Consider the following 115,343-nt stretch of genomic DNA (forward strand, 5'->3'; position numbering starts at 1 on the left):
TGACAGAAACCGGAACCCAACAGGGCCTGCGCTGGGTGCGCGAAAGTCTGGCCTTGTTCAAGACGCAGCCGCATGTCTGGATGCTTTGGGCACTGGCTTATATCATGATCTTCAGGGTGCTGCCTTCACTGGACAAGATCCTGGCACTGGTGACTGTGGTGATCTGGCCCGCGTGTATGGCTTTTTTCGTCATGTTGTACCGGCAGATGGATTTGCAGAACCAGATTGTTCCGCGCACTGTCTGGCAGCAGCTGCAGACCAACTTTAAAACATTGCTGCTACTCGGGCTGAGTGGCCTGATCTATGCATTGCTGGCGACATATCTGCTGGGTAGCGAGCTGGCTGAACTGGTCGCACATGCGCCCACCAAGGCCGGAATGACAGAGTCACAGATGACCAAGTTTCTCGAAGGCTCCCTGTCATTCATCGTCAAATTGATACTGCTGCTTTTGCCATTATTTATCGCCACCTGGTTTTCGCCCATGCTGATCGCCCTCAATGGGTATGATCTGCCAAAAGCGATCAAATCAAGCATTGCCGGCATTCTGCAATATTTTGTGCCCATGCTCATCTCCTGGCTGGTGATGATAGCAGGCATGCTGGTGGTGATGCTGGGCCTGGGTCTGGTCATAGGCATATTGGGTGCTGTGATCCCCATGCTGGCTGAGTTGCTGATGCCATTGCTGGTGTTTGCGGCTTTGCTGGTGATCAGTGCCTTGATGTTCGCATTCCAGTATATCAGCTACAAGGATGTGTTCAGGGCTGCGCCCGTGCTGCATGAATAAGGTTTGCGCCAGACCTTTCATTAAAAAACACCTGTGCATTAAAAAACCGCCTGTCGCGTGACCGGCGGTTTTTTTATTGTTGCATGCCCGGCTTTGGCCAGCGTAGTGGTTTAAATCTTTTCCAGCCTGGCATATTCCAGCATCAGCGTTTTCAAGCCGGCACTGCCAAAATTGACTTTCACCGCCAGGTCGCTGGCATTGCCTTCATAGCTGACGATGACCCCTTCGCCAAACTTGCCATGGCGCACGCCCTGGCCTATCTTGAACGGGTAGCTGGCCTGTGTGCTCTTGGCCGGCGTATATTGGCCGCCGGTGGCGTAGGTCTTGGCCGCCGGTTTGCTGTTCAGCCGTTTGGTCAGATCTTCAGGGATCTCATCGATAAAGCGTGAGGCGATGCCATAACGCACCTGGCCGTGCAGCATGCGGCTTTGGGCGTAGCTGAGATACAGGCGCTGGCGGGCACGCGTCACCGCCACATACATCAGGCGACGCTCTTCTTCCAGCCCGCCGTTCTCATAAGCCGCCTGCTCGTGCGGGAACAAGCCTTCTTCGACCCCGCCTATGAACACGCTATGAAACTCCAGGCCTTTGGCGGCGTGCACCGTCATTAACTGCAATGCCTCATGGCCGACATCCGCCTGGTGGTCACCGGCTTCCAGGCTGGCATGGTTTAGAAACTGGGTCATCAGGTCAGCATCTTCTTCCATATTATGGTGATTGCCCAGATCCTGTTTGCTGAAGGCGACAGCAGCGGTGACCAGTTCCTGCAAGTTCTCTACCCGGTCTTCGCCTTCTTTGTCATTCTGGTAATGCGCCATCAAGCCGCTCAGGTTGATGACCATTTCTGCCACTTCGCCCAGAGTGATGCCGTAGGTCTGGTCTACCATATGGCGTATCAGCGCGACAAAGCCATCCAGGCCTTTGCTGCCCAGCATGCCTTCGCCTACCTTGTTGGTGGCTGCCTGCCATAAACTGCATTCGTTCTGGCGTGCGGCTTCCTGTAGCTGTTCCAGCCCGCGCGCGCCTATGCCACGCGGCGGGAAGTTGATGATGCGCAACAAGGCGGTATCGTCATTGGCATTGGCGATCAGGCGGATGTAGGCCAGCGCATGCTTGACTTCAGCCCGCTCAAAAAAGCGCAAACCGCCATAGACGCGGTAGGGGATATTGGCCGAGAACAGGGAATGTTCCAAAATGCGTGACTGCGCATTGCTGCGGTAGAGCAAGGCGATATCGCTGAGTGGCACGCCTTCGCTTTGCAGCATGTTCACTTCATCGACGATGAATTGCGATTCATCGGTATCGTTATACGCTTCATAAATACGGATAGGTTCGCCTTTGCCGGCCGAAGTCCACAGATTCTTGCCCAGACGATTGCTGTTATTGGTGATGATGGCGTTGGCCGCATCCAGGATATTGCTGTGCGATCTATAGTTTTCTTCCAGCTTGACGATGTTCTCGACTTTGAAGTCACGCTGGAAATCGGACATATTGCCGACGCGTGCGCCACGGAAAGCGTAAATACTCTGGTCATCGTCGCCCACGGCAAAAATACTGTTGTGCGCACCGCCCAGCAGCTTCAGCCATAGGTATTGCAGGCGGTTGGTATCCTGGAACTCGTCCACCAGGATATATTGGAAGCGCTGCTGGTAGTGCGCGCGTATATGCGGCTCGCGCTGTAACAGCTCGTAGCAGCGCAACAGCAGTTCGGCAAAGTCGGCGACGCCTTCGCGGTTGCATTGCTGGTCATAGGCCGCATAGATCTCGCGCAGTTTCTGGCTATGGCCATCGTAGGCGTCTACGGCATCGGCACGCAGACCTTCTTCCTTGCAGCCATTGATATAACCCATGGCTTGCTTGGGCGGGTATTTTTCGTCATCGACATTCAGCGTTTTCATCACGCGCTTGATAGCAGAAAGCTGGTCGGCAGTATCCAGGATCTGGAAAGTGCTGGGCAAGCCGGCTTCACGATAATGTGCGCGCAGCATGCGGTTACACAAACCATGAAAGGTGCCTGCCCACATGCCGCGCGTGTTGATCGGCAGCATGCTGGTCAAGCGCGTCAGCATCTCCTTGGCGGCCTTGTTGGTAAAGGTCACCGCCAGCAGCCCCATGGGCGAAGTCTGCGAGGTCTGGATCAGCCAGGCGATACGCGTAGTCAGTACGCGGGTCTTGCCACTGCCCGCACCCGCCAGGATCAGCGCCGATACATGCGGCAGGGTGACCGCTTGCAGTTGTTTGTCGTTCAGGCCCTGTAATAGATCGATTTCAGATTGCATGGCATTATTATCGCATGATGTGGCATTTGAGCAGCCACTCCCGCGCCATCAAATCGGTATTCATGAGCATAAATAAATCGGCTGGAACTTTTTGAATTTGAGCGCACTCATACAAATACGATGATGATGAATCATCTTTCCGCTTCTTTCCTCCCTGAGCGGAAGCCTTTACGATGAGGCCTGTTGCCCCGATTTACCCCTTAATCGGGGCTTTTTTTGTCCGTTTCAAACGCCACCGCTAAAGCCGGTCTGGCGCCAGGCCTCGTATAACAGGATGGCGGCAGAGTTTGACAGGTTCAAGCTCCTGCTATGTGGCAGCATAGGTAGCCTGACTCTATGCTCAGGCGTGAATTGCGCACGGATGTCTTCAGGCAGGCCGCGTGATTCAGGCCCAAAAACAAAGACATCCTCGTCTTGAAATGCCAGGTCGGTATGCCTGGTGCTGCCTTTGGTGGTGATGGCGAACATGCGTTTAGACTGCAGTGCCTGCTGGCAGGCAGCCCAGTTTTCGTAGACATTTAATGCCGCATATTCGTGGTAGTCGAGCCCGGCACGTTTAAGGTGTTTGTCAGATAATTCAAAGCCTAAAGGTCGCACCAGGTGCAGGCTGGCCCCGGCATTTGCACATAAACGGATGATATTCCCGGTATTGGGAGGAATTTCTGGTTCAAAAAGCACGATATGAAACATTTTTAGCGGTTTGTTTACAAATGTAAGATTAGAATGATGGTGATATGATAGACGAGAAAGTCTACTACGATAAATAATTACAACGCCATGGCTCGTCCCGAAAAAATTAGACTAGGTGAAATTCTAGTCAGACAAAATTACATGACCCAAGCTCAGCTTGATCAAGCGCTGGAAGAACAGCGCAAGACAGGCCGTCGGCTGGGTCGCGTCATTGCCGACAAAGGTTTTGCCAGTGAACGGCAAATTGCCGAGGCAGTGGCACATCAGCTGAACATCCCTTTCCTCGATCTCGGTCAGTACGAACTCGACGCCAAACAGGTGCAGAAACTGCCTGAGGTGCAATCCAGGCGCTTCCGTGCCATCCTGCTGGAAGAGCGTGTCGATAGTTTCCTGATCGCCATGGTAGACCCTTCGGATGTCTACGCCTACGATGAGTTGGTGCGCCTGCTCAAACGCGATATTGATATCGTCGTGGTGCAGGAAAGTCTGCTGATGCAGACCATAGACAGGTCATACCGGCAAACCGAACAGATCTCTTCACTGGCGCTGGAACTGCAGGAAGACCTGGCCGCCAGCAATGTAGATCTCGCCAGCCTGATGGGTGTGGACCTAGGCATTGATGATGCCCCGGTGGTCAAGCTGCTGCAGACCATTTTTGAAGATGCGGTACAGGTGCGCGCTTCTGATGTGCATATAGAACCGCAAGAGAATAAACTGCTGATCCGTTTTCGCATCGATGGCGTGATGCATTTTCAGACCCAGGCGGATATGAAGATCGTTTCCGCGCTGATCATGCGTTTAAAGATCATGGCCGGCCTGGATATCTCCGAGAAACGCTTGCCGCAGGATGGCCGTTTTGGCTTTACCGTCAAAGGCCGTGCGGTGGATATGCGTATTTCCACCATGCCTACCCAATATGGCGAAACCGTGGTCATGCGCTTGCTGATCCAGAACACTGCGCATTTCCAGCTCGATAAACTGGGTATGCCACCAGAATTGCTGGAACGTTTCCGCAAAATGATCAACCGGCCTAGTGGCATGGTGCTGGTCACCGGCCCTACTGGTAGCGGTAAAACCACTACGCTTTATTCTGCTTTGAGTGAACTCAACACGCCTGAGACCAAGGTCATCACTGTTGAAGACCCGGTGGAGTACCGTTTGCCCGGCATCATCCAGACCCAGGTCAGTGAAAAGATAGAGCTGGATTTCCCCAAATTATTACGTGCTATCTTGCGGCAAGACCCGGATATCGTCCTGGTGGGCGAGATGCGCGATGAAGAAACTGCCCAGACCGGGTTGCGCGCGTCCATGACGGGTCACCTGGTATTATCCACACTACATACCAACGATGCCTCCACCGCCCCGGTGCGCCTGATCGATATGGGGGTGCCACGCTTTATGGTGGCCATGTCATTGCTGGGTGTGATGGCGCAACGCCTGGTCAGGTTGATCTGCCCGCACTGTGCCGTTGAGCATGTCCCGAATGAGACTGAGCGGGTCTGGTTGCGCCAGGTGTTGCCAGCAGAAGAAATCCCGGCTTTTTTCAAGCATGGCAAAGGCTGCCAGCATTGCAACCGCACAGGTTACCTGGGGCGTGTCGGCCTGTATGAACTGCTAGAAATGACCAACGAGCTGGCTTTGGCGGCTAACATGCCGGATACCAATGTGTTTATCACCAAAGCGCGCGAAAAGCTCAAAGGACAAACCTTGCGCGACCAGTCTTTGCAACTCGCTTTAGATGGTAAAACTACACTGGATGAGATCATGCGTGTAGATAATCAGTTTGAAGGGTAAGGACCATGCCAGTATTTGATTACAAAGGACGCAGCGAAGATGGCCTGATGGTTTCCGGCACACAGGAAGCCTCGGACCTTGACGCACTGGGCTCTGCCCTGATGCTGTCAAAGATCACGCCGATCGAGATCAAGCAAAGAGCTGCCGTCGCCGTCGCCCTCAACCTGTTTGAAGAAAAAGTGACCAGCCTGGACGTGATGCTGTTCAGCCGCCAGATGTTCACCCTGCTCAAGGCCGGTATCCCTATCATGCGCGCGCTCACCGGCATCCAGAGTTCGGTCGGCAATGCCAAACTGGCACGCGTGGTCGGTCAGTTGCGGGTCAGCCTGGATTCAGGGCGCGAATTGTCACTCGCCCTCGCCGAGCATCCCAAAGTGTTTGATAGCTTTTATATCAGCATGATACGCGTGGGCGAAACGACTGGTAATCTGGATAACATTTTTGCCAGGCTGGCAGAACATATCGAATTTGAGCGCTTTATGCGCGGGCAGATCAAATCTGCTTTGCGCTACCCCATGTTTGTGATGACGGCGATGGCGATCGCCATCATCGTGATCAATATCATGGTGATCCCGCAGTTTGAGAAAGTGTTTGCCAGCATGCACACCGACCTGCCGTTCATCACCAAGATTCTGATCGGTTTCTCAAGCTTTATGCGTAATTACTGGTTCGTGCTGATCGCGATGGTGGTCGGGGCGGTGTGGACATTTAAATCCTATGTCAGCACGGCTGCCGGGCGCTCAAACTGGGATAGACTCAAAATGCGTATCCCTATCGCCGGAAAGATCATCTTCAAAGGCACCATGGCCAGGTTTGCGCGCAGTTTCGCGCTTTCTACCCGTAGTGGCTTGCCCATACTTTCTGCATTGCGCCTGGTGTCACAAACTGTCGAGAATGATTATATCTCGGCAAAGATACTAAGCATGTCTTCCGGCATAGAGCGTGGCGAGACCATTTTAAGGACAGCCACGCAAACAGGAGTGTTTAATCCTCTGGTATTGCAAATGATCGCGGTAGGTGAAGAATCCGGCTCGCTGGATGAATTGATGCAAGAAATCGCTGATATGTATCAAGCTGACGTGGAATATGACGTTAAAACATTAGGAGCCCAGATCGAGCCTATCATGATCATGTTCCTGGGCGCGCTGGTGCTGGTATTGGCTTTGGGCGTATTCCTGCCGATCTGGGATATGAGCTCTGTCATGCTTAAAAACGGCTAATAAAAGCATTTTTAGATTTAAATAAATTTGTGCCGGTAGTGATGGGCAAAAACTTATTTAAATCGAGTGAATGCGATTAACGGTCACCATCTTGAGGATGGACCAAAATTGTCTGGCACGGATTTTGCTGGACTGTAATTAACGCAGGTATAACCCGCCACTGTGATGATAACGGCGGGAAATTTTGATTAGGAGTCTTTGTAATGAAAAAACAAGCTGGCTTTACATTGGTTGAATTAGTAGTGGTCATTGCAGTGCTGGGTATCTTGGCGGCAACGGCACTACCTCGTTTTGTGAATGTGCAGGCGAATGCGCGGGTCGCGGCTGGTAACGGCCTGGCTGCTTCTTTACGTTCGGCAGCAAATCTTGCGCGTGCCTCATGGGTGGCTAACGGCAGTGATGCTGGTGTATTGCAGGTCATGATGGATGGTCAACCGGTCGCAGTGAATGCCACTGGCTACCCAACAGCCAGCGTCGCTGGCATCATCGCCGCGCTACAGACTCTGGATGCACAGTTTGGCGTACCTACTCATGCCGGTGGTGTTTCTACTTTTCAAGTGGGTACATTTGCACAGTGCACTATCACCTACACTGAGGCTACAGGTGTCGTTAATACTGGAAACTTACAAGCTGCAAGATGTGGTTAATGAGTGATGAAGCAGACTCTTGGGTTCACGCTCGTTGAGTTGGTTGTTGTCATCGCATTAACTGGAGTCATGATAGCAGTAGCTACGCCACGCTTTGCAAATGGCGATATCTTTGAAACCCGCGGCGACGCGGGTTTGCTTTCATCTACGCTGCGTTATGCGCAAAAAACCGCCATCGCCCAGCGACGGGATGTATATGCTATCCGCAATGCTGCGGTGACACCTAACACCGTTCGTTTGTGCTTCGATGCTGCTTGTGCTCAAACCGTCATTAACCCCGAAACAGGGGCTGCTTATGTATTCACCTTTTCAAAAAGTGTTAGTGTGAACGCATTCAATAACAGTTTGGGGTTTGACTCGCTTGGGCGACCCATACCCAATGAATCAGCCAATTATGTAGTGGCTAACAAGAAGATCGGTACGCAATCGATCACAGTAAATATTGAGCAGGATACAGGCTATATACGTTGACCGTCCCTGGTTGGCGGTAACAGCATATGACGCACACTATCAATCAAAAAAACAAACACACCAGTCTACACAGCCGAAAGCGCAATCGCGGATTTTCGCTGGTAGAACTGGTGGTTTTTATCGTGATCGTCACGACGGCGATTGCGGGTGTGGTTGGTGCACTGGCCTGGATGAGCGGTCACTCGGCAGACCCGCTGGCGCGCAAGCAAGCCATCGCCATCGCTGAATCGCTGATGCAGGAGATCCAGCAGATGCCTTTCACATTCTGTGATCCTGACGACCCGAATGCTTCCACCGCGACCAGCGCCGGCAATTGCACCAATTCACAGAGTGCCAATCTGAATGGGCCTACACCGGCAAACGAGAGCCGTTACAGTGCCAGTAATCCTTTCGATAATGTGGCGGATTATGGCGGTTTTACCATGCCGGGCGGCGGCTGTGCCAGCATTTGCCGTATCGGCAACACCACCTCTATCCCTGGTTTGACAGCCTATAACGCTGCCGTGGCGATCAGCCAGGCGGGTGGCGTAGCCCCGTTTACCGGCATGGCTGCAGATGCAGTTTTAAAGATCGTTGTCACCGTCAACGGCCCGGCCAACACCACCATCAGATTGACTGGTTTCAAGGTTCGCTATGCGCCCAAAGTTTAAAACACCTGGCGCGACCATGCGCGGTTTTACGCTGGTAGAGCTGGTGATCGTCATCACTGTAACGGCCATCATAGGCGGTATCTCGTCCACTTTTATCCGGCATTCGGTAATGGCCTATGTGAATTCTGAAGCCTATTACCAGCTGGCTGACCGTGCCGATGTCGCCTTGCGGCGTATGTCGCGTGATGTGCGTAATGCCTTGCCTAACAGTGTCTGGGTCTCTGCCACAGGCAATTATGTCGAGTTTGTGCCCATACGGGCGGGTGGTCGTTACCGGCAGGATGATTTTGGCAGGCCTGACAATATTTTTAGTGTGCTGAGCGAGCCTGTGCCGGTAACAGCGGGTGATCAGCTGGTCATCTATAACCTGGGTATAACGGGTGCCGATGTCTACGCTGGCGACAGCATACGCACCATCAGCAGCGCGCCGGGCAGTAATTTAACCCAGGTGCAGTTTGCCGGAGCGGCTTACCCGCTGCTTTCTCCTGCCAGCCGTTTTTATATCGTGAACGGCGCAGTGTTTTATGTGTGCGACCTGGCTAACCGCCGCCTGCTGATGTATAGCAATGTGGCTATCCCCTCGGCACATCCGGCCAACTTTAATGGATTGACTGCGCGCGTGGTAGCCGATGATGTCACCGGCTGCAGTTTTACCTACACCGAAGGCGTGATGCAGCACTCGAGCGTGGTCACTGCGCAATTGGAGCTATCTAAAAATGGCGGGGTGGTCAGGCTGGTCAACCTGATCAATGTGGTGAATTCGCCATGAAACACATTGCTTATCGCGCAAAAGGTTTTATGTTGCCTATGGCAATATTCCTACTGGTCACCCTTGCGGCGCTGGTGGGTTATGCCATGCGACTGGCAATGCTGGCCAATATGGGCACGATTCAGGACGTGCGGGGTGCGCAGGCGTATCTGGCTGCCAGAGCAGGTGTAGAGTGGGCCGCTTTTCAGGTGTTAACGCCTGCTGCTATGGCCGCTTGCCCGACTGCGCCCTCACCATTCACCCTCAATGGTTTTAATATCGTGCTGACTTGTGGGATGACGCCATGGCAAGACAAGGGTAACACCCAGGATATCCGTATTTACAGCATCACATCCACAGCGTCATCTGGTGTGGCAGGGTCACAGGATTACATAGAGCGACGGATCACAGTGACATTGAGCCGGTGCATCTATAACAATCCCCCAGGCGAGGAATGTAACTAACATGGAAATGTCGTGTACAAAGTACTAAATAAAATACTGCCATTGTTGATCTGCCTTTTTCTTCTGTCCGGCATATCAATGGTGATGGCCGCCGCACCTGACGATGTGATTTTAAACTCGGGTGGTGGTGCAGATGGTAATGGCTTGCGCATTCATATTCACCGGGGTACCCAGATCCAGATCATCAGGGCCAACAGTGATGGCGCGATCAAAGGGCAATTGTTCGAAGACTTCCAGATTCCCACCACCAATGCAGCGAGAAACAGACTGGATAATGGCATTTATATCAGAGCTAACAGAAGTCTGTATGGCCCTAATCATTTTGTATTTGCCAGAAACGGTGTTGCCAGCCCGAATGCTTATACCACTACGGGTGATCTGTCTCTCACTCCAGCCACAGCTACCAGCGGACAAGTGCAACAGACGACCTCCAGACTTACGCTGCCGAATACCAGCCTGACGTCGGGTAATCCGCAAGTGACAGTGGTATGGAAATATACCCTGCCATTGTCATATGTCACGGCCGAGGTGACAGTCAATATTCCGCTATTGTATCCAGTCAGTACCAGTAATCCTTTCAGATATTATCACGCTGTCGATACCTACCTTGGTGGTAATGACAATGGATGTGGCATACGTTACGTAGATACTAATGGTCGACAGGTGGTTGGAACCTATCCAGTGATCAATGGCAATTGCCCATCAAGCACTACGCTGCCGGCAAATTTGGATATCGTAGAGTCTTTTCGTGAGCGATCAGGCCGATTCAGCAGCTATTGTGTGGGCAGGTGGGACACATTCTGGACTTATGATGCACAGAATAACGCTTGCGGTATAGGTAAAACCAATGCATTAAGTAATAGCATCTCAACTACCAACATCGATACTGGTGCTGCAGTCGAGTATGACTTCACCTCACCTGGTACATACACCTTCAGTTACGATTTTGTGATTGGTTCGACCTATGTCCCCAGTTATGATCACCTGGAGATCCGGCATCCTGGTACCAGTACCTTGTGTCCGGTGGATATCCAGGTGTTGGCATGCCTGTCATCCACTGTGCCTTGCCCGGCTTCCCAGATTTTAAGTTCTGGCTCTTTAACCGGGGATTTGACGGTCTCGCCATCAACGCCTACAGTCACCTCGCCGAATTCATCATTTGAGGTCGGGGGTAATGCCCAGATCGATACTGTGACTTTGCAGGGTACTGCGGCTGCAACTTATACCTTGGGAGCCAGTGGCTTAGCCAGGCTGCCATTAAATGGTGTTAAATGTCTGAACACCGCCACTAATTCGCAGAGTTGCAGTTTTACCTTTAATAACACACCTTGTTTAAGCACGTTTGAATGTATGGAAAGTGGCTTGACCTACGCCGCCAATACCCGCAATCCTATTTATACCAAGCTGGCTGGACGCGCCTTTGACCTGGATGTCTATGCACTGACCAGTAATGGTGCCAAGGCGACCGGCTATGTCTCTGCTTCAGATAGTGTCACCGTCGAACTGGTGAATGAGGCCAGCGGTACTTGTGGCAGTAGCATCACACCTCTGGCAAGAAAGACGGTTTCATTCACGGCCACCGATGTCGGAAAGAAAACCATCTCATTCAGCGCGGCCGATGTGCCTAACGCGTATCCGAATTTACGCTGCCGGGTGGTCGATAGCAATTTAAACAAGAACGGCTGCTCAAGCGATAACTTTGCGGTCCGTCCGCAGGCATTCACACTGACCTCCAGCAATGCCACACCCACCATACCTGCTGGACCGACCTCCACACTTATCCGTAAAGCGGGCACTGACTTTCAGTTGCAAGCGGTGACTGGCGAGAGCACTTACAATGGCACCCCCAAGATCGCAGCCATCACGGCGCATACTGGCGCACCTGCTGTCGGTATACTGACTTATGAGTCTGTCGATGGCCCGGTAGCAGGCACTCTGCCTGCCGCCATCGCGGGTACAAGCGCCGCCACCAGTTTTAAATACAGTGAAGTAGGCTTGTTCCAGTTTTTGGCCAACAGCGTTTACGACGATAATTTTGCTGAAGTAGACAGGGCAAAAGGGGATTGCAGCTCAGCGACAGCCACAGAATTTGATAATCTGGGTAGTGGCACGCCCAAAATGTATGGATGCAAGGTAGGCAGTGTCACCAGCAGTTATTTTGGTCGCTTTATCCCCGACCATTTCAAGGAGACGCAAGGTACGCCTGATAATTTTGCCTGCTCGACTTTTGCTTATTATGGGCAATTTACACCCACCATGGCCAGCTTCAACGTGCCCTTCATCATCACTGCAGAAAATGTGGCCAATGTAAAAACGCAAAACTATCACGGCGATTATGGCAGCAACAGTTATGCCAGGCTGGATCTGAGTAAATTCAACAGCTATAACTTCAGCTCAAATGCGCCAAATGCAGCCAGCCTGAGTGCCAGCCCGCTGGTGCCAAGTTTTGAAAGTACCATTTTAAATGCCCCCCCAAATACCCCCGCCACCTGGAATAAAGGTGAAGCAAGAGTCAAGGCCAAACTACAGCTTAGCCGTCCCAATATCAATACCGCCCCGCAAAATGTGCTGGTCTCTGCCAGGCCGGTGGATGACGATAGCGTGACTTCGGCCACCACCCAGATCACGTCTACCGGCATTCCCTTCAGATACGGGCGCCTGGCGATCGCGCCTGCCCATGGTTCAGAGTTGCTACCGTTGACGGTGCCGGTGGAAGCACAGTTCTGGAATGGCAGTAATGCTTTTATTCGCAGTACGACAGACGCTTGCACCACCATTCCTATTCAGACCTTTGTCATGAAAAACTATAAAGGCAATCTGAATGCGTGTGAAACCCAGTTGAGTGTGGCGTCAGCCATGGCGAGTGGTGTGCTTAAAATGCGTTTAAGCGCTCCCGGGGTGTCGGGTAACAGCCCGAATACCGGCAGTGTCGATCTGGAGGTGAATCTTGCTGCCAAAGACGCGCCGCCGCTGCCAACAGAAAGAGTGTGTACCGGCTCGGCAGAAAGCAATTCAAACGATGGCTCGCTGCCTTGGTTTGGAACCAGCGACCCCTCGGGCCGTGCCTCCTTCGGCATCTATAAGGCCCCCATCATCTATATGCGAGAGAACTTTGGTCCCTGATGCACACAAAACCACCTGAACAGGTGGTTTTGTTGTTTTAATCCCCGGATTGAAGCGTCATATCAGGCACTAAAGTTGCTACTACCTATCAGCAGCGTATTTGTTGACAGAATTTGTAACTAATACAGCACAGTTTGAAAACTTTCGGAAGCACAGACGCGCCCGGCGCCATAAAAAGTGGTTTTTTGCGATTTGATGCTTTATAGTTGGCTTTAAAAATTCAGCGCTATACATTGATTTTAAATAATAATTTCTTATAGAGAGTAAATGCATGTCTATGAGTTGGTTTAAACGACAAAAGAACAAGCAGCAGGTGGGGGTTAGCTTCACTGACATGCATGTGAGCACCGTGGCTTTAACGCCTGGGCTGGATGGCGCCAAACCAACCGTCTCATTAGCGACTATTCAGCAGGTGCCTTTGCAGGCAGCCTCCACATTGCGTCACTTTGTGACCAAAAATGACTTAAAAACCACGCCTTGTAATGTCATGCTCAATGTCGACCAATACAATGTGTTGCAGATCGAAAAGCCGACCATGCCAGAATCCGAGATCAAGCAGGCATTGCGCTGGAAAGTCAAAGACCTGCTGGATTATTCAGTGGAACAAGCAGTAGTAGATGGTGTGAACGTGCCGGTTGACCCCGCCTACGCCAACCGCCAGCCAGCCATGCTGGCGATCTGCGCCAAAAAAGCCACCGTGACCCAGGTGGGTAACCAGATCGTAGAAGCCGGTTTCAATTTGAGATCTATCGATGTGCATGCGCTGGTGCAGCGTAACATCGCCAAACTGCTGGAAACCGAAGACCGTGCCCTGGTCATGCTGACCATGCTGTCCAGAGGGTGTTTGCTGACATTCACCGCCAAGGGCGAGCTTTACCATGCCCGCCTGATAGAGCTGGACAAGGATTTCCTCAATGACAGGGGTGAGTTGTACCAAAGCAACTTTGACAAGCTGGTGCTGGAGTTACAACGCTCGCTGGATAGCTTTGACCGCCAGTTCCCCTACCTAAGCCTCAATCGCCTGGTGGTGGCCCCGGTTGCCAACCGCGATTACCTGGTGACAGGCCTGAGTACCAGCCTGTATGTGCCGGTGAATGTATTCAACCTGGAAGATATCGTTGATCTGCCGCCTAACCAGGATTTTGCCAGCCTGGAAAAACAAGCCATGTTACTGCCGGCACTCGGTGCTGCCTTGCGTCAGGAGGCGGTGGCATGAGTCAGCAAGTCAACCTGTTTGAGAGTGGGCTGGTCAAGTCCAAAGACTGGTTCACATTGACCCTGGTTGGCGCAGTCTATGCACTGGCGGCGCTGGCGATGGTTTATTTCTACACCGGCATAGAGGCCGAAAATGCGCAGTTGCTGACACAGCGCGACCAGGCGACTGCCCAGTATGATGCCATGCAGAAAAAGGTCGATGAGTTCGCAAAGAAAGTGACACCAGTGGATAACAGCAAGCTGGAAGCCGAGCTGAAAAAACTGAATTCCCGCTTTGAGATGCAATCGCAGATGCTGGCCATTTTCCAGCAATCCATTTCCGAGCAGGCTTATCACCTGATCGATTATATGCGCGCCCTGACCGGGCAACAGCAGGCAGGCTTATGGCTGACTGGATTCAAGATAGAACCGGCGGCACAACATGTATCGCTTTCCGGCCAGGCCTTGCAGACTGAAGATATCCCTTTGTACCTGGATCTGTTGTCAGCACAACGCGTATTTGAAGGCACACAGTTTTCCGGTTTGCAATTCAAACAGGTAGAACTGCAAAAAACGGTGACTCAGCCAGCAGCCGTGGTGGCGACTGCGCCACCAGTGGCAGCGACCGCACCAGCGCCGCAGGCGGGTGCCAAGGGCGCCGCAGTGGCAGCCGCACCGGCGACACCAGTCGCGCCTGCTGCTGCAACGACGCCGGTGGTCGAAGTGCCGGTGAAATTACAGGTGTATACGTTTGAAGTAAAAGGCCAGGACATGCGCGACAGAAGCAAACCGGTGAGCACGCTGAGCTGGGATGACTTTGTCCGCCAGACCGGGCAGCCAGCGCAAGCCAGGCCGCAAGAAACCGGGCCTAAAGTAAAGCAGCCATAGGAAAGTGACGCGCATGCGATTCGAACAGTTACACACACTTAACAGTAAATGGCTGGCACTCTCCAAGCGGGAGCGCTGGATGATTTTTGGCGCAGGTCTGTTTGCGGTGGTCGGCTTGCTGGATACTTTTTTGCTGGAGCCGCAGCGTGCCAAGTTAAACAGCACGCAAGAAGAGATCCTGAAGATACAGAATGATACGACGACGCTGACCGAGCAGATGAACACCATTGCCACCCAGGCCGCACCACAGCCGGCAAGCAATGCTTTTCAGCAGGATATAGAGGCGGTGAATGCAAAGATCGCCAGCCAGTCTTCGGATCTGGTCAGGATCTCTGCCTATATGGTGCCGCCGCAGGAAATGGTGCTGTTATTGAAAAAGCTGCTGCAGAAACATACCGATGTGCAAGTGCTTGAAATGCAATCGCTGCCAGTGACGGATTTTATTGAAAAGCAAAGAAAGCTGATCCAGGAGCAAACTGCCCCTGCCAGCGGTGTGCCGGCTGCCGCCAGCGAAGATGTCTGGCTGAATGTGCCGCATGTTTACCAGCACGCGGTGAAGGTGAGGCTGAAAGGCAAATATTTCGCGTTGATGGATTATGCGCAGTCCTTAAAAGCTCTGGGTCAGCGCGTCGCATGGGAAACCGCGGAACTGAAGTCGGATTATCCGGAAAATGAATTGACGATTCAGGTGTATACCCTGAGTGGTGAAAATGCATGGTTGGGGATTTAGCATGCGCGTATTGATACAAGTAGTGTTGATGTTAGGGCTGGCACAGAGCCATGCATACGCCGAACTGGTCGATCCGACCAAGCCGCCGCCTGCTGTGCTGGAGTATCTGCCGAATGCGGAATCGCAGGTAGAGAAGCCATGGGAGCTATCTGCTCTGCAGCACAATGGCAAAAGTGGATTTGCGGTGGTGAATGGCCAGATGGTACAGGTGGGGGAGAGCTACAACGGCTTCAAGCTGACTTCCGTCAACAACCAGCAGGCAGTATTTATCAGTAAAACAGGTGAGAAAAAAGTGATCGGATTGGGTTTGACCAGTTATATCGTTGAAGCCCGGCCGCAAGTGAAAACAAAAGCAAAAACCACCAGACAGACCGGTAAAGTAAAAAAATAAAGTAATACATACCTGCATGTTGAATCTGTTCGACATCCAGGTTTATACACATTGAGAGACTGCTATGAAAACTTTTGTGAATACCTTGGGTTTGATGATGATCAGCGCCGGCCTGGCTGCATGTAACAGCAATCCGTTTGCGCCGAGTAATGTATCGATCAACCCTAAAATTCAGAGCGAACTGAGCAAATCTGCCGCCCAGGCCAAGGCGCAAGTCGCGCCGCCGCCCAAGGAGGTGACCGATGAGCTGTTCGAGCCGCTGCGCATAGAGCCGCCAAAATCGCTGGCCAAACGTGCCGAGCCCAGGTTCGACCTGGTCGTGAACAAGGCGCCTGCTACCCAGGTGTTGATGGGCATAGTCTCAGGCAGTCCATACAGCATTGCGCTCAGCCCCGAGCTCAAAGGCGATATCTCGATCAACTTGCGCGACGTGACCCTGTTTGAAGCGCTCAACGCATTGCGTGATCTATATGGCTATGAGTACAAAATGACTGGCAAACAGATTTTTGTCGAGCCACAAACCATACAGACCCGCGTATTTCAGGTCAATTACATCACTGGTTCACGCAAGGGTACTTCGGCCACCAAGGTGACTTCAGGCACCGTCAGCAACCAGGGTGGTGGTGGCGGACAGGCTGCGGCTGCTTCAGGTGGTACCGCTGTTGGTACGCCGGCTTCAAGTGGTGGTGGCGCAGCTAACCTGCAAGTGTATGCTTCCGATGTCAGCATGGGCACCAACAATGATTTCTGGGGCGACATGGCAAACTCACTGAACAGCATGATAGGTGAAGAGAGCGGCCGTAAAGTCGTGATCAACCCGCAATCCGGCCTGATCATGGTACGTGCCATGCCCAAGGAGATCCGCCAGGTCGAGAAGTTTTTAAGCCTGATGCAGGTGACAGTCGATAGACAGGTGATCCTGGAAGCCAAGATCCTGAAAGTGCAGTTGAATAGAGAGTCGCAACAAGGCATCAACTGGGCTTTTTTGCGTAGAGGTTCGCGTGATGTGACCTTCGGTAATGTCAACGGTAACAGCTCAATCGGCCCTACCGGCACTGTCACCGATGGAACGGTGTCCAGTACCAGCCCGGGCTTTTTAGCCAATAGTTCGCCTATCCCGCTGGGTGGCGCGGCCTTCGCGCTGGCGGTGCAAGGCGGCAATTTCTCGGCGCTGCTGACTTTCCTCGAAACGCAGGGCAATGTAGAGGTCATCTCCAGTCCGCGTATCGCGACCATCAATAACCAGAAAGCCGTGCTTAAAGTGGGTAACGATGCGTTTTTCGTCACCAACGTGAAAACCAACGTCACCACCACCACCGGCGGTGCCATCGTGACCCCGGACATTCAGTTGCAACCTTACTTTTCGGGTATCTCGCTGGATGTGACGCCACAGATCGATAGAAGTGATAACATCATCCTGCATGTACACCCGTTTGTCAGCGACGTGACCCAGGTGAACAGGACTGTGACTTTATCTGCAGCGAATGGCGGTACTTACACCATTCCAACCGCCTCTTCCAATATTAATGAAACTGACAGTATCGTGCGTACCAGGGATGGCAGTGTGATCGCGATCGGTGGCCTGATGTCAGAAACCATAGACAATACACGTACCAAGGTACCTGGCCTGGGGGATGTTAAATTCCTCGGCAACCTGTTCCGCCAGAAGGATGAAGTGAGCAGAAAAACAGAGCTGGTCATCCTGCTGAAGTCGACCATAGTCCGCGGTGGCGACAGCTGGGCGCAGGATATGCTTGATAGTCAGGAGCGAATTGATAAACTGAGGGGTGAGAGTTTCTAGGAGCGGGCATGTACCTGCAGCATTTTGGTTTGAAAGAGTATCCATTCACTATCACCCCGGATACCAGCTTTTATTATGCGACACGTAGTCTGCAGGAGGCACTCAACACCCTGCTGGTCGCTATCCAGTCAGGCGAGGGCTTTGTCAAGATCACAGGTGAAGTCGGCACCGGCAAGACGCTGTTATGCCGCCGCCTGCTCAAGGCACTGGAGTCCAGCTGCAAGGTCGCCTTCATCCCCAACCCCTATCTGGACCCGCATGCCTTGCTCATGACCCTGGCCACCGAGTTTGGCGTGGCCTTCAAGCCGGATTTTACCCACCATGACATGATAGATGCCTTGCATCGCAAGTTGCTCACCTATGCCGAACAAGGCCAGCACGTGATCGTCTGCCTGGATGAAGTGCAGGCCATGCCGCTGGAGACCCTGGAAGCATTGCGTCTGCTCAGTAACCTGGAAACCGAAAAACGCAAATTGATACAGGTGGTGATCTTTGGCCAGCCCGAGCTGGAAGAACGCCTCAATCACCCATCCATCCGCCAGTTGCGCCAGCGCATCAGTTTTGAATACCAGTTAAAAAGCCTGCAATGGTCAGAATTGGGGTTCTACCTCAACCATCGCATGCATGTGGCCGGCTACCAGGGCGGCATGATTTTTACACCAGCCAGCATGCGTCTGCTGTATCGTTACGCCAACGGCATCCCCAGATTACTTAATATCCTGGCGCATAAATCACTGCTCTCGGCTTTTGGCCGCGGCCAGCAAGGCGTATCTGCCGAAGACGTGAAAGCGGCTATCCTGGATACGCAGGCCAGCGTCAAGGCACAACACCGCTGGTGGAGCCATGGCTTTAAATGGTGGTTGACCCTACACACAGCATTGGCTGGTTTTGGCCGCTAGCTGGCCTTGAGGAAAAGCAGTGAGTTTAATTAATCAGGTATTAAAAGACGTAGAAGCGCGCCAGGGTGGTACCACCACCGATGGCTGGGCCGGGCAGCAGGTCAAACCTGTCTTGTCACATGCGGCTGCCGGCTCCGGCCAGTGGATCAAACGCCTGCTGGTGATGCTGGTGCTGACCGGCCTGGGGGTGTGGGCATATCTGCATAGTGCCGAGCTGGCCTTGCTCTACCGCTCAACCCTGGACGGATTCGCTAAAAATAAACCCGCCCAGGTCGCAGCGGCCTTACCAGTCCAGCCTGTCGCTGCGCCAGTGGTCACGCCGCCACCAGCTGATGTTGCTGTTGCTGAGGATAGCACGCCGGATACCCATCCGCAGTTGACCAGGTCTTTGTTCAGCGAATGGCAGGCCGAACTGTCTGCCTCAGTGACCAGACCGCCCATCCGTCAAAAAATCACTCCTACGCCAGACAGCGCCAGCCGGGTTGCCGGCAAAAGCGAAAAGGCGCCGCAGGTAGAAGGCGAGTTCTCGATCAAACCAGCAGAAAATAATGGCTCGGCGACCGTGGTGTCGGTGATAGAGCCGCCGCTGGAAACCGCCAGTGCTGGCAAAAACAGGGCAGTCTCTGAAGCGACCTCTGAGTCGAGTGGCACGGTCAGTAAACATGTGCGGCCGGAACAGGAAGTGAATGTGCTGATCCAGAAAGCGGTGGACCATGAGCAAAAAGGCCGTCTCAGCGAGGCATTGGCTACCTTGCGCCAGGCGCTGGTCAATTACCCGCAATCTGAAGATGCACGTCAGCTACTGGCCGCCTACCTGTTTGAAAACAAGCAGGAAGCTGAAGCCGTGACTTTGTTGCAGGCGGGTATCAAGCGTTATCCTGAACAGGCGGGGTTAGCCAAATCGCTGGCCAAATGGCAGCTGGCACACAAGCAGCCAGAAGCGGTGTTGCAGACGCTGAAGCCGAATGCCAATGCCTTTGCCCGCGATGCCGAAGCGCAATGGATGCAGGCGATCGCCTATCAGCAACTGAACCAGCACCAGGCTGCCTTGCCCTATTTCGAGCGGGCGCTGGTGTTGCAGCCAGGGCAGGCGCAATGGCTGGTGGCTTATGCTATCTCATTGCAGGCCAGCGGACAGAACGCGCAGGCCTTGCAACAATTACAGGCTGCGCAAGGCCTGCCTTTGAGCGACAGATTAGCCGATTTTGTCGCCCAGCGTATCCGCCAGCTCGGCGGCGCGCCGCAAGCGCGTGATGAGTGATCCGCACTCAATCACGGCCAACACCCGCATCCGTCTTTAATCATCGCCGGTTTTCAAGGTGCGCGCGATCACCAGTGCGGTGATGCGTCCGGCACCGGCCCGCTTCAGCACTTTCGCCAGCGCATGCATACTGGCGCCGGTGGTCATCACATCATCCACGATCAGCACATGTTTCCCCTGCCACTGTTGTTGTGTCGCAAAGGCGCCGCGCAGGTTGCGGGCTCTGGTTTTCACGTCCATACCTGCTTGTGACTGCGTATCCAGAATGCGCGCGCAGCCGGCGATCTCCAGGGGCATCTGCCAGGCTGATTGCAGGTGCCTGGCCAGTTCCAGCGCATGATTGAAGCCGCGCTGGCGCACACGCTGGGGGTGCATGGGCATGGCCAGCATCACTTCAGGCCGCTCTGCCAATGCTAAGGTTGTCAGTTGTGGCAGCAGGGTACGCGCCAGTAATTTGCCCAGCGGCAACTGCTGATGATATTTGAACTGCTGCAACAGGCGGTCCAGCGGATAGGCATAGCGTAGCGGCACTAGTGTGCGGTCAAATGCCGGCGGATGTTGCAGGCATAGCCCACAATAAGCGCCGCCGGTGGTCGGTAGTGCGCATTGCGGGCAACGCTGTGAGCCATACCAGGGCAGGGCGGTGGCACAGTCCGAACATAGTGGTGCGAGTAATAGCGATGGCTGTTTTTGTGCGGGCGCAGCACAGAGAGGGCAGGGCAAGCTGGCGCTTAACCAGTGCTGTAGCAACGGCAATGGATGCAGGTGATTAAAATTTAAGCTGTTGTAAAATTTTTTCACGCCTGAGGGTAAACAACCTATAATTCAGCCCATTGAACACTCATTTTTAACCTTCTGCGATCATTATGGAACAACAAACTTCTTCTAGCGCTTGCAACAGCGAACCGCAAACTTCCATCATCAATCTCGATGGCCTGAGAGCCTCCAGTGCCTGTGACCATGTGACCGTTGAACGCTGGTCTGTGGACGATATCATGGCATTGTTTGAACTGCCGTTCAATGACCTGCTGCATAGGGCGCAACTGGTACACCGCGAGCACCATGAGCCGAATGCGGTACAGGTGAGTACCCTGCTGTCGATCAAGACCGGCGGCTGTTCTGAAGATTGCGGCTATTGCCCGCAAGCGGCGCGTTATCACACCGAGGTAGAGAACGAGCCGTTGATGAAACTGGATGATGTACTGGCTGCCGCCAAAGCCGCCAAGGACAGCGGTGCCAGCCGTTTCTGTATGGGGGCCGCCTGGCGTGGACCCAAGCAGCGTGATCTCGATCCTGTGCTGAAAATGATCGCCGAAGTGAAGGCGATGGGCCTGGAGACCTGCGCGACCTTAGGTATGCTGAAAGACGGACAGGCCGAGCAATTGAAAGAGGCGGGTTTGGATTATTACAACCATAACCTGGACACAGCGCCTGAGTATTATGGCGATGTCATCAGCACCCGCACCTACCAGGACAGACTGGATACCCTGGACCGCGTACGCAATGTAGACATCAACGTGTGTTGTGGCGGCATCATAGGCATGGGCGAGAGCCGTGCCCAGCGTGCCGGCCTGCTGGCGCAACTGGCCAATATGGAGCAACCGCCCGAGAGCGTGCCTATCAACTTGCTGACCCAGGTTGAAGGTACCCCCATGCATGGTACCGAGGCGCTGGACCCGCTGGAATTCGTACGCACTATCGCCGCCGCCCGCGTCACCATGCCGGATAGTTTTGTGCGCTTGTCTGCCGGCAGGCAAAGCATGGGCGATGCAGTGCAGGCGCTGTGTTTCCTCGCTGGTGCCAACAGCATCTTCTACGGCGAAAAACTGCTGACCACGGGCAACCCGGAAGCAGATGCCGACAACGCGCTGTTTGCCAAGCTTGGCCTGAAGAAAATCTAACCTGAAGAAAACTTAAGTGGCCGCACATGCTGGACTTTCTGCACGCTGACCTGGAAAAGCGTAAAACACTAGGCCTGACGCGGCAACGCCGCTTACTGGATTCGCCGCAGGCTGAACATATCACCGCCAATGGTCAGCGGTTCTTGTCATTTTGCAGCAACGATTACCTGGGGCTGGCCAATGACCCTGCGCTGGTGGCCGCATTGCAACACGCGGCGTCTGAGGCTGGCGTAGGCAGTGGTGCCTCTAACCTGATCACCGGCCATCACCGATACCACGACCAGCTGGAACACGCGCTGGCCGCACTGGTGCGTCAGCCTGCGGCCTTGCTGTTTTCTACCGGCTATATGGCGAATATCGGTGTCATCAGCGCCCTGATGGGGCGCGACGATGCGGTGTTTTCCGACAAGCTGAACCATGCCTGCCTCAACGATGGCGCTTTTCTTTCACGCGCCACGCATCACCGCTTTGCGCACAATGATGTCGCCGCGCTGGAAAAGCTGCTGCAAGCCAGCAGCGCCCGCCACAAACTGATCACTGCCGATGCCGTGTTCAGCATGGATGGCGATATCGCGCCGCTGGCCGCCTACCTGGCACTGTGCGAACGTTACGATGCCTACCTTTATGTAGATGATGCGCATGGTTTTGGCGTGCTGGGCCCGCAGGGCCGCGGCACTTTGCAGCATCTGGGCTTGAAATCGCCGCGCCTGATCATGATGGGTACCCTGGGCAAAGCCGCCGGGGTCGCCGGCGCGTTTGTTGCCGGTGAGCAGGTGGTGATCGATTATCTGATCCAGCATGCCAACAGCTATATTTACACCACGCCGGCACCGCCGCCGTTATCGGCAGCGTTACTGGCCTCGGTGCATGAGATAGAGCACGGCGATGCGCGCAGGCAGCAATTGTTTGCCATGATAGGCTTGCTGCAAAGCGAGTTGTCACTGACACGCTGGCATTTGCTGCCTTCAGAAACGGCGATACAGCCACTGGTGGTCGGCGACAATTTTGAAGCACTTGCGCTCAGCCAGTACCTGCAGGAGCGCGGCATACTGGTGCCTGCCATCCGTCCGCCGACTGTGCCTGTGAATACCGCACGATTACGCATCTCACTCTCTGCCACCCATAGCGAACAGGACGTGCGTGCCTTGATCGCAGCCTTGCAGGCTGCCGAGCGTGAGATTCCACCAGCCAGGGAAACAGCATGAGTTGCTTTATAGAGATCATGGGCCAAGGCAAGCCGCTGGTGCTGTTGCACGGCTGGGGTATGAATAGCGCCGTCTGGGAGCGCATCACCAAACGGCTTTCTGCCAATTACCGCTTATTCCTGGTCGACCTGCCAGGCATGGGGCAAAGCCGCCCGGTCAACCCCTACCATTTATACAGCCTGGCTGAGACCGTGGCAGAAGAGATCCCTGGTGTGTCCACCATACTGGGCTGGTCGCTGGGTGGCCTGATCGCGCAACAGATCGCATTGAATCAGCCGGACCGGGTAGAAAAACTCATTCTTGTGGGCACCAACCCGAGTTTTGTCAGCAAGCCGGATTGGCCGCACGGTATAGCAGCCAGGCATTTTCAGCAATTCAACGAGCGTTTTGAAAAAGACTTTCAGGCGACTCTGCTCAATTTTCTCACCCTGCAATGCATGCATGCCAAAGATACCCGCAGCACGGTACGTCAGCTGCGCGTCGCGTTTGCTGCCAAGCCGACACCTACGCAAGAGAGCCTGAACCAGGCGCTGGATATCCTGTTGCAGACCGATCTGCGCGAAGAGATCAGCCGCTTGTATCAGCCCACCCTGATCATACACGGTGACCGTGACACCCTGGCACCCGTGAGTGCCGCGCATTGGCTGGCCATGCATTTGCAACGCGCAAAATTGCGGGTGATCGCCGGTGCGGCGCATGCCCCTTTCCTGTCGCATGCGGATGCTTTCTGCGAAACGGTAGAGACCTTTATGGCCGACGAGTTTGCCGTGCGCACTGTCGCGGAGAGTTGAATGCAGGATGAATACTCAATAGACAAGTCGCGCATGCGGCAGTCGTTCCATAGGGCGGCAAAACACTATGATGCCGCCGCCATCTTGCAGCGCCAGGTGCGTGAAGAGATGCTCAGCCGGCTGGATGTGGTCAAGTTGCAGCCCAAAGTGATACTGGATGCCGGATGCGGCACCGGCCATGGCCTGAATGCCTTGCTCGGGCACTATCGCGCTGCGCAGGGTATCGCACTGGATATCGCCGAAGGCATGCTGTCACGCAGCCGTGCCTTGTTCCCCTGGTATCGGTTCTGGCAGTCATCGCCGCGCTTCGTGTGTGCCGATATCGAATCTATACCGTTGGCCACTGGCAGCGTCGATATGGTGTGGTCTAACCTGGCCATGCAATGGTGCAATGATTTGGATGCCGCCCTGCAGGAATTCCGCCGTGTACTGCGCCCGGATGGCTTGCTGATGTTTGCCACCCTGGGGCCGGATACCTTGAAAGAGTTGCGCGCTGCTTCTGGTGCAGAACATACCCATGTCAGCCGTTTTATCGATATGCACGACATTGGCGATGCCATGACCCGCGCCGGGTTCAATGCCCCGGTGCTGGACGTGATGCATTACACCCTGACATACGATAGCGTTGAATCGGTGATGCGCGACCTGAAAGCCATAGGCGCGCACAATGCCACTGCCGGCCGGCCCAAAGGCCTGACCGGAAAAGGTTTTTTGCAAAAGCTGCGCCAGGGGTACGAAGGCTTTCGCCAGCAGGGCAAATTGCCGGCGACCTATGAAGTGGTATTCGTGCATGCCTGGACCAGTAGCCAGCCATATACCGCGCCCGGTACCAGCCCTGTCCAGTTGATGCCGCGCAAGGCAGGCGCAGGAGTATAAATGGACACCGCCAGCCTGCCACGCCATTTGTTTGTCACCGGCACCGATACCGGCGTCGGCAAGACCACAGTGACTGAGCACCTGATACAGCAATTTGTCGCCCAAGGCTTAAAAGTGGTGGGTATGAAGCCGGTCGCTTCCGGCTGCGAGTGGCTGGATGGCCGCTGGCAAAACGAAGATGTGATGCGGCTGACCGCTGCGTCTAACGTGCAGGCCCCGCCGGAACTGGTGAACCCCTATTGTTTTCAACCAGCCATCGCGCCGCACCTGGCAGCGATAGCAGCTGGCGTCGAGATCCGGCTGGATGTGATCCAGTCTGCTTTTGCGGCATTGTCCGGCATGGCCGACGTGGTGATCGTCGAAGGCGCGGGCGGTCTGCTGGTGCCGCTGAATGCCACACACAGCATTGCCGACCTGGTGCAGGCACTGCTGATACCGGCACTGGTCGTGGTGGGCATGCGGCTGGGTTGTATCAATCATGCCTTGCTGACTGCACAGCTGTTACAGCAGCGGCAGATCGCCTGCTGTGGCTGGGTGGCTAACCAGATCGATCCGCACATGGCCATGCAGGACGAAAACCTGCAAACACTGACAGACTGGCTGCAACAACCGCCGCTGTTGCACCTGCCCTATCAAGGACGACCCGCTTAAATGACCGCACAGCCACCACAGCAGCAAGCACCGCTAAGCCAGATCGGCTTGCGTGCGGCTGTGCCGCCGGTCACCAGGCTGTTGATCACACTTAACCTGCTGGTGTTTGTGCTCATGTTGTGGGGTGGTGCCGGTTTCTGGCATTCGCCGAATAATGTGCAACTGACCTGGGGCGCCAACTTTGCACCGGCGACTGCAGACGGGCAGTGGTGGCGGCTGGCTAGCGCCATGTTCCTGCATTTTGGTGCATTGCACCTGGGTATGAATATGCTGGCGCTATGGGATGGCGGCAAACTGGTAGAACGCATGTTCGGTGCCGCCCGTTTTCTGGGTATTTATATCATAAGCGGCATTGCCGGTAACCTGTTGTCACTGGTGATACAGGGTAACCAGGCCGTGTCTGGCGGTGCTTCGGGCGCGATTTTTGGCATTTATGGCGCCCTGCTGGTTTACGTCTGGTACACCAGGCACCAGATGCAACAGCTGGAGTTCCGCTGGCTGTTCTGGGGCGCGCTGGCCTTTTCAGCCCTGACCATAGGCATGGGCTTTATTATCCCCGGCATAGATAATTCTGCGCATATCGGCGGTTTTGTGACCGGCGCCGTGTTTGCCGTGCTGTGCTTGCCGGCCACTGCCACCCGGCATAAGCATCTGCAACGCTGGCGTCTTATCAGTGGTATCAGCTGGCTGCTGGGCATCGCCATCCTGCTCGGCCATTTGCCTGAACCCAAATACCGCTGGCATGAAGAGCAGGCGATCCGCAAACAGGTACAAAGATTCACCCTGATAGATCAGCAGGCCAACCGTAAATGGAATGCCATCATGCTGGAGGGGCGCGAGGGTACGGTCAGTTTTGACGAGATGGCGACCCAGATCGATCAGCAAGTCGCCACTACCTACGAAGAAAGTTTTGAAAGGCTGTCTTCGCTGCCGGATGACCCCAACCTGCCGTCGGCGCCCTTGCTTGAGCAAGCCAAAGCCTATGCCTTGAAACGCAGTGAAGATAGCAAAGCGGCTGCCGACAAGTTACGCAATATCCCTTTTATGCCTGGCCGCGCCGCGCCAGGCTCTGCCAAATAAGCCGCCACGCGCGGCTGCCTGTCACTTTACCGGCCAACAACGCTACAAGTCGGTAGCATCCCGCTGCTGTTGATATTTGCTCTGTTGTTTCGGGCTATGGAATTTGGCGTGCAAACGTTCGGCGCGCTTGAAGGCCAGCGCCCAGAACTCGTCAGTCTGTGGCAAGTAATGGGCTTGGAATACCTGCCAGTCTTGCCGGCTAAAACCGAAATCCATGCAGGAGAAGATCAGTCCGGCAATGTCTTTGCGCACGGCGGTGCCATGCGGCGAAACGCCTTGCAATACGCGGTGCAGATCCAGCAGATAGAACTCGCTGTCCGGCGTCAGCGGCGCAGATTTCTGCAGGGCGATATGGCATAGATAAAAGTCCCTGTGGCACAGGCCTGCCGCATGAAATTTTTTCGCCAGTTTAGCCACGGCGATCAACATCGCCTGCCGCGTTTCTGCGGTGGCCGGCCGTGATTGCCAGTCTTTGCAGATATCTTCCAGTGAGTGTATGTCACCGAGATCTTCAGTCAGCAAGAATGAGCTCTGGCTGGCAGCACACTTACCCTGTATGCCCCAGGCGGCGATAGGCGTAGTTGCAATGCCTATGTTTTCCAGCTCCTGGATGGCACGCACTTCAGTCATCGCGCCTATGATAGGGCGTTTGAAACTGAGCCAGTTCTTGGCGATCTCGCGCCAGCCGGTGGCCTCATGCTGCTTGATGAAATAGGAGTGCCCGGCGATATTGATACGCATGGTCTTGCGGTTGGCCGCCGCGCGCACGGTGTAGCCCTGCAAGGCCATAAAATCTTCAAAAGAATAGGCCTGCAATGCCGGCGCGTGCCTGGGTGACAGCCAGAGCTGGCTGCCTTGCAACTGGGTTGCTTGTTGTTGTGTATGCAAAGTGGTTTCCGAAGCTAACTGCGTGAGTATGTGAGCTTCTGCCTTTCCTGGATTATCGCGCATCAACTGTGCAGCATAACTGAGTCCCGCCTGGCTGAATCGTTCCCGTGGCGAGGACAGCGCCGTCGCCAGTGCCTGGTCGAGCGCGCCCTGATCGAACGGGCTGGCAAGCACGATGCCGGCAGCGGCTTTAGCGATATGTGGCGCATAGCCGCATACCTCAGTGGTGATGACCGGCAAGCCGCAGGCCATGGCTTCCAGTAATACATGGCCTGCCAGTTCTCGCCTGGCCGGATGCACCAGCCAGTCACAGGCTTGCATCAGTTGCGGGATATCATCGCGTCCGCCCAGCACTTGTACCTGCTGGCTTAGGCCCTGCGCCTGGATATGCTGCTGTAACCAGCGCGGATTATCCTGGCCTATGATCAGCATGCGCACGTCTTTTCTGACCGGCTCAGGCAAAGCGGCGATCGCGGTGACCGCGCGGTCGGCACCCTTGGTTTTAAAGCCGGAACCCACCAGCAGCAATGCCGTATGCTCGGGCTGGATACCAAAGGTCGCTGCCAGCCATTGTTTTGCTTGTGCGCGCTCAAATGCCGGAAACCGCTGCGGGTCCAGGATAGGCGGGATCAGGTGAAAGCGCGCAGCCGGTGTCTGGTACCAGTGCTGGAAAGTGGCTTGTTCCTGTGCCGTCAACGTCAATATATGCGTATGGCTGGCCGGCGAGAAAATCGAGGCTTCTGCCTGCTGGAACCAGCGGTAGCGGCTGGTCAGTCTATACCACCACGGCCGCTCCTCATGCGCTTTGGCAATAAAGCAGGAGTCCGCGGCAAAGTAGACATCTATCGGTTGCATGCGGTTAAAACCCACCACCAGGTCGTAGCGTTCGCCGCGCACCGCCTGCTGCATGGCGCTGATCAGGCTGGCATGCCTGGTGTGGTTGCGCCAGCCACTGCCAGCACACAGGCGCACCTGGACGTCAGCGGGCTGCGGGCCTTGCCACTCCCCGGTGAAGATAGTCACCTGGTGACCCAGTGCAGCACAGTCCTGGGCGATACGCAGCATGTCACGCTGTACACCGCCATATGGGAAATATTTGAATATCAGAAAAGCAAACTTCATGGGCTAGATTGTATGCGAAAATAGCGGCCATGAAACGGATTCTGATGGTCAAAACCACTTCTATGGGCGATGTGATTCACGCCCTGCCAGCTGTACAGGATATTTTGCAGCACTATCCTGACGCCAGGATAGACTGGCTGGTCGAAGAGGGTTTTGCCGATATTCCCCGCCTGCATCCGCAGGTGCAGCAGGTGTTTACTGTCGCCATTCGCCGCTGGCGCAAACAGTTGTTCCGCTGCCGCACCTGGCAACAGGTCAGGCAGGTCAAGCGTGCATTGGCGGCCCCCCTCTACGATGCGGTGATCGATGTGCAGGGGCTGGTGAAAAGCGCCTGGATCGCCGGTTGGGCGCGCGGCCCGCACCATGGTTATGATGCACTTTCTATACGCGAACCATGGGCTAGCCGCTTTTATCAGCACCGCTACGCCATCTCGTACCAGCAGCATGCGGTCACGCGTATCCGTACGCTGGTGGCGCTCAGTCTGGGCTATGCCGTACCGCAGGATCTGCCGGATTATGGCCTGCGTGTGCAGCCGGCCAGTGCGCTGACCACCACGCTCATCTTGCCGCCGCCAGCGTGGATCGCCCTGCATGCCACCAGCCGCGACAGTAAGTTATGGCCGGAACAGCACTGGATAGCCCTGGGGCGGCATTATGCAGCACAGGGCTGGACCATGTGCCTGCCGTGGGCGTCTGCGGCTGAAAAAAATCGCGCCGAGCGCATCGCCCTGCACGTGCCGCAAGCGCTGGTGTTGCCTAAGCTGAGTTTGCAGCAATTGGCGACCGTGATCCCGCAGGCGCGATTCGCGGTGGGGGTGGACACCGGGCTTTCGCACTTTGCCGCAGCACTGGATGTGCCGGTGGTGGCTTTATATACCGATACTGACCCCGGCCTGACCGGCGTGGCTGGCGGGCGCCAGGCGGCGGCGATCAATCTGGGCGGCCAGCAGCAGATACCTGATATCGCAGCCGTCATGGCAGCGGTGACCGAGGTCACGACTGCTGATCCACACCACAAGACCTGATCTGCCGTTAGCAATTTTTGCGAAATCATCTATTTGCCCTTGAAATCAGTAGGGTCATCCCCATGTGTGTGGAATCGTCAAATGAAAAGTCTTGAATTCATAGGGGAGTAACATGCAAGATCCGCAAACATCCGTAGACACGGCGGCTAACGAAGCAGCTGTCAATGAAGTGCATACAGAGCAGTCCGCTGACAACCATGAGGCACGTATCGCTGCCCTGGAAGTGGCACTGGAAGAAGCCAAAGCACAAGTGCTATACGTGAAAGCAGAAGGCGAGAACGTACGTCGCCGCGCGCTGGATGATATTGATAAGGCACGCAAGTTTGCGCTGGAGAAATTCAGTGGCGAGTTGCTGGCAGTGAAAGACAGCCTGGATGCGGCATTAGCCGTGGAAAATGCGGATGTCGCCAGCTACAAGAACGGCGTCGAATTGACGGCCAAGCAGTTGCTGGGTGTATTTGAGAAATTCAATATTGCCGAAATCAATCCGCTGGGTGAGAAGTTCGACCCGAACAAACACCAGGCGATCAGCATGGTGCCCGCAGATGGCGAACCTAATACTGTCCTCAGCGTGCTGCAAAAAGGCTATGCACTGAACGAACGTGTCTTGCGCCCGGCGCTGGTCACTGTGATACAGGCAAAATAATCCACATTATAAACAGGGGCTTGAAATCTGTTCAGGCATCCCAATTATCACATCATAGTTTGATCAATTAACAACTTAGTGTGATTCACAAAATTTAAGGAAGCGAAATATGGGAAAAATTATCGGTATTGACTTGGGGACCACCAACTCGTGTGTCGCCGTGATGGAAGGTGGCAAGCCACGTGTGATCGAGAACGCTGAAGGTGCGCGTACTACGCCATCTATCATCGCTTATCAGGAAGACGGCGAGATCCTGGTCGGTGCCCCAGCCAAGCGCCAGGCGGTGACCAACCCGAAAAATACCTTGTTTGCGGTAAAGCGCCTGATCGGCCGCCGTTTTGACGAAAAAGAAGTGCAAAAAGACATCGATCTGATGCCTTATACCATCAGCAAAGCAGATAACGGTGATGCCTGGGTAGAAGTGCGCGACAAAAAACAGGCGCCACCACAGATCTCGGCCGAAGTCTTGCGCAAAATGAAGAAGACCGCCGAAGATTACCTGGGCGAAGAAGTGACAGAAGCTGTGATCACGGTGCCGGCTTACTTTAACGATAGCCAGCGCCAGGCGACCAAAGATGCCGGCCGTATCGCCGGTCTGGACGTGAAACGTATCATCAACGAACCAACCGCTGCTGCGCTGGCTTTTGGCCTGGACAAGCAGGAAGGTGACCGCAAGATCGCAGTATACGACTTGGGTGGTGGTACGTTCGATGTGTCTATCATCGAGATCACTGAGATCGATGGCGAGCACCAGTTCGAAGTATTGTCTACCAACGGTGACACTTTCCTTGGTGGTGAAGACTTTGATAACCGCATCATCGACTTTCTGGCGGATGAGTTCAAAAAAGAGAATGGCCTTGATCTGCGCAACGACTTGCTGGCCAAGCAACGCCTGAAAGAAGCGGCTGAAAAAGCCAAGATCGAACTGTCTGGCGCGCAGCAAACCGAAGTCAACCTGCCTTACATCACGGCAGATGCGACCGGCCCTAAACACTTGGTGGTCAAGATCACGCGTGCCAAACTGGAATCATTGGTCGAAGACCTGATAGAGCGCACCATTGCGCCATGCCGTACCGCCTTGAAAGATGCTGGCGTATCACCTGCGGATATTGCAGACGTGATTTTGGTCGGTGGTCAGAGCCGCATGCCAAAAGTGCAAGAGCAGGTTAAAGAGATTTTTGGCAAGGAACCGCGTAAAGACGTGAACCCGGATGAAGCGGTCGCCGTCGGTGCTGCGATCCAGGGTGGCGTGCTGAAAGGCGACGTTAAAGACGTATTGTTGCTGGACGTGTCGCCATTATCCCTGGGTATCGAGACCCTGGGCAGCGTGATGACCAAGCTGATCAAGAAGAACACCACTATCCCTACCAAGGCTTCGCAAGTGTTCTCTACAGCGGAAGACAACCAGAATGCAGTCACAATTCATGTGTTGCAAGGTGAGCGTGAAATGGCTGCCGGTAACAAGAGCCTGGGTCAGTTCAACCTGAGCGATATTCCACCGTCACCACGCGGCATGCCGCAGATTGAAGTGACGTTTGATATCGATGCCAACGGTATTTTGCATGTGTCTGCCAAAGACAAGGCCACCGGCAAAGAGAACAAGATCACTATCAAGGCCAACTCTGGTTTGTCTGAAGAAGAGATTCAGCGCATGGAAGAAGATGCCGCTAAATACGCTGATGAAGACAAAAAATTGCGTGAACTGGTCGACGCCCGTAACCAGGCTGACAGCGTATTGCATAGCGTGAAGAAATCACTGGCTGAACATGGCGACAAGATAGATGCCGATGAAAAAGCCAAGATCGAAGACGCGATCAAGGAACTGGAAGCGATCGCCAAAGATGGCGATGACAAAGAAGTGATAGAAGCCAAAACCAATGCACTGATGGAAGCTTCACAAAAACTGGGCGAAAAAGTCTACGCTGAGCAGCAGGCGCAGGCCGATACCGAAGGCGCACAACCACAGGATGAGAAAACTGTGGAAGGCGATGTGGTAGATGCCGAGTTCGAAGAAGTGAAAAAAGACTAACCTTAAAAAGGGGCGGGTGTAGCTACCCGCCCTTGTTTATGATGCCGGCAAACACACTACGCTGATCGCGGGTGTGTTTGTTCATATTGGCGCAAGCGCATTAAAACGGAATAACTATGGCAGCCGCAAAAAAAGATTACTATGAAGTGTTGGGTGTGAACCGCGACGCTGGTGACGAGGAGATTAAAAAATCCTTTAAGAAACTGGCAATGAAATTTCACCCTGACCGCAACCCGGATAACCCTAAAGCAGAAGAAAGCTTTAAGGAAGCCAAAGAAGCTTACGAAATATTAAGCGACGAGCAAAAACGTGCGGCCTATGACCAGTATGGTCATGCGGGTGTAGACCAGAGCATGGGTGGTGGCGGATTCAGCGGCTTTAATTCCGGCAACTTCAGCGATGCATTCGGCGATATTTTCGGCGATATCTTTGGTGGCGCCGGTGGTGGTCGTAACCAGCGCTCCAATGTCTACCGCGGTGCCGATCTGCGTTACAACCTGGAAATCTCCCTGGAAGATGCCGCCAAAGGCACTGAAACCAAGATACGCATCCCGGTGCAGGCCAATTGCGAGACCTGTCATGGTTCAGGCGCACGTCCGGGGACTTCCCCTGTCACCTGTACCACCTGTAACGGCCACGGCCAGGTGCGTATGCAGCAGGGCTTTTTCTCGGTCCAGCAAACCTGCCCTAAATGTCATGGCAGCGGCAAAATGGTGAAAGAACCTTGCCCTACCTGTCATGGTGGTGGTCGCATCAAGCAAAACAAGACCCTGAATGTCAAGATCCCGGCCGGTGTAGATGAAGGTGACCGCATCCGTTTAAGCGGCGAAGGCGAAGCAGGCGTGAACGGGGGACCAACCGGCGATTTATACGTGGTGGTCCACTTGAAAGAACACGCGATCTTCCAGCGCGAAGGCGCTAACCTGCATTGCGAAATGCCTATCAGCTTTAGCGCGGCGGCATTAGGTGGCGAGATCGAAGTGCCTACTCTGGATGGGGCTGCCAAAATGAAGATCCCGGCTGAAACTCAGACTGGCAGTGTGTTCCGTCTGCGCGGCAAGGGTATCAAGCCATTGCGCTCCAGTGAGCATGGTGATCTGATGGTGCATGTAGTGGTGGAGACGCCAGTACGCCTGACAGAGAAACAGAAAGAATTGCTGCGCGAATTTGAAAGCAGTACGCAGGCAGATGCCGGCAAGCACAGCCCCAAGAACAAAAGCTGGGTCGATAAGGCGCGCGACTTTTTCAGCTGATTGTTTGCAGTTGGCACTGACATGCCTGCCAGGCTATCATTTGCTGGCGGGCCTGTTTGCAGGTCTTAAGTCTTAATGGACAGGACGATGCGCTTAATTGAATTGGTTACAATTTAATAACAATTAAATTTTGATTTTTACAATTCAGTTACAGCTCGGTCAAATTGTTGCAATAACTCTCTCCTAAACTAGAGTCATCTTTAAACAGGGCACAAAATGTTTTGTTTAATGGCTAGCTTGGTTGATTTGTCTTTTGTTTGATTTATCAGCGACTAGCATTGATTTCCTCCTGATCCAAACCCCCTTTTAACCCGCAATAGCGGGTTTCTTTTTGCCTATTGGTTTCAGATACCCAAAGCTGCCGCAGCGGCGGGGTAGTGTCTGGCAACAACATCGTTTATGATGACTGGCAATTCATTGACAGCATCTGGTTCTCAAAACGCTATCCTGCACACACATCATGCTGAAAATCGCTATTTATAATCATAAAGCCGATGTCGGTTCGACGACGACCACGCTCAATCTGGCGGCTGCCTGGCAACGTCAACGCCAGCAGGTTTTACTGCTGGATATGGACCCGCAGGCGCGGCTGACCGAGACTTTCAAGCATATCGGCCTGGATATGCAAAAGCATCTGTTCCGCTTTTATCAGACAGGCACGCCTCTGGCCGAGTTGATCCAGCCCCTGCGTAACGGCTTGCAACTGATCGCGGCCAATAAAGAGCTGATGAACCTGGATTCGCAGTTTGGTCGCGGCCCGGCCACCTTGCAACGGCTGGCTACAGGCCTGGCGCAACTGCATCAGACACATGCCGGTTATGCGGTGTTTATGGATTGTTTCCCTGGCATAGGGGTGATCCCGCTGAGTGCGGTATTTGCCAGTGACCTGGTGCTGGTGCCGGTGTCGGCGGATTATTTATCCATACATTCGGCGGTGAAAATGGATAAGGCGCTGAATGCGCTGGAGCCGGTATTGAAACGTCGCGTGCAACGCCGCTACCTGCTCACGCGCGCCGATAAACGCAAGGAGATGACTGCCGAAGTGGAGCAGGAGATGCGCCGCCTGTTTGGCAGCGAAGTGCTGGTGACGCGGATAGGTGAGCATGCCGCCCTCGCCGAATGCGGACGCATGGGGCAGCATGTGTTTGAATATGATGCCAGCAGCCCGGGGGCACGTGATCACCTGGCGCTTTATTTCGAGCTGCAGGATGTGATCAAGCAGCTGCCGCGCCTGGCATCATCAATGGCCTGATCAACGCTCGTGGCGACGGTTGCCCAGCCATTGCCGGCGCCAGAACATCAGCAGCATCACTGAGGCTATCCCCAGCATGATCAGTATGGCCCACCAGAAGCCATACAGCTCATGTATCCATGGCATCTTGTCGAAATTCATACCGAAGATACCGGCGATCAGGGTGGCCGGCATAAACAGCATGGCGACCACAGTCAATGCCCGCACTTCCAGGTTCACCCGCTGGCTGATGCTGGTCATGTAAATATCCATCAGGCCACTCAGCATGTCGCGTATCGCCTCCAGCGATTCGGTGAAATGCGCGGTGTGGTCATACAGGTCTCGCAGGTAAGGCAGCGTTTGCGGGCTGAAAAAGCCATGCTCGTTACGGATCAGGCTATTGAGTACTTCGCGCAAAGGCCATACCGCACGGCGTAACTGTATGGTGACATGCTTGAGTCTATGTATGTTCTGCAGATCGTCCGGGCTGGGCTGGTCCAGCAAATGCGTTTCCAGGCGTTCGGCATCTTCATTGATGGCTTCCAGCACCTGGAAATAACGTTCCATCAGGCTATCCAGCAAAGCATAGCATAAATAATCTGCGCCACTCTGGCGTAGCAGGGCCTGGCCTTGTCGCAGGCGTTCGCGTACCGGCTCAAAACTGCCGGAAGGCCTTTCCTGGAAGGTAAGTAACCACTCACGCCCCAGCGCCATGCTGATCTGTTCAGAGCTGACGCTCATGGTTTCGGCATCGTAATAAAACAACCGTGTTTCCAGAAACAGATAATCCGGGTAAGTATCCAGCTTGGGCCGCTGTTCGGTATTTAAAATGTCGTCCAGCACCAGCGGGTGCAGCTTGAAGCGGCGGGCGACCGCCTGCAGCAAGGCGATATCCAGCACACCGTGCACATTGATCCACGAAGTATGCGCTGCTGGCGCCTGCCATTCCACGATATCGTGCATGGTCAGTTGCCTGGAATCTATCTCGGTGGCGTTATAGCTGATGCTATGGATGCAGGCCGGTGTTGTTTCAGCGACGGTGTCGGTTTCAGGCGCAGCCACCGGGCTGGCAGTGCCCAGTAAACGGTGTTTGCGGTGGGTGTGTTTGCGTTTGGCCATGGTTGTCCGAATAAACAGTGCGGGTCCAGCATAAGCGTTCGTTGTGTGGAAATCAAGTCAGGACAGGCGGCAAGGCCAGGGGCAGGCTGTAAGCCAGTCTATGCTAAAATAGGGCAAATTATTCAATGAAAGAATCGCATGTCTGGCAACACCATTGGTACGCTGTTCACCCTGACCTCGTTTGGCGAGTCGCATGGCCCGGCCATAGGCGGAGTGGTCGATGGCTGCCCGCCAGGCCTGGAGCTGTCAGCGGCGGATCTGCAGATCGATCTGGACAGGCGTAAGCCGGGCACCTCGCGCCATGTGACGCAACGCGCCGAAGCCGATGAAGTAGAAATATTGTCTGGCGTGTTTGAAGGCAAAACCACAGGCGCACCTATAGGCTTGTTGATACGCAATACTGACCAGCGCTCGCAGGACTACAGCAAGATCATGAATACCTTCAGGCCCGGGCATGCCGATTACACGTATACCCAGAAATACGGCATACGCGATTACCGCGGGGGTGGTCGTTCCAGCGCGCGTGAAACCGCTGTGCGCGTCGCCGCCGGCGCCATCGCCAAAAAATGGCTGCTGCAAAAGTTCGGCCTGCAGATCCGTGGCTATCTGAGCCAGCTCGGCGAGATCGAAGTGCCATTCGTCAGCTGGGAGGCGATCTCCGAGCCAGGCAACCCGTTCTTCTCACCCAATCTGCAGATACTGCCGCAACTGGAAGCCTATATGGACCAGATCCGCAGTGAGCGCGACTCAGTAGGCGCAAGGATCACCGTGGTCGCGCAGCAGGTCCCGCTAGGCCTGGGCGAACCTATCTTTGACCGTCTGGATGCAGATATCGCACATGCCATGATGGGCATCAATGCGGTCAAAGGCGTGGAGATAGGTGCCGGTTTCAAATCGATTGCCCAGCGTGGAAGCGAACATTGTGATGAGCTCACGCCGGAAGGCTTTGCCTCCAATCACGCCGGTGGCGTGCTCGGTGGCATTTCCAGCGGCCAGGATATCGTGGTCAATGTGGCTTTTAAACCTACTTCCAGCATCCCGCAGGAGCGCCGTTCTATCAATCACGCCGGTGAGCCGGTGATGATGCAGACCACAGGCCGGCATGACCCCTGTGTAGGCATACGTGCGACCCCTATCGTCGAGGCCATGCTGGCGCTGGTGCTGATGGGCCATGCCTTGCGTCACCGTGCGCAGAACGCCGATGTGCATAGCACGGTGCCCCGGTTGTAGGCTGCCTGGCGTTCGCATCCACTAAACGGCTGTGTCAGCGCCATCTATGCGGCTTGTGTCTGCGTCATCTGCGGCCTGTATATGCCAGCACGCAAGCCGGTCACCGTCATTCTTAACGCGGGTATGTCATGAGTCACGCTTTACACTTTAATCTCTCGCGTTTCTATTTCATCTATTATTTTTTCGTCGGTGCTTTTGTCCCTTACTGGGGCTTGTACCTGAGCTCTGAGTCTTTTTCCCCGGCCGATATCGGCATATTGATGTCGCTGTTCCAGTTGAGCCGCATCATTGCGCCCAACCTGTGGGGCTGGCTGGCCGATCACACGCGCCAGCGCGTACGCTGGATACGCATGACGGCCTTTCTTGGCCTGTTCGGCTTTGCAGCGATCTTCTGGGCACATGACTTTATGACCATGTTCATGGTGATGGCAGCGCTGAGTTTATTCACCAGTTCTACTTTGCCGTTATCAGAATCCCTGGTCCTCGCGCACCTGGCAAGCACTAACGGCCATTACAGCAAGATACGCTTATGGGGTTCGTGGGGGTTTATCGTGGCGTCAGTGCTGCTAGGCTATCTGACCGACTGGTTTGGCATCCGCAGCCTGTTGTGGTTTATCCTGCTGGTGCAATGCCTGTTGTTCGGGCTGACCTGGAAGCTGCCGGAAGCGCACGTGCCGCCGCATGCCAATGACAGTTTTTCGGTGTGGAAGATACTGAAACAACCGGCAGTGATCTCCCTGCTGGTAGGCTGCGCCATGATGGTGACGGCGCATGGCCTGATGTATAACTTTTATTCTATCTATCTGGCCGAGCATGGCTACAGTAAAGGCATGATAGGCTGGTTATGGGCGCTAGGCGTGATCTGCGAGATAGGGATTTTTATGAAAATGCCCTGGATCATGAAGCGTTTCAAACTCAAAACCATACTGGTCGCCAGTCTGCTGATAGGCGTGATCCGCTTTTCCATGATGGGTCTGGTGCCTGATCATCTGGCACTGCTGTTACTGGCGCAAACCATGCATGCGTTCACCTTTGGCAGTTTTCATGCCGCTGCGGTCGAGGTAGTCACGCAATACTTTACCGGGCGTCACCAGGCCAAAGGGCAAGCCATCTATAACAGTGTGGCCTATGGCATAGGCGGCGCGCTGGGCGGCTTGCTGGGTGGTTTTGCGCTGCAATATCTGGGCGGCCAGCTGACGTTTACCCTGGCTGCCTTATTCCCCCTGCTGGGCGCGATCATCGTTGCGCTCGGGCTGCGTTTAGCGCAACCGTATGCCAGGAGCGGCATGTTCAGCCATTAACGATGGCTGGATGTGAAAACAGCCCGCATGCGGGCTGTTTTTTATTGGCAGATCAAAAGCATCAGCTGATACGTTTATCACGCTCAATCAGTGCGTAGGCGCTGTGGTTGTGTATGCTCTCAAAGTTCTCTGATTCCACCACGTATTTCACGATGCGTTGTTCTACATTCAATTGTGCTGCCACATCGCGCACCATGTCTTCCACGAATTTTGGGTTGTCATAAGCGCGCTCAGTTACAAATTTCTCGTCCGGGCGTTTCAGCAAGCCATATAGCTGGCAAGAAGCCTGGTCTTCAATCAGGGTGATCAGATCTTCCAGCCACATGAACTCATTCAGCAACGCGGTCACAGTCACATGCGAACGCTGGTTGTGCGCGCCATAGTTCGAAATCTGTTTGCTGCATGGGCACAGGCTGGTGACCGGCACCATGACCTGCACCGTGATCTCGAACTGACCATTCTTGATCTCGCCGATAAAGGTGACTTCGTAATCCAGCAGGCTTTTAACGCCGGATACAGGCGCTGCCTTATTGATGAAATAGGGGAAACGCATCTCCACATAGCCGGATTCAGCTTCCAGGCGCTCTACCATCTGGCGCAGTATGGTTTCAAACGAGTCTATGGAGATGGCGCTTTCATTGGTGTTGAGTATCTCAACAAAGCGCGACATGTGCGTGCCTTTGAAGTTGTGCGGCAAATGCACATACATATCAAACACCGCCACGGTGTGCTGCTCGCCGCCGGTTTTATCTTTGACAATGACCGGGTGACGGATAGACTTGATACCGACTTTGTTAATGTCCAGCCGGCGCACGTCAGGAGTATTTTGTACGTCTTCAATCACTGCAGGGATTACGGGTTGATTCATCAGGGTTCCAAAGCGGGAGTTGCCCGCGATTTGATAAATGGTTGAATATACTACTCAGCTATCAATTTCTCAATAGCTGAACAAATGCCGGATTTGTCTAGACCACATTCGGCCAGCATAGTTTCGTGTGAGCCATGCTCGATAAAACGGTCAGGTAGCCCCAGACAAACAACCGGCTTCACGATCTGGTGCGCTTGCAGGCATTCCATCACCGCCGCACCGGCGCCACCCATGATCGCGTTTTCTTCTATAGTCACTATATAGTCATGACTGCGGGATATTTCAAGTAGCATGGCTGTATCTAATGGTTTGATAAAACGCATGTTGACCACAGTCGCATCCAGTGACTCCGCTGCTTGCAGGGCTGGCTGCACCATGCTGCCAAACGCCAGGATAGCCACTTTCTTGCCCTGGCGTAGCAATTGGGCCTTGCCTATCTCCAGTGCTTCCAGCGTAGCCGATGTAGCTGCCCCTATGCCGCTGCCACGCGGATAACGCACTGCGGCCAGGCCTTTGTAGTGATAGCCGGTAGTGAGCATCTGGCGGCATTCGTTCTCGTCGCTGGGCGCCATGATCACAATATTGGGGATGCAGCGCAAAAAGCTCAGGTCAAAACTGCCGGCATGGGTGGGGCCGTCGGCGCCTACCAGCCCGGCGCGGTCAACCGCCAGCAGTACATCCAGGTCTTGCAGGGCGATATCGTGTATCAGTTGATCATAAGCGCGTTGCAAAAAGGTCGAGTAAATGGCAACCACTGGCTTCAGGCCATCACAGGCCATGCCGGCGGCAAAAGTCAGTGCATGCTGCTCGGCGATGCCGACATCAAAATAGCGTTGCGGGTAAGCCTCTGCAAAACGGTTAAGCCCGGAGCCATCACACATGGCTGGCGTGATGCCTACCAGTCGGCTATCGGCCGCCGCCATGTCCACCAGCCAGTCGCCAAAGATCTGGGTATAGGTAGGGCGCTCGCTGAGCGTCAGGCAATGGCCATTTTGCGGGTCGAACTTGCTGACGCCATGATATTTGTTCGGGTTGTCCTCAGCCGGGGTATAGCCTTTGCCTTTTTGCGTGACCACATGCAAAAACTGCGGGCCCTGCAATTGGCGGATGTTGCTTAAGGTATCAACCAGCGTATCGATATCGTGACCATCGATAGGGCCTATGTAATTAAAACCGAATTCTTCAAACAGGGTGCCGGGGGTGACCATGCCTTTGGCATGCTCTTCGGCGCGGCGGGCGAATTCCTTGACTGGCGGTATGATATCCAGCACTTTTTTGCCGCTGCGGCGCACACTGTCATACAGCTTGCCGGACATCAGGCGTGCCAGGTAGTTATTCAGCGCACCGACATTGTTGGAGATACTCATGTCGTTATCATTGAGGATCACCAGCAGATTGGTGTCCATATCACCGGCATTGTTCAGCGCTTCAAACGCCATGCCGGCAGTCATGGCGCCGTCGCCGATAATGGCGACACTGCGGCGATTGGTGCCCAAAGCTTTGGCGGCGACCGCCATACCCAGTGCTGCTGAGATAGAGGTGCTGGAATGGCCGGTACCAAATGTGTCGTAGGCGCTTTCATCACGTTTGGGAAAGCCGGCGATGCCGCCTGCCTTGCGCAAAGAGGCCATCAGTTCGCGGCGGCCGGTCAGTATCTTGTGCGGGTAGGTTTGGTGACCCACATCCCATACCACACGGTCGTCCGGCGTTTGATAAACGTAATGCAATGCGATCGTCAGCTCTACCACGCCCAGGTTAGAGGCCAGGTGGCCGCCGGTTTGCGACACACTTTGAATCAGGAAGGCCCGTAACTCGCCAGCCAACGCTTTTAGCTGCGAGCGGTCTAGCGTGCGCAAATCAGTTGGAGAGTCTATACGGGACAACAGGGAGGTCATGATCAGAAAGGGCGCTCACAAATAAATCTGGCGATCCCGCGCAGTGCGTCCGCCTGTGGACCGAATCCGTCCAGTGATTGCAAACTTTGCGTGTACAAGGTCTTCACCAGTGTTTTTGCCTCGTCTATACCCAGCAGGCTGACGTAAGTCGATTTTTCCTGCAAGGCGTCTTTGCCGGCGGTTTTGCCCAGGGTGTGCGTATCTGCAGTCGCATCGAGAATGTCATCCACCACCTGGAAAGCCAGGCCCATATTCTGGCTGTATTGATTGAGCAGCTGTATATGCTGCGCTTGAGTGTGTCCGGCGGCATAAGCCCCCAGCAAGGCAGCGGCGCGTATCAGTGCCCCTGTCTTATACTGATGCATGGTTTCAAGAGCGTCACGCGTGAGCAACTGACCTGTGCTTTGCAGATCGATATCCTGCCCGCCACACATGCCGCGTGAGCCGGTGGCCTGTGCCAGTATCTGCACCTGGGTCAATGCCTGCGGTGCTTGGGTATCTGCGATGCATTGAAATGCCAGTGATTGCAGTGCATCGCCGACCAGCAGGGCGGTGGCATCGCCATATTGCTTATGGCAGCTGGGTTTGCCACGGCGTAGATCATCGTCATCCATACACGGCATATCGTCGTGTACCAGTGAGAATGCGTGTATCAGTTCTACCGCTACTGCGGCTGCATCAGCCGCACTGGCTGGCGCGCCGACCAGCTCGGCTGCGGCATAACTCAGTAGTGCGCGCACACGTTTGCCACCACCGAGCACGGCATAGCGCATGGCGGCATGCAATCTTTGCGGTGGCGTGTCTGCCGCTGGCAGGGCGCTGGCCAGCGCCTGTTCAGCCCGTTGCTGGTGCACGGTCGCCCATTGCTCGAATAATATGGATGTAGTGGTCATGACGAAAAGTGAAGGTTCAGGCGACTCACTCAGGGTCAAAAGGGACTAATTGCTGTTGCTGGTTCAGCATGACCACGGTCTGCTCGGCCTGCTGCAAAGCGCCCTGACAGGCTTGCAGCAGTTGCATGCCTTCAGCGTAAGCAGTCAGCGCGGCTTCCAGAGGCAGCTCGCCAGATTCCATGTTTCTGACTATGGTCTCCAGCGACGCGAGGCGCTGCGCAAAACTTTGCGTATCAGTTGCCGCGGCGGGAGATTTTTTTGGAACACTCATGAAGGTCAGCCTGTTAAAACGCCTGCCATTTTAACAAAACTCACCAGGCTTGCGGGATTAATCTCAAGCGTTTGTCAGTAATCAGGCAGGCAATACCTGTAACAGAAAACGACGGATATCGGCAATCTCCTGCTCGCACACGCTATGTGGCATATCGTACTCCTGCCATTGCAGCGGGTAACCGGCAGCTTGCAATGCCTCTCTGGACGCCTGGGCGGTAGAGAGGGCGATCACGCTGTCGGCGTTGCCATGCGCCATCCAGATAGGCAGTTGCCGATTGGCCGCATGCTGCTCGCTGACCAGCTTGTTTTTTAACGGTAAATAGGTGGAAAGTGCCAGTACGCCCGCCAGCGGCTGGCTATATCGTGTCGCCGTATACAGTGCCATCGCGCCACCCTGGGAGAATCCTGCCAATAAGATCCGCTGGCTGGGTATGCCTTTGGCTATCTCACTGTCTATCAAACCGTTGATGGTTTGCTGCATGGCCTGAATGCCGGCTTCATCTTGAGCACTGTCAGGCTGCAGCCCAAAAATGTCATACCATGCCCGCATCTGGTAGCCATTATTCAAAGTCACCGGGCGGTAGGGGGCATGGGGCAGGATAAAGCGGATATGCGGCAGATCCAGCATCTGCACCACAGGTTCAAAGTCATGGCCGTCGGCGCCCAGGCCGTGCATCCAGATGACGGTTGCGGAGGCATTTGCTTGATGGTTGACGACGATGTTTTCTAGCATGGGTATCCTGGCTCAGGTTGAACAGGTCTGCAGTATAGCAGTGAGCGCGGACTGAACCGATGGTTTGCGGGACTGCGCAGAGGTCAGCGCCAGAACTAAGGTTTTAAGGTGCCAGCGCGGTGATGCTACAAGGCGTGCCTGCATTCAGGTCGCAAGTGATGGTGGCGTTGCCAGGCAATCTGGCGGTAGAAGCAAAGCTGGTCATAGTCACCACTGGCGCCCCATTATTGATGGCGCTGCAGGCGCTTGCCACAGGTGCGGGGATATCCGCGGCAGCTTTGTTTAGCTGAATGTCGGCATACGCTCGTCTGGCATAGTCATTGGCTTCTGACATGCAAGCATTGTTGGCGGCTTCTTGGGTGTAGCCTTGATAGGCTGGAATCGCGATAGAGGCCAGAATGCCAATAATGGCCACTACGATCATCAATTCGATCAGGGTAAATCCATTGTGTTTGTGCATTCTCAGTTGCCTTTACAGATTGCAAATGTGTTAAGAATGTTGAATCTATTCAGCGTTAAGTGATTTTGCTGCCTGCTAAAATTTAAGCCCTGCAGTGCAGGGCTTAAATTATTCAATCATTAAGCTGATTTAAGCTTATGGAACTGTACGAGTGCAAGAGCCAGTGCCCATGTTGCAAGTGATCACTGAGCCAACCACGCCTGGACGTGCTGGAACAGGTGTAAATTCGCCATTAGGCTCAGTAGGTGTGGCAATGACTTCACAAGCAGGGCCAGCGTGAGTTGGTACTGGTCTCTGCAAAGTAAGTGCCGCTAAAGCAGCTTTAGAGTATGAGCTGGCTTCAGACAAACATGCATTATCTGCAGCTTCGCGAGTGTAGTCCTGATAAGCCGGGATCGCTACAGAAGCCAAAATACCAATAATGGCTACTACGATCATCAATTCAATCAGGGTAAAACCTTGTTGTACGTGTTTTTTCATCATGTTTCCTTCAGAGTCAAAGTTTAAAGTGAACAGCTTCTGTTTTAGTCACTGCTTTTCTAACAGTGTTCGAGAACCTATAAGCAATAGGTGTGCCATCTGAAAAAAATGATCTGTAACTTGTTGATAAAAAAGAATTAACCAGGTTTTATGCCTTATTTCAACGATTTGATAAGCAAGTCTGAAAGGTAAGGGGCGGGATAGTTGATTTGCCACAAATGACAGTATTGGTCAGTTTTTGCAGCAGAAGTGATTTTTTTTGTCAGGGTATTGGCTGGCTATCTGCCCGGCCAGCCTGCAAAAAAGGGATTGTGTGGTACACAATCCCTTTATTTGTGACAGTGTCAGACTTTTGGCCTGGACTGCATTTGCAAAAACTTGACTATTACGACGTAAGACTTACCAGAACTTCCACCAGGGTTTACTGTTGCCTTGCGCGGTTTTTCCAGAACCCTGGTTGATCACTTTCCCGATTCGGCTACCTTTTTCAGGCTTTCCAGACCTGGATCAAAAAAGTCGTTGATGGCTTTGGTGGCGGCATCATCGTTTTGTTCCGGTTTAGGGATATTGGAAGAATCGGCACGGGTGTAGCTGCCTTTGACCGTGACCACAGTTTCGTTGCCTTTGGCAGTCACAGAAACAGTCGGGTAAAAGTTTGACAGTTGCAATGTGCTTTTATCCAGGATGTACTCATATTTCAGGCGCATGCCAGCATCGTCGATGGAGCGCAGTTTTTCGTACATGGTGCCGCCGTTTTTCAGTTTGACGGTGCGGTAAGTCGTGTCATCACCGTTTTCGTCTTTTTTCTGTTCTACTTTTGTAGACTCAACGCCGGCATGCCAGGCTTGTACATTGCCAAAGTCTTTTACCAGAGCCCAGACTTTTGCTGCCGGTGCCTTGATGGTGACTGTTTTTTCAAAGCGCAATGCCGCGGCACCGTGTGCAGCTGCCGTTAATGGAATCAATGGCAATAAAGAAACGGCAATGATGCCAAATATTTTTTTCATTTCAATCTCCTGATATTTACAGATGTTTTAAAGCTTAAAAGTAATCAGTCTTTTGAGTTTTAAAATAACCCGTGACTTTACCTAAAAAAACGACTCTTTGCGACTAGTTCATGGGTGATCCTGTGAAAAAACTAAAAAAGGGGAGTGGAGCAACATGGTTGTATTACCTTGCTTCAAGAATAAATTGCCCGAACGACCGGCAGAGTTTGGGGCTGGCGATGGTATTGGTTACCGTGTTGCTGTTTGCATCAATGATAGAAACGGTATCCGACCCCCAGTTGGCGACGATCACTTGCTTGGTCGCTTTGTCATAGGCGATGCCCTCGGGAAACTCGCCGACTTCTATGGTCTTGACTGTCTTGCCGGTGGCGATCTCTATCACCGAGACGCTTTCCGCATGGTTGTTGCTGACATAGGCCCAGCGGCCGTCCGGGCTGACAGCCACCCCATACGGGTGCTGCCCGGTTTTGATGGTGCTGGTGTGGTATGACTCGGTATCAAGCAGGGTCAGGCTGTTGCTGACGACATTGACGACAAAAACCGTTTTGCCATCCGGGCTGAGTGTCAGGGCGAACGGGTGTATGCCTACCTTGATCTGGGCGATGGTCTGCAGCGTGCGCGTGTCTACTATGGTCACATCATCACTATCGCGGTTGGCGATGAACAGTTTTTTATTGTCTGCGCTGACCAGCATGCCGGATGGCGTTTTGCCTGCCTTAAAGGCTTTTTGTCTTTCCGGGTGCGCAGTATCGACCGCAATCACCTGCGCGCCACCCCAATCCGCCACAAACAGCGTTTTCTCGTCGCGGCTGAGCGTGATGCCCACTGCCTGAATCTTGACTGGTATCTCTTGTATGGTTTGCTGGCTGCGGCTGTTGATGACAGAAACGGTCTGGCTATTGGCGTTGCTGATATAAACGCGCTGCTGTTTGCTGGCGATCGCCACGCCGACCGGCGCCTTGCCCACCGTTATGGTGTGCGTGACCTGTTTGCTCGCTATATCCAGCACCGAGACGCTGTCGCTGCCCTGATTGGTGATGTAGGCAAGATTGCCCGCCACTGAATGCACACACCAGGTCAGCGCCAGCAACATGCTCAGGCTGAGTCGCCAGAATTTAAATCTGTGGTGATAGGTGTTTTCTACTGGGGCGGGAGTGTTTAAAACTAGGTGCATGGCTGGAAAACGATTTGAATTGAATCAGGTTGACAGCAGAGTGTGCAGAAAATTTTGTTTGTAAGCAACAAATCACACGCTTGTTTTGTAAATGTATGAAAAAAAAGGGTTTTTAACAGGGTTATGTATGCTGGCACACATATAAATGCATAAATCTCCCTACAATGATTGTGGGGAAAAGCCCTCAACTAAGGAGAACTACGATGAGAAGTTTATTGGACATAAGCTTTAAATGCATGCTCGCATTATCGTTTTTAGCTGCAACGCAATCTGCATATGCGTTAACCACAAGTACTGTGCTTGGCACCGACTTTGTGAATGGGCAATCAAGTTATAGTCAGACTTTCTCGGATGGCACCATAGCTACATTCGAGGGTAGTCGTGCCTTCGAGAAAAAAACACAGGATGGTATGACCGGTGTAGGTATTTCTGGCGGCAGGACAGCTGGCGAGATAGATGTTGGAGAAAAGCTGACCGGGACATTTTCAAAAGCAGTGATTTTTTCGACGATCACAGTGGGTTTGCTGTTTGATGGCCCTGAATACAACGATGTGCAGGAAGTAGCCAAGTTTCTGGTGAATTTTTCTGATGGTGGTTCAGACACCTATTATCTGACAGCGACCGGGATACATACTGCGAGCTGGACAGGTCCGGGTGGTGCGAGCTCAGTATTGTCGCTAGGTAGTGGGGCGGTGAATGGCGGTACCGGTGCCTGGCAGTTGACTGACCCGTTTGGCACACGTGCTGTGACCAGCATAGAGTTCGGTGCCGCCCCCGGTGTGGCCAAGCATTCTTGCCATCACTGCAACAACCAGACTGACTATACTTTGGTGAGTCTTGCGGTGACGGCAGTGCCTGAAGCGCATAGCTCAGGCATGGTGTTTGCAGGCTTGTCCATTATGGGTGCGCTGGCACTGCGCCGCAGGAGATCCTGATCAGCAGCAGTTATCTAAAAGCTCACCTGAGGTGAGCTTTTTTATTGCCCGTTGTTGTTTTCGGGCAGGTCGTCATGGATATCCTTTCATTAAACTGTAAAGTGTGAAAAAATTGCAGTAAATATTCAAGGCAGTTTTTATGTTAGATCGTGATGGGTACCGTCCTAACGTGGGGATTATTTTATGTAATACCCACAATCAGGTGTTTTGGGGAAAACGTATCAAAGAGCATGCATGGCAATTTCCTCAAGGAGGCATCAAATATGGTGAAACTCCCGAGCAGGCCATGTATCGCGAGTTGATGGAAGAAGTTGGCCTTAGACCCGACCATGTGAAGATCCTGGGGCGTACCCGTGACTGGTTACGCTATGAAGTGCCCACCAGCTGGATCAAGCGCGAGTGGCGCGGCAGCTACAAAGGCCAGAAGCAGATCTGGTTCCTGCTGCGCTTGATAGGCCGCGATTCGGATGTGTCATTGCGCGCCACCGAGCACCCTGAATTCGATGCCTGGCGCTGGAGTGAGTACTGGGTGCCACTGGCGGATGTGATCGAGTTCAAGCGTGAGGTTTACCAGTTGGCGCTGAATGAGCTCTCCACTTTTTTGCGACATCCGGCCAAGCGCTATGGCGGCAAGACGCGCAAACCCTTGACTACGCCATTGCCTAGCCTGGGTAATGACTAACCCGCTAACGACTAGCCCGCTCCAACAAACATCAAACTGCTAGTGCCAGATCGCGCGGCATTATCCATTCCGGCCGGATACGGTGACAGGTATAGCCTTCAGGGTAGCGTAACAGATAGTCCTGATGCTCCGCCTCGGCCACCCAGAAATCACTGGCAGGCGTGATTTCGGTCACTACTTTGCCTGGCCAGATGCCAGAGTCATTCATTTCGCTGATCAATTGTTCGGCCACGTGTTTCTGGCTGGCATCCAGGTAGAAAATGGCAGAACGGTATGACGGCCCGAGGTCGTTACCCTGGCGGTTCAGGGTAGTGGGGTCGTGAATCTTGAAAAAAAACACCAGCAACTGCCTCAAACTGATGCGCTCAGCATCGAATTCGATCTCCATCGCCTCGGCATGGTCGCCATGGTTGCGGTAAGTGGCGTTAGGCACATCGCCGCCGGTATAGCCGACGCGCGTGCTGGTCACGCCTGGCAGCTGGCGGATCAGATCCTGCATGCCCCAGAAACAGCCTCCCGCAAGAATTATCTTGTCTGACATACTAAAAATCTCTCTTTAAAAGGTGGGTAAACAGCCAAAAGCAAACGCAGGCATATTCCGGCGCGATGTGGCTTATCAAATCAACCACTTACAAACTGTCCAGTATATGAGGTTTAGGTTAAAATGCTGAGTTTTAGTTCTATTGTATTCGCTGGGGAGAAATATGGCTGTCAAGTTGGGAATTAACGGATTCGGACGTATTGGTCGTATGGTGCTGCGCGCAGCCGTTCAAGAAGCCGAGTTCAATGATATTGAAGTGGTAGCCATCAATAGCTCGTATGACATCGAATATATGATGTACATGCTCAAGTATGATTCGGTGCATGGCCGTTTTCAGGGCAGTGTAGAAGCCGATAACGGTGATCTGGTCGTCAATGGCAAACGCATATACCTGACCGCCGAACGCGACCCCAGCAATATAGACTGGAGCAAGGGCGGGGCAGAAGTCATCGTCGAATCTACCGGGGCTTTCCTGACTGAAGAAAGCTGTCAGCCACACCTGAACCGCGGCGCCAGAAAAGTGGTGCAATCTGCCCCGGGTAAAGATGACACTCCTATGTTTGTGTATGGCGTGAACCATGAGGATTATGCAGGCCAGTCTATCATTTCGGCGGCTTCGTGCACCACCAACGGCCTGGCGCCGCTTGCCAAAGTGCTGCATGACAACTTTGGCGTCAAGCGTGGCCTGATGACCACTATCCATGCGGCGACAGCCTCTCAGCTGACGGTAGACGGTACTTCCAAGAAAGACTGGCGCGGCGGCCGTAGCGTGTTTGAAAACATTATTCCTTCCAGCACTGGCGCCGCCAAGGCGGTGGGTAAAGTCATCCCGGCACTGAACAAGAAATTGACGGGTATGTCCATGCGCGTGCCCTCTGCTGATGTGTCCGTAGTCGACCTCACGGTAGAGCTCAGCAAGGAAACGACTTACGAAGCGATCTGCGAGGCGATGAAACAGGCTTCCACCGGCGCATTGAAAGGTGTGCTGGATTACACTGCCGACAAAGTGGTTTCTACCGATTTCCGCAGTAGCCCGGCAGCCAGCGTGTTTGATGCCGATGCCGGCCTGATGCTGGACCCGACCTTTGTCAAAGTGATAGGCTGGTACGATAACGAATACGGTTATACCTGCAACCTGTTGCGTCTGGTGCAGCATATTGCTTAATGAGACGGGGCTGATGGCCCCGTTTTTACATTCCATTCTGATTTCTTTTTAAGCGGTATATCGCTCGGAGTACGTGTATGAAATTCATTAAAATGACTGACCTCGACTTGCGTGGCAAGCGTGTATTTATCCGTGCCGATCTGAATGTGCCGGTGAAAGATGGTGTCGTGACCAGCGACGCACGTATCGTGGCCAGCATGCCGACCATAGAGTTTGCCTTGAAAGCGGGCGCTAAAGTCATGGTGACTTCGCATCTGGGGCGTCCCGAAGAGGGCGTGTATTCAGAAGAAAACTCCCTGAAGCCGGTGGCTGATGTGATGAGCAAGTTGCTGGGCCAACCAGTGCGCCTGGTGAAAAACTGGCTGGCGCCGAATGCGCCGGCTGACAGCCTGGGCACTGGCGAAGGCGAGCTGATCTTGCTGGAAAACTGTCGCTTCAATGTCGGCGAAAAGAAAAACCATGACGAGCTGGCAAAAAAATATGCCGCGCTGTGCGATGTATTCGTCATGGATGCATTTGGCACCGCGCACCGTGCAGAAGCCTCTACTCACGGTATCGCCAAATTCGCACCAGTGGCCTGTGCCGGTATCCTGCTCACCGACGAGCTGGATGCCTTGAGCAAGGCCTTGCTGGCACCTGCCAGGCCATTCGTGGCTATCGTCGGCGGCTCCAAGGTCTCGACCAAGCTGACCGTGCTGGAAAGCCTGGCCGATAAAGTGGATCAGTTAGTGGTGGGCGGCGGTATTGCCAATACCTTTCTCAAGGCCGATGGCCATGAAGTGGGTAAGTCATTGTGTGAGGACGATCTGGTGGATACCGCACGCAAGCTGATGGAGAAAATGGCGGCGCGCGGCGCCTGTGTGCCTATCGCCAAAGATGTGGTGGTAGGCAAGCAGTTTGACGCGGACGAGCCAGCGGTTAAAAAGCCAGCCAGCGAGGTGGCGGCCGATGACATGATCTTTGATATAGGCGAAAAATCAGCTGCCGAGCTGGTTGAGATCATCATGCAGGCTGGCACAGTGGTGTGGAACGGGCCGGTAGGCGTGTTTGAATTTGACCAGTTTGGCGACGGCACCAGGACCATCGCCAATGCCATTGCCGAAACCAAGGCGTTTACGCTGGCGGGTGGCGGTGACACCATCGCTGCCATTCAAAAATATGATATCTATGACAAGGTCTCGTATATCTCTACCGCGGGTGGCGCTTTCCTCGAGTTTCTGGAAGGCAAGACTTTGCCGGCAGTGGCTATCCTGGAACAGCGGGCCGGTTAATCAAGTGTATACCCTGCCGGCTTGTGCAGCCGGTCACGGCTGTTAACAACGGCAGTCAGCTAAAAAGTGAGCGGTACAGTGAGCCGGTGGTGTTTGTCGTAGACTTCGACCCGGTTCCGGCCTTGTTTTTTGGCCACGTAAAGCGCCTTGTCTGCCTGTTCGATCAGCAGGTCGCCGTCCTCACTGAAATTCAATGACTGGTTGCGCGCATGCTGTTCTTTGTGGCTGGTAGACTGGTGCATGCCCAGCGAAGCAATGCCTATGCTGATGGTCATCAACCTGTGCCCGGCGAAGCGTATATCCAGCTCCATGACTTTCTGCCGTATGCGTTCGGCGATCTTGATCGCCTCCTGCTGCGTGGTCTGACCCAGTATCAGCACAAACTCCTCACCGCCATAACGCGCAGCCATGTCGCCAGGCCGGTTGCTGTAGCGTTTTAAAATCCCGGCCAGCTTGCGCAGGCATTCATCCCCGGCGGCATGCCCCATGCTGTCGTTCAGCTGTTTAAAATGGTCTGCATCTATCATCATCACGCTTAGGCTGGATTGATGCCTGATGGCGCGTGACCATTCATCGCGCATGAATTGTTCCAGACGGCGGCGATTGGCCAGGCCGGTCAGCGGGTCGGTGTGGGTCAGGGCAGAGATACGATCTTCAACCTGTTTGTGATGCGTGATATTGGTCAGCGACAGCAGGAATAACTTGTTATCTGCCAGTGCAGTCTGCATGGGTTGCAGACTCAGGGTGAGCCAGGTGGGCTGTTTGGTCGGCGTGTGACACAGATAGTCCATGCTAAAGTGACCTGATCTGCCACTTAATACATTTTCTATGCCTTTCACCAATGGCGGCAGGTTGGTGTCTTCATTGGCACGGCAGATATCCAGATAGGCGATGCCGAACCAGTCGGTATTGATCTCCAGACCGTAGAACAAGCCGAATGCACGCCATGCCTGATTCACGTAGATGATACTGCTGGTCTCATCGATCACTGCGATCTGCAGTGGCAATGTGTCCAAAATGCCATTCAGTAATTGTTCTGCAATGTCCACAAAATATCCAACAAGGTTGCTGAAATTTACAACGGGAAGTGCTTGTCACACCCTATTCTATTGAAGCGTAAACCGGCTGTCTAACCTTCAGGATGTAAATTAGCATTAAAATTGCTTACAAATAAGCATTCAACAGTGAAAGAGACCAACATGGCTATTCGAGTAGGCATTAACGGGTTTGGCAGGATAGGGCGCATGGTGCTGCGAGCCGCATTAAATCAGGCAGAGTTCGCAGAACTGGACATCGTTGCCATCAACGGTATCGAAGAGCCCGAGCATATGTTGTATATGCTTAAATACGATTCTGTGCACGGCAGGCTGGCTTATGATGCACACTTAGAGGGCGATTTTCTGGTGGTGGATGGTAAAAGGATACGTCTGACGGCGCATACCGATCCCGCGCATATAGACTGGAAAGCACATCATGTCGATGTGGTGATCGAGTGTACCGGCGTATTCCTGACGCAGGAATCCTGCGCCGCGCACATTGCCGGTGGCGCGCGTATCGTGGTGCAGTCTGCACCGGGCAAAGATGACACCCCTATGTATGTGTATGGTGTGAACCACCATGATTACCGTGGCGAAAATATTGTTTCTGCCGCTTCCTGCACCACCAATGGCCTGGCGCCAATCGTCAAAGTGCTGCATGACCATTTTGGGGTCAAGCGTGGATTGATGACCACCATACATGCCGCCACGGCTACCCAGAAAACCGTGGATGGCACCTCGAAAAAAGACTGGCGCGGTGGACGCGGTGTGTTTGAAAACATCATTCCTTCCAGCACCGGCGCGGCCAAAGCGGTAGGTAAAGTCATTCCGGCATTGAACAAAAAACTGACCGGCATGGCGATGCGTATCCCTTCGGCGGATGTGTCTGTGGTGGATCTGACTGTGGAACTGCTGGAGGAGACCTCTTATGCCGAGATCTGCGCCGCCATGAAATATGCCTCTGAACGTGATCTGAAAGGCGTGTTGGGTTATACCGAAGAGCAGGTGGTGTCCAGTGACTTCCGCGGTTATCCGGCCGCCAGTGTGTTTGACGCCAGCGCCGGCATCATGCTGGACGCCACGTTTGTGAAACTGATAGGCTGGTATGACAACGAATATGGTTATACCTGCAACCTGTTACGCCTGTCGCAATATGTCGCGCATGCCCAGCTGGCCGTCAGCCATCAGCCGTCACAGGAAGCCGTAGCCGCTTAGGCCGACTGTGCATGCAGTGCCATGACTGCTAAATTGTTCGCCCGCAACAGGGTAGCGCATTTATAATATCGCTTTTTACTTTGCGGTAGATATTATGCGTGCGCCTTTGCTGGAAACCTCGATTAAAAGCCTGAAGAGATTGCATCAAGGCAAGGTGCGCGATATTTATGCTATCGACGACCACACCATGTTGCTGGTGAGTACCGATCGCCTGAGTGCCTTTGATGTGATCCTGCCTACCGGCATACCGCACAAAGGCGCTATGCTGACGCAAATGGCTAACTTCTGGTTTGAACAGCTGGCCGATGTGGTGCCCAACCACCTGACTGGTATCGCGCCTGAATCTGTGGTTGCCGCCGATGAAGTGGAGCAAGTCAAAGGCCGTGCCGTGGTGGTTAAAAGACTGAAGGCTTTGCCGCTGGAAGCCATAGTGCGCGGCTACCTGGTCGGCAGTGGCTGGAAAGAATACCAGGCCAAAGGCACGGTATGCGATATCGCCTTACCGGCTGGTCTGCAACTGGCGCAAAAACTGCCTGCTCCATTATTCACCCCTTCCAGCAAGGCCGCCGTAGGCGAGCATGATGAAAATATCAGCATCGCCGAGGTCGAAGCGCTGATCGGTAAAGACTTGACCGCGCAAGTGGAAAAAGCCGCCATCGCGCTTTACACCAAAGCGGCAGAATATGCACTGACCAAAGGCATCATCATCGCCGATACCAAATTCGAGTTCGGTGTCGATGCGCAAGGTGTATTACATGTGATGGATGAAGTACTCACTCCTGATTCCTCCCGCTTCTGGCCTGCAGATCAGTATCAGGTGGGTGCCAATCCTCCCAGCTACGACAAGCAATATGTGCGGGACTGGCTGGAAACCTGCGACTGGAATAAAACCGCCCCTGGTCCTGCTTTGCCTGCCGAGATAGCGCAACGCACCTCAGCCAAATATATGGAAGCGTTTGCCAAATTGACCGGCCGCACTTTGCAGGTCGACTAGTGCGAACCCAGCGCCGGCATCACTGAAATAATATGGGTTTACGCGCACAATTGGCGACACTGGCCAGCCGCTTCAAACAGGAAGTCGCGTTTTACCGTGCGCTACAGCAACATGCGCTCACACCCAAGGTTGCAAAAATACTGTTGTGGCTGGCACTAGGCTATCTGGTGTTGCCGTTTGACCTGATCCCCGACTTTATCCCGGTGATAGGGCAGCTGGATGAGCTGGTGATCATCCCCTTATTGCTCTACCTGGCGCTGAAATTCACCCCGGTTGCAGTGCGACAGGCATGCCGGGATGCAGTGGAATCTGCGCAGGATCAAAAATAATGCGGTTTGCAAACAAAGGTTTATGTTAATCGCCTATAATGGCGGCTTTTCGTGAAATAGGTTTGAAAAGATGTCTTTGAATTTGGTAGCAAGCGGCAAAGACTTGCCGAACGATTTTAACGTCATTATTGAGATCCCAGCCAATGGCGACCCGGTCAAGTACGAAGTAGACAAAGAAAGTGGTGCACTGTTTGTGGACCGCTTTATGGGTACTTCCATGCAATACCCGTGTAACTACGGCTATATTCCGCACACGCTGGGTGATGATGGAGACCCAGTGGATGTGCTGGTGATCACGCCAGTACCATTGTTGCCTGGTGTGGTTGTACGTTGCCGTGCCTTAGGCATGCTGAAAATGACTGACGAAGCCGGTGGCGATGCCAAAGTGCTGGCAGTGCCTATCGAAAAAGTATGCGGTCTTTACGCTTACCAGAAAACATTGAGTGATGTTTCCCCATGGCGTCTGGACATGATCGCCCACTTCTTTGAGCATTACAAAGATCTGGACAAAGGCAAATGGGTGAAGATCGAGGGCTGGGCCGGTGTGGATGAGGCGCATGCGGAAATCATGGATGGCGTTGCGCGTTACAACGCTTTAGAAGTGAAACCTGCCTTCTGATCCCTGTCTGCTCAACTTTAGCGGCACATGCAGTATAAAAAAAAGTCGGCCCAGGCCGACTTTTTTGTTTTTGCGCAGTGTATTTTTAATGCAATAGCGGCACTATCAATAGCGCCACAATATTGATGATCTTGATCAAAGGGTTAACAGCCGGGCCTGCGGTGTCTTTGTATGGGTCACCTACAGTATCGCCGGTGACTGCCGCTTTATGCGCATCCGAGCCTTTGCCACCATGATGACCATCTTCAATATACTTTTTGGCATTATCCCAGGCACCACCGCCGGTACACATGGAGATCGCCACAAACAGGCCGGTGACTATGGTGCCCATCAGCAGGCCACCGAGTGCCACCGGGCCCAGGCATAAGCCAACCAGTATAGGCGCCGCCACCGGCAGTAATGAAGGGATCATCATTTCCTTGATCGCCGCCGTGGTCAGCAGGTCAACCGCCTTGCCGTATTCCGGCTTGGCTGTGCCTTCCATAAGGCCTTTGATCTCGCGGAACTGGCGGCGTACTTCTTCCACCACACTGCCTGCAGCACGGCCGACCGCTTCCATCGCCATCGCCGCAAACAGAAAAGGGATCAGGCCGCCGATAAACAGGCCTATGATGACTTTGGGGTCGCTCAGGTCAAAACTGGCGGTGATGCCTGCACTTTCCAGCTTGTGCGTGTAATCGGCAAACAGCACCAGCGAGGCCAGGCCGGCAGAGCCGATCGCATAGCCTTTGGTCACCGCTTTAGTGGTGTTGCCGACGGCGTCTAACGGGTCGGTGACGTCACGCACGCTGCTGGGCAATTCCGCCATTTCGGCAATGCCACCGGCGTTGTCTGTGATCGGGCCATATGCATCCAGTGCCACGACTATGCCTGCCATACTCAGCATGGACATGGCGGCAATGGCGATACCATACAGGCCGGCCAGGTGAAACGAGACATAAATAGCCGCACATACAGAAAGCACCGGCAGCGCAGTAGATTTCATGGACACGCCTATGCCGGCGATGATATTGGTGGCATGGCCGGTGGTGGAGGCTTGTGCCACATGTTTGACCGGGGCGTAATCGGTGCCGGTGTAGTATTCGGTGATCCATACCAGTGCGGCGGTCAGTACCAGCCCGACGGCACAGGCCCCAAACAATGCCTGGCTGGTAACCGTCACTTCGCCGTGCGTGTAGCCTTGCGGAAAGGCATATTGCGTGACAAAGTAAAATGCGATCAGCGACAGCACCCCGGCGACAGCCAGTCCTTTATAGAGCGCAGGCATCACGTTCTTCATGCCGGGCGAGGCTTTGACAAAGAAACAGCCGATAATAGAGGCAACGATAGACACGGCGCCCAGCAACAATGGGTAAAGCACGCCATTGGCCCCGGCTTCAGCCGCCATCAGGCCGCCTAACACCATGGTGGCGATCAGGGTCACCGCATAGGTCTCAAACAGGTCGGCAGCCATGCCGGCACAGTCGCCGACGTTATCGCCTACATTGTCGGCGATCACCGCCGGGTTGCGCGGGTCATCTTCAGGAATGCCAGCTTCGACCTTGCCTACCAGGTCAGCCCCTACATCGGCGCCTTTGGTGAAGATGCCGCCACCCAGACGCGCGAAAATCGAGATCAGTGATGAACCGAACGCCAGGCCTATCAGCGGGTTCAGATCGGTGGCCTGTTCAGCACCCAGAAAAATATAGAAGCCGGTCACCCCTAGCAAGCCCAGCCCGACCACCAGCATGCCGGTAATGGCACCGCCCTTGAAGGCGACATCCAGAGCCGCGCCTATGCCATTGGTCGCTGCCTGCGCGGTGCGTACATTGGCTTTTACCGACACGTTCATACCGATAAAGCCGCAGGCACCAGACAGCACGGCGCCGACGACAAAGCCTATGGCGGTGTATAAGCCAAGAAAAAGTCCTATGAGAACAGCCAGAATGATGCCGACCAGGGCAATGGTTTTGTATTGCCTGGCCAGATAGGCGGCCGCGCCTTGTTGAATCGCCCCTGCAATCTCTTGCATGCGGGCGTTGCCTGCAGGTAAACCCGAAATCCACTTACTCATTACTACGCCATAAAGTACCGCTAAAACTGCTGCGCCTATGGCCAACATTAATGCGACTGACATGTGTTCTCCTGTTCCTGGTGAAACTGCGTTGAACGTAATGACTACTTGATACCTGTTACTCAAGTTGTAAAAGTTGAATCGTGAATGCTGGGCTGCGTATCCTTCAGGTAAATGATCAGTTGTAAATAAAGTGTAACAGGGTGGTGCATTATTGCACTATTTAAAGAATGCGCACAAGTAGAGTGCGCAGGGCGTGTCAGGCGCCGCAAGATGCCACTGCGGCAAGCCTTTTAATCGCGGGGAAAAGGCAGGGTCATGAATCGCGCTGGCGGTCGATAAAATGGCGTAAAGCTGCTTCAAGTGCCGGGTTTTCGATCTGGTCAGCGCAGGCTTGCAGCGTGTTCAACGCTTGGTCTGAAGGTGATTGGATACGTTTCTGCCTGGGTTTTGGCCTAGATTTTACTTGCACTTTGACCTTTATTGAGCTAAGGTTTAACCCTTTGATTTTCTGGGAATTTTGGCAAAAATCCCGGATTCTTTGTATCAGTCCGGTTTCTAGTAGCCGGATTTTGCTGGCGACTGCGCCTGATTGCGCGGCTACGGTGAGTATGCCGTTTTCTACCGCCAGCACCTGGGAAAGTTTTGAAAGTTCCGGGGCAACCGCAGACCACATTTGCTGTAATTGTTGACGATCGTAAGCTTCGTCTAATAACGGCTTGAGTTCTTGATGTTGTGTGAAGATCCGATTGATTTTTAACATGCGTGGGTTTTTGGTAGTGCGTGTTTAAAATTCGTGGTTGTCTAAAATGCGTGGTTGTCCGCAGAGTGCTTGAATATTGTACTACACCGGTTATTCTCACGGGCTACTCCTGTGGGCAATCGGTTAAAAGCGAGAGTTCGTGGCATGATTAATATCATTATTGTTTCAGAAAAAATGGCCAAGCCGAAAACGCTGGGTATCTTTGAAAGCCTGGGCGTGGTCCTGGCCCTGATACTGGTGCCTGTGGTGTTGACTTTGCTGTTCATCACCCCGCAACAAGTCATCAAGACCCAGGGTGTGAAAGCGATTTTACCGCCGCATTTAAGAGGCGCCATGCTTTCCACACAAAGTCACCTGGATGCCTATGCCAAGCAAATCGGCGAGTTACAGGCGCGTATCCTGCGCCTGGATGCGCAAAATCAGCGTTTATCCAAACTGGCAGGCATCAAAACCAGTGCCGAGCCTATCAATGAGCGTACTTCTGTCAATGAAGTCATAGGCCAGGGCGGGCCGTTGGTGAAAGATGCGCCGCTGTCTGAAGAAGACCTGAAAGCCACCATAGAGCAGATGTCGGCTGATCTTGATTTCCGTGATGAGTACCAGGGCAAGATAGAGGCTAAGTTATTGTTAAAGAGTGTGCTGCGCGAAATGCTGCCTAACAGCAGCCCGGTCGATGCGGCTTACAGCTCTTCCAGCTATGGCTGGCGTATAGATCCGCTGAGTGGCCACCGCGCCTTTCATGAGGGGCTGGATTTCCCGGCGGCTTCCGGCACACCTGTCTACGCTGCGGCTGACGGCATAGTGAGCACCGCCGTACAAACTTCTGATTACGGCAATTTATTGAAGATAGATCATGGTTCCGGGCTGGAAACGCGCTATGCGCACAACTCCAGATTGCTGGTCAAAGCCGGTGAACGGGTGACCAAAGGCCAGAAAGTGGCACTCATAGGCAGCACAGGCCGTTCTACCGGGCCGCATCTGCATTACGAGATACGCCTGAATGGCAACCCGCTAGACCCGCGGGAATACCTCAGGAACCATTCCTGACCGAATTCAGTTGCCGGCATGCAATAATCAAGACAATTCGCCTGTATATCTTATACAATCCTAGTTTATTTCTTATAACCCCGCTGCGGCGGATATCGGTGTGACTCATGTTAGCCTCGTTGTTTAAAAAATTCTTTGGTAGCCGTAATGACCGCCTGGTCAAACAATATCAGCAAACCGTCAAACAAATTAATGCGCTGGAGCCAGAGTTTCAGGCCTTGAGCGATGAGCAGTTGCGGGCAAAGACCGAAGAGTTCAAACAACGCTACACGCAGGGCGAGACGCTGGAGGATTTATTGCCGGAAGCGTTTGCCGTGGTGCGTGAGGGCAGCAAGCGCGCCCTGGGCATGCGTCATTTTGATGTGCAGCTGATAGGCGGCATGGTGCTGAATGCAGGCAAGATCGCCGAGATGCGCACTGGTGAAGGTAAAACGCTGGTAGCCACGCTGCCCACTTACCTGAATGCGCTGACCGGCAAAGGCGTGCATGTGGTCACCGTCAACGATTACCTGGCCAAGCGCGATGCCGAGTGGATGGGCAAGCTGTATAACTTTCTCGGCTTGAGCGTAGGCATCAATCTTTCGCAGATGCAGCATGATGCCAAGCAGCAGGCTTATGCTTCGGATATCACCTACGGTACCAATAACGAGTTCGGTTTCGACTACCTGCGCGATAATATGGTGTTCAGCAAGGAAGAGCGCGTACAGCGGCCTTTGCATTATGCGCTGGTGGATGAAGTTGACTCCATCCTGATCGATGAGGCGCGTACGCCACTGATCATTTCCGGCCAGGCCGAGCATAGCGTTGACCTGTATGGCGCGATCAATGAAGTCGCCAAGCAGCTGGTGCGCCAGACCGAAGAAGAAGGTGAAGGCGACTTCTGGGTAGATGAAAAAGCGCAAAGTGTGACCATGAGTGAAGCCGGGCATGAGCATGCGGAGCAATTGCTGGAACAAGCCGGCATGCTGCCTGCAGGTTCCAGTTTGTATGAGCCGGCCAATATTACGCTGGTGCATCATCTGTATGCTTCCTTGCGCGCGCAAAACCTTTATCACCGCGACCAGCACTATGTCGTACGCAATGATGAGATCGTGATCGTCGATGAGTTCTCCGGCCGTATGATGCCTGGCCGCCGCTGGTCAGATGGCCTGCATCAGGCAGTGGAAGCCAAAGAAGGCGTGGCTATCCAGAAAGAGAACCAGACGCTGGCTTCTATCACCTTCCAGAACTACTTCCGCATGTATCAGAAATTGAGCGGCATGACAGGTACGGCGGATACCGAAGCTTATGAATTCAACCAGATCTATGCGCTGGAAACCGTGGTCATCCCTACCCACAGGCCGGTGCAGCGTACCGATGCGATGGACAAGGTCTACCGCACCGGCATGGAGAAATATAAAGCGGTCATTGAAGATATCAAGCAATGTCAGGCCAAAGGCCAGCCAGTGCTGGTCGGTACTACTTCGATCGAGAACTCCGAGCTGATCTCGCAACTGCTCACGCAGGCCAAGCTGGAACATCAGGTACTCAACGCCAAACAGCATGAACGCGAAGCGACCATTGTCGCTGAAGCCGGTCGCCCTGGCATGATCACCATTGCCACCAATATGGCCGGTCGTGGTACTGACATTGTGCTGGGCGGTAACTCTGAAGGTGAGATCCACGCCATTAATGAGGATGCCAGTCTGAGTGATGCCGACAAGGCCAGCAAAGTCGCGCAGCTCAAGGCTGAATGGCAGCAACGCCACGATGCAGTGCTTGCCGCAGGCGGCTTGCATATCATAGGTACCGAGCGTCACGAATCACGTCGCGTCGATAACCAGTTGCGTGGCCGTTCTGGTCGCCAGGGCGATCCGGGCTCCAGCCGTTTTTACCTGTCACTTGAAGACCAGTTATTGCGTATCTTCTCCGGCGAGCGCGTGGCAGCGATCATGACGCGGCTCAATATGCCTGAAGGCGAGGCGATAGAGCATGCCATGGTCACGCGTGCGATTGAAAACGCACAGCGCAAGGTTGAAGGCCGCAACTTCGATATCCGCAAGCAATTGCTGGAATACGATGATGTATCAAATGATCAGCGTAAAGTGATCTACGAGCAACGCAACGAACTGCTGGAATCGGTAGATGTGGGGCAGACCATACGTGCCATGCGTGAAGACGTGGTCAACAGCCTGTTTGCTACGCATATTCCCCCTGGCAGTGTAGAAGAGCAATGGGATGTACCAGCGCTGGAAGTGGCGTTGCGTGAAGATGCCAACCTGACCCTGCCGGTCGCCGAGTGGCTGGAAGGCAACCCCGACCTGCATGCCGAAACCTTGCGTGACCGCATCGTCGAGGCGGCCAATGAGAGTTATGCGTCCAAGGAAGCCCTGGCTGGCAACGATAACATGCGCAATTTCGAGCGCGCGGTCATGCTGCAAAGCCTGGACAACCATTGGCGTGAGCATCTGGCGGCGCTGGATCACCTGCGTCAGGGCATACATCTGCGCTCATATGCGCAGAAGAATCCCAAGCAGGAATACAAACGCGAAGCATTCGAACTGTTTGAATCATTGCTGAATACAGTCAAAACTGAAGTCACTAAAATTACCATGCAAGTGCAAGTCCGCTCACGCGAAGAGCTGGAAGCCGAAGAGCGTCGCGCTGAAGAGGCATTGCGTGCTACCGATGTCGGCAATGTGCAATATCAGCACACCGACTATGACAATGCCCTGAGCAGTACTGGTAAGGCCGCCGCAGACAAACAGCCGTTGAACTTGCCGGAAGGCGTACGCGTGGGCCGTAATGAACCATGTCCATGTGGATCTGGTAAACGTTACAAGAATTGCCACGGTGCATTAAGTTAAATGCACCGGTTATAGAGCGCATTCAGTTAAATGCAACGATTGTTAAGAGTACATTGAGTTAACCGTACGAAAGGCTTGCAGTGTCTGATCAGACTATTATTCCCTCGCCCTGTATAGGCGTGTGCAGCATGGATGAAGGCAGTGGTTACTGTGAAGGGTGTTTTCGTACCCTGGAAGAGATCCGGCAGTGGTGGGACATGGACAACGCTGCCAAATCCGAAGTGATTAAAAAAGCAGCGGCGCGTGAGGCAGCAGTATTTGGCGATTAACGCCAGTTGATCTTTAACAGCACGCAACAAAAAAGCCGGCATAGCCGGCTTTTTTGTTTTACATGTTTATTATGTACTGTTCGCTATTTACAGATCTGCCATCGGATGATTACCCAGGGTAGATGTTTTGCTATCCAGCTGTGAAACCACCAGTTCTAACGAGGATTTCAGGTTTTTGAGAGCGTCCATCTCCATGGTCGCCAGCACCTGCGGCAGTATGCCATCTACAGGTTGCGGGGCTTTGGCGAGTATGGCATGCCCGGATGGTGTGACCAGTAAACCGACTTTACGCTGATCTTCAGTCAAACGCTGTTTTTTGACCAGTTGTTTCTTGACCAGCTTTTCAACCAGCAGGCTGCAGGTGGATTGATGTATGGAAAGATTCTCTGCCAATCTTGAGACGCCAAGTTCGGGATGCGTCGCGATCTCGTTTAACAGCCAAAGCTGCGAACCGGAAATACCGCAAGTTGATTCAATTTCCCGGAAATGCTGTCTCACCGCCCCAAAAATAATACGGAACTGTTTAAGTGCTTCTTTAGCTAGTGAATTCTGCATAATCAATATATTTCTAAATTCTTTGTTGACATTCTATCAGTTTCTTTAGAAAGAAATGAGCAACAAGCGCATGCGGACAGGAAAAAAACTTTCTGGATAATTATTGTTGCGTTAATTAGTTGGCTGAAAGTCGCCAGAAAAAGCGTACTTGAATTTTACCCGGCCTTGAGCCAGGGCGGTGCGCTGATGGGTATGGCTGCTATCAGCCACGGCAAAAAACAGTAAAGAAAGGATTGTTAATTGTTGTAAAAATACGACAAGCATTGATGGCTATGTATATTTATGGGCGATAGCCTGCTGCTGGTAGAGGCTGTATAGCAGCTGTAATCCGAATTCTGAAACGCTTTGCACCGATAAATGCGGCAGGCTTTCTTGCGCCAGTTGCACAAGATGCTGGCTGACAATGGCTGGTTGTGATTGTATGCGTTGCAATAAATCATAGCTGCTCGCATTGAGCTCGCTAAACGCGATGCTGAAATCCGCTTTTCTGTATACCAGCAAATAAGTTGGCGAGGCTGCCAGGTGTGCATGCTTTTTAGACAGCAGGTGCACCGCATAATCGTAGCTCAATAGCATGTGCGCCGCCGCTAGCTGCAAAACCGCTCCGGCCAGGTCGCTTGCCTGGTGGATATCCGTGACTGGCGATGCTGAGGGTGCTGCATCTGGCAGCTTAGCCAGATATAACTCCACCCATTCGTAATGGGCCAGCTGAAACGTGTAGGGCGGCAAGTCGTGTGTAGCCAGATCCAGCGTTTGCAGATAATCGACCAGCGCTTTGGGAATATCCGCGAATAACGGGCTGGTGAATCTATGATGCTGAAAGCATTGTCTCGCCAGCTGGTTGAAACGACGCTTGCCTAATATGGAAAGCAGCACCGGGAAGCAGGCGCTGATGCTGGCGGAAAAGTTGTTGAACACGATTTCGCGGTAAATAGCTATGCGCCTGGCATCCACCCCCTGCGGTTTGGGCTGTTGCGCAGGATTACGCAGGTGCGCATTAAACGCCGCCTGATATTGCTGAAACAGCGCTGGTTTCATCAGGCGACCCGGTTCACACTGTGTGGGGATGACTGAATCGCTTGTTGCTGCATGCGCTGGATAGTGTCGACTTCCTGCATCAGCTCTGCTAATGGCGGGATATGCGTGTCGCGTTCGAGCAGGGTGGGGAAGACGCCAAGCTTCTGGTAGGCATAGGCCAGTAGTTGCCACACCGGGTCTATAACGGCTGCGCCGTGCGTATCTACCAGTAAGTCGGATGCGACTTGCAGGTGGCCGGCGATATGGCCATAGACGATACGCTCGGCCGGCATCTGGTCAATAAAGCTGCAGGCATCAAAGCCGAAATTCACGCTGTTCACATACACATTATTGATATCCAGGTGCAGGTTACAGTCTGCTTCACTGAGCACGGCATTGATAAAGCTGCTTTCATCCATCTCGGAGATGGGCGCAGCCACATAGAACGAGGCATTCTCGACGGCTATCCTTTGCCCTAGGATATCCTGCGTCTGCCGTATGCGCTGCGCGACGTGATGCACCGCTTCTTCGGTGAACGGGATAGGCAGCAAGTCGTAGATATAGCCATTGGCGCTGTCACTGCAATAGCTTAAATGTTCGCTATACAGGGGGATTTCAAAGTCAGCCAGAAACTGTTTCACTTGCTGTAAAAAACCGACATTGAGCGGGTCGGGCCCGCCCAGCGACAAGCACAGACCATGGCAAACCATAGGGTAACGCTCGGCAAACCAGCGCAGGTCGGCAGCATATCTGCCACCGGCCGCTATCCAGTTCTCAGGGGCGATCTCTACAAACTGCAGATGCTCAAGCAGGGCCAGGCCATGATGCTGTTTGAGCGGCTGCATGAGCTCTCGTTTCAGCCCTAGCCCGGTACCCGCAATATCAGACAGCTGTGCCATGCTTTAAACAGCGTTAGCCATTATTTGCTGGCGTGGCAGGCGCCTTCTTTCATCTTCTCGGCCGAACAGCTGCCTTCTTTTGACTTGTCAGCCGCATCGGCGTCTGTTTTAGCCTTATCATGGTGATGGTTGCCATCTTTTGCTTTGTCTGCAGAACAATGACCTTCTTTGGATTTTTTCTTGTCTGCGCTGCACTTGCCATTGGCACATTTGCCTTCCTTGGCTTTTTCGGCATCTGCCACCTGATAGCCTTGGCCCAGGGTTTTCAGTTCAAACGGATTTTCTGCGGCTTGGGCGGCAGCGGCAGCCACAGATAAAGCAAGCGCACTGGAAATGGCAGCGATTTTATGGGTAGTCATATTGGTTTCCTTAATTAACAGTGATAAAAGTGGACTTGCCTGTGTGTAAAAACTAATCAGTGTTCAGCTGCATAGCGATGGCTACTGGCTATTGAAACACAACTTAAGTTGAGGGAGCAATGCCGGCGCGTTGCTCTATCAGTTGCAGATAATGCGCGGCATCCAGCCCGGTCTGGTTGCGTTGCGCCAGCCAGATGGTTTCTGCCAGGCATTCCAGCAGGGCATGCTGGGCTTCATGTTCTTCCTGGTAGCGCGTGCATAGTTTGCCATAGGCCTGCGTGATGCCGGTCGGCTGGTTGATGCTGATCTGCTCCTGGATAGACAGGTGCAGACTCATGTGCAGGAAGGGATTGGTCTCACCCATCTCAGGGTAATAGGCTTGCTGCAGATGCTGATCCGGCGCATCGAGGATGGCCTGGTATTCAGGGTGCAGATGCATGATGCCGACCGCCATTTTCTCAAGGTCGGTCAAACCCTGCTGTTGCCGGAACTTGGCCCAGGCATCAAAGAAAAACTGACGTACTTCATCGCGGCTGGGGTTGAATAAGGCCATGGTTAGCTTCCTGCCGGTGGTAACACCGGGTGTATCTGTTTATCACGATATTCACATAAATCGACTATGCAGCAGACCCCGCATTTAGGGCTGCGCGCAGTACAGGTATAACGGCCGTGCAAGATCAGCAAGTGGTGTGCGTCCTGCAAGAACTGCCGGGGTGTGCTGCTTAAAAAACGTTGTTCGACTTCAAGCACGGTTTTGCCAGTGGCCAGTTTGGTGCGATTGCCGACGCGAAACAAATGGGTATCGACGGCAATGGTCGGCTGACCAAACGCGGTGTTTAAAATCACATTGGCCGTTTTTCTACCCACACCCGCCAGCGCCTCCAGTGCTTCACGCTTGTCAGGTACTTGACCCTGGTGCAGGCTGATTAGTTGCATGCAGCATTTCAATACGTTTTGCGCCTTGGCATGGTACAGGCCTATGGTCTTGATATAGCTTTCCAGCCCCGCTATGCCTAGATCGACTATGGCTTGCGGTGTGTTGGCGGCCTTGAACAGTTTGCGCGTGGCGATATTGACGCCTTTATCTGTGGCCTGGGCTGACAGGATGACGGCGATCAGCAATTCAAACGTGCTGCTGTATTCCAGTTCTGTGGCCGGATGCGGGATGGCAATAGCCAGTCTTTCAAAAATGGCGAGTCTTTTTTGTGCATTCATAAAGGCAATATCAACAATCGCTGGCTTGCTGGCATGCAATCAAGCAGCTGGTAAATGGTAAGTCACTCATGGTCTTTTGCCGGGCGGGTGCTGGTTTTTAAGGCTTGCACCCGTGCCATGGCCGCTGCGATCGCTGCTTTCTTGATAGCGTCTGTGCCTGGTGCACTGGCTGTTTTAAGCCCGGCAGTCAGACTCTGTTTTTTCTGGCTGCCGCTTTGCGGCCGCGCCAGTTTTGCGCGTTCTTGCCGCTGCTGCCGCTGCAGATGGCGTTGCCGTGCCCGATCTGCAGCCTCGGCTGCATGTGCAGTTCCCGCTTGTGCGGCATCGGCGAATGTAGTTTCGGCAGGCGCAAGCGGTTGCATGATGATGCAATCGACCGGGCAGGGCGCCAGGCATAACTCACAGCCTGTGCATTCATGGCTGATCACCGTGTGCATCTGCCTGGAGGCACCCAGGATAGCATCCACCGGGCAGGCCTTGATACAGAGGGTGCAGCCTATGCAGCGTTGCTCATCTATCATGGCGATCGCTTTGGGCTTGGTGATGCCGTGCGCGGTGTTGAGCGGCAAATAGGGCAGGGCCAGCAGTTTTGCCAGCATGCGTATGCCGCTGTCGCCACCGGGAGGGCACTGGTTGATGTTGGCCTCTCCCCCGGCGATGGCGGCCGCGTATGGTTTGCAGCCAGGGTAGCCACATTGCTGGCATTGGGTTTGCGGCAGCAGCTGGTCTATACGTGCAACCAGGTCAGCGCGTTCAACCACAGCAGTGTGCTCAATACCCGGGCGCTGCTGGCCGCTGGCGTCTGTCATGGGCGCAATCGCATCATGGCTAAAAGGTTGCATGAAATCACACGCAAGCTGCGTTTCTCACCGTCAATTTTTCAAGATGGTTATTATAGCCGAATCCAGCGGGTGACATCGTCGATAGGCTTGTAGGAGTGGCGCAGCGTAAGGCCGATTTTGCCTGCTTTTTTGCGCGCAACACCGGCGGGCGGATTTATTGCTGCTGCTTGCCGTGCCTGAGGCGATACACTGCGCTAATGCAGCGCGCTTCTTTGGCGTTCAGGCGCATAATCAGTTAAAATAATCGCTTTATTATCGAATGGCAGAAGTATGTTAACGGGTAGTTTGGTGGCAATCGTTACCCCCATGTTTGAAGATGGTCGTCTGGATCTGGATGCGCTCAAGAAATTGATCGATTTTCATATAGACGCCGGGACAGACGGCATCGTGATCGTCGGCACCACCGGCGAGTCGCCGACTGTCGATGTGGATGAGCATTGTGTGCTGATCAAGACCACGGTTGAGCATGTTGCCAAACGCGTGCCGGTGATCGCCGGTACCGGGGCGAACTCGACTTCTGAGGCCATAGAACTGACGGCAAAAGCCAAGGCACTCGGGGCTGATGCCTGCTTGCTGGTGGCGCCTTACTACAACAAACCATCGCAAGAAGGCTTGTACCAGCATTTTAAAGCAGTGGCGACAGCCGTCGATATTCCGCAGATTCTTTATAATGTGCCTGGTCGCACCGGCTGTGACCTGACTAACGACACCGTTTTGCGCCTGGCGGCTGTGCCCAATATCGTCGGCATCAAAGACGCGACCGGCGGTATCGAACGTGGTACCGATCTGCTGTTGCGGGTGCCGGCTGATTTTGCCGTCTACAGCGGTGACGATGGCAGTGCACTGGCGTTGATGCTGCTGGGCGGCAAAGGCGTGATTTCTGTGACTGCCAATGTGGCCCCGCGCCTGATGCATGAAATGTGTGTTGCTGCACTCAAAGGCGATGTGGTGAATGCACGGGCGGCAAATGCCAAACTGTTTGCCTTGCATCAGAAATTGTTTGTAGAAGCTAATCCGATCCCGGTGAAATGGGTATTACAACAAATGGGAATGATTGCGGCTGGTATCCGTTTGCCACTGGTCAATCTTTCAACCCAATATCATGAAGTGCTGCGTCACGCCATGAAACAGGCGGAGATCGCATCTTAAATGAGGGAAATGAATTACATGAGTAATGTGTTTTTACAGCGTGCGCTGCTGATAGGTCTGGTTGTCGTGTTGGCTGGCTGCGATTCGATACCATTTTTGAATAACAGTTCTGATTACAAGGGCGCTGGCCGCTCCAAATCGCTGGAAGTTCCGCCAGACCTGACTTCGGTGCGCACCAGTGGCACTTATAACGTGCCTGGCAGCACCAGCTATTCTGCCTATAGCCAGAATCAGGAAGTGCAGGAGCAGAATGGCCCTGCGCCGGTACTGGCCGATATGAAGAACGTGCGCATGGTGAAAGCCGGTTCCCAGCGCTGGCTGGTGGTCAATGCGCCGCCGGAAAAGATCTGGCCTATCGTGCGTGATTTCTGGCTGGACCAGGGTTTTGCAGTCAAAGTCGAGAATCCTGAGGTCGGCGTGATTGAAACCGAGTGGTTGCAGTCAGATGCCATCAAACCTAAAGAAGATAACCGTGGCTACGGCGACAAGTTTGATGCCTGGCTGGATAAATTATCCGGTTTTGCCGACAGACGCAAATTCCGCACCCGGCTGGAGCGCGGTGAAAAAGAGGGCACGACCGAGATTTACATGACGCACAGGACTGTCGCCGGTGCGCCGGATGATGGCAAGAACTACGTGAATACCCAGCTGGGTAAGATAGATACGGGTTACCGTATCAATGCTGCAGACAACAAGGTGACCGCCGGCCAGGAGTTTGATGCCGACCTCGATGCCGAGTTGTTGCGCCGCATGATGGTCAAACTGGGCCTGGACGAACAGAAAGCCGATCAGGTCATTACCCAGGCCGCTTCTGACAAACATGCTGATGTGGTGAAAGAGCCGGACCAGAGTGTGACGCTGAAGCTGAACGAACCGTTTGATCGCGCCTGGCGTCGTGTCGGGCTGGCCCTGGACCGTATCGGTTTTGTCACTGAAGATAAAAACCGTTCTGAGGGTATCTTCTATGTGCGTTATGCAGACACCGATGCCGAAGACCCGATCAAGCAGAAAAAAGGCTTGCTGGAGCGCCTGAAGTTCTGGGGCAGTGACGATGACGACAAAGCCCAGGGCTCTGTTGAAAGCAAATCTGGAGATAAGACCAAGTTCTGGAAGGGCACTGCAGAAGGCGACAAAGCCAGCAAACAGTACCATATCCAGGTATTGGAGAATGCTGACGACACCACCGATGTGTATGTGTTGACGCCAGATAACAAGCGCAATACTTCAACCACGGCTAACCGCATTGTGTCACTGCTCTATGAACAGTTGAAATAAGCGGGGACTCGCGTGCGATTTGCATCGTTAGGCAGTGGCAGTGCAGGAAATGCCACTGTGGTGGAAGCCGGGGAGACCCGGCTTTTGCTTGACTGCGGGTTCAGTGTCAAAGAGACCGTGCTGCGCCTGAACCGGCTCGGCCTGCAGCCGGAGCAGCTGTCAGGGATCGTGATCACCCATGAACATGACGACCATGCGCGTGGGGCCTTCAAGCTGGCGGCGCGCTACCAGGTGCCGGTATGGACGACCTATGGCACTTATACCATGTGCCAGCGCTATCTGCCTGCGCAGCCGCTGACTGTGCATATCATAGACGCGCATACCAGGTTCGCCGTGCAGGAGATTGAAGTGATGCCTTATCCGGTACCCCATGATGCGCGGGAGCCGGCCCAGTTCGTGTTCGGCGACGGTGCGCGCAGATTTGGCGTATTGACTGATGTCGGCAGTGTGACGCCGCATATTGTGGCCATGCTGCAAGGCTGCGACGGCCTGCTGCTCGAATGTAATCATGATCTGGAGATGTTGCGCACCGGGCCGTATGCGCACTCGCTCAAGAAACGTGTAGGGGGCTGGCTGGGGCATCTGGATAACCAGAGCAGTGCCAAACTGCTGGCGCAACTGGATAACAGCAAGCTGAAACATTTAGTGGCGGCGCACCTGAGCGAAAAAAATAATACGCCTGCGTTGGCACAGCAGGCGTTAAGTGAAGTATTACAATGTGCAGCTGACTGGGTGCAAATCGCCAGTCAACAGCAGGGGCTGGACTGGCGAACTTTATAGGTCTTTGCTTGACCCGTCAGCGCTTGGGCAGGCAGGTGTTAATCCAGCACATGGATCTGTTCGGATAAACGTATCATGCGTTCCACCGGCGTCACCCAGACGATACCGTCGCCGATATTGCCGGTGTGGCCGACTTCTACTATGGTTTGCAAAACGCCTTCTACCAGCTCGTCCGGCACCACCATGTATAAATACACTTTAGGGCTGTAGTCGGTCAGCTCTTCGCGCACGCCTATGCTCGGCTTTTGCAAGTGGTGGCCGCAGCCTTCGACCTTGTTGACCGACATGCCAGGAAAGCCCTTGATATTACGCAGTGCCGAGCGGATCTTTGCTAGTCTGGCTGGTTGTATGACGGCTTTGATTTCTTTCATAAAATATCCTTTCGAGCGCTCAATCACTGGGCGGCATTATGCCTCGATCTTGCTTTCTTCAAACTTACGATACAGCGTAGGTACCACGATCAGAGTCAGCAGGGTGGAGGTGATCAGCCCGCCGATCACGACGATCGCCAGCGGACGTTGCACTTCAGCCCCGGGCCCGGTCGCAAACAGGAAAGGCACCAGACCCAGCATGGCAACGGTGGCTGTCATCATCACCGGCCTGAAACGCTGGGCGCATCCCTGCAGGATCGCATCCAGCTGGCTCTTGCCTTCATCTCGCAGGGTGCGGATATACGACACCAGCACCACCGCATTCAGCACGGCGATACCCCACAGCGCGATAAAGCCCACTGAAGCTGGCACCGACAGGTATTCGCCGGTGATGAACAAGGCGATGACGCCACCGATAGAGGCAAACGGCAATACCAGAATGATCATGGTGGCGAAACGCATGGACTGGAACAGTAAGAACAGCAGGAAGAAAATGGCTGCAATGGTCACCGGGACAATGATCATCAGGTGACCCATGGCGCGTTCCATGTTCTGGAACTGGCCGCCGTATTCCAGATAATAACCATCTGGTAATTGCAGCTTCTGGTCCAGCACCTGTTGCATCTCGGTCACAAAGCCACCCAGATCACGGTCTTTGACGTTCACGCCGATCACGATGCGGCGTTTGGCCAGTTCCCGGCTGATCTGCGCCGGGCCATCCTTGATCTCGATATCTGCCAGGTCATCCAGTGCTACGCGTGAGCCATTGGGAGAGGTCAGCATGATATTGCGTATGGCTTCCTCATCATTACGGAAAGATTCCGGGTAGCGGACTGCGGCAGAGAAACGACGTTGCCCCTCGAAGATCTCGGTGGCGATCTTGCCGCCGACCGCGGTTTCGATCACGTCATGCACATCTGCGGCATTGATACCGTGCCTGGCGATCGCTTGCCTATCAATGGTGATATTCAGGTATTGCTGCCCGGATACTTTTTCCACCTTGATCTCAGTCGCGCCTTGCACGGTGCCCGCTATCCTGGCGATCTCGTCTGCTTTCTGTTTCAGTGTGTCCAGGTCTTCACCAAAGATCTTCACCGCCACATCGGCACGCACGCCGGTCAGCAGTTCATCGACACGGTCAGAGATGGGTTGCGCCATGATGATCTGCACGCCAGGAATGTATTTCTCCAGCACTTCGCGCATTTTTTCGGCGATGTCGTCCTGGGTCCAGCCTGCCGGCCATTCTTCCCGCGGTTTCAGGCTGATGATAGGCGTAGACTCGTTTTGTGCCTGCGCATCCGCCGGGCTTTCGCCGCGGCCCAGGCCGGAGATGGCCGATTTCACGCCTGGCACCTGCTCCATGATCAGCTTCATGCCCTTGTTTTCCATCTTGATGGATTCTTCCAGCGAGATATTCGGCACGCGGTTGATACCAGGCACGATAGAACCTTCTTTCATTTCCGGGATAAACGACGTCCCCAGGAAAGGAAACAGGGCGATGGTGCCTATAAACAGCAGGGTGGAGGCGATGATGGTTTTTTTCTCGTTGTTGAGCACCCAGTTAAGGGCTTTCAGATAGGGGCGTTTGATCGCCTGGATGAACTTGGTATCTTCGCCGCTACCGCCTTTCAGCAGGTAAGAGCACAAGGCCGGTGTCATGGTCAGCGATAACACCAGCGACACGAACAGGGCGATGGCAATGGTGTACGCCAGCGGCGCGAACATCTTGCCTTCCATACCTTCCAGCGTCATCAGCGGTAAAAACACCAGGATGATGATGCCGACGCCGAATAACACCGGGGTGGCGACCTCGCTGGCTGCCTCCAGCACTACGCGGATCTTGCTCTCATCCTTGCGGTGACCCAGATGGTGAAAAGCGTTTTCTACCACCACCACCGAACCGTCGACCATCAGGCCGATGGCGATCGCCAGGCCGCCCAGTGACATCAGGTTGGCCGAAATGCCGTAGTGGTTCATCACCATAAAGGTGATCAAAGGCGTCAGTATCAAGGTGCCCACCACGATCACGCTGGAGCGTATGTCGCCCAGGAACAGGAACAGCACCACCACCACCAGGATAATGCCTTCGATCAGCACTTTGGTGACGGTGTGCAGCGCAGCGTCTACCAGCTCGCTACGGTCATAGTAGGGCACGATCTGCAGCCCATGTGGCAACATGCCCTTGCTGTTGATCTCTTCTACACGGGCTTTGATACGGCTGACTACTTCTTTGGCGTTACCACCACGCATCATGATGACGATACCGCCTACTGATTCGGTATCGCCGTTTTTAAGCACCACCCCGACCCGTACTTCATGGCCTATGGTTACTTCGGCGACATCACGGATATAGACCGGGATACCGTTCTCTTCCTTGAGCACCATATTGCGGATATCGTCCAGGTTCTGCACCAGGCCTACACCGCGTATCAGATACTGTTCGGCATGGTGTTGCAGAATGCCGCCGCCACTATTGGCATTGTTACGTGCCAGCGCGTCATACACATCTTTCAGCTTGATCGAGAAGTGCGTCATGCGGTCAGGGTTGACCAGCACCTGGTATTGCTTGACGTAGCCGCCCTGCGAGTTGATCTCAGCCACACCGGGGATACCGCGCAGCAAGGGGCGTACTACCCAGTCCTGTATCGCGCGACGTTCGGTCAGGTCAGCCTGGCTCAATGGTTTTTTGCCATCACCAGGTTTGTCCAGGGTGAACTGGTACACCTCGCCCAGGCCGGTTGATACCGGGCCCAGGATAGGCATCACGCCATCAGGCATGCGCTCCATCACTTCCATCAACCGTTCCATCACCAGTTGACGTGCGAAATACACATCAGTGCTATCGGTGAACACCAGTGTGATCAGTGACAAGGCGTTTTTATTCACCGAGCGCATTTCCACCAGGCCTGGCAAGCCAGTCATGGCGATCTCCAGCGGCACGGTGATAAAGCGTTCTACTTCTTCAGGTGATTTGCCTGTGGCCTGGGTGGCGATCAGTACTTGAACATTGGTAACGTCAGGGAAAGCATCCACTGACAGGTTTTTAACTGCGAACAAGCCGGCGAACACCAGTGCAACGGCAAGTACCAATACAATCAGGCGCTGCTTGAGCGCCCCTCGAATCATTGATTCAATCATGCTTTTACTCCATTTCCTTGCGCTTGCGCTCGTTGTTTACGTGGAAAGCGCCGTCCAGCACGATTTGATCACCAGGTTGCAAACCTTGTAATACCTCTTTCTGGCCGTCATAAGTACGGCCCAGGGTCACAGGTAAAAGCTTGTATTGTTTGGATTTCAGTGTTTGGGCGAAGACATGGTCTGCATTGTTCTCACGCACTACAGCGGTAGACGGGATAGCGATCACAGTTTCAGGCTTGGCTTCCAGCAGTATGGTGATCAGCATGTCAGGCTTCAGCAGCATTTTATTGTTGCTGATATTGGCGCGCGCCATCACCGTACGCGTGGCCGGGTTGACGATGTCACCGACAAAAGCCAGAGTGCCGGTCAGTTCTGCGTCATCCAGCGCCGGTACTTCGATGTTCAGAGACTGGCCTTCTTTAATATGCGCGATCTGCTGCTCAGGGATCTCTGCCACGGCCCACACATGCGACAGGTCGGCGATGACAAACAATTCTTCTGCCGGGGCGACGACTTGCCCCAACCTGGCCTTACGCGCGATCACAGTGCCGGTGATCTTGGAGTTGACCTGGCTGGTGGACATGCCACTGTTCTGCAAACCCAGCTTGGAGATGTTGTCAGGCGCCATACCCAGCACCAGTAACTGGTCACGCGCAGCGTTGACCTCGGCGTTGGCAGCATGCAGTTCGCCTTCGCGACGTTGCAGTTCGGCCTGGCTGATGACATCGGCTTCCAGCAACTGTTTGGCTCTATCGACCGCTTTGGTCTGCAGTTGCACCTGCTGGCTGGCCTTGATGTAATTCAGCTGAAACTGTGCGAGCTCGGTGCTCTTGATGGTCGCCAGGCGCTGGCCTGCCTTGACTTCATCGCCCAGGTTGACATCCAGTGTGCTGATACGGCCGGTGATCGAAGCGCCAGCCCTGGATTCGTACTGCTCATCGACCTGGATACGGCCGGGGATACGCAGGGTATCGACAAACTGTATCTCGCTGACCGCGCCGGTTTTGATAGTGGCTTCCAGTTCAGGGGTGAGTGCGACCAGGTTAGGGTCTATAACGGCTTTGGTTTCTGCGGCAGGTGCCGGTTTTTCGGAACACGCAGTGGACATCACCGCCAGTGCGACCGTGAATAAAGTTGAATATAAAATACGAGACATGACCATTCCCTTATGGTTGAACCAAATCCGAACCGATGAAACGTTCGATTTGCAATACACTGAAAAAATAATCGAATTTGGCAATCAGATAGTCACGCCTGACATCACGATTGACGCGTTGTGCATCGAGGAATTCCAGGATGCCGCGTTCTCCGAACTTATAAGCTGCTTCTGCACGGCTGAGTGTGGCTTCAGATTGTTGCAGCAAGCCATTTTCAAATACCTTAAGCTGGTTGCTGGCAATGACGTTGCGCTGGTAGGCACTATCAATTTCCTTGCGGAGCACCTGCTTTTGCAACCTGATGTTGGCATCTGCCTCATCTATGCCAGCCGCGGCTTGGGCAATCTGGCCATCACGCAGGTTCCAGACCGGCAATGGCACGACCACACCCACCCTGAACGTATTCAGGTCGGGGTCCTGAGTAAAGTCAGACTTTAATGTCAGGCCGGGGAAGCGCAAATCCTTCTCAAGTTTTAACTTGGCTTCTGCGCCGTCTTTGGCGGTGATCAGTTGCTGTAAATAAGGGTTGTTCTCGGCAGACTGGCGTAAGGTGTTGATGTCTGGCAAGGTGTTGATGACCGGTGGTTCAGGTTTGATCTCAAAGTCATCCGGCATATTGCCTATCATGCCGCGTAAGATGGCTTTGGCTTCATCAATGCGTGTTTGTGCACTGGCAAAATCCCGCTCGGCTACCAGTAATTCGGTATCGGCCTTGATCAGTTCATATCTGGCCGCTTCACCGACGTCTACTTTGCGTTTGATCTTGCTTTGAATCTCCCGCAATACTTTCAGGTTGGCACCAAACATTTCCAGTACTTGCTGACGAAGCTGCACCGTGAAATACGCCTGCTTGATCAGGTTGCGTAAATCGAAGCTGGTGGTTTTTATGCCTTTTTCGGCATAAGTCAGTTGCTGTTCAGCCAGTTCGCGGCGTGACGCGCGTGTGCCGGGAAATTCCAGTGGTTGTGAAACGGTGACGCCATAGTTTCTTTCGCTGGCGCCTGGTGTCGGTACACCACGGTACCTGGCCGGCCCTGCCATGAGTTCTAGATCAGGGTTAGCAAAAGATCTGGCAATGGTGATGCCAGCAATGGCAGCTTCAATCTGCGCTTGGCTGACAGCCATGGTCGGGTTTTCGGCGACGGCTTTATCCAGCAGGGTCTTCAGGTCAAACGTAGGTTCGGCAAACGCTATCGGCGATATCAGGCAAGACAAGCACAGTAGTCTGTACGCTTTTCGCCAGCGGGTATGACTTAACATAACAATCCTTCTCAGATGACTTTGCCTATCATGACATAGCCACCTTAATTAATAATTAAAATTACACTCTGACAGCCAGGCCGAAAGAGGGAGGATATTGCTAAGCGAGTTGCGGCGGCCGGTCTAGCCAGAAGGGGAAGAGGATACGGTAGTCAGGTAAGTTGTGTTCAGGCGCGTGATGGCTGGCCCGGCGTAAAGGATAACTAAAAGCCGGCAAGGGGATCTTGTCGACATCGACTTCAGGGACTTGCAGCATGTCGACAAAACCGATCACCTCTACAAAGTCCGCAGATAAGGCGTCATCAATCGGAGTGGAGAGAATCACCCCTAGGGTGCCGGTTTGTAGCAGCGGTGTTGTGTCTACCGGTTCGGCAGCAGTGGTCTGCAATGCGAACACCAGGCACAACAAATGTAGTAAATAAAAAAGTTTTTGCATGGACAAAATCAAGACTGAATGTGATTGCAAGTGACAACTAATCTTAGCAATTACCGTACCAGTGATGAATGTGTGTGTAACCTATTGATTTAAATGATTTAACCAGGCTGCTCGTAAATCGTGGTTTCGTATGACACAAGCTCTGCACCTTTAAAGTGCAAAACCACAGCGACATTATAGTGGATGTCGCTGTGGTCGCATAGTTGCTATCGGCCTAATCCGGGTAATCAGGCCGAAATGGTTTCTTCTTTAAAGTTAAGTTTTATCTGGTCATTCTCATCAATATCGATGTGCACCTGACCACCCTCGTTCAGGCGACCGAACAGTAACTCGTCGGCCAGTGCCTTGCGGATAGTATCCTGGATCAGACGTGCCATCGGCCGCGCACCCATCAACGGATCAAACCCTTTTCTGCCCAGGTAGGCCTTCAGCTCATCACTGAATGTGACATCGACTTTTTTCTCGTGCAACTGATCTTCCAGCTGCATGAGGAATTTGTCGACCACGCGCAGGATGATCTCCTGGTTGAGGGCACCAAACGAGACTGTCGCATCGAGACGGTTGCGGAACTCAGGGCTGAACAAGCGCTTGAGGTCAGCAGCCTCGTCAGTGACGTCTTTGCTGTTGGTAAAGCCTATGCTGGCTTTGGACAGGTTCTCGGCCCCGGCATTGGTGGTCATGATGATGGTCACATTGCGGAAATCCGCTTTGCGGCCATTGTTGTCGGTCAACGTGCCATGGTCCATCACTTGCAGCAGGATATTGAAGATATCCGGGTGCGCCTTTTCAATCTCGTCTAACAGCAACACGCAATATGGCTGCTTGGTCACGGCTTCAGTCAGCAGGCCGCCCTGGTCAAAGCCGACATAGCCCGGAGGCGCACCGATCAGACGCGAAACGGCGTGGCGTTCCATGTATTCGGACATGTCGAAGCGCAGCAACTCAATGCCCAGCACATAAGCCAGTTGTTTGGCGACTTCAGTCTTGCCGACACCGGTAGGGCCGGCAAACAGGAAGCTACCGATAGGTTTGTTACCGTTGCCCAGGCCGCTACGCGCCATTTTGACGGCTGAAGCCAGCACATCGATGGCTTTGTCCTGGCCAAATACCACTGCTTTCAGATCGCGTTCCAGCGTTTTTAAGGCGTTGCGGTCATCAGTAGAGATGTTTTTGGGCGGGATACGCGCGATCTTGGCAATGATATCTTCGATCTCTTTGTTACCAATGATCTTCTTCTGCTTGCTCTTGGGCAGGATACGTTGCGCCGCACCGGCTTCATCGATCACGTCGATCGCCTTGTCCGGCAGATGGCGGTCATTGATGTATTTCGCCGACAACTCGGCAGCGACTGTCAGCGCGCTGGCACTGTATTTGACGCTGTGATGCTCTTCAAACCTGGTTTTCAGGCCTTTGAGTATCTCTATGGTTTCGGCAACGCTAGGTTCAGCCACATCGATCTTCTGGAAGCGGCGTGACAGGGCGTGGTCTTTCTCAAAAATACCGCGGTATTCCTGGTAAGTGGTCGCGCCTATGCATTTGAGCGAGCCATTGGATAAGGCGGGTTTCAGCAGGTTGCTGGCATCCAGAGTGCCGCCACTGGCTGAGCCAGCGCCTATCAGGGTATGGATCTCGTCAATGAACAGGATCGCTTCGGGTTTTTCTGCCAGTTGCTTCATCACCGCTTTCAGGCGTTGCTCAAAATCACCACGGTATTTGGTACCGGCCAGCAGTGCGCCCATGTCTAAAGAATAGACGGTGGCATCTTGCAGCACTTCGGGGATCTCCCGGTTGACGATACGTGAGGCCAGGCCTTCGGCGATCGCGGTTTTACCCACGCCGGCTTCACCCACCAGCAGCGGGTTGTTTTTACGGCGGCGGCATAAGGTCTGGATGACGCGTTCCAGCTCCAGGCTACGGCCTATCAGCGGATCAATCTTGCCGGCGATTACTTGCGCGTTGAGGTTAAGCGTAAAGCTTTCCAGCGCGCCGGTAGAGACGCTCTCACCTTCGGTCTCCTGTTCGGTATTGCTCGCTTTAGGCTCGCTTTCCTGGATCTTGGCCACGCCGTGCGAAATAAAATTCACCACATCCAGGCGGGTCACGCCTTGCTGATGCAGGAAAAACACCGCATGCGAATCTTTCTCGCCATAAATGGCGACCAGCACGTTAGCGCCAGTCACTTCTTTTTTGCCGGAAGATTGTACGTGCAGCATGGCACGCTGGATCACGCGCTGAAAACCTAGCGTAGGTTGGGTATCAACCTCGTCAGTCCCCGCCACGGTGGGAGTGTGTTCTTCAATATATTGGGTAAGCTCGCCGCGCAGGGTATCGAATTTAGCCCCGCAAGCGCGTAACACTTCTGCGGCAGTTGGGTTATCCAACATAGCCAGTAACAGATGCTCAACTGTGATCAATTCGTGACGCTTTTGTCTCGCGTCCATAAAAGCCATGTGCAGGCTAACTTCAAGTTCTTGAGCAATCATGATGACTTTCCTTAATACACTACACTACAAAAATACACTAGGAAAAACGCTATGTTCACAGATGCTATTAATGTACACCAGTGCGCCTGTGTCTGTTTATTAATATCGTGCTTAAATGCAAAAATTTCAATGGTACGTTTGAGCTATCAGTCATTATTTGTGACATATTTTTATTTATGCTTGATCAGCGGTCATCTGCTGGGGGTGAGACTGAACTGGCTACCATCTTCATCAGCTATGCTATCACTGCCCGGGTCAGCTTGAAGCGCGGGAATGTCATACTATTCCCTCTATATTCTGTTGATGCAGCTTGCGCTGCTTAAGCGGCCTCAATCACACATTGCAAGGGGTGCTGTGCTTCCTGTGCAGATTCCAGCACCTGGTGCATTTTTGTTTCAGCGATGTCTTGCGGGTAAACACCACACACCCCGGCGCCCTCAGTATGTACTTTGAGCATGATTTGCGTGGCTTGTTCGCGAGATTTGTAAAAAAAACGCTCGATCACGGCGACGACGAACTCCATAGGGGTGTAGTCGTCGTTCAATAACAACACTTTATATAGTTCTGGAGGCTTAGGTTTGGCAACTTGTGGGTCCAGTGCCAAATCACCATCACGCTTGGGTCGTACCATAATTTTGCATACCTGATCTTAAGTTTATTTTGCGCTTTGTATGAAAAAATTCAAGTGCCAGATGGGGGGTAGATCAAAGATAAATCTTGACCAGCTTGACGATGCGATCCTGTGCGTCCACGATCTCCAGTCTGTGCTCACCGAGCTTGAAGCTGGTGTCTGGTTCCGGGATGTCTTCAAAATGCTCAAGAATCAAGCCATTCAAGGTACGTGGACCGTCAATCGGCAGGGAGAGTTTCAATTTTCGGTTAATGTCGCGTAACTGGCTGCTGCCATCGACCAGCCAGCTGCCATCTTCATTCTGCTGGAAATCCTTGGTGCGTTCAGGCGATTGGGTGGTGAATTCGCCTACCACTTCTTCCAGGATATCTTCCAGCGTCAGCAGCCCCCTGAATTCACCATATTCGTCCACGACCAGGGCGATGCGTTCATGATGTTTCTGGAATTGCTGCAGCTGCGTATACAGCGGTGTGCCAGACGGAATATAGTAAGGGGGGCTGATCGCCGCCTGCAACAAGTCTTTGGTCGGCACTCTGCCTATGTAAAAGTCACGCAATAATGGCAGTACCTTACGCACGTGGACGATGCCGACGATGTCCTCATGGTCACCTTGCCGGACCGGCAGTCTGGAATGGCGGCTATTGGCCAGCTGTTCCATGATCTGGTCTATAGGGTGGTCAAGGTCGACAAACTCTACCTGGGTATGCGCCGTCAGGACGTGATCGACCAGGATATCCTCGAGGTCCAGCAGGTTGAGCAGTATGGTGCGGTTTTGCGAGGGGATGTATTGGCCGGCGTCGCTGACTATACTGCGTAACTCTTCTGTGGTCACCGATTGTGCCTGGTCAAAGTTGACGCGCACCCCCAGCAGCTTAACGAATGCCTTGACGAACAGATTGACGAACCAGACCACGGGGTTGAATAACCAGATCAGGGGATAAAGTAAATAGCTGGTGGCGTAGGCGAGTTTTTCCGCATGTGCGGCGGCTATGACTTTAGGCGAGATCTCGCTGAATACCAGGATGGCAAAAGTAATGGCCAGCGAGCCCCACATCAGCACGTAATCGCCTTCGCCAAACAGCCGCTCCGAGATGATCACTTCCAGCGTCGACGAGCCTACGATACAAAAGGTGTTGCCAAGCAGGATGGCGCCCAGGGTTTTGTCGGTTTGAGCGAGCAGGCGGCTGGCGAGCTTGGCGCCGCGGTGGCCTTCTTTAACCATGTGCCGCATGCGGTAACGGTTGAGCGACATCAGGCTGGTCTCGGCGACAGAGAAAAATGCCGTGAGTGACAGTAGCAGAAGTAATAGGCCTATCTGCCAGCTTAAGGGAATATTGTCCAAGGGAGTGCAGCTGAAAACAAGAAGCCACTAGTGTAACCACCAGTGGCTAAAAATCCAAGGGAAACGCGTACTAAGTGGCTACGCGGGCGAATTGCTGTGTTGCGTGGTAATCGAAATCATCATGTACTACTTGTAGATTGCGGTTCTGCTTTCCGGGCGCCTTGCACTTCAATCGCTCGCTTATGACGAGTTTCCGTGAGTTGTGAGTGCTTAAGGTGCCAGTGCCGCTTCGTCTTCTTTCGATTTCTTTTCCGAGTCACCGATCAGGTTGGCGCGGCTCACACCCAGCCACATGGCGATCGGGCAGGCGACCAATACCGAGGAGTAGATACCGAATAAAATACCAATGGTCAGCGCCAGCGAAAAGTTATGCAGGGTCTCGCCACCAAAAAACAGCATGGAACAGACCATGGTCTGGGTCATCAGGTGGGTGATGATGGTACGTGACATGGTGCGGGTGATCGCGTTGTCTATCACCTGCACGGCAGACGCTTTACGCATTTTCTTGAAGTTTTCGCGCACACGGTCAAACACCACCACGGATTCATTCACCGAATAACCGAGCACCGCCAGAATGGCCGCCAGTACCGTCAGGTTGAACTCCCACTGGAAAAACGCAAAGAAACCGAGAATGATGATGACGTCATGCATGTTGGCGATGATCGCCGCCACCGCAAAGCGCCACTCGAAACGCAGCGCCAGGTAGCCCATGATGCCGGCACACACCAGCAGCAAAGCCAGGGCTCCGTTCTCGTAAAGCTCTTCACCCACTTGCGAACCCACTGATTCCACGCGGCGTATCTCGGCGCCACTATCTGCATTTTTCAGCGAGGTGGAGATTTTTTCTGACAGTTGCGCGATCGACAGTTCTTTTTTCACCGGCAGGCGGATCAGCACGTCCTGGCTGGAGCCAAAATTTTGCACCGTGACATCTTTAAGACCAGTCTGGTCTATGACTTCACGGATCTTGCTGATATCGGCCGTGGCCGGGTAGTGCACTTCCATCACCGTGCCGCCAGTAAAGTCCACACCGTAATGCAGGCCTCTGTGCATAAGGAAGAACACCGCCAATATAAAGGTGATCAGCGAGATCGAGGTGGTCAGACGCCCGTAACTCATAAACGGGATATCTTTTTTAATTCTGAATAATTCCATAATCTGTTCTCAAATAGGTTGTGACAGCGATCGCTAGTGCCTGGCCGGTTAACCGATAGGCAGACGCTCTATCTTGCGTCTGTAGCCGTACAACAGGTTGACGATGGCACGAGAGACCAGCACAGCGCTGAACATCGAAGTCATAATGCCCAGTACATGCACCACGGCAAAGCCCTTGATCGGGCCAGTACCAAACATAAACAGCGCCAGGCCGGCGATCAGTGTGGTGACGTTGGAGTCGAGTATGGTATCGAACGCGCGGTCGTAACCGGCATGGATACTGGCTTGCGGCGTGTTACCGTTACGCAGTTCTTCACGGATACGCTCGTTGATCAGCACGTTGGCGTCAATCGCCATACCCAACGCCAGCGCGATCGCCGCCAGGCCAGGCAGGGTCAGAGTCGCTTGCAGCATGGAAAGGATAGCCACCAGCAACAGCAAGTTGACACCCAAAGCCATCACCGAGACACCGCCGAACACCATGTAATAGAGGATCATCATCACCGCGATCGCGGCAAAACCCCACAGCGTAGAGTGCACGCCGCGCTTGATGTTTTCTTCACCCATGCTAGGGCCGACCGTACGTTCTTCAATGATTTCCATAGGCGCTGCCAGCGCACCTGCACGCAGCAGCAATGAGATATCAGTTGCTTCCTGCGCGTTGGCCATGCCGGAGATCTGCACACGACCGCCACCGATCTCTTCATTGATCACCGGGGCGGTGATCACTTCGGTGCTGCCTTTTTCAATCAGCAGGATCGCCATGCGTTTGCCGACGTTCTCGCGGGTCACGTTTTTGAAAATACCGGCGCCGCGGCCATCCAGGGTCACGTTGACCACAGAAGAACCGTTCTGGCCATTCACGCCAGGGCCGGCATCGGTGATACGGTCACCAGTCAGCACCACACTTTTCTTGACCAGTACCGGGCGTCCGTCACGGTCAAAATACAGTTCATCACCAAACGGTACCTGGCCGCTTTGCGCTTTTTGCAAAGTCGCCATATCGGCTTTTTCTTCATCCACCATGCGGATCTCAAGTGTCGCCGTGCGGCCCAGGATCTCCTTGGCTTTGGCGGTATCCTGCACGCCAGGCAATTGCACGACGATACGGTCTACACCTTGCTGTTGCACGATAGGCTCGGCCACACCCAGCTCGTTGATGCGGTTATGCAGGGTTTGCAGGTTTTGCTTGAGCGCAAATTCCTGAATACGCTTTTGCGCCATGGCACTCATGCTGGCGGTCAGGCTAAACTCTTTATCGCCGCCTGAGACCTTGTAGGTCAGGTCAGAGAAATCTTTTGCCAGCAGGTTGCGTGCCTTGGTCGCTTCAGCTTCAGACTCAAACTTGACCACCACTACCTGGCCCTGGCGTTCTATACCGTAGTAGTTGATTTTTTCTTTACGCAAAGACATACGGAAATCGCCAACAGTACTTTCGGCCGCCTTATCCAGCGCGGCTTTCATATCCACCTGCAGCAGAAAGTGCACGCCACCACGCAGATCCAGGCCCAGATACATAGGCTTGGCACCTATGCTTTGCAGCCAGTTTGGTGTTTGCGGCACCAGGTTGAGTGCCACGGTGTAGTCTTTGCCCAGGGTAGCCACCAGTTTGTCTTTTGCCAGCAGCTGGGTATCCGTATTGGCCAGGCGCACCTTCACGCCACTGGCGTCCAGAAACAGGCCATCAAAAGGGATGTTAGCCAGTTTTAAAGCGTCTTCCACTTTATGCAGCAGGCTCTCGTCTACCTTGAGAGAACTTTTGGCCGGACTGATCTGCACCGCTGGCGATTCACCAAAAAAGTTGGGGATGGTGTAAAGCAGACCAATGACAAAGACTGTGCCGATCAGCACGTATTTCCATAATGGATAACGGTTCATAGAAAACTCTTATACGGGATAAAGGACCGGAAAAAGGTCACTTGTAATTAAATGGACTTGATGGTGCCAGGCGGCAACAAAGTTTGTACGGTATGTTTTTGCACATTGACCACAGTACTGGCAGCGATCTCAATGCTGATAAAGCTGTCACCTACTTTAGTCACCTTGCCGACGATACCACCGGTGGTTGCCACTTCATCGCCGGCTTTCAATGCTTCCAGCATGGTTTTATGTTGTTTTGCCTGTTTGACTTGCGGACGGATCAGCATGAAATAGAACAGCACAAAAATCACTATCATGGGCACAAAGCTCATGATATCGCTGGTTGTTGCAGAGGCTGCATAGGCATTGCTGATCAACATATGTATTCTTCCTGAATCTATCTACGAAATAACACGCGATTTTAGCACAGGCAGGAGAAGAATAAACGTGAGGGTGAGTTGGGCGCGGTGAAGCTGGTGAAAACAGCTGTTTTTGGCAGCGGTGCTGAACTGGGTTCAGCTGTAATTGGTAGTGTGTTTTGCGCGACTTGATCCGGGGAGGCAGCGACATGGGGTGCTGTGCGTCTGGGAAAGGTGGAATGATGCGAAAGCCCGGCCTGTTAAAAAGACGTTATTCCGGCCCAGGCCGGAATAACGGGCAGTTGCCGTGTGTGCCTGCCCTGGAGAATGCAGCTCTGGAACAGGCGACTAGCGTTTCTCCGCGCGCTTGCTGGCAAACTCTGCCTTGAATGCATCAAACCTGTTTTCTTCAATTGCCGCACGCATGCCCTGCATCAGAAACTGATAGTAATGCAGATTATGAATAGTGTTTAAACGCGCACCCAGGATCTCGCCTATGCGGTATAAATGGTGCAGATAGCTGCGGCTGAAGTTGCGACAGGTATAGCATGCGCACTCGTCATCCAGAGGGCGCGTATCGGTTTTATAGGTGGCATTCTTGATTTTAACGTCGCCATATTGCGTGAACAGCCAGCCGTTGCGTGCATTTCTGGTGGGCATGACGCAATCAAACATATCAATGCCGTAGCTGACAGCATCCACCAGGTCTTCTGGCGTGCCTACACCCATCAGGTAACGCGGTTTGTCTTTTGGCATTTGCGGTGCGGTATGCGCCAGAATGCGTAGCATGTCTTCTTTAGGTTCGCCGACTGACAAGCCGCCGATCGCATAACCATCAAAGCCTATTTTTTCCAGGCCCTGGCGAGAGACATCGCGCAGGTCTTCAAACATGCCACCCTGGATGATGCCGAATAATGCGTTTTTCTGCGGGCTTGCCTGTGCCGGGTCTTCGTTTTTGCTGGCTTGCCCTAGCAGTTGCTGCACTTCACCCTCGCCGCCTGTTAAAGCCATGGCCTGCGGGATAGTCTGCGTTTGGTAGACATTGAATGCATCACGGCTGCGTTGCGCCCAGCGCAGGCTGAGCTCCATAGACTGGCGTGCTTCGTGGTGGGTGGCGGGGTAGGGCGTGCATTCGTCAAAGATCATGACGATGTCGCTATTGAGTACGCGCTGTATGCGCATGGACTCTTCCGGGGTCAGAAAGCAGCTGTCACCATTGATAGGTGATTTGAATTTGACGCCAGCCTCGCTGATCTTGCGCAGATCTCCCAGGCTCCATACCTGAAAGCCGCCCGAGTCTGTAAGTATCGGTTTTTCCCAGCCCATGAATTTATGCAGGCCCTGGTGTGCCGCCACCACTTCAAGCCCAGGGCGCAGCCACAGGTGAAAGGTATTGCCGAGGACGATATGCGCCTGGATCTCGTTCAGTTCCAGTGGCGACATGGCTTTGACAGTGCCGTAGGTGCCCACTGGCATAAACGCCGGCGTTTGTACTTCGCCATGAGGGAGGTGAACGGTGCCGCGTCTGGCGAGGCCATCAGTATTGTGTAGTGAAAACTGCATGAAATGGCGATAACTAGCTGAAATAAACGCGCATTTTATCACAGCACTATCATGCGCCCTATGATGCACCCGGTGCCTGTGTACTGGCTTTTGTATTGCCGGTTATATTGCCTGTATGCGCTTGCATTTTTTGTGATTGCCCGCAACAATGCACATATCTGCATTCTTGAACCCTCCTATGGCTGAACCACAAACCAGACTGTCGCGACGTGAAGAACATACCAGTTTGCGTCAGCGTGGCATTTATTTGCTGCCTAACCTATTCACCTCTGCCTCGCTGTTTGGTGGCTTTTATGCCATTGTGCAGGCGATGAACCAGCATTTTGAGCAGTCTGCGATCGCGATCTTTATCGCCATGGTGCTGGATGGGCTGGATGGCCGTGTAGCGCGCATGACCAATACCCAGAGTGCATTCGGCGCCGAATATGACAGCCTGGCGGATATGGTGTCATTTGGCGTGGCGCCTGCGCTGATCGTTTATGTGTGGGCCTTGCAACCTATGAATAAGCTGGGCTGGATCGCGGCCTTTATTTATTGTGCCTGTGCCGCCCTGCGCCTGGCTAGATTCAATACCAAGATCGATGACCCGTTTCAGGATAAACGCTATTTCCAGGGCTTGCCCAGCCCGGCGGCTGCGGCTTTGCTGGCGGGTTTTGTCTGGGTGTCTTACGAATACAATATCGATGGCCGCGAGATCTTTTTCGGCGCCGTGCAGGTAAAGTGGATCGCCTGGTGCCTGACGGTTTTTGCTGCAGGCTCTATGGTGTCTGACCTTAAATTCTACAGCGGCAAGGATATCAACCTGCGGCACTCGGTGCCTTTCGTGGCTATCCTGGCGGTGGTGCTGGCATTCGTGCTGATCTCGTACAGCCCGCCGGAAGTGCTGTTCAGCGTGGTGTTCGTTTATACCTTGTCTGGCTATTACTTATGGACGCGCGACCGCATGGCGGCACAAAATAAAACTTAAACCATGCCAATAAAAAACGCGCCAACCCTGGCGCGTTTTTTATTGGCGCACGAATCCCGCCGGACTGTTATAGTCAATTGTGGGGCAAGCAGGTAAAATTCCGGCTACCAGGTTAGGATACATTCATGGAACAAATTATTATTTTCGATACCACGTTGCGTGACGGCGAACAAAGCCCGGGTGCAGCGATGACCAAAGAAGAAAAGATCCGCATCGCGCGCCAGCTGGAAAAGCTGGGCGTAGACGTGATTGAGGCCGGCTTTGCTGCGGCCAGCCCAGGTGATTTCGATGCCATCTCTGAAATCGCCAAAGTGATTAAAACTTCCACCGTATGTTCACTGGCTCGCGCCAGTGAGAACGACGTGCGCCGTGCCGGCGAGGCGATCAGGCATGCGGCCAAAGGCCGTATCCACACTTTTATCGCCACCAGCAAGATCCATATGGTCAACAAGCTGCGCATGACCGAAGACCAGGTGGTCGAGCGTGCAGTGCAGGCAGTGAAATGGGCGCTTGAATACACCAAGGATGTCGAGTTTTCTGCCGAAGATGCCGTGCGTTCCGAGATTGATTTCCTGGTGCGTGTGTTTGAAGCCGTGATTGAAGCCGGTGCCAAAACCATCAATGTGCCAGATACAGTAGGCTACAGTATTCCTTCGGTGTGGGGCGAACGCATGGCCGAATTGATCAAGCGCGTCAAAGGCGCCGACAAGGTCATCTGGTCTACCCACTGCCACAATGACCTGGGCATGGCGGTAGCGAACTCGCTGTCAGCGGTGATGAACGGCGCACGCCAGGTCGAGTGTACTATCAATGGCCTGGGCGAGCGTGCCGGCAACGCCAGCCTGGAAGAGATCGTGATGGCGATCAAGACCCGCAGCGATATTTTCAACCTGAGCACGCGTATAGATACTACGCAGATCGTGCCGTCTTCCAAGCTGGTTTCCACCATTACCGGCTACCCGGTGCAACCCAACAAGGCGATCGTCGGTGCCAATGCGTTCGCGCATGAGTCTGGCATCCACCAGGATGGCGTGCTCAAGCACCGCGAGACATATGAGATCATGCGTGCCGAAGATGTGGGCTGGGGTGCCAATAAACTGACTCTGGGCAAATTGTCTGGCCGTAACGCTTTCCGTACCCGTTTGAAAGAACTGGGCATAGAGCTGGAAAGCGATGACGCACTGAACGCCGCCTTTGCCCGCTTTAAAGAGCTGGCCGATAAAAAGTCAGAGATCTTTGATGAGGATCTGCACGCGCTGGTCAATGATGAAGTGGTGCAGGACACCGCCGAACTGTTCAAACTGACTTACCTGCAAGTAGCCTCGCAAACCGGCGAGATCCCGCATGCGGTACTGACGCTGAACCGTGATGGCACCGAGCAACGCACGGAAGCCACTGGCGGTGGCCCGGTGGATGCGACGTTCAAGGCGATAGAGAACGTCGTCAACAGCGAGACCGAGTTGTTGCTTTATTCAGTCAACAATATCACCAGCGGTACCGATGCCCAGGGTGAAGTGACGGTACGCCTGGCCAAAGGCGGCCGGGTGGTCAACGGGCAGGGCGCAGATACCGATATCGTGGTGGCCTCTGCCAAAGCTTACCTGAATGCGCTTAACAAGCTTTATGCCAAGGCAGAAAAACTGAACCCCCAGGTAGAGTAGATTCAATCCGGGCAAAGCGTTAAACACACTTTAACCATGGCAGATCTGGCAGATTTTTCTGCAATCCGTGATTTATGCCTGGCCCGGGATCACCCTCAGGCTAAGTCGTCATATGCGGATCAGTGTGCCGCATATGCGCTGGTTTTCCATATGATTTTGCATGAATTGAAGGTAGGGGTATTGAATGCCGGCTAAGCATCGGTGGCTGTTGATCGTGAGTGCACTGACATGCACTTACCTTATCTGGGGTTCTACCTACCTCGCGATCAAATACGCCATTGAGAGTTTTCCGCCCTTTATCATGGTGGGCGTGCGCTTCACCGTCGCCGGCTCATTGCTGTATGTGATATTACGCGGCCTGGGGCATGCAGCACCTACGCTGGTGCAATGGCGCGGCGCAGCCCTGGTCGGGCTGTTGCTGCCGGTGCTGGGCAATGGCACGGTCACCCACGTGCAACTGCATGTCTCATCCAGTGTGGCGGCCCTGGCGATTGCTACAGCACCGATCTGGATGGCGATCTTCTCCAGCCTGTGGGGGCACAAGATCAGCCGTCGCGAGTGGCTGGGCATTGCCATAGGCCTAGTCGGGATACTGTTGTTAAACACCCGTGGCAGTTTGCAGGGTGACTGGCTGAGTGCGTTTTTACTGATGTTTGCTGCGGCCTCGTGGTCGCTGGGCTCGGTGTGGAGCAAGCATATGGCGATGCCTGCCGGCCTGATGGGTGCCGCCAGCCAGATGCTCTGTGGTGGCTTGATCGCGCTGCTATTCAGTGCCGCTTTTGGTGAGCAGTGGCCCACAGACATCACGGGGCGCTCCTGGGCAGCGATTGCCTTCCTCATCGTGCTCGGTTCCATGGTGGCGTTTTCTGCTTACCATTGGTTGCTGCACAATGTGCGGCCCATGGTGGCGAGCAGTAATACCTTTGTCAATCCGATAGTGGCATTTGTGGTCGGCGTTTTATTCGCCGCTGAGCAGATCCACGTCATGGAATATATCGCGCTGGCTGTGATTCTGGTCGGCGTGTTTCTGGTGCTGACGTCAACGACAGAAGCGGTGCCGGATGAAACGATTGTTTAATCATGTGATTTAAGAAAAGATATGAAGCAAAACCTGGCGTTATTTGATTTGGACAACACCCTGCTGGCGGGGGATAGTGACTATAATTGGAGCCTTTTTTTGATAGGTGAAGGCTTACTCGACGAGCAGACGCACAAAGCGCGCAACGAGCAGTTTTACCTGGATTATAAAAATGGCAACCTGGATATTTATGCCTTTCTGGCGTTTCAGTTACAGCCATTGTCGCAGCACCCAAAAGCTTTTCTGGATGAGCTGCACAAAAAATACCTGGCTGAGGTGATCCGCCCTATGATGACGCAAAAAGCACAGGCGCTGGTGGATAAGCACAAAGCCAATGGTGACCTGTGCATGGTGATTACTGCTACGAACAGTTTTGTCACCAAGCCTATCGCCACTGCCTATGGCATTGAACACCTGATAGGTACCGACCCTGAAGTGGTGAATGGTGAATTCACTGGCGGCGTGAGCGGTACGCCCAGTTTTCAGCAAGGTAAAGTGACGCGCCTGAATGAGTGGCTGGCCGCGCGTGGGCAAACCCTGGCAGACTTTGAGGTGAGCTATTTTTACAGCGATTCACACAATGATCTGCCACTGATGAAACTGGTCACCGACCCGGTTGCGGTAGATGCAGACCCTACCCTGACTAGCTATGCCACTGAACAAGGCTGGCCTATTATCAGCCTGCGTGATTGAACTCTCTTAGAGGCATATCGTTAGCGCATTGATGGCTGACGAGCTTCTTTCGCGTATACCATGTAAAAAAGCAGCGATATCGCTGCTTTTTTATTTAACACTGTTACCCTTTAGCGGTTTAACACCACATGCAGCACAAAGCGGCTACCTATATATGCCAGCAGCAACAGCACAAAGCCGATCAGCGTCCAGCGCGTGGCGGTTTTGCCGCGCCAGCCATATTTAAAGCGCCCAAACAGCAGCCAGGCGTAGATAAACCATGAAGCGATCGAAAAAACGGTTTTATGGTTGAGCTGCAAAGGCTTATCGAAGATCTCCTCACTGAACAGCATGCCGCTCACCAGGGTGATGGTGAGTAACACAAAGCCTATATGCAATACCCTGAATAACAAGGCATCCATCACCATCAGCGGCGGGAAACCAGGCAAAGCCAGCCAGCTGTTCTTCTGGTGCAATGCGCGCTCAGCCATGCGCATCAGGCAGGCGTGCAACGCGGCAAACGTAAACAGGCTATAAGCGACGATAGCGATCACGATATGCAGGCTGAACAGCGTCAGCCCTTCAGTGTTCACGTAATAATCTTTAATGGCAAAGGCGGGCATCAGCACAAACAAGGCCGCTGGCGGCAGCACAAACGCCTGCAAGCTGTGCAAGGCATGCTTGAGGTCGGCGATCCAGTAAATCAGCACCGTGAGCCACAAAATGGCAGACAGCGCGTAATACACCCCCAGGTTGAAGCCGCCGACAGCGAACATATCTCTATATAACAGCCAGCCATGCAGGATCACGCCCAGTGCCACCATGGCGCTATGCAGTTGAAACGACGCCTGCGTTTCACTGGCGGGCCTGTTTTGCCTGGCGATACGCCAGTAATCCATCGCAACTGCCGTATAGATAAATGCCACCACCAGGTAGGGAATAAGATGTTGAATCATGCGCCACATTATGGCAAAACTCGGCGTATTCGCCTAGCATGATGTAAAATCCCTACCTTATCCCAGACCTGTTTTAAAGAGAGTTTACCCATGTTGGAAAACCTGACCGGCCGCCTGCAAGGCGTGATTAAAAACCTGCGCGGCCAAGCACGTTTAACCGAAGACAACATTGCCGATGCCATGCGTGAAGTGCGCATGGCACTGCTGGAAGCCGATGTGGCGCTGCCGGTGGTGAAAGACTTTATCGCCCGTGTCAAAGAGCGCGCCAATGGCCGCGAAGTGCTGCAAAGCCTGACCCCGGGGCAAGCCGTGATAGAAGTAGTCAATGACGAACTCACCGAGCTAATGGGCAAAGCCAATGTCGGCCTCAACCTGGCGGCCGTACCACCAGTGGTCATTTTAATGGCAGGTCTGCAGGGTGCCGGTAAAACCACCACTTCCGGCAAACTGGCCAAACTGCTCAAAGAACAAAAGAAAAAAGTATTGCTGGCCAGTGCCGACGTTTACCGCCCGGCTGCGATCACCCAGCTACAGACCCTGGCAAAACAGCTGGATATCGATTGCTTCGACAGCAACCCCCAGCAAAAGCCGCTGGAGATCGCCGCCCAGGTCATGGAGCAAGCGAAAAAGAGCTACTACGATGTAGTGATCTTCGATACCGCAGGCCGCCTGGCGATCGATGAAGCCATGATGGCCGAGATCAAAGACCTGCATGCCTTGTTAAAACCGACCGAAACCCTGTTCGTGGTCGACGCCATGCAAGGCCAGGATGCCGTCAATACCGCCAAAGCCTTTGGCGAAGCCCTGCCGCTCACCGGCGTCATCGTCACCAAGCTGGATGGCGACTCACGTGGCGGTGCCGCCTTGTCCGTGCGCCATGTGACCGGCCAGCCGATCAAGTTTATCGGTGTCAGTGAAAAAGTAGATGGCCTAGAGCCTTTCCACCCTGACCGTATGGCCGGGCGTATCCTGGGCATGGGCGACGTGCTGAGCCTGATTGAAGAAGCGCATAAAAAAGTCGATCTGGACGAAGCGAAAAAAGTCGCCGACAAACTCAAGTCAGGCGCCAAGTTCGACCTCAACGATTTCAAATCGCAAATGCTGCAAATGCGCAAAATGGGCGGCATGGCCTCACTCATGGATAAGATGCCCTCGCAAATCGCCGGCATGGCGCAAAAAATCAATACCGATGACGTAGACAAATCACTGCGCCGCATCGAAGGTATTATCAACAGCATGACGCCAGATGAGCGCAGCAAGCCAGAACTCATCAAAGCCACACGCAAAAAGCGTATCGCAGCCGGTAGCGGCGTGCAGGTGCAAGACGTCAACCGCCTGCTGAACCAGTTTGAAGAAACGCAAAAGATGATGAAAATGTTCAGCAAAGGCGGCATGGCCAAGATGATGCGCGGCATGGGTGGCATGATGGGCGGTAAATTCCCGGGAATGTAAATCCACGAAAACGGGATTCTGTCAAAATAAACTTTTTATACAAAAAAGCAAAAACAGCATTGACCAATCCCCGTAAATCCCCCATAATCGCGTTCTTTCAAATTTGACGCAAAACAGCGCAGCAGACAAGAAAACATTGGGGTGTTAGCTCAGCTGGTAGAGCAGCGGACTTTTAATCCGTTTGTCGTGGGTTCGATCCCCGCACACCCTACCAAATAAATCAAAGGCCTATGAGAAATCATAGGCTTTTGTCATTTAGTGGCGTGACGTAAACGTGACGCAAAATCCACGACATTGGATTGTTGTTTCGATTCAATCCTAGAAGCTGCAACAGTTAACTGCTCAGTTGCAAACTTCGCATAGCGATCCACCATCGTTCGAGACTTCCAGCCGCCTAAGTCTTTCAACTCGTCGCAAGTCGTTCCCGCCTGACGATGCCAAGATGCCCAAGTGTGCCGCAGGTCATGAAAACGTAGATCGAATAATCCCGCTTTCTTTACTGCGGTATACCAAGCATGATTGGTAATCGCTCGTTTAATTGGTTGCCCCTGATAAGTAAACACGTATTGATCGTGATCGCCCAGCAGTTGTTCCAATACTTCGATTGCATCTGCATTCAGTGGTACGCCTCTCGGCGTTCCGTTTTTGGTCTTGTCTAGCCACGCAGTACCTCGATCAAGGTCTACACGTTTCCATTCAAGGCCTGTTATCTCCCTAGCTCGGCATCCAGTCGCTAAAGCAAACCGAATCATGGCGGCTAAGTGAGGAGGGGAGGCAGAGAGTAGTGCTTCTGCTTCTTCTCGTGTTAGCCAGCGATCGCGTTCCACTTCACCAGACAATAAACGGATTTTTGGTACAGTATCGATCCACTGCCATTCATCTCTGGCCATACGCAAAATTGCGCGTGTGACTGCCAAGTGTCGGTTAAGGGTTGCAACCTTATTGCCACGTTTCAATTCACCCTGCACGATATTCCAAATCATGTCGCCATTAACTTGGTTAAGCATCAAGTCGCCTAGGTATTCATCTAAACGCCGACAAATACCTACATAGCCCTTGATATCGCGTAGGGTGCCTTTAACAGCTAAAAACCGAACAACAGCTTCTTGCCATGATCTTTGGGGCTTGATTCCAAAATGATGCTCGCGATAACTATCCAATTTTATTTTGGAGAGTAATGCTTCTGCTTCGAATTTGTCCTCAGTCCCAGTGCTTTGACGTAGTCGATTGCCGTTAGGGAGCGTTGTATCAATCCACCAGAAGTTTGAATCATTTCTTCGGTAGATTCCTCGTGAGGTTTGTTGGTCCATAGTCCTGCCTTTCCAACCAGCCTCCGCTCGCGTTGTTTATATTCCTCTAACCACATATCCAAGTCAACTTTGTCATAGACTAATCGGCGACCAAGTTTTATAGAAGGAATGTGCAGTTCAGCTAAAAGCGTTAACCCTATTCCTAGGTAATAGGCAGCTTCTTTTTTGGACAAACAACGCTTATCGGGCAAAGGCAGGTTGGTCTCATTCATTGTTATTCACCATCCGATGCACGACGATATGCATTAGCCAGATAATCCAAGTCTTCTTCGACCATGTTGTTATTCATCGTATTAAACTGGCGAGCTTTGAACGCCACTTTGCCTGCAATGAGTTCATCAACAGGAATGCTCATACGGTCAGCGATTGCATAAATATGCCTACTGACTGACGATGTATATTTGATTAATGCTTCTTGATGGTCATCTATGCCATTAATAGCCATCCAAGTGGTTAATCCACTAAAGCCACGATCTAAGCAGGCTTCCTTAGATGGTGCTCTATCGTTCTTAAAGCGACTTTTGAGCGGTGAGTCATTACTATCCCAATCCACACTCGCTAAAGCCACCCATAGCGGATGAATAGGCCAGCGTGAGCGTGTCTGGTCTGCATCATTGGGGATAGTAAGCTTTAACCATTCAGTCGTTGCATATGACCACAAGCCGCCAAGGTTAGCTAAACATGCATCTAGTTGTTGAATCTCTTTCTGCTTTAGGAAGTCACGTTTGAATTGAAACTCCAATCGCCAGATAGGCTCGCCCACTTGATGGCCTGCTTGTTGCCATAATGGAATTAGATAGTTTTTACCGCTTTTGATAATCTCGGTCACTTTGTCATACAGACGCATGGCAATGACGCTCCCTAGGCCGACCGCCCAGCCGGTGAAGTGTCTATCTATGGAATAAGTATTAATTGCGCCAGCGTGAGTTACCCAAGCATCATTGCCCCATTCATCCATAGCCTGATGAGTAGAAAAATCTAAATACAGATCAATCCGACTCACATTGGCGACAGACTGCACAGCACCCAAATGACTCAGAATATCTCTTAAATGGGCTTCTACCTGTTCGGGTGTTTTGTATGTCAGGTATTCGCTTGAAATCTTCACATAAGCCATAGGCACGGCTTTCTTGGGGCGTGATAGGGATATCCTGAATGCGTTATCTTCCAAGACATATGCAAACATAGACGAACCCTTGTCTTTGACTTCAAACAAGTGATCCCCAATGCGATATTGTGCTTTAGCTTGTTCGATTGGGTTTTCTGATCGGGCTAATCGTTTCAGTTCAATTAACTTGGTGTCTACATCCTTAAAAACTTCGCCCTGATAAGACAAATAAAGACTATCTACACCATAGCGCAGATATTTAAGATCAAGACCATTAATGCTGTTATTGGTAGCTGTGTTACTAGGCACCGCTACCCCTTCGCCGTCTCCCGACGCCGCGCGCTTGCACGCGCCTCGCCCGTGATCCGGCGAAGGTAGGTTGTTATCTTGGGGATTATCCGTAGATTTGGACATACATAAATTCCTTTATCTCGGCAGCCATGCAATTCGCTTGCTGCAACGGATATGAAATTTATGCTTCAACAATAATTATGTATTCCATTCAAAATTGACGATTTCAGATGGTGGACTTTTGAGCCTTAAACTTCCTAGTGAATTCTGCGAGATTTTTTTCGGATGTACTTTGCGAGTCCGAGTAAATTTTTAACTCGTTAACGAATAATTGTTTCAATTCCTTATCAGATAAGTTCAGCGCATCTGCTTCATGGAGAACCTGAAGAATAAAACGCATTTTTTGATAGCTCTTTGATTCTCGAACTCCCAATTTACCAGACAGGGCTTTCTTAAACCTTCCAATAAAACTCGTATCATTACAGAGCACAGCAAAACTGAGCCTTTTGGCTGTTGTAGGGCATGCGGCCACTGAGGGGTCGATTTTTATTGCTTTGATCAATGCGGAGTCGGCAATCTCGCGACTATCACTTTCACGTGCAACCTTCACTAAATCATTTATGTAACAACCGTAAGTTGAAAGTGATTGAACAGATGCAATTAGCACATATGAAAATGACATTACACCAAGTGCAAACTTTCTAGAGTCCTCTGGATTTTCTTCAAGCTCCTCATTGAGATTGTTTATTAGTAAGTTAGCTATATTGGAGATTTTTCCTTGAGCTGTTGCTATTTGACCAATTTCTTTCAATTTATCAGAAATGCCAAATGTGTGTGTAAGTAGGCCTAAGCACTCTATAAAACTCAGCTCGTACATTGGTGCCCAAAAGGTATCCGGTAACTGTGACATACTGAATCCGTTAAGCTTTTGTGCGATGTCAGATTTAACCGATCCTAAATCATGGTCTAAAGTGTCAAAATGTCTCAATAAAAACCGTAATTCTTCAGGCGTGAATTTTGAGAAATTATTATTTGCTACAGTCATATGGGAACTTCAATAAAGCTAATTAGGTGGAAGGCAATAAATGAGCTTAGATAAAACTGAATATACCCCAGAGTGGGAGGATTACATACTTGACCGGGGTAAAACAGCAAGTTTTCTATCAAATCAATTTAATAATAAAATTGATTCTTGGTATTTGATTTTTTTTACGATGCTAAAATGATTACGAAGAATTAAAGAAAGCATTTATTTCAAGCTGGAGAGCTTACATAGAGCGACTGATGCTAAGTCTTAGTATGTGTACTGTATTTATAATATAAACGAATAACTAAACTAGTTTGCTGAGTGGGAGATAAGGGGAAGCTATGGAAAAAATGAAAACATATCTAAAAGGGCTGTCTTTTTGGGTGACTGGTTTCTTTTTCAATTTCTTATGGTTAGGAGTAGCACTTCTTCTCTACTCTATTATTCTGGATTTATATTATCAGAGGCCTACGCTTTTTACAGAAATTGTAATCAAACTTTTAGAGGGTGTTGGTACTTCAATATTGATTGCCTCGATATTCTCTTATGCTTCAACCACTTATGATTTTGTGGAGAAAATCAGACGATTGCTTGAAGATATAATTATTAAAAGAAACTTTTTGGGGAATATGGATCCTGAAAGTAAAAAAGAAGCATTGAAATCACTTATTCAACCGTCAGATAGTGAAATTAATAAGTATCCAAATATTGGAAATTATTACGGATACTTTATTAGTAAAACTTTAGAAATCGCTAAGCGTAGTGTTAGAAGCAACTATCAAATCAATGCCAGAGCATTTGTAGATAAGAAGAATAATCATATTGCAGTAGATGCCACCTACAGTTACCGAGCATACCCTTGTTCTGAAGGTTTTCAGGATATTATCGTCGGCTGGCAATTAGAAGGTATAAATAGTAATAGTTGTGAATTATTAACTATATGCACTCCTGATGGTCACAGAACTAAATTTGTTGAAGGCGATCTCGATTTTAAAGAGTTTAACGATGGTGGTGATATTTCTAAGAGGGCAACAATTCCAATTGCAGAGATTGGAAAAGGGCATGACTGTTTAGATGTAGAGCTTCGCGTAATTGAATATGGTAGCGTTAATTCATTTCTGTTTAGTTTTAAAGCTCTTCAACCCACTGATGGGTTCAAGTTACACCTTCATTGCGATGAGGATTTGTTCATAAAATCAAATGCCGTATTTGTTGTGGGAGCAAAGTATTATCTTGATGTGGACCCTAAGGGTAAATCCATCAACGTTACCTGTAACCAATGGATTAATGAAGGAACTGGAATATCAATTCTTATAGCATTGCCAGATCAGACAGAGTTGTCTGATGGAACTAACATTCCTGAACCAGTTGTAGAGGAGCTAGATGCAGCTAGTAGAGAGTTACCAATAGTTGAAGTTTTAATTAAACCAGACCAAGTTGCTGGTTAGTTAAAGTCTCAATTTGAATAGGAAATAAAAAATGCCAATCTTACTTGTAACGTATGATTTAAAAAATGAAGACTCACCCCAAAAATATGAAAATGTTTTGGGTGTCATTAAGAGCGAAAAGAATTGGGCAAAATTTTCTGAGTCTTGTTATGCCATGGACACTAACATGACCCCACACCAAGTCTATGCAAAAATTAAACCTTTTCTTGATGTTTATGACACTATCCTAATATTTAATGTGAAAGCACCTTATTTTGGACAGCACTCTAAAGATGTTATTGAGTGGGCTAGCCGAAAACTTGTTTAGAAATGCTGACGATTATTGGCGAGCGTAGGCGGTTAAATATCATTAATAATCAATAAATTAATGCAACTTTTAATCCGTTTGTCGTGGGTTCGATCCCCGCACACCCTACCAAAACACAAAAACGGCTCGCAGAAATGTGAGCCGTTTTTCTTTTCTCAATGCCTACCGGTGTTTCAGATTTCAGTATTCCGCTAATTTCAAAAAAAGTGGTTGAGTTTCAGAGTTCTATTTATTTTAGCGTTTGAGGCTGCTTTTATTTAAATGATTAGTAAACAATCCGACACACACTACGATCATGACTAAAAAGCTAATTAAGCAAATATAGAAAGCAAATCCATTCACGAATGCATATTGTCTTAATTGCTCTGGGTAAGAAATAACTGTCTCACCATCAACTTCCAATTCATACAAAAGGACTTTCGACGTCAGATGAAAGCCTGGGAACTCCTGCCAGCGCACTGTGGCATATTTACCTTCTAAAAACTTTCTATCTTTAGTTTTCAGACCGCAACCAAAACCATAGCTGTCAGTTAATTGACAACTCATCTCAAAGCGCTTTTTATCTTGCTTTAGATAGATTCTTGCTGCATATCTTGGATTGGGGATACCAAAATGTAACTGGCCCTTACTAACCTTCAAATTTCGATATTCTTGCGGATGATAAAAATGAGCATTTGACGCACTTAACATGAATGCGAAGAGGAGGAAACAAATGATTACTGAAGAAATTCGAATATATTTCATTTTTATATTTTTCTAATTTCGCCAAACTTACAGAGTGCTTTTTGAAGAGATTTCCCCACATCCTACCAAACATAAAAAGACGGCACGCAGAAATGTGAGCCGTTTTTCTTTTCAGCATTCCAGACTTCGATTTCTCAGCATTCCATCAAAATCACGGGCTTGGCTCTTTTTTATATCTACCCGTTTGGGCTAATCGCAGAGGAGTATGTTCCCTAGTTTCATTGTAAAAACCAAGTTACAATCTCCATCGCTTTTGTAATACTTATAACATTGGATACTCACAAATAACTAAAAGAAAGTACCGGCTATGCTCAACCCAATCTCTTTAAAAGCCTGTCTGGTTTCAGCTTCTGCACTTTTTATTTTCAGTCAAACTGCTCAGGCGACACTCACCAGCTACACTTCTGATGGTAAAGATTTAGTGTATAGCTCTATCAGCAATGTTACCTGGACGAAAGATGCCAATCTTCTTGGGAGCATGATCGCAACGCATGGTTACGATTATGTGGTTAATGCGATTATTAATGTTACTCCGACAGTGACATCACTACCTAGCTCCTCTTATGCACCAACTGGAAATTACACACTTAGCCAAGATGATTTTATTGACGGATATGTCAGCTGGTACGGTGCAGTAGCCTTTGTGAATTACTTAAACAGTATCCAATATGGTGGGAGTAGTCGTTGGCAATTACCTGCCGCTATGGTTTTAGAGAGTTCCAATTGTGTTCCGGATATCGGTTCTTCGGTTTGCGGATATGATGCTATTTTCCAAGGAAATGGAGCAGCTGCAGGGAATGAATTAGCAGAGCTATATTTTCATGAGCTTAGTGGCCAAAGCCGTCAGTTTATAAATGGAATGTTGTATCCCGGAACTGGTATGCCGCAAACGAATACATTTGATAATGAAGAATACAATCCTGCATTTGCGACTAGCACCGAAGTTGCTACCAATGGGAATTTAAATTACTACTTTGACACGCGTAATGGCATGCAACTTTCTTATTTAAAAGGTGGTGCTGATTTGTATTATGCTTGGGCAATCACTCCAGGATTTATAACTGCTGTACCAGAGCCAGGGAGCTTGGGAATGTTAATGGCTGGTTTAGGTATGATCCGTTTGATTCAAAGACGGAAGGGCAGGTAAAGAGTTTGTCGTGGTTGCTATCCCTGCACTCCCTACCAAAATATAAAAGACGGCTTGCAGAAATGTGAGCCGTTTATCTTTACCCTATACCGAATGTCGACTCAGAGTTATCTTAGGTTTAAATTCTTTCAAATTACTCATTCATCAATCCCAATGACGTGATATATTTAAATAAATATTAAAAATAAAATGAGTATTGAAAATGAAAAGATTATTAGTAATTGCATCAATTGTTTTTCTTAGTGGCTGCATGTATGCCATGACACCTAAAGAGGTAGTTGATAAGGGGCCATTAAGCACTTATACAAGCTCAAAAAGTAGTGGAGATATTGTTAAGTGCATCGCTCCTAAATGGGAAGAAACAAAAGATTTTGGGATTTTGCCCATAGTGAGTGCTCGTGAAACTGAATCTGGACACCGAGTTATTTTTTATGTTGCGGATGATGTTAAGTACGTTGTGGACATTGACAACAATAGCTCTGGCTCGAGGACTAAGTTGTACGTAGGAAGAACATCTTCTTATGGAGGCGACAAAAGAATTAAAGATGTTTCTGACTGCCAGTAGTTGGATTCATGAGTCAGAATCAAGTTTGCTCTACTAAAATATAAAAACGGCTTGCAGATATGTGAGCCGTTTTTTATTTCTCAATACCGAACGGCGACTCAGTATTCCTGATTTCAGTTTTCAATATTTCACTATTTTTGCGGTTTCAAGCTGCCCATTCCCGAAACCCATCCACCCGCCGGTTGCTAACCAGCCTGTAGGCACACGTCTTGAGCCATAGCCAAGCAATCAGGGGCTGGCTGATCCACGGTAATCCCGGTGACAATCGTTGGTCGTTATGTTGGCTCGGTGTGAGATACTCCCATCTACAAATAATAAACCCCCGATCAATGATGACCGAGGGTTTGTCATTCACCAGAATGAGGCGCTGGCTTGAAGAGTGGTTAATTGCCAGCGTTCCAGACGTGAGCCTGAGCTACCCACTTACCGTTGGCATCCTTTTTATAAACACTGGTCGTTATGCCACCGTAAGTTGTTGCAGTACCATCTTTTTCAGCACCACGGGCACTCCACTTTGCGACCTGATATAGCGTTTTGTCATCACCATCGACTGTGACTATCTCCAGTTTATGATTATTCAAACCTGCCTCAAAAAAACTTTTGAACAGCCCCTCAATCTCTGCGCGTCCATTTAGTGCCTTGCCGTTGCCAGGTGAAAGTACACCATTCTCAGCGTACAAACTGGCAAGTAACTTTGCATCTGAGTTGTTGAAAGCTTTATTCCAGCTATTGTTCAATGTCTCAATTGTTGCTTTTGCAGCTGAGTCTCCAGCAAATGCACTAGCAGTTGTTACTAAACTAAAGGCCATCAAAGCTAATGTGGATTTAATGATTGATTTCATGGGGGACTATCCTTTTAATGAAGTATTCGAAATACAAAAAACTAAGAAGCGAGTTAAGTACGTCGCTTAAAGTCACATCGCCCAAGCATCAAACCTAACTGGATTCGCAAGTGAATTCAGGGATATCAAACTGCCAAGGCCATGATTAGGTACATTATAGTTAGGCAGCTAATCAAATGCAATGATTTATATTTATGATTATTCTTTAATATTAAATACTTAAAAGGACTGTCCAACATCTGAAGCCAAAACTCACTCTTCTCAGTCCCAGTTCATGTCCCTAGTCAAGCGTCTTGAGCCATAGCCACGCAATTAGGAGTTGGTTGATGCAACAGTAATCCAGGTGGCAATCGTTGGCCGTAATGAAGGCTTAAGCTGCGAGTTGAGGTGGAAGTGATTTAGCATAAACACAAGATCCGACTTGAATTTCTGATTGCTGATTTTTATAAAAAAAACCCTCCATAAGGAGGGTGGGTCAGGATTAGGAGATCGACCTATGAAAGAATGAGATAGCTTAGAATGATTTTGAAACTGCAATCACCAAACGCTGGTTGACTGTTTTCCAGCTGGGGTCAGTATTACCGTATAGGTCATGCTCACCTTTCTTGATGTTTGTATCGTGGTAGCGCAAATCTACCAGGTAGCCAAACACTTTACGGTTAAGACCAACATTCCAATGCATCCAGTTCAAGTCTTGACGGCCATCGCCGTTGTAGTCGATTCTTGGGCCATCATTCTTGAACCACTGGTAACCAATGCCGCCTGATACGGTCACGCCATATGGAAGGCTGTAACTAGGGAGGAAGGCTACGTTATAGGAGCGTAAGCTTTTAACGCCAAACCAGTCTGAGATGGTTGGTGTAAACTCGGCTTTCAGATTCCACTTTCCATATTGCTTATCAACGTAGTTAAAAACTTCCGCATAGTTGTTATTGCTTGAACCCGGGTACATGTACTGGAATACCATGCCGTTATAGTTAATGCCGGTGCCAACTATGTCTTTAGTGCTGTACCCTATGTAAGGCCCCCATAAAGCATTGATACTGGAGTTGTTGTTTCTGGGGCCGTTGCCCGGGAATAAGTTGTTTGCGCTGTACAAACCAAGATATATGCCTGAAGTGTGAGTCCAGGTAATCGCACCTTTGATCGATGGGATCTTTCCATCTCTGGTTTCTGAGGTGCCCCGATACACGTAGTCAGAAGCGAGTTCAAGCCAGGTGGAAAATTTACCACCCAGAAATTCATCGCCATCAAGATAATCCGCGATGTCTATAGATTGCTTCGCGGCTTTTGAGGGGCCGTATTCGACCATCCCTTCTGCTGCACCACGTTCAGACGATTGTTCTGCAACTGCATTACTTAGCGCAAAGACAGGCAGCGCGACACAGATTAAACAGTTCATTGTATTTTTCATTTTGTTAACACCCCTTTATCAAATGACGCTTGAGAGATCACTGGACGACATGTTGAAGCTTCGGTTGGTACAGGACCAGCCATGCCATGCAGCTTTGGTAATTGCACGTAATCAACCGCTTTACTTACTGTCGGGAAAGTAAGGTTTATCGTCGCAGGCACATTCGTGCTATCGCCATTAACAGCACCTCTTTTTTTGTTATACGGATCTGTAAATTCGCCATATTTACCTGCTTGCATTTTGTATGTGATGGTTTGTGTCCCTTTGCCAGCGTTAGCCAGGTATTTATTCGGGTCATTCCAGTCACGACCATCCAGGTTGGTTGTGAACTTGATATCCACAAGTACGGCATCGCACAGTGGGGTGACCTCCTCATATTGCGTTGGCCAGCCTGACCCCCCGGATACGTTTGGATAACGTCCCCAATCGCCACCTTTTAATGGGCAAGCGCCGCCGGCACCATATGAAGCTCTATCCGGGTGGTGAACGCCATAGATAGGTAATCCAACTGCTTTCGAAAGGCTGCCGTCGTTTAACCAGAACCTTGGTTGTGCAGTGACCTCTGTCTTCACTTCTGCTGGATTGATCCGGGTTTTGATCGATTCGTAGTAAGGGCCATCAGGTCTTAGGTAACGAAAATCCTGATTGTCTTCGTTATCAAAAATGGTCATTACAAACAGATATGGACGATTGAAGAAGTTTCTCTCTACTACATAAAACTCAGCTTTAGTTTTATTCGCATTGATTGCTTCCCACTTGGCATGCAATTGATCCTTGCCTTCTTGTCCCACGTTTACCCAGGCATTGGCATCAGAAAATTGATTTAATCTGAGTACTTTTGAGTAGTTCTCTTTCACATCCAGGCCAGCACGTTTTCCGAGGGGCCCGATTTTGTTGGCCCCTTCCTGGACGAATGCAAAGCTCATGGCCTGTTGGGCATAGGGGTAATCATTTTCAGACATCGTGCAATACCATGTGGGCAAGTCTATAGGTGCGTGATTCGTGTACTTGCCCTGGTATTTGGGGTGGGTGATTGGCAAGTCGACGTAATTCAATGTGCCATCGGCCGCCAGATTCTGATCTGGATATTTGTAACCATCCCAACTCTCATCGGGCAATTTTGCTGCATATTTCTCATTGATCGTTTTCTGATTCTGAGCAGCCATCAAGTCACTACCAGCTGCTAATCCTTTTTGACCTTTTTTAAGGTATTCCCTGACAAAGCCAGCCTCTTGGGCACGCCATAATCCATGCTTGCCTTCACCTATCATGGTGAAAACCTGCTCGGTCACGTTGACGAACCTGTATGTAGAGTTCGTATTCATGTAGCCGGAATAAACCGGCAAATGTGGGATGCCCGAGTGCGTTTTATTTGGCCTGCCCACGCCTAGCACTTTTTCCATCTTGTCACCGGGGGCTATGTTTTGGTCGCTGGTATAAAAAAATGGGTCTCCGTTAGTTAAGTCCTGAAGGTTGACTCCTCCACCTGCATTGACATGGCTTTCGCCAATGACACCAATGCAGAAGGAGAACGCCGCCGCTAAATTTTGCTTTCTCTTACTCATTTCTATTCATCTCCTGATCGATTTATCTTTAAGTGAATGAGTTAAGAGTTAAAACAATTTTCGTTGGCCGCAAGCCCAGGCTAATCCTGCAGATTTGGTTGAGAAAGTGATTTTTGCGCCTTTTGGAAAGAACAAAACGTCACCTTTTTTGCCTTCAACTGTTTGCTTTCCATCGTTAAACAGGATGGATCCGCTGATCACATACTTAATGTCGTCATAGTCGTATGTGTAAACCAATGGATTGCCTTTATCGATGCGGAATAAGCCACATGAAAGTGGTGCTTGTGGATCGCCAGATCCAACAACGTCATCAAAATAAGCATTCACTCCCTGCTCTAATTGCGTCTTCACAGGCATTTTTCCTGCGTTTTTGAAGTACTTCAGTTGTTTGTCTTCTTGCTTGACGTCACCGCCATGCGCAAAACTGCTTGCCGTTATGCCCAAGCCGCATGTGACTATTAATGCATTGATTAATAGAGTTTTTTTCATCATATCTCTGCCTTTTTAAAGTGAATAAAATGCAATTACCACTAAGAAATAACTGCAATAAGTCTGGTTTTAACCCTGACAGCCGCATTTATAGGCTCAAAGAAATTACTTGTCAAGTTATAAATTACGTGTAAAGTAACAACTGTTGTTTTGAAATTGCGTTTGAGCTGCGTGTTAAGATTTGATCTGACTCTATAAAGGCAATGCGTAAAGCCTTTTAACCACCATATTTTTTGGGTATTTGCATGAAAAAAAATGGATTTTCAGATCGCTTAAAAGCGCTTATTGATCAAAAGAAACTGACCCTGGCACAGGTTGCCCAGGCTACCGGGACGACAGCTACGTCTGTACACCGATGGACCAAAGGAGGGGAGATCGAGTATGAGAACCTGTTGGCGCTCGCAAGCTTTTTGGAGGTTAACTGGATATGGTTGCGCTACGGAGATGAGGCGATCCATTCAGCAAGCGGCTCATTAGCCAGTAACGTCGCCGAGACTGATCTTAGAAGAGACTATTTAGATCAGATCATGGCAAATGAAAACAGAATGAAGACTGCGCTGGAGATGGCACAGATTGTGAACTGGGAATGGAATACGATTACCGGCACGTTCAACTTCTCGGCGAATGCTGAGACTGAATTTGGATGCAAACCAGAGACAATCAGATCTACCTTTGCACCGTTTGCAGATCTGCCGTTAGAGAAGTTGCTGGAACTGTTTGGCGACCAGCAAAGTTATTTCTGGGACTTTAAGTTAAAGAATACTGAGAAAGGTTTTAACTGGTTCTCTTCAAGAGCTAAATTGATCGTTGATACGCAGAATGTGCCCATTCAGATCATTGGCGTGACTACCAATATTAACGAACGTAAGCATGCTGAGTTTGCTTTGGAGCGCAGTGAATATACCTTGCGAAAGATTATTGAAACTATTCCTGTCGGACTTTGGGCTGCCGATGAGAATGGCGTCATCAATCTGGCAAACCCGGAAGTAGTCCGTATCTGGGGCGGTGCAAAATATGTAGGCTTGGATAATTATGGCTTATACAAGGGAACATGGGAAAAGAATGGTGAAGCGCTCACCAAAGACGACTGGACGCTAGCCAGAGCGGTGAAAACAGGAGAGGTCAGTGAAGCAGAGGTTGTGAACATTGAGGCATTTGACGGTGCAAACAGAAGCATCATCATGTATGCGACACCATTATTGAATAACGATAACGAGATCATAGGTGCTATCGAGGTCAACCAGGACATTACCGAGTTTAAGTTGACCGAAAGAGAGTTAAGAAAAAGTTACGAGGAGTTGCAATTAATTTATGAGCAAGGCTCGTTTGGCGTACTTGCTTTTAACCAAACTGGTATTCAGCGTATCAATGAGCATCTGGCCACTCTGGCCAATGTGCAGCGCGAGTCGGTTAAAGAGTCGCCTTTATCCTCGCTATTTGACACTGACACAGTACGGCAGATCCTTGAGGTGAATGCCGAAGGCAATGCAGCAAGACTGGATGGGAAGTTACTGATTAATATTGCTGATGGTGTGAAAGAGAAGTCCGTGAATATGCAGTTAATAAGTTCGGTATCTCAAGATCAGCATTTGTCATTAATACTAGTGTTTACATGATGATGTAGCAAGGGGGCCAAGTGCAGGTAAACCATAAACGAATCACCCAGAGTTGGTTTCTGATAAATGGGTTTATTACACTGTTCCCTCCGCTTTATTTGCTGCTAGACGAGAAAATACGTGTCGTCGGATTGCCGGTGACTCTGTTCTATTTTCTTGTTGTCAGTGCCTCGTGTGGATTGAGCATCATCTACACAAACGCAGTTGAAAGAAGGTGATCAATGATTATTACCTTCGGCACGCTTCTAGTAGCCCTCGTGTTTCTCGTTTGTATATTGCAACGCATAGGCGTTGAATCATTCAGCTTCTCCAATTACGTCATCGGTAATCGAACATTTGGTAGCAAATACCAGACAATGTCACTCCTGAATACCTGGTACCCCGGCGCAATGTTTACCGCCTGGGGCAGCATGGCTGTTACAAATGGAGTGATGGCATTTTATGTATTGAATTACAGTCTATTGACGCTGATATTAATGTACGTGATGGCTAAGCCAGTGTGGACATGGGGCAAGGCGCATGATTTAAAAACGCAGCCAGATTTCTTTGCCCTCAGATACCACTCAAACAAGATCTGTATTGTGACCGCCATTATTGGCATCATTTCCGGAATCCCCATGCTGGTATTGAGCATGCAGGCACTGGGTGAGATTTTTAAGTTTCTTTCACTGGGGCATTTAACATTCTCTCAATCCGTATTTGTCGGCGTGATTGTGATTGCCACCCGCCAATTTTGGACAATAAAAATCGGGATGAAAGGGATCATCATTTCCGACTTTTACCAGGGCGTAGTGGCTTATATATTTGGCACTGCCATGTTGCTTGGATTGACCGGGTGGTTGGTCTTTTCGAAAAATATTGGGTGGGATGCTTTACCGGCATCTCATTTCCACTTGCCTCACATAGGTGACGAACATGGCCCATTGTATTTGTTCAGTATCGTGCTAACAGGTACGCTGGGCGGGTGGTGCTGGCCATATATCTTTATAAGGTTATTCACGGCAAAAGATGTAGCCACAATCAAAAAATCAGCAGCCCAAACTGTTCCAATCTCTTTTACCTTCGCTACCTCACTGTTAATGTTTTGCATACTGGCTTCTGGCTTGCCTGAGGTGGTGAAAGATCCTGCAGGCGTATGGTTTATCGTTGCAGAACAAGCTGGGGGATATTTCTTGTTGGGCATCGCCGGTGTCGTGGTTCTGGCGGCGTCTATGGGGCATATTGATGGGCATATTCAGGCGACAGGCGCTCAGATAGCCAACGACATATTTAAGAGCTTTGGTGTTAAATCTTCTGGCAGCCTGATCATCATTTCAAAAATATTCATGTTTATTATCACACTGGGTTGTTCCTGGTTAGCCTGTCTGGAGTTACCTTCGTTATTTTCACTGGCGGTATTGTCCTATCAGGGCATTATTCAATTGTCAGTCCCCCAGTTTCTAGGGATTTTCTGGAAGCGTGGCAACAAATATGCGGCTGTATACAGCATGAGTTTTGGATTTCTGCTGGCAACTATACTGGAAGTCTATTATGCAGATGTCTTGCCACTTGGGCTGACTTCAGGAGTGATCGCATTACCTTTTAATGTGATCGTCTACGTTTTACTGAGTTATGCGATTCCTCAAACTGCAGACGAGAAATCCAGATTGAATAAATTATTTAGCTTTCAATTAAATGCACAACATCATTGAATGGATCAGGCTGAAATGAGTGAGGCCAGGTTTGATGCAAAATAGCTTTGATCGGTTTTCCTTTTTTAGATGCCGCACTTGGAGACAGACCTTCATATGTTTAAGCTTTCTGAATATGAATCTTTTATTGCTACTACCCAAAAGGACTAATGCACCGCTATAAAAATATACTAATATGACGACGAATGTAGAGACTGTGTCAGAAGAACAAAGTCAAACTTCTGATTAGGATTTTTAATTTATTTCTTTGGATAACAATAAAAATGAAACTAACTTCGTTTAAAGCTTCTAGAGCCATGTTGCTCTTGGGTTTAACTCTGTCAATGAATATAGCGCACGCTGCTTTAATCACTGATCCAGTGATCTCTTCAGGGGTAGCCAACTTAAATTTTGATGCGTACCCCGATCAGGAATTTACGTTGGGGCCAGTCGCACTGACTGCTTCAAATGGATCAAACGTCATTTTTACTGCTACTCAACCATTTGGAGTGGCCGGTTTTTCTTCAGTGATATACGGCTTGGGTGAAAATGGAGTGTGGTCTAATCCTAGCCAGGGTGGTTACACTTTCGCTGCGATAAACGGCGACGAAGAGGGTGGGCTAAATTCAACTTTACGCTTTACGTTTCAGGCAGGTCCCGTTTCAATGGTGGGCGGGATCATGAATTATGTGTTCATTAGTGGCGACAATCCTTATTACGACCCGGAAATCTTCTCAATAAAAGCACTAGACATCAATGGACAAGTCCTTGAGTCATACAAGCTTGAAAGTGATGCGCCTATCCGTACTACTGATCAGATCAATAGCGGGGCTTTTAGAGGGATCAGTCGCACTCAGGCTGATATCTATTCATTTGAGATCCAGGGTGGGGGCGTTCTTAGAAATCTTCAGTTTTCAGCACCCATTGCTATTGTCCCGGAACCCAATGCCTATGCTTTGTTTATGTTTGGTTTAGCGTTCATTGCATATAGAAAGTCCAAAAACGCTAGTTAACGTTATACTCACAATAGGGTGGTTGTATAGGGGCGCAAATTAGCCCCTGTTATGTTTTAACTCGTGTGCCCTGAGTTTGACCCCCGCAAACCCTGCCAAATATAAAAAAAGACGGCTTGCAGAAATGTAAGCCGTCTTTTTTTCAGTCTGCCAACGTTCAGTTTTTCGCTAATTCCAGTAACAGCGGTTCTTGCCGACTCCCAGTTGGGCGGTTAATCAGCCCTCGCCACGTTTAACTTTTTCTTCATATTCTTCTAGATTAACAATCCCTTGTCGCTCGGCAAGTATCTTCTCCTCGGGCTTGATGGCGTCCTGCACAATGTCCAGGCGTTTCCAGGTTGGGATAGGCGTAATCTCACACACTTCCGGGACATATTTAGACGCCTCAAGTTTTTTGTACTTGTGAATGTAGCGTGGACAGTTGATCCATATCTTGGTCACCTCAACAAAAATCAAATGTTGGGCTTCTGGATAATCAGCCATCAGCGCATGCTCCCGAACAAGACGAGCATTCCCTTGTACTCTGATGCGATGCGGAGTTTCAAAATCTATAAAAAGCATGCCGATTTTGGATTTGGCCACAATATTTCCGACTGAATAAAACATGCCATTGCCGTCATAGCCTGGAAACACCAATGTTGATTCGTCGAGGACTTTCACCATTCCTACCGGGCCTCCCTTGTATGACACGGTAGGGCATCCTTCTGGATCCACAGTAGATAAGAAGAACATATCTCTTGATGAGATGAATTCGGCTTCTTCTTCACTGATCTTTTCATGTATCCAGCCATTATCCAGTAGCTCTGCGAGCTTGGTCGTTTCAAACTCCTCTTGTAACTCCCGGTGTACCGGCGAATATAGTGAAGCCATTTGTTACCTCCTACGATTTTTCAGGATGAATGGATGGGTGCAACTGGAAATTCATAAACACATTGAATGTGTCGTCGTACCACTAAAAAAGCTTACTCGTACAATTGAGTAATGGCCGCTATTTCAAGATTCACAGGATACGAGAATAGCGTGGTTTTATTATAGACAGACCTGTCTTGTTGTCAACATCAGATTATTTGCTTGAGAATAGTTAAACCCAGGGATCGAATGAATGGCTTGCACTATCATTGCAAACCAAGCAATGTAAATTCAGGCTTTAAGCCATCATGGAGGACTCAAGGAGAGTGCCTTGGGTCTTTTTGCTTTATAGGCTGCATGCTGATCAAAAACAACCGTTGTTTTATTCTTTTAATGATTTTATAGAATGCTATTACGGATAGATCACGCTACGCAGTCGCAATCGTCAGCACTAGCCTGACTGAGGCCAGAGAATTCCTACACGGTTTATAGAAATCTTCCGATAAACGTTTTCGTTAGCAATTGTTACTCTGGCCTTGTTGGTACCAAGAAAGCCTCTATCCTAGTGAGCCCTACGCTGGTTATTAACATTACAGTCTGTCAAATACACAGATGATTCGATATTTGAAGAAAAACAAGGAGACGTTATGAAGGCAAATACTTGGAAGATCATCGCACTCGCATTAGTGCTACCTGCTTGTAAAAGCACACCAACCGATTTATCACACACAGCCAACCCAACCTCTAAGCAGGAGGTGGCAGCAGAGCATGTAGTCTCTGATACCGATGATGCTGGCAGGGCTTACAAAGTTTATGGCGCTTATCTTTCAAACCGCCAGATTTATTTCGACTATGACAGCGATACCCTTAATCCAAAATATAAAAACCTGGTAGCTGTGCATGCCAAGTATTTATTGAATCACCCGCAAAGCAAGATCTCATTGCAAGGCCACTCGGATGAAAGAGGCAAGGGCGATTACAACAAGGATCTAGGCTTGCGCCGCGCAGTGGCTGTTAGAAATGCATTCAATGCGCAAGGTGTTAAAAACGCGCAACTTGAGACTATCAGCTATGGCAATGAATTCGCCAGCCGCGATTGCCCTGATGAGCATTGCCACAAAATCGATAGACGTGTAGATATCAATTATGGCGTTAAATAAAGCTTGATTAATATCAGCACACAAAAACACGGCTTGCAGAAATGCGAGCCGTTTTCTCTTCTCAACATCTATGTTTCGATAAGTCTTGATCCAGCTCGTCAGTCTCCTCTGACTGAATAATCAGATTTGTGCTGATTTAATATTGGCCAGATAACGCTTAAATTGATAAAACCAAACAGTTATTAGTCTACCGCCTAATATTTTAAGGAAATATCATGAGCAAACTTCTTCTGACCTTACTGATCTGCATATTCTCTGTCAGCACTTTTTCAGCTCATGCTGCGAATAAAGGCAGATCGGATGTGAAAAAATCTCATATCACACCCGCTCAAAAACAGCACAAGCCAGCGGTGGACACTGTCAGTGACAAGCCCTTATCCAGCCAGAACTATCAGATTCAAGCCCACGAAACATTACCGGCCAGCCCTGCTGACAGCAGTCTGCCTGATATGAGCCCGCCTAAACCGACTGAGGTGAATTATGCACCGCCACCAGACCTCAATGATCGCAACCCGATCAGTAATTAATTAAGGCTGATGGCAAACACTAAGGTCCTCTGGTGAATACAATCGTTTGTCGCCAGCCCGTGAGCGCTGATACTGACGAGGTGGAAAAGTCTGAATTCAAACTGCTGACCTCCTACCCGTTGTTGGGGTGAATGGCTCGCGCAGAAGCGATGATTGATAAAAAGACTCAAGGTTAACGCCTTGGGTCTTTTGCTTTGGGTGAGATGATTCGTCAAAAAGCCAGTGCTTAAATGCGAATGACCTGAACCTTATATTTGACCTGCATCCTATATTAATTTGCACCTGATACCTTAAAACTTAAAACTCAGTGCGGTATTGATGATGTGATTTTCCTGGTTGTAAGTGGTTTTGTGAACGAACTGATTCAAATAACCTGTTTCCATGCTGCAGCGCTCAGTGATTTTCCAGTCTATGCCAACAAAAAAACGATTCTGGTCAAAACCGCGTGTTGCGCCCCAATCAGTTGTCCCCAGGTTTATAAACAGCTCGTCAGACACGATAAAAAACAGAGTGGGGTGATTTTTGAATGGGGTAGAGGATTTGATCATTTCACGTAACCTGTATCCCACATCGTGGAAACCTGCCCGTTCGCGCTCTTCAAAACGCGTGCGGTTGCTCAGGGTGGTTGAGGCGATTGCGTCAAACTGATACTGAAATTGCTCCCACCAGCGATTCTCGTGATAAGCGGATCTCCCGGCCGGATGGCCAATGATGGTGTCGTGCCCTAACCACAGGCTGGTTTTGCGATCAGGTTTGTAAAAAATGGCCGGGCGATAATACAGGTAATCAATATGCGCACCTTCATTACGATAACGGGGGTTAATATCCATGTTCCAGTACAAATTCTGCACAGGCAACTTGCCTTGTAAGCGCAAGGTATACCAGTAGCCGCCATCTTCCTGCGGCCCTGCCCATCCCTGGGCGCTGATGCCCAGTAATAAAATGCATAAGCAAAAATACCAGTATGGATCTCTGTTTGTCATCTAGCTCAGCCTTGTCTTAAAGTTGTTCTGATCGTATTCAGTTTAGTTTTGCCAGATGAATTCAATCTGAATTTATCTGCAGCAGACAAATTAAAACAGGCGGTCGCAGCCGCAAACACTATCCAGATTAACTGCTCTTGATCTATGGTCAGGCGATTAGAATCGCCTGATAGGCTTCCTGAATTTGGTGATGATTGTTAGCAGGCTCACAGAGCAGCCACCACTGCAAAAAGACTCAAGGTTACCGCCTTGAGTCTTTTTTATTTTGTAGGTTATATTATTGGCTCCTGCAAAGGGATGATTCGATACTTAATAACAGCTCATGCTTGAGCAACACATCGTATATAAATCAAAAAGGGAGAGTTTATGTTTGCAACTGCAACACGTTCTGCGCTGGTGATGGCCGTGGTCGCGATGCTACTGATTCCGTTAGCAGCGTCCTGGTTCGCCTACCCATCCACGCATCTGCCGCCAGGTTTCGGCGTTTTTCCACCACAGTTTGTTGAAGACCCGCCCGGGTTTAATCTGCTGGTTTTTATAGCGGTCGCTTTGCTCGAAGCCGCATTTGCGGTTTTTTTAATATTCCCGCAATGGTTTGGCTTTAAGCCAGCCGCCCCATCCCCGCGGCCTGCACTGCGCGCATTACCCTGGTGGTTTTGGGCCGGCCTGGTGGCCACCCTGTTTTTCTGGTGGTTGATGTGGACGCGAACCACACCGTTTGGTGATCTGGTTTATTACGCTTTTACTCCCATGTGGTGGGGGTTTATCTTTGTCCTTGATGGCCTGGCATTTCGCTATTCTGGTGGCTACTCACTGTTTGCCAGCCGTCCAAAGACATTTCTTATCAGTGCCGGCGTCTCGATTTTTGGCTGGTATTTCTTTGAATATTTCGATTATTTTGCTTTAGGCAACTGGTATTACCCCAATACTGATATCCCAGGGTTAAGCCATGCCACCATAGTGTGGATATTTATTTTTGCCTATTCCACCGTTTGGCCTGCCATTTTTGAGTGGTATACCTTGCTGAATGCTTTTCCCAAGATTGCAGGGCGCTATGCCCAGGGCCCGGCACTGGCGCTCCCGGCAAAGCCTATGCTATATCTGAGTTTTGTGTTGTTTGCCGCCGTGCCGTTCTGGCCTTACCCTTTATTCTGGGCAATGTGGATCGCGCCCTTGATAGGCATCTCCGGCATATTGATGATGCGTGGTATCTGGACCCCATTCACCGATGTCGCCAAGGGTAACTGGAGCCCGGTACTGCTGATGGCACTCAGCTCATTGTTTAACGGATTCTTCTGGGAGATCTGGAACTACGGCAGCGCGCATCCCGTATTGCCGGTCACCAACCCCAACTACTGGCTTTACGATATCCCCTATGTGAATGTGATTCATCTGCATGCTGAAATGCCACTGCTGGGCTTTGCAGGCTATTTGCCCTTTGGCGTGCTGGTGTGGGTGGTGTTTATCTGGGCGGGTAAGGTGCTTGGTTTCAATACCGATATCCTGAAGAGTGGCCAGGGGCATTGATGCCGCGAATCTGTCTGATACCCAGCTGAACAGTCGGTCCGAATAAATGATTGAGTTTTAGTCGAGTAATGATTTAAAGGTTTACGCGACGCTCAGATCTGCACTGGATCATGCAAAATGAAAGACCCAAGGTTAACGCCTTGGGTCTTTTTTCGTTTTGTATGCGTAAAGAAGCACGCTATCTGGCAGCCCATGGTCTAAGTATTAACACCGATGGGCATTAGGCATCGCTCGCGTTAACGTGCTTTGAGTGCCCTGAAGTTTTTAGCAGCAAGCATCATTAATCCTAAAAATGCCATGACGTAGCTCTGCGGTTCTGGCACCTGGGTAGGGATGTATGGATTAATTTCAACCGAGGCATAGGTTTTTGAAGCGAAATACAGAATCGTGTCAGTTGGGTAGCTGAAAGTAAACGACAGGGTCCTCGAAAAGCTCCAGTCTCCATCAAAGGCGTACGGATAGCTGGCATATCCGATGTTTGGTTCGAAGTGATTAGCTATTCCGCCATTGGGGCCGATATTCGCTCCACGGATAGCCGCAATAGTCGTTACGATATCTTTTTCGCCTGCAGTACCGCTGACATGCGCATCAGCAGAAATTTTTATGACACTGTTTGCGATATAGTTCAGAGAAAAAAATGTCTGCCCATAGCTGTCTGCAGTACCGCGTGTCGCAGTTGCATCAGAGCTGAAGACCGGAGTGGAGCCAGGGGCGTAGCTGATGTTAGTCACTGCCTGCCCATGACCTCCTGTCGTGACCGCAGAGATATCATATATGTATGGTGCAGGTAGCTTATCCTGAACTTCTTCGCGGGACTGAGTATGGACGGTGGAGATGACTTGTGAATAAAAGCTGTCTGGAACGAATGTCGCACCCTCACCGGATATGATTTCAAACCTGAAATTACTTAAAGAAGCGTGAGCTGTTGCTGCAATGCCAAAGCATGGGTAAAGCGCTAGATAGATGAGTAGAAATATCGTTTTCATGTTGTCACCTTTCGTCAGATAATTTAAGTGTTTTAGTTTTACATCAAATATATATAACTAAATTTTTTTATACAGCATAGCTCAAAACAGTGAGCGAGCATAGATTGATAGGCTGGAAATCACAGTGAAATAATTCGGCGTTATGCTGGCGTGTTATGGCAGTTGATTTTTATCCAATAAGCGCAAGCTGT

At 51.6% G+C, this 115,343-nt stretch carries 107 protein-coding genes and 1 tRNA gene (1 of these 108 only partly in view); 59 read left to right on the plus strand and 49 right to left on the minus strand.

Annotation, left to right across the window (positions count from 1 at the left end):
- A protein-coding gene (locus tag ACT6RZ_RS06810; protein ID WP_444701375.1) for a BPSS1780 family membrane protein crosses the window boundary here: on the plus strand, window positions 1-785 show its 3' portion. Its footprint begins 1 nt before the window's first position; only the last 785 of its 786 coding nucleotides appear in the window; the start codon is cut by the window's left edge — 2 of its three bases fall inside, at window positions 1-2; it ends in the stop codon at window positions 783-785.
- A gap of 110 nt (window positions 786-895) precedes the next feature.
- Here the strand turns inward: ACT6RZ_RS06810 and ACT6RZ_RS06815 are convergent, their stop codons facing one another.
- Both ACT6RZ_RS06815 and trmL read right to left on the minus strand, forming a co-directional pair.
- Window positions 896-3,064 carry a UvrD-helicase domain-containing protein gene (locus ACT6RZ_RS06815; protein ID WP_444701376.1) on the minus strand — a complete coding sequence of 723 codons (2,169 nt, stop codon included), beginning with the start codon at window positions 3,062-3,064 and terminating at the stop codon, window positions 896-898.
- A 225-nt stretch (window positions 3,065-3,289) separates the two neighbouring features.
- Window positions 3,290-3,754, minus strand: coding sequence for a tRNA (uridine(34)/cytosine(34)/5-carboxymethylaminomethyluridine(34)-2'-O)-methyltransferase TrmL (gene trmL, locus ACT6RZ_RS06820; protein ID WP_444701377.1), 465 nt, complete (start codon window positions 3,752-3,754; stop codon window positions 3,290-3,292).
- A 141-nt stretch (window positions 3,755-3,895) separates the two neighbouring features.
- Between trmL and ACT6RZ_RS06825 the strand changes: the two genes are divergently transcribed.
- From ACT6RZ_RS06825 to ACT6RZ_RS06895, 15 genes are all read left to right on the plus strand, one after another.
- Window positions 3,896-5,548 (plus strand): GspE/PulE family protein, encoded by a 1,653-nt coding sequence (locus ACT6RZ_RS06825; RefSeq protein WP_444701378.1) that lies wholly within the window; start codon window positions 3,896-3,898, stop codon window positions 5,546-5,548.
- 5 nt (window positions 5,549-5,553) lie between these two features.
- Window positions 5,554-6,768, plus strand: a complete 1,215-nt coding sequence (locus ACT6RZ_RS06830) for a type II secretion system F family protein (RefSeq protein ID WP_444701379.1) — start codon at window positions 5,554-5,556, stop codon at window positions 6,766-6,768.
- Window positions 6,769-6,971: 203 nt separating this feature from the next.
- Window positions 6,972-7,415: a type II secretion system protein gene (locus ACT6RZ_RS06835; protein WP_444701380.1), complete on the plus strand. Its 444-nt coding sequence runs from the start codon at window positions 6,972-6,974 to the stop codon at window positions 7,413-7,415.
- 6 nt (window positions 7,416-7,421) lie between these two features.
- A complete protein-coding gene (locus tag ACT6RZ_RS06840) occupies window positions 7,422-7,886 on the plus strand; it encodes a pilus assembly FimT family protein (RefSeq protein ID WP_444701381.1) in 465 nt (154 codons plus the stop codon).
- 26 nt (window positions 7,887-7,912) lie between these two features.
- Window positions 7,913-8,536, plus strand: coding sequence for a type IV pilus modification PilV family protein (locus ACT6RZ_RS06845; protein WP_444701382.1), 624 nt, complete (start codon window positions 7,913-7,915; stop codon window positions 8,534-8,536).
- Complete coding sequence (locus ACT6RZ_RS06850; protein ID WP_444701383.1) at window positions 8,520-9,305, plus strand: PulJ/GspJ family protein; 786 nt, start codon at window positions 8,520-8,522, stop codon at window positions 9,303-9,305. The genes ACT6RZ_RS06845 and ACT6RZ_RS06850 overlap by 17 nt, the downstream gene beginning before the upstream one ends.
- A gap of 38 nt (window positions 9,306-9,343) precedes the next feature.
- Window positions 9,344-9,748 carry a hypothetical protein gene (locus ACT6RZ_RS06855; protein WP_444701384.1) on the plus strand — a complete coding sequence of 135 codons (405 nt, stop codon included), beginning with the start codon at window positions 9,344-9,346 and terminating at the stop codon, window positions 9,746-9,748.
- An 84-nt stretch (window positions 9,749-9,832) separates the two neighbouring features.
- Window positions 9,833-12,871, plus strand: coding sequence for a DUF6701 domain-containing protein (locus ACT6RZ_RS06860; RefSeq protein ID WP_444701385.1), 3,039 nt, complete (start codon window positions 9,833-9,835; stop codon window positions 12,869-12,871).
- A 277-nt stretch (window positions 12,872-13,148) separates the two neighbouring features.
- Window positions 13,149-14,087: a hypothetical protein gene (locus ACT6RZ_RS06865; RefSeq protein ID WP_444701386.1), complete on the plus strand. Its 939-nt coding sequence runs from the start codon at window positions 13,149-13,151 to the stop codon at window positions 14,085-14,087.
- Window positions 14,084-14,953, plus strand: a complete 870-nt coding sequence (locus ACT6RZ_RS06870; RefSeq protein ID WP_444701387.1) for a PilN domain-containing protein — start codon at window positions 14,084-14,086, stop codon at window positions 14,951-14,953. Before ACT6RZ_RS06865 ends, ACT6RZ_RS06870 begins: the two co-directional genes overlap by 4 nt.
- Window positions 14,954-14,966: 13 nt before the next feature.
- The gene (gene gspM / locus ACT6RZ_RS06875) at window positions 14,967-15,683 is read left to right on the plus strand and encodes a type II secretion system protein GspM (protein WP_444701388.1); all 717 of its coding nucleotides are present in this window, start codon (window positions 14,967-14,969) and stop codon (window positions 15,681-15,683) included.
- A gap of 1 nt (window position 15,684) precedes the next feature.
- Complete coding sequence (locus tag ACT6RZ_RS06880; protein ID WP_444701389.1) at window positions 15,685-16,074, plus strand: hypothetical protein; 390 nt, start codon at window positions 15,685-15,687, stop codon at window positions 16,072-16,074.
- 64 nt (window positions 16,075-16,138) lie between these two features.
- A complete protein-coding gene (locus tag ACT6RZ_RS06885; RefSeq protein ID WP_444701390.1) occupies window positions 16,139-17,875 on the plus strand; it encodes a secretin N-terminal domain-containing protein in 1,737 nt (578 codons plus the stop codon).
- A gap of 8 nt (window positions 17,876-17,883) precedes the next feature.
- On the plus strand, window positions 17,884-18,774 hold the full coding sequence (locus tag ACT6RZ_RS06890) for an ExeA family protein (RefSeq protein ID WP_444701391.1): 891 nt from the start codon (window positions 17,884-17,886) through the stop codon (window positions 18,772-18,774).
- A gap of 19 nt (window positions 18,775-18,793) precedes the next feature.
- Entirely contained in the window at window positions 18,794-20,035 is a 1,242-nt protein-coding gene (locus ACT6RZ_RS06895) for a tetratricopeptide repeat protein (protein ID WP_444701392.1), read from the plus strand.
- A 36-nt stretch (window positions 20,036-20,071) separates the two neighbouring features.
- Here the strand turns inward: ACT6RZ_RS06895 and ACT6RZ_RS06900 are convergent, their stop codons facing one another.
- Window positions 20,072-20,836, minus strand: a complete 765-nt coding sequence (locus tag ACT6RZ_RS06900; protein ID WP_444701393.1) for a ComF family protein — start codon at window positions 20,834-20,836, stop codon at window positions 20,072-20,074.
- A gap of 65 nt (window positions 20,837-20,901) precedes the next feature.
- Between ACT6RZ_RS06900 and bioB the strand changes: the two genes are divergently transcribed.
- Genes bioB through ACT6RZ_RS06930 form a run of 6 tightly spaced genes read left to right on the plus strand, consistent with a single transcriptional unit; the run spans window position 20,902 to window position 26,539 of the window.
- Complete coding sequence (gene bioB, locus ACT6RZ_RS06905) at window positions 20,902-21,936, plus strand: biotin synthase BioB (protein WP_444701394.1); 1,035 nt, start codon at window positions 20,902-20,904, stop codon at window positions 21,934-21,936.
- A gap of 26 nt (window positions 21,937-21,962) precedes the next feature.
- Window positions 21,963-23,141, plus strand: coding sequence for an 8-amino-7-oxononanoate synthase (gene bioF, locus ACT6RZ_RS06910; RefSeq protein WP_444701395.1), 1,179 nt, complete (start codon window positions 21,963-21,965; stop codon window positions 23,139-23,141).
- Window positions 23,138-23,932, plus strand: coding sequence for a pimeloyl-ACP methyl ester esterase BioH (gene bioH, locus ACT6RZ_RS06915; RefSeq protein ID WP_444701396.1), 795 nt, complete (start codon window positions 23,138-23,140; stop codon window positions 23,930-23,932). Before bioF ends, bioH begins: the two co-directional genes overlap by 4 nt.
- A complete protein-coding gene (bioC, locus tag ACT6RZ_RS06920; protein ID WP_444701397.1) occupies window positions 23,933-24,808 on the plus strand; it encodes a malonyl-ACP O-methyltransferase BioC in 876 nt (291 codons plus the stop codon).
- Window positions 24,809-25,459 (plus strand): dethiobiotin synthase, encoded by a 651-nt coding sequence (gene bioD / locus ACT6RZ_RS06925; protein ID WP_444701398.1) that lies wholly within the window; start codon window positions 24,809-24,811, stop codon window positions 25,457-25,459.
- On the plus strand, window positions 25,460-26,539 hold the full coding sequence (locus ACT6RZ_RS06930; protein WP_444701399.1) for a rhomboid family intramembrane serine protease: 1,080 nt from the start codon (window positions 25,460-25,462) through the stop codon (window positions 26,537-26,539).
- A gap of 42 nt (window positions 26,540-26,581) precedes the next feature.
- Here ACT6RZ_RS06930 and rfaP read toward each other — a convergent pair whose 3' ends face one another.
- Window positions 26,582-28,549 (minus strand): lipopolysaccharide core heptose(I) kinase RfaP, encoded by a 1,968-nt coding sequence (gene rfaP / locus ACT6RZ_RS06935; RefSeq protein WP_444701400.1) that lies wholly within the window; start codon window positions 28,547-28,549, stop codon window positions 26,582-26,584.
- A 29-nt stretch (window positions 28,550-28,578) separates the two neighbouring features.
- On the opposite strand from rfaP, the gene waaC reads away from it, so the two are divergent.
- From waaC to ACT6RZ_RS06960, 5 genes are all read left to right on the plus strand, one after another.
- Window positions 28,579-29,574, plus strand: coding sequence for a lipopolysaccharide heptosyltransferase I (gene waaC, locus ACT6RZ_RS06940; protein ID WP_444701401.1), 996 nt, complete (start codon window positions 28,579-28,581; stop codon window positions 29,572-29,574).
- A gap of 112 nt (window positions 29,575-29,686) precedes the next feature.
- On the plus strand, window positions 29,687-30,220 hold the full coding sequence (gene grpE / locus ACT6RZ_RS06945) for a nucleotide exchange factor GrpE (RefSeq protein ID WP_444701402.1): 534 nt from the start codon (window positions 29,687-29,689) through the stop codon (window positions 30,218-30,220).
- A 109-nt stretch (window positions 30,221-30,329) separates the two neighbouring features.
- On the plus strand, window positions 30,330-32,249 hold the full coding sequence (gene dnaK / locus ACT6RZ_RS06950; protein ID WP_444701403.1) for a molecular chaperone DnaK: 1,920 nt from the start codon (window positions 30,330-30,332) through the stop codon (window positions 32,247-32,249).
- Window positions 32,250-32,365: 116 nt separating this feature from the next.
- Entirely contained in the window at window positions 32,366-33,502 is a 1,137-nt protein-coding gene (gene dnaJ, locus ACT6RZ_RS06955; protein ID WP_444701404.1) for a molecular chaperone DnaJ, read from the plus strand.
- Window positions 33,503-33,962: 460 nt separating this feature from the next.
- Window positions 33,963-34,754 (plus strand): ParA family protein, encoded by a 792-nt coding sequence (locus tag ACT6RZ_RS06960; RefSeq protein WP_444701405.1) that lies wholly within the window; start codon window positions 33,963-33,965, stop codon window positions 34,752-34,754.
- Here the strand turns inward: ACT6RZ_RS06960 and corA are convergent, their stop codons facing one another.
- A complete protein-coding gene (gene corA, locus ACT6RZ_RS06965; RefSeq protein ID WP_444701406.1) occupies window positions 34,755-35,852 on the minus strand; it encodes a magnesium/cobalt transporter CorA in 1,098 nt (365 codons plus the stop codon).
- Window positions 35,853-35,990: 138 nt separating this feature from the next.
- Between corA and aroC the strand changes: the two genes are divergently transcribed.
- Window positions 35,991-37,082 carry a chorismate synthase gene (aroC, locus tag ACT6RZ_RS06970; RefSeq protein WP_444701407.1) on the plus strand — a complete coding sequence of 364 codons (1,092 nt, stop codon included), beginning with the start codon at window positions 35,991-35,993 and terminating at the stop codon, window positions 37,080-37,082.
- Window positions 37,083-37,210: 128 nt separating this feature from the next.
- On the plus strand, window positions 37,211-38,383 hold the full coding sequence (locus tag ACT6RZ_RS06975; RefSeq protein ID WP_444701408.1) for an MFS transporter: 1,173 nt from the start codon (window positions 37,211-37,213) through the stop codon (window positions 38,381-38,383).
- Between the two features lie 61 nt (window positions 38,384-38,444).
- Here the strand turns inward: ACT6RZ_RS06975 and folE2 are convergent, their stop codons facing one another.
- From folE2 to ACT6RZ_RS07020, 9 genes are all read right to left on the minus strand, one after another.
- Entirely contained in the window at window positions 38,445-39,251 is an 807-nt protein-coding gene (gene folE2 / locus ACT6RZ_RS06980) for a GTP cyclohydrolase FolE2 (RefSeq protein WP_444701409.1), read from the minus strand.
- Between the two features lie 50 nt (window positions 39,252-39,301).
- Complete coding sequence (dxs, locus tag ACT6RZ_RS06985) at window positions 39,302-41,146, minus strand: 1-deoxy-D-xylulose-5-phosphate synthase (RefSeq protein WP_444701410.1); 1,845 nt, start codon at window positions 41,144-41,146, stop codon at window positions 39,302-39,304.
- Between the two features lie 2 nt (window positions 41,147-41,148).
- Window positions 41,149-42,039 carry a polyprenyl synthetase family protein gene (locus ACT6RZ_RS06990; protein WP_444701411.1) on the minus strand — a complete coding sequence of 297 codons (891 nt, stop codon included), beginning with the start codon at window positions 42,037-42,039 and terminating at the stop codon, window positions 41,149-41,151.
- A 25-nt stretch (window positions 42,040-42,064) separates the two neighbouring features.
- On the minus strand, window positions 42,065-42,310 hold the full coding sequence (gene xseB, locus ACT6RZ_RS06995; RefSeq protein ID WP_444701412.1) for an exodeoxyribonuclease VII small subunit: 246 nt from the start codon (window positions 42,308-42,310) through the stop codon (window positions 42,065-42,067).
- A gap of 81 nt (window positions 42,311-42,391) precedes the next feature.
- On the minus strand, window positions 42,392-43,045 hold the full coding sequence (locus tag ACT6RZ_RS07000) for an alpha/beta hydrolase (RefSeq protein WP_444701413.1): 654 nt from the start codon (window positions 43,043-43,045) through the stop codon (window positions 42,392-42,394).
- A gap of 103 nt (window positions 43,046-43,148) precedes the next feature.
- Window positions 43,149-43,505 carry a pilin gene (locus ACT6RZ_RS07005; protein WP_444701414.1) on the minus strand — a complete coding sequence of 119 codons (357 nt, stop codon included), beginning with the start codon at window positions 43,503-43,505 and terminating at the stop codon, window positions 43,149-43,151.
- A 135-nt stretch (window positions 43,506-43,640) separates the two neighbouring features.
- Window positions 43,641-43,985, minus strand: a complete 345-nt coding sequence (locus ACT6RZ_RS07010; RefSeq protein WP_444701415.1) for a pilin — start codon at window positions 43,983-43,985, stop codon at window positions 43,641-43,643.
- A gap of 461 nt (window positions 43,986-44,446) precedes the next feature.
- A complete protein-coding gene (locus ACT6RZ_RS07015) occupies window positions 44,447-44,992 on the minus strand; it encodes an SRPBCC family protein (RefSeq protein WP_444701416.1) in 546 nt (181 codons plus the stop codon).
- Between the two features lie 163 nt (window positions 44,993-45,155).
- A complete protein-coding gene (locus tag ACT6RZ_RS07020; RefSeq protein WP_444701417.1) occupies window positions 45,156-46,166 on the minus strand; it encodes a beta-propeller fold lactonase family protein in 1,011 nt (336 codons plus the stop codon).
- A 203-nt stretch (window positions 46,167-46,369) separates the two neighbouring features.
- Between ACT6RZ_RS07020 and ACT6RZ_RS07025 the strand changes: the two genes are divergently transcribed.
- The gene (locus ACT6RZ_RS07025; RefSeq protein ID WP_444701418.1) at window positions 46,370-47,101 is read left to right on the plus strand and encodes a hypothetical protein; all 732 of its coding nucleotides are present in this window, start codon (window positions 46,370-46,372) and stop codon (window positions 47,099-47,101) included.
- A gap of 139 nt (window positions 47,102-47,240) precedes the next feature.
- The gene (locus ACT6RZ_RS07030) at window positions 47,241-47,783 is read left to right on the plus strand and encodes an RNA pyrophosphohydrolase (RefSeq protein WP_379056907.1); all 543 of its coding nucleotides are present in this window, start codon (window positions 47,241-47,243) and stop codon (window positions 47,781-47,783) included.
- Between the two features lie 31 nt (window positions 47,784-47,814).
- Here ACT6RZ_RS07030 and msrA read toward each other — a convergent pair whose 3' ends face one another.
- Entirely contained in the window at window positions 47,815-48,324 is a 510-nt protein-coding gene (msrA, locus tag ACT6RZ_RS07035; protein ID WP_444701419.1) for a peptide-methionine (S)-S-oxide reductase MsrA, read from the minus strand.
- Between the two features lie 163 nt (window positions 48,325-48,487).
- Between msrA and gap (ACT6RZ_RS07040) the strand changes: the two genes are divergently transcribed.
- Complete coding sequence (gene gap, locus ACT6RZ_RS07040; RefSeq protein WP_444701420.1) at window positions 48,488-49,489, plus strand: type I glyceraldehyde-3-phosphate dehydrogenase; 1,002 nt, start codon at window positions 48,488-48,490, stop codon at window positions 49,487-49,489.
- 77 nt (window positions 49,490-49,566) lie between these two features.
- Entirely contained in the window at window positions 49,567-50,760 is a 1,194-nt protein-coding gene (locus tag ACT6RZ_RS07045; RefSeq protein WP_444701421.1) for a phosphoglycerate kinase, read from the plus strand.
- 59 nt (window positions 50,761-50,819) lie between these two features.
- Here ACT6RZ_RS07045 and ACT6RZ_RS07050 read toward each other — a convergent pair whose 3' ends face one another.
- Window positions 50,820-51,809, minus strand: a complete 990-nt coding sequence (locus tag ACT6RZ_RS07050; RefSeq protein WP_444701422.1) for a diguanylate cyclase — start codon at window positions 51,807-51,809, stop codon at window positions 50,820-50,822.
- Between the two features lie 150 nt (window positions 51,810-51,959).
- On the opposite strand from ACT6RZ_RS07050, the gene gap (ACT6RZ_RS07055) reads away from it, so the two are divergent.
- From gap (ACT6RZ_RS07055) to ppa, 4 genes are all read left to right on the plus strand, one after another.
- Window positions 51,960-53,012 carry a type I glyceraldehyde-3-phosphate dehydrogenase gene (gene gap / locus ACT6RZ_RS07055; RefSeq protein WP_444701423.1) on the plus strand — a complete coding sequence of 351 codons (1,053 nt, stop codon included), beginning with the start codon at window positions 51,960-51,962 and terminating at the stop codon, window positions 53,010-53,012.
- Window positions 53,013-53,106: 94 nt separating this feature from the next.
- A complete protein-coding gene (locus ACT6RZ_RS07060; protein ID WP_444701425.1) occupies window positions 53,107-54,006 on the plus strand; it encodes a phosphoribosylaminoimidazolesuccinocarboxamide synthase in 900 nt (299 codons plus the stop codon).
- Between the two features lie 32 nt (window positions 54,007-54,038).
- Window positions 54,039-54,335, plus strand: coding sequence for a YkvA family protein (locus tag ACT6RZ_RS07065; protein WP_444701426.1), 297 nt, complete (start codon window positions 54,039-54,041; stop codon window positions 54,333-54,335).
- A 70-nt stretch (window positions 54,336-54,405) separates the two neighbouring features.
- The gene (gene ppa / locus ACT6RZ_RS07070; RefSeq protein WP_379056899.1) at window positions 54,406-54,954 is read left to right on the plus strand and encodes an inorganic diphosphatase; all 549 of its coding nucleotides are present in this window, start codon (window positions 54,406-54,408) and stop codon (window positions 54,952-54,954) included.
- An 85-nt stretch (window positions 54,955-55,039) separates the two neighbouring features.
- Here the strand turns inward: ppa and ACT6RZ_RS07075 are convergent, their stop codons facing one another.
- A complete protein-coding gene (locus ACT6RZ_RS07075) occupies window positions 55,040-57,070 on the minus strand; it encodes a sodium-translocating pyrophosphatase (protein ID WP_444701427.1) in 2,031 nt (676 codons plus the stop codon).
- Window positions 57,071-57,323: 253 nt separating this feature from the next.
- Window positions 57,324-57,770, minus strand: coding sequence for a DciA family protein (locus tag ACT6RZ_RS07080; protein WP_444701428.1), 447 nt, complete (start codon window positions 57,768-57,770; stop codon window positions 57,324-57,326).
- A 144-nt stretch (window positions 57,771-57,914) separates the two neighbouring features.
- Here ACT6RZ_RS07080 and ACT6RZ_RS07085 point away from each other — a divergent pair, with 144 nt between their 5' ends.
- From ACT6RZ_RS07085 to ACT6RZ_RS07095, 3 genes are all read left to right on the plus strand, one after another.
- On the plus strand, window positions 57,915-58,817 hold the full coding sequence (locus ACT6RZ_RS07085; RefSeq protein ID WP_379056895.1) for a M23 family metallopeptidase: 903 nt from the start codon (window positions 57,915-57,917) through the stop codon (window positions 58,815-58,817).
- Between the two features lie 107 nt (window positions 58,818-58,924).
- Window positions 58,925-61,663, plus strand: coding sequence for a preprotein translocase subunit SecA (secA, locus tag ACT6RZ_RS07090; RefSeq protein WP_444701429.1), 2,739 nt, complete (start codon window positions 58,925-58,927; stop codon window positions 61,661-61,663).
- Window positions 61,664-61,791: 128 nt separating this feature from the next.
- Window positions 61,792-61,932 (plus strand): DUF1289 domain-containing protein, encoded by a 141-nt coding sequence (locus ACT6RZ_RS07095; protein WP_444701430.1) that lies wholly within the window; start codon window positions 61,792-61,794, stop codon window positions 61,930-61,932.
- An 87-nt stretch (window positions 61,933-62,019) separates the two neighbouring features.
- Here ACT6RZ_RS07095 and ACT6RZ_RS07100 read toward each other — a convergent pair whose 3' ends face one another.
- The 7 genes from ACT6RZ_RS07100 to rsxB all read right to left on the minus strand — a co-directional run bounded on the left by ACT6RZ_RS07100 (window position 62,020) and on the right by rsxB (window position 66,819).
- Window positions 62,020-62,487, minus strand: a complete 468-nt coding sequence (locus tag ACT6RZ_RS07100; RefSeq protein ID WP_444701431.1) for a MarR family winged helix-turn-helix transcriptional regulator — start codon at window positions 62,485-62,487, stop codon at window positions 62,020-62,022.
- A gap of 270 nt (window positions 62,488-62,757) precedes the next feature.
- Complete coding sequence (locus ACT6RZ_RS07105) at window positions 62,758-63,525, minus strand: HvfC family RiPP maturation protein (protein WP_444701432.1); 768 nt, start codon at window positions 63,523-63,525, stop codon at window positions 62,758-62,760.
- Window positions 63,525-64,403 (minus strand): HvfB family MNIO-type RiPP peptide maturase, encoded by an 879-nt coding sequence (locus ACT6RZ_RS07110; protein ID WP_444701433.1) that lies wholly within the window; start codon window positions 64,401-64,403, stop codon window positions 63,525-63,527. Before ACT6RZ_RS07110 ends, ACT6RZ_RS07105 begins: the two co-directional genes overlap by 1 nt.
- Window positions 64,404-64,423: 20 nt before the next feature.
- Window positions 64,424-64,762, minus strand: coding sequence for a hypothetical protein (locus tag ACT6RZ_RS07115; protein WP_444701434.1), 339 nt, complete (start codon window positions 64,760-64,762; stop codon window positions 64,424-64,426).
- Between the two features lie 103 nt (window positions 64,763-64,865).
- A complete protein-coding gene (locus tag ACT6RZ_RS07120; RefSeq protein WP_444701435.1) occupies window positions 64,866-65,315 on the minus strand; it encodes a DUF1841 family protein in 450 nt (149 codons plus the stop codon).
- A gap of 2 nt (window positions 65,316-65,317) precedes the next feature.
- Window positions 65,318-65,977 carry an endonuclease III gene (gene nth / locus ACT6RZ_RS07125; protein WP_444701436.1) on the minus strand — a complete coding sequence of 220 codons (660 nt, stop codon included), beginning with the start codon at window positions 65,975-65,977 and terminating at the stop codon, window positions 65,318-65,320.
- Between the two features lie 62 nt (window positions 65,978-66,039).
- Window positions 66,040-66,819, minus strand: coding sequence for an electron transport complex subunit RsxB (gene rsxB, locus ACT6RZ_RS07130; protein WP_444701437.1), 780 nt, complete (start codon window positions 66,817-66,819; stop codon window positions 66,040-66,042).
- A 270-nt stretch (window positions 66,820-67,089) separates the two neighbouring features.
- Between rsxB and dapA the strand changes: the two genes are divergently transcribed.
- The 3 genes from dapA to ACT6RZ_RS07145 are packed head-to-tail and all read left to right on the plus strand — an operon-like array spanning window position 67,090 to window position 70,023.
- Entirely contained in the window at window positions 67,090-67,968 is an 879-nt protein-coding gene (dapA, locus tag ACT6RZ_RS07135; protein WP_444701438.1) for a 4-hydroxy-tetrahydrodipicolinate synthase, read from the plus strand.
- An 18-nt stretch (window positions 67,969-67,986) separates the two neighbouring features.
- Entirely contained in the window at window positions 67,987-69,243 is a 1,257-nt protein-coding gene (bamC, locus tag ACT6RZ_RS07140; RefSeq protein ID WP_444701439.1) for an outer membrane protein assembly factor BamC, read from the plus strand.
- A gap of 12 nt (window positions 69,244-69,255) precedes the next feature.
- Window positions 69,256-70,023 (plus strand): MBL fold metallo-hydrolase, encoded by a 768-nt coding sequence (locus ACT6RZ_RS07145; RefSeq protein ID WP_444701440.1) that lies wholly within the window; start codon window positions 69,256-69,258, stop codon window positions 70,021-70,023.
- Window positions 70,024-70,061: 38 nt separating this feature from the next.
- Here ACT6RZ_RS07145 and ACT6RZ_RS07150 read toward each other — a convergent pair whose 3' ends face one another.
- The 12 genes from ACT6RZ_RS07150 to ACT6RZ_RS07205 form a co-directional block, all read right to left on the minus strand.
- Entirely contained in the window at window positions 70,062-70,394 is a 333-nt protein-coding gene (locus tag ACT6RZ_RS07150; protein WP_444701441.1) for a P-II family nitrogen regulator, read from the minus strand.
- A 36-nt stretch (window positions 70,395-70,430) separates the two neighbouring features.
- Window positions 70,431-73,532 (minus strand): efflux RND transporter permease subunit, encoded by a 3,102-nt coding sequence (locus tag ACT6RZ_RS07155; protein ID WP_444701442.1) that lies wholly within the window; start codon window positions 73,530-73,532, stop codon window positions 70,431-70,433.
- 4 nt (window positions 73,533-73,536) lie between these two features.
- Window positions 73,537-74,688 carry an efflux RND transporter periplasmic adaptor subunit gene (locus ACT6RZ_RS07160; protein WP_444701443.1) on the minus strand — a complete coding sequence of 384 codons (1,152 nt, stop codon included), beginning with the start codon at window positions 74,686-74,688 and terminating at the stop codon, window positions 73,537-73,539.
- A gap of 10 nt (window positions 74,689-74,698) precedes the next feature.
- Window positions 74,699-75,904, minus strand: a complete 1,206-nt coding sequence (locus tag ACT6RZ_RS07165) for a TolC family protein (RefSeq protein ID WP_444701444.1) — start codon at window positions 75,902-75,904, stop codon at window positions 74,699-74,701.
- Window positions 75,905-76,049: 145 nt separating this feature from the next.
- On the minus strand, window positions 76,050-76,385 hold the full coding sequence (locus ACT6RZ_RS07170; RefSeq protein WP_444701445.1) for a hypothetical protein: 336 nt from the start codon (window positions 76,383-76,385) through the stop codon (window positions 76,050-76,052).
- A 227-nt stretch (window positions 76,386-76,612) separates the two neighbouring features.
- A complete protein-coding gene (clpA, locus tag ACT6RZ_RS07175) occupies window positions 76,613-78,868 on the minus strand; it encodes an ATP-dependent Clp protease ATP-binding subunit ClpA (protein ID WP_444701446.1) in 2,256 nt (751 codons plus the stop codon).
- Between the two features lie 319 nt (window positions 78,869-79,187).
- Complete coding sequence (clpS, locus tag ACT6RZ_RS07180; RefSeq protein WP_379056869.1) at window positions 79,188-79,499, minus strand: ATP-dependent Clp protease adapter ClpS; 312 nt, start codon at window positions 79,497-79,499, stop codon at window positions 79,188-79,190.
- Between the two features lie 73 nt (window positions 79,500-79,572).
- Window positions 79,573-80,841 (minus strand): HlyC/CorC family transporter, encoded by a 1,269-nt coding sequence (locus tag ACT6RZ_RS07185; RefSeq protein ID WP_444701447.1) that lies wholly within the window; start codon window positions 80,839-80,841, stop codon window positions 79,573-79,575.
- A gap of 210 nt (window positions 80,842-81,051) precedes the next feature.
- Entirely contained in the window at window positions 81,052-81,996 is a 945-nt protein-coding gene (gene secF, locus ACT6RZ_RS07190; protein ID WP_444701448.1) for a protein translocase subunit SecF, read from the minus strand.
- Between the two features lie 48 nt (window positions 81,997-82,044).
- The gene (gene secD / locus ACT6RZ_RS07195; protein WP_444701449.1) at window positions 82,045-83,874 is read right to left on the minus strand and encodes a protein translocase subunit SecD; all 1,830 of its coding nucleotides are present in this window, start codon (window positions 83,872-83,874) and stop codon (window positions 82,045-82,047) included.
- 47 nt (window positions 83,875-83,921) lie between these two features.
- Entirely contained in the window at window positions 83,922-84,236 is a 315-nt protein-coding gene (gene yajC, locus ACT6RZ_RS07200) for a preprotein translocase subunit YajC (protein WP_444701450.1), read from the minus strand.
- A 327-nt stretch (window positions 84,237-84,563) separates the two neighbouring features.
- On the minus strand, window positions 84,564-85,778 hold the full coding sequence (locus ACT6RZ_RS07205; RefSeq protein WP_444701451.1) for a tRNA guanosine(34) transglycosylase Tgt: 1,215 nt from the start codon (window positions 85,776-85,778) through the stop codon (window positions 84,564-84,566).
- Window positions 85,779-85,956: 178 nt separating this feature from the next.
- On the opposite strand from ACT6RZ_RS07205, the gene pssA reads away from it, so the two are divergent.
- The 4 genes from pssA to ACT6RZ_RS07225 all read left to right on the plus strand — a co-directional run bounded on the left by pssA (window position 85,957) and on the right by ACT6RZ_RS07225 (window position 90,177).
- Entirely contained in the window at window positions 85,957-86,745 is a 789-nt protein-coding gene (gene pssA / locus ACT6RZ_RS07210; RefSeq protein ID WP_379056852.1) for a CDP-diacylglycerol--serine O-phosphatidyltransferase, read from the plus strand.
- A gap of 125 nt (window positions 86,746-86,870) precedes the next feature.
- A complete protein-coding gene (locus tag ACT6RZ_RS07215) occupies window positions 86,871-88,406 on the plus strand; it encodes a 2-isopropylmalate synthase (protein ID WP_444701452.1) in 1,536 nt (511 codons plus the stop codon).
- Window positions 88,407-88,590: 184 nt separating this feature from the next.
- The gene (yedA, locus tag ACT6RZ_RS07220; RefSeq protein WP_444701453.1) at window positions 88,591-89,484 is read left to right on the plus strand and encodes a drug/metabolite exporter YedA; all 894 of its coding nucleotides are present in this window, start codon (window positions 88,591-88,593) and stop codon (window positions 89,482-89,484) included.
- Between the two features lie 21 nt (window positions 89,485-89,505).
- Window positions 89,506-90,177, plus strand: coding sequence for an HAD family hydrolase (locus ACT6RZ_RS07225; protein ID WP_444701454.1), 672 nt, complete (start codon window positions 89,506-89,508; stop codon window positions 90,175-90,177).
- Between the two features lie 110 nt (window positions 90,178-90,287).
- On the opposite strand, the gene ACT6RZ_RS07230 is transcribed toward ACT6RZ_RS07225, so the two are convergent.
- A complete protein-coding gene (locus tag ACT6RZ_RS07230; RefSeq protein ID WP_444701455.1) occupies window positions 90,288-91,112 on the minus strand; it encodes a cytochrome C assembly family protein in 825 nt (274 codons plus the stop codon).
- A 90-nt stretch (window positions 91,113-91,202) separates the two neighbouring features.
- Here ACT6RZ_RS07230 and ffh point away from each other — a divergent pair, with 90 nt between their 5' ends.
- Window positions 91,203-92,564: a signal recognition particle protein gene (gene ffh, locus ACT6RZ_RS07235; protein WP_442584579.1), complete on the plus strand. Its 1,362-nt coding sequence runs from the start codon at window positions 91,203-91,205 to the stop codon at window positions 92,562-92,564.
- A gap of 138 nt (window positions 92,565-92,702) precedes the next feature.
- Window positions 92,703-92,778, plus strand: a tRNA-Lys gene (locus tag ACT6RZ_RS07240).
- 37 nt (window positions 92,779-92,815) lie between these two features.
- On the opposite strand, the gene ACT6RZ_RS07245 is transcribed toward ACT6RZ_RS07240, so the two are convergent.
- The 3 genes from ACT6RZ_RS07245 to ACT6RZ_RS07255 all read right to left on the minus strand — a co-directional run bounded on the left by ACT6RZ_RS07245 (window position 92,816) and on the right by ACT6RZ_RS07255 (window position 96,318).
- On the minus strand, window positions 92,816-93,874 hold the full coding sequence (locus ACT6RZ_RS07245) for a tyrosine-type recombinase/integrase (protein ID WP_444701456.1): 1,059 nt from the start codon (window positions 93,872-93,874) through the stop codon (window positions 92,816-92,818).
- 214 nt (window positions 93,875-94,088) lie between these two features.
- Complete coding sequence (locus ACT6RZ_RS07250) at window positions 94,089-95,396, minus strand: replication initiation factor (protein WP_444701457.1); 1,308 nt, start codon at window positions 95,394-95,396, stop codon at window positions 94,089-94,091.
- Window positions 95,397-95,499: 103 nt separating this feature from the next.
- Window positions 95,500-96,318 (minus strand): hypothetical protein, encoded by an 819-nt coding sequence (locus ACT6RZ_RS07255; RefSeq protein ID WP_444701458.1) that lies wholly within the window; start codon window positions 96,316-96,318, stop codon window positions 95,500-95,502.
- Between the two features lie 323 nt (window positions 96,319-96,641).
- Between ACT6RZ_RS07255 and ACT6RZ_RS07260 the strand changes: the two genes are divergently transcribed.
- Both ACT6RZ_RS07260 and ACT6RZ_RS07265 read left to right on the plus strand, forming a co-directional pair.
- A complete protein-coding gene (locus ACT6RZ_RS07260) occupies window positions 96,642-97,748 on the plus strand; it encodes a hypothetical protein (protein WP_444701459.1) in 1,107 nt (368 codons plus the stop codon).
- A gap of 31 nt (window positions 97,749-97,779) precedes the next feature.
- Window positions 97,780-98,055 carry a hypothetical protein gene (locus ACT6RZ_RS07265; protein ID WP_444701460.1) on the plus strand — a complete coding sequence of 92 codons (276 nt, stop codon included), beginning with the start codon at window positions 97,780-97,782 and terminating at the stop codon, window positions 98,053-98,055.
- Window positions 98,056-98,289: 234 nt separating this feature from the next.
- Here the strand turns inward: ACT6RZ_RS07265 and ACT6RZ_RS07270 are convergent, their stop codons facing one another.
- Window positions 98,290-98,745 carry a hypothetical protein gene (locus tag ACT6RZ_RS07270; RefSeq protein ID WP_444701461.1) on the minus strand — a complete coding sequence of 152 codons (456 nt, stop codon included), beginning with the start codon at window positions 98,743-98,745 and terminating at the stop codon, window positions 98,290-98,292.
- A 361-nt stretch (window positions 98,746-99,106) separates the two neighbouring features.
- Here ACT6RZ_RS07270 and ACT6RZ_RS07275 point away from each other — a divergent pair, with 361 nt between their 5' ends.
- Window positions 99,107-99,946, plus strand: a complete 840-nt coding sequence (locus ACT6RZ_RS07275; RefSeq protein WP_444701462.1) for a PEP-CTERM sorting domain-containing protein — start codon at window positions 99,107-99,109, stop codon at window positions 99,944-99,946.
- 202 nt (window positions 99,947-100,148) lie between these two features.
- On the plus strand, window positions 100,149-100,511 hold the full coding sequence (locus tag ACT6RZ_RS07280) for a hypothetical protein (protein ID WP_444701463.1): 363 nt from the start codon (window positions 100,149-100,151) through the stop codon (window positions 100,509-100,511).
- A gap of 383 nt (window positions 100,512-100,894) precedes the next feature.
- Here the strand turns inward: ACT6RZ_RS07280 and ACT6RZ_RS07285 are convergent, their stop codons facing one another.
- The 4 genes from ACT6RZ_RS07285 to ACT6RZ_RS07300 all read right to left on the minus strand — a co-directional run bounded on the left by ACT6RZ_RS07285 (window position 100,895) and on the right by ACT6RZ_RS07300 (window position 104,824).
- Window positions 100,895-101,353 (minus strand): YybH family protein, encoded by a 459-nt coding sequence (locus ACT6RZ_RS07285; RefSeq protein WP_444701464.1) that lies wholly within the window; start codon window positions 101,351-101,353, stop codon window positions 100,895-100,897.
- A 514-nt stretch (window positions 101,354-101,867) separates the two neighbouring features.
- Window positions 101,868-102,767: a TorF family putative porin gene (locus tag ACT6RZ_RS07290; RefSeq protein WP_444701465.1), complete on the minus strand. Its 900-nt coding sequence runs from the start codon at window positions 102,765-102,767 to the stop codon at window positions 101,868-101,870.
- Entirely contained in the window at window positions 102,764-104,332 is a 1,569-nt protein-coding gene (locus tag ACT6RZ_RS07295; RefSeq protein WP_444701466.1) for a hypothetical protein, read from the minus strand. Before ACT6RZ_RS07295 ends, ACT6RZ_RS07290 begins: the two co-directional genes overlap by 4 nt.
- A 48-nt stretch (window positions 104,333-104,380) precedes the next feature.
- The gene (locus ACT6RZ_RS07300) at window positions 104,381-104,824 is read right to left on the minus strand and encodes a cupin domain-containing protein (RefSeq protein ID WP_444701467.1); all 444 of its coding nucleotides are present in this window, start codon (window positions 104,822-104,824) and stop codon (window positions 104,381-104,383) included.
- Between the two features lie 242 nt (window positions 104,825-105,066).
- Here ACT6RZ_RS07300 and ACT6RZ_RS07305 point away from each other — a divergent pair, with 242 nt between their 5' ends.
- From ACT6RZ_RS07305 to ACT6RZ_RS07315, 3 genes are all read left to right on the plus strand, one after another.
- The gene (locus ACT6RZ_RS07305) at window positions 105,067-106,437 is read left to right on the plus strand and encodes a PAS domain S-box protein (protein ID WP_444701468.1); all 1,371 of its coding nucleotides are present in this window, start codon (window positions 105,067-105,069) and stop codon (window positions 106,435-106,437) included.
- A gap of 221 nt (window positions 106,438-106,658) precedes the next feature.
- Entirely contained in the window at window positions 106,659-108,128 is a 1,470-nt protein-coding gene (locus ACT6RZ_RS07310) for a sodium:solute symporter family protein (protein WP_444701469.1), read from the plus strand.
- Between the two features lie 263 nt (window positions 108,129-108,391).
- Window positions 108,392-109,120, plus strand: coding sequence for a PEP-CTERM sorting domain-containing protein (locus tag ACT6RZ_RS07315; protein ID WP_444701470.1), 729 nt, complete (start codon window positions 108,392-108,394; stop codon window positions 109,118-109,120).
- A 216-nt stretch (window positions 109,121-109,336) separates the two neighbouring features.
- Here the strand turns inward: ACT6RZ_RS07315 and ACT6RZ_RS07320 are convergent, their stop codons facing one another.
- Window positions 109,337-109,990 (minus strand): pyridoxamine 5'-phosphate oxidase family protein, encoded by a 654-nt coding sequence (locus ACT6RZ_RS07320; RefSeq protein WP_444701471.1) that lies wholly within the window; start codon window positions 109,988-109,990, stop codon window positions 109,337-109,339.
- Between the two features lie 626 nt (window positions 109,991-110,616).
- Between ACT6RZ_RS07320 and ACT6RZ_RS07325 the strand changes: the two genes are divergently transcribed.
- Window positions 110,617-111,129, plus strand: a complete 513-nt coding sequence (locus ACT6RZ_RS07325) for an OmpA family protein (protein ID WP_444701472.1) — start codon at window positions 110,617-110,619, stop codon at window positions 111,127-111,129.
- 215 nt (window positions 111,130-111,344) lie between these two features.
- Window positions 111,345-111,656: a hypothetical protein gene (locus tag ACT6RZ_RS07330; RefSeq protein ID WP_444701473.1), complete on the plus strand. Its 312-nt coding sequence runs from the start codon at window positions 111,345-111,347 to the stop codon at window positions 111,654-111,656.
- A 290-nt stretch (window positions 111,657-111,946) separates the two neighbouring features.
- Here the strand turns inward: ACT6RZ_RS07330 and ACT6RZ_RS07335 are convergent, their stop codons facing one another.
- Window positions 111,947-112,639 carry a DUF2490 domain-containing protein gene (locus ACT6RZ_RS07335; RefSeq protein WP_444701474.1) on the minus strand — a complete coding sequence of 231 codons (693 nt, stop codon included), beginning with the start codon at window positions 112,637-112,639 and terminating at the stop codon, window positions 111,947-111,949.
- A 366-nt stretch (window positions 112,640-113,005) separates the two neighbouring features.
- On the opposite strand from ACT6RZ_RS07335, the gene ACT6RZ_RS07340 reads away from it, so the two are divergent.
- The gene (locus tag ACT6RZ_RS07340) at window positions 113,006-114,166 is read left to right on the plus strand and encodes a mechanosensitive ion channel protein MscS (protein WP_444701475.1); all 1,161 of its coding nucleotides are present in this window, start codon (window positions 113,006-113,008) and stop codon (window positions 114,164-114,166) included.
- A 236-nt stretch (window positions 114,167-114,402) separates the two neighbouring features.
- On the opposite strand, the gene ACT6RZ_RS07345 is transcribed toward ACT6RZ_RS07340, so the two are convergent.
- Window positions 114,403-115,152, minus strand: coding sequence for a hypothetical protein (locus ACT6RZ_RS07345; protein ID WP_444701476.1), 750 nt, complete (start codon window positions 115,150-115,152; stop codon window positions 114,403-114,405).
- Between the last annotated feature and the right edge of the window lie 191 nt (window positions 115,153-115,343).

This window comes from Methylophilus sp. (assembly GCF_052437885.1).
Classification (GTDB): Bacteria; Pseudomonadota; Gammaproteobacteria; order Burkholderiales; family Methylophilaceae; genus Methylophilus.

Coding starts and splice junctions, on each gene's coding strand:
- ACT6RZ_RS06815 (WP_444701376.1), bottom strand. CDS start 3,064: ATGCAATCTGAAATCGATCTATTACAGGGCCTGAACGACAAACAACTG.
- trmL (WP_444701377.1), bottom strand. CDS start 3,754: ATGTTTCATATCGTGCTTTTTGAACCAGAAATTCCTCCCAATACCGGG.
- ACT6RZ_RS06825 (WP_444701378.1), top strand. CDS start 3,896: ATGACCCAAGCTCAGCTTGATCAAGCGCTGGAAGAACAGCGCAAGACA.
- ACT6RZ_RS06830 (WP_444701379.1), top strand. CDS start 5,554: ATGCCAGTATTTGATTACAAAGGACGCAGCGAAGATGGCCTGATGGTT.
- ACT6RZ_RS06835 (WP_444701380.1), top strand. CDS start 6,972: ATGAAAAAACAAGCTGGCTTTACATTGGTTGAATTAGTAGTGGTCATT.
- ACT6RZ_RS06840 (WP_444701381.1), top strand. CDS start 7,422: ATGAAGCAGACTCTTGGGTTCACGCTCGTTGAGTTGGTTGTTGTCATC.
- ACT6RZ_RS06845 (WP_444701382.1), top strand. CDS start 7,913: ATGACGCACACTATCAATCAAAAAAACAAACACACCAGTCTACACAGC.
- ACT6RZ_RS06850 (WP_444701383.1), top strand. CDS start 8,520: ATGCGCCCAAAGTTTAAAACACCTGGCGCGACCATGCGCGGTTTTACG.
- ACT6RZ_RS06855 (WP_444701384.1), top strand. CDS start 9,344: ATGGCAATATTCCTACTGGTCACCCTTGCGGCGCTGGTGGGTTATGCC.
- ACT6RZ_RS06860 (WP_444701385.1), top strand. CDS start 9,833: ATGGCCGCCGCACCTGACGATGTGATTTTAAACTCGGGTGGTGGTGCA.
- ACT6RZ_RS06865 (WP_444701386.1), top strand. CDS start 13,149: ATGAGTTGGTTTAAACGACAAAAGAACAAGCAGCAGGTGGGGGTTAGC.
- ACT6RZ_RS06870 (WP_444701387.1), top strand. CDS start 14,084: ATGAGTCAGCAAGTCAACCTGTTTGAGAGTGGGCTGGTCAAGTCCAAA.
- gspM (WP_444701388.1), top strand. CDS start 14,967: ATGCGATTCGAACAGTTACACACACTTAACAGTAAATGGCTGGCACTC.
- ACT6RZ_RS06880 (WP_444701389.1), top strand. CDS start 15,685: ATGCGCGTATTGATACAAGTAGTGTTGATGTTAGGGCTGGCACAGAGC.
- ACT6RZ_RS06885 (WP_444701390.1), top strand. CDS start 16,139: ATGAAAACTTTTGTGAATACCTTGGGTTTGATGATGATCAGCGCCGGC.
- ACT6RZ_RS06890 (WP_444701391.1), top strand. CDS start 17,884: ATGTACCTGCAGCATTTTGGTTTGAAAGAGTATCCATTCACTATCACC.
- bioB (WP_444701394.1), top strand. CDS start 20,902: ATGGAACAACAAACTTCTTCTAGCGCTTGCAACAGCGAACCGCAAACT.
- bioF (WP_444701395.1), top strand. CDS start 21,963: ATGCTGGACTTTCTGCACGCTGACCTGGAAAAGCGTAAAACACTAGGC.
- bioH (WP_444701396.1), top strand. CDS start 23,138: ATGAGTTGCTTTATAGAGATCATGGGCCAAGGCAAGCCGCTGGTGCTG.
- bioC (WP_444701397.1), top strand. CDS start 23,933: ATGCAGGATGAATACTCAATAGACAAGTCGCGCATGCGGCAGTCGTTC.
- bioD (WP_444701398.1), top strand. CDS start 24,809: ATGGACACCGCCAGCCTGCCACGCCATTTGTTTGTCACCGGCACCGAT.
- ACT6RZ_RS06930 (WP_444701399.1), top strand. CDS start 25,460: ATGACCGCACAGCCACCACAGCAGCAAGCACCGCTAAGCCAGATCGGC.
- rfaP (WP_444701400.1), bottom strand. CDS start 28,549: ATGAAGTTTGCTTTTCTGATATTCAAATATTTCCCATATGGCGGTGTA.
- waaC (WP_444701401.1), top strand. CDS start 28,579: ATGAAACGGATTCTGATGGTCAAAACCACTTCTATGGGCGATGTGATT.
- grpE (WP_444701402.1), top strand. CDS start 29,687: ATGCAAGATCCGCAAACATCCGTAGACACGGCGGCTAACGAAGCAGCT.
- dnaK (WP_444701403.1), top strand. CDS start 30,330: ATGGGAAAAATTATCGGTATTGACTTGGGGACCACCAACTCGTGTGTC.
- dnaJ (WP_444701404.1), top strand. CDS start 32,366: ATGGCAGCCGCAAAAAAAGATTACTATGAAGTGTTGGGTGTGAACCGC.
- ACT6RZ_RS06960 (WP_444701405.1), top strand. CDS start 33,963: ATGCTGAAAATCGCTATTTATAATCATAAAGCCGATGTCGGTTCGACG.
- corA (WP_444701406.1), bottom strand. CDS start 35,852: ATGGCCAAACGCAAACACACCCACCGCAAACACCGTTTACTGGGCACT.
- aroC (WP_444701407.1), top strand. CDS start 35,991: ATGTCTGGCAACACCATTGGTACGCTGTTCACCCTGACCTCGTTTGGC.
- ACT6RZ_RS06975 (WP_444701408.1), top strand. CDS start 37,211: ATGAGTCACGCTTTACACTTTAATCTCTCGCGTTTCTATTTCATCTAT.
- folE2 (WP_444701409.1), bottom strand. CDS start 39,251: ATGAATCAACCCGTAATCCCTGCAGTGATTGAAGACGTACAAAATACT.
- dxs (WP_444701410.1), bottom strand. CDS start 41,146: ATGACCTCCCTGTTGTCCCGTATAGACTCTCCAACTGATTTGCGCACG.
- ACT6RZ_RS06990 (WP_444701411.1), bottom strand. CDS start 42,039: ATGACCACTACATCCATATTATTCGAGCAATGGGCGACCGTGCACCAG.
- xseB (WP_444701412.1), bottom strand. CDS start 42,310: ATGAGTGTTCCAAAAAAATCTCCCGCCGCGGCAACTGATACGCAAAGT.
- ACT6RZ_RS07000 (WP_444701413.1), bottom strand. CDS start 43,045: ATGCTAGAAAACATCGTCGTCAACCATCAAGCAAATGCCTCCGCAACC.
- ACT6RZ_RS07005 (WP_444701414.1), bottom strand. CDS start 43,505: ATGCACAAACACAATGGATTTACCCTGATCGAATTGATGATCGTAGTG.
- ACT6RZ_RS07010 (WP_444701415.1), bottom strand. CDS start 43,985: ATGAAAAAACACGTACAACAAGGTTTTACCCTGATTGAATTGATGATC.
- ACT6RZ_RS07015 (WP_444701416.1), bottom strand. CDS start 44,992: ATGAAAAAAATATTTGGCATCATTGCCGTTTCTTTATTGCCATTGATT.
- ACT6RZ_RS07020 (WP_444701417.1), bottom strand. CDS start 46,166: ATGCACCTAGTTTTAAACACTCCCGCCCCAGTAGAAAACACCTATCAC.
- ACT6RZ_RS07025 (WP_444701418.1), top strand. CDS start 46,370: ATGAGAAGTTTATTGGACATAAGCTTTAAATGCATGCTCGCATTATCG.
- ACT6RZ_RS07030 (WP_379056907.1), top strand. CDS start 47,241: ATGTTAGATCGTGATGGGTACCGTCCTAACGTGGGGATTATTTTATGT.
- msrA (WP_444701419.1), bottom strand. CDS start 48,324: ATGTCAGACAAGATAATTCTTGCGGGAGGCTGTTTCTGGGGCATGCAG.
- gap (WP_444701420.1), top strand. CDS start 48,488: ATGGCTGTCAAGTTGGGAATTAACGGATTCGGACGTATTGGTCGTATG.
- ACT6RZ_RS07045 (WP_444701421.1), top strand. CDS start 49,567: ATGAAATTCATTAAAATGACTGACCTCGACTTGCGTGGCAAGCGTGTA.
- gap (WP_444701423.1), top strand. CDS start 51,960: ATGGCTATTCGAGTAGGCATTAACGGGTTTGGCAGGATAGGGCGCATG.
- ACT6RZ_RS07060 (WP_444701425.1), top strand. CDS start 53,107: ATGCGTGCGCCTTTGCTGGAAACCTCGATTAAAAGCCTGAAGAGATTG.
- ACT6RZ_RS07065 (WP_444701426.1), top strand. CDS start 54,039: ATGGGTTTACGCGCACAATTGGCGACACTGGCCAGCCGCTTCAAACAG.
- ppa (WP_379056899.1), top strand. CDS start 54,406: ATGTCTTTGAATTTGGTAGCAAGCGGCAAAGACTTGCCGAACGATTTT.
- ACT6RZ_RS07075 (WP_444701427.1), bottom strand. CDS start 57,070: ATGTCAGTCGCATTAATGTTGGCCATAGGCGCAGCAGTTTTAGCGGTA.
- ACT6RZ_RS07080 (WP_444701428.1), bottom strand. CDS start 57,770: ATGTTAAAAATCAATCGGATCTTCACACAACATCAAGAACTCAAGCCG.
- ACT6RZ_RS07085 (WP_379056895.1), top strand. CDS start 57,915: ATGATTAATATCATTATTGTTTCAGAAAAAATGGCCAAGCCGAAAACG.
- secA (WP_444701429.1), top strand. CDS start 58,925: ATGTTAGCCTCGTTGTTTAAAAAATTCTTTGGTAGCCGTAATGACCGC.
- ACT6RZ_RS07095 (WP_444701430.1), top strand. CDS start 61,792: ATGGATGAAGGCAGTGGTTACTGTGAAGGGTGTTTTCGTACCCTGGAA.
- ACT6RZ_RS07100 (WP_444701431.1), bottom strand. CDS start 62,487: ATGCAGAATTCACTAGCTAAAGAAGCACTTAAACAGTTCCGTATTATT.
- ACT6RZ_RS07105 (WP_444701432.1), bottom strand. CDS start 63,525: ATGAAACCAGCGCTGTTTCAGCAATATCAGGCGGCGTTTAATGCGCAC.
- ACT6RZ_RS07110 (WP_444701433.1), bottom strand. CDS start 64,403: ATGGCACAGCTGTCTGATATTGCGGGTACCGGGCTAGGGCTGAAACGA.
- ACT6RZ_RS07115 (WP_444701434.1), bottom strand. CDS start 64,762: ATGACTACCCATAAAATCGCTGCCATTTCCAGTGCGCTTGCTTTATCT.
- ACT6RZ_RS07120 (WP_444701435.1), bottom strand. CDS start 65,315: ATGGCCTTATTCAACCCCAGCCGCGATGAAGTACGTCAGTTTTTCTTT.
- nth (WP_444701436.1), bottom strand. CDS start 65,977: ATGAATGCACAAAAAAGACTCGCCATTTTTGAAAGACTGGCTATTGCC.
- rsxB (WP_444701437.1), bottom strand. CDS start 66,819: ATGCAACCTTTTAGCCATGATGCGATTGCGCCCATGACAGACGCCAGC.
- dapA (WP_444701438.1), top strand. CDS start 67,090: ATGTTAACGGGTAGTTTGGTGGCAATCGTTACCCCCATGTTTGAAGAT.
- bamC (WP_444701439.1), top strand. CDS start 67,987: ATGAGTAATGTGTTTTTACAGCGTGCGCTGCTGATAGGTCTGGTTGTC.
- ACT6RZ_RS07150 (WP_444701441.1), bottom strand. CDS start 70,394: ATGAAAGAAATCAAAGCCGTCATACAACCAGCCAGACTAGCAAAGATC.
- ACT6RZ_RS07155 (WP_444701442.1), bottom strand. CDS start 73,532: ATGATTGAATCAATGATTCGAGGGGCGCTCAAGCAGCGCCTGATTGTA.
- ACT6RZ_RS07160 (WP_444701443.1), bottom strand. CDS start 74,688: ATGTCTCGTATTTTATATTCAACTTTATTCACGGTCGCACTGGCGGTG.
- ACT6RZ_RS07170 (WP_444701445.1), bottom strand. CDS start 76,385: ATGCAAAAACTTTTTTATTTACTACATTTGTTGTGCCTGGTGTTCGCA.
- clpA (WP_444701446.1), bottom strand. CDS start 78,868: ATGATTGCTCAAGAACTTGAAGTTAGCCTGCACATGGCTTTTATGGAC.
- clpS (WP_379056869.1), bottom strand. CDS start 79,499: ATGGTACGACCCAAGCGTGATGGTGATTTGGCACTGGACCCACAAGTT.
- secF (WP_444701448.1), bottom strand. CDS start 81,996: ATGGAATTATTCAGAATTAAAAAAGATATCCCGTTTATGAGTTACGGG.
- secD (WP_444701449.1), bottom strand. CDS start 83,874: ATGAACCGTTATCCATTATGGAAATACGTGCTGATCGGCACAGTCTTT.
- yajC (WP_444701450.1), bottom strand. CDS start 84,236: ATGTTGATCAGCAATGCCTATGCAGCCTCTGCAACAACCAGCGATATC.
- ACT6RZ_RS07205 (WP_444701451.1), bottom strand. CDS start 85,778: ATGCAGTTTTCACTACACAATACTGATGGCCTCGCCAGACGCGGCACC.
- pssA (WP_379056852.1), top strand. CDS start 85,957: ATGGCTGAACCACAAACCAGACTGTCGCGACGTGAAGAACATACCAGT.
- ACT6RZ_RS07215 (WP_444701452.1), top strand. CDS start 86,871: ATGGAACAAATTATTATTTTCGATACCACGTTGCGTGACGGCGAACAA.
- yedA (WP_444701453.1), top strand. CDS start 88,591: ATGCCGGCTAAGCATCGGTGGCTGTTGATCGTGAGTGCACTGACATGC.
- ACT6RZ_RS07225 (WP_444701454.1), top strand. CDS start 89,506: ATGAAGCAAAACCTGGCGTTATTTGATTTGGACAACACCCTGCTGGCG.
- ACT6RZ_RS07230 (WP_444701455.1), bottom strand. CDS start 91,112: ATGATTCAACATCTTATTCCCTACCTGGTGGTGGCATTTATCTATACG.
- ffh (WP_442584579.1), top strand. CDS start 91,203: ATGTTGGAAAACCTGACCGGCCGCCTGCAAGGCGTGATTAAAAACCTG.
- ACT6RZ_RS07245 (WP_444701456.1), bottom strand. CDS start 93,874: ATGGACCAACAAACCTCACGAGGAATCTACCGAAGAAATGATTCAAAC.
- ACT6RZ_RS07250 (WP_444701457.1), bottom strand. CDS start 95,396: ATGTCCAAATCTACGGATAATCCCCAAGATAACAACCTACCTTCGCCG.
- ACT6RZ_RS07255 (WP_444701458.1), bottom strand. CDS start 96,318: ATGACTGTAGCAAATAATAATTTCTCAAAATTCACGCCTGAAGAATTA.
- ACT6RZ_RS07260 (WP_444701459.1), top strand. CDS start 96,642: ATGGAAAAAATGAAAACATATCTAAAAGGGCTGTCTTTTTGGGTGACT.
- ACT6RZ_RS07265 (WP_444701460.1), top strand. CDS start 97,780: ATGCCAATCTTACTTGTAACGTATGATTTAAAAAATGAAGACTCACCC.
- ACT6RZ_RS07270 (WP_444701461.1), bottom strand. CDS start 98,745: ATGTTAAGTGCGTCAAATGCTCATTTTTATCATCCGCAAGAATATCGA.
- ACT6RZ_RS07275 (WP_444701462.1), top strand. CDS start 99,107: ATGCTCAACCCAATCTCTTTAAAAGCCTGTCTGGTTTCAGCTTCTGCA.
- ACT6RZ_RS07280 (WP_444701463.1), top strand. CDS start 100,149: ATGAAAAGATTATTAGTAATTGCATCAATTGTTTTTCTTAGTGGCTGC.
- ACT6RZ_RS07285 (WP_444701464.1), bottom strand. CDS start 101,353: ATGAAATCAATCATTAAATCCACATTAGCTTTGATGGCCTTTAGTTTA.
- ACT6RZ_RS07290 (WP_444701465.1), bottom strand. CDS start 102,767: ATGAAAAATACAATGAACTGTTTAATCTGTGTCGCGCTGCCTGTCTTT.
- ACT6RZ_RS07295 (WP_444701466.1), bottom strand. CDS start 104,332: ATGAGTAAGAGAAAGCAAAATTTAGCGGCGGCGTTCTCCTTCTGCATT.
- ACT6RZ_RS07300 (WP_444701467.1), bottom strand. CDS start 104,824: ATGATGAAAAAAACTCTATTAATCAATGCATTAATAGTCACATGCGGC.
- ACT6RZ_RS07305 (WP_444701468.1), top strand. CDS start 105,067: ATGAAAAAAAATGGATTTTCAGATCGCTTAAAAGCGCTTATTGATCAA.
- ACT6RZ_RS07310 (WP_444701469.1), top strand. CDS start 106,659: ATGATTATTACCTTCGGCACGCTTCTAGTAGCCCTCGTGTTTCTCGTT.
- ACT6RZ_RS07315 (WP_444701470.1), top strand. CDS start 108,392: ATGAAACTAACTTCGTTTAAAGCTTCTAGAGCCATGTTGCTCTTGGGT.
- ACT6RZ_RS07320 (WP_444701471.1), bottom strand. CDS start 109,990: ATGGCTTCACTATATTCGCCGGTACACCGGGAGTTACAAGAGGAGTTT.
- ACT6RZ_RS07325 (WP_444701472.1), top strand. CDS start 110,617: ATGAAGGCAAATACTTGGAAGATCATCGCACTCGCATTAGTGCTACCT.
- ACT6RZ_RS07330 (WP_444701473.1), top strand. CDS start 111,345: ATGAGCAAACTTCTTCTGACCTTACTGATCTGCATATTCTCTGTCAGC.
- ACT6RZ_RS07335 (WP_444701474.1), bottom strand. CDS start 112,639: ATGACAAACAGAGATCCATACTGGTATTTTTGCTTATGCATTTTATTA.
- ACT6RZ_RS07340 (WP_444701475.1), top strand. CDS start 113,006: ATGTTTGCAACTGCAACACGTTCTGCGCTGGTGATGGCCGTGGTCGCG.
- ACT6RZ_RS07345 (WP_444701476.1), bottom strand. CDS start 115,152: ATGAAAACGATATTTCTACTCATCTATCTAGCGCTTTACCCATGCTTT.